Origin of the sequence: Pseudomonas sp. ATCC 43928, assembly GCF_005938665.2 — a bacterium.
Taxonomy (GTDB): Bacteria; Pseudomonadota; Gammaproteobacteria; order Pseudomonadales; family Pseudomonadaceae; genus Aquipseudomonas.
Genome location: NZ_CP041753.1, coordinates 6,181,444 through 6,292,921, shown reverse-complemented (window position 1 = coordinate 6,292,921; position 111,478 = coordinate 6,181,444). Strand labels below are relative to the sequence as shown.

The 111,478-nt window shown below is 60.5% G+C and carries 112 protein-coding genes and 1 riboswitch (1 of these 113 cut by a window edge); of the genes, 57 read left to right on the top strand and 55 right to left on the bottom strand.

Going from position 1 to position 111,478, the window contains the following annotated elements:
* The 5 genes from FFH90_RS29080 to FFH90_RS29060 form a co-directional block, all read left to right on the top strand.
* Positions 1-666, top strand: the 3' portion of a protein-coding gene (locus FFH90_RS29080) for a putative 2-aminoethylphosphonate ABC transporter permease subunit (protein ID WP_138866459.1). 1,059 nt of this gene lie to the left of the window's left edge; the window shows 666 of its 1,725 coding nt (coding positions 1,060-1,725); its start codon lies off the left edge, out of view; the stop codon is at positions 664-666.
* A gap of 32 nt (positions 667-698) precedes the next feature.
* Complete coding sequence (locus tag FFH90_RS29075) at positions 699-1,724, top strand: putative 2-aminoethylphosphonate ABC transporter substrate-binding protein (protein ID WP_086944388.1); 1,026 nt, start codon at positions 699-701, stop codon at positions 1,722-1,724.
* 138 nt (positions 1,725-1,862) lie between these two features.
* On the top strand, positions 1,863-2,996 hold the full coding sequence (locus tag FFH90_RS29070; protein ID WP_138866458.1) for a TIGR03364 family FAD-dependent oxidoreductase: 1,134 nt from the start codon (positions 1,863-1,865) through the stop codon (positions 2,994-2,996).
* On the top strand, positions 2,996-3,562 hold the full coding sequence (locus FFH90_RS29065; protein ID WP_111452995.1) for a phosphonate degradation HD-domain oxygenase: 567 nt from the start codon (positions 2,996-2,998) through the stop codon (positions 3,560-3,562). The genes FFH90_RS29070 and FFH90_RS29065 overlap by 1 nt, the downstream gene beginning before the upstream one ends.
* Before the next feature lie 85 nt (positions 3,563-3,647).
* The gene (locus FFH90_RS29060; RefSeq protein WP_064620988.1) at positions 3,648-4,073 is read left to right on the top strand and encodes a hypothetical protein; all 426 of its coding nucleotides are present in this window, start codon (positions 3,648-3,650) and stop codon (positions 4,071-4,073) included.
* Positions 4,074-4,083: 10 nt separating this feature from the next.
* Here the strand turns inward: FFH90_RS29060 and FFH90_RS29055 are convergent, their stop codons facing one another.
* Both FFH90_RS29055 and FFH90_RS29050 read right to left on the bottom strand, forming a co-directional pair.
* Positions 4,084-5,460: a GTPase/DUF3482 domain-containing protein gene (locus FFH90_RS29055; RefSeq protein WP_096479415.1), complete on the bottom strand. Its 1,377-nt coding sequence runs from the start codon at positions 5,458-5,460 to the stop codon at positions 4,084-4,086.
* The gene (locus FFH90_RS29050) at positions 5,453-6,832 is read right to left on the bottom strand and encodes a DUF2868 domain-containing protein (RefSeq protein WP_138866457.1); all 1,380 of its coding nucleotides are present in this window, start codon (positions 6,830-6,832) and stop codon (positions 5,453-5,455) included. The genes FFH90_RS29055 and FFH90_RS29050 overlap by 8 nt, the downstream gene beginning before the upstream one ends.
* Before the next feature lie 85 nt (positions 6,833-6,917).
* Between FFH90_RS29050 and FFH90_RS29045 the strand changes: the two genes are divergently transcribed.
* Complete coding sequence (locus FFH90_RS29045; protein ID WP_138866456.1) at positions 6,918-7,430, top strand: dihydrofolate reductase; 513 nt, start codon at positions 6,918-6,920, stop codon at positions 7,428-7,430.
* Between the two features lie 110 nt (positions 7,431-7,540).
* On the opposite strand, the gene FFH90_RS29040 is transcribed toward FFH90_RS29045, so the two are convergent.
* On the bottom strand, positions 7,541-8,932 hold the full coding sequence (locus FFH90_RS29040; RefSeq protein ID WP_138866455.1) for an L-cystine transporter: 1,392 nt from the start codon (positions 8,930-8,932) through the stop codon (positions 7,541-7,543).
* Positions 8,933-9,170: 238 nt separating this feature from the next.
* Here FFH90_RS29040 and FFH90_RS29035 point away from each other — a divergent pair, with 238 nt between their 5' ends.
* A complete protein-coding gene (locus tag FFH90_RS29035; RefSeq protein ID WP_018928673.1) occupies positions 9,171-10,238 on the top strand; it encodes a hypothetical protein in 1,068 nt (355 codons plus the stop codon).
* A 91-nt stretch (positions 10,239-10,329) separates the two neighbouring features.
* Here the strand turns inward: FFH90_RS29035 and ilvD are convergent, their stop codons facing one another.
* From ilvD to FFH90_RS29010, 5 genes are all read right to left on the bottom strand, one after another.
* Complete coding sequence (gene ilvD, locus FFH90_RS29030) at positions 10,330-12,171, bottom strand: dihydroxy-acid dehydratase (RefSeq protein ID WP_018928674.1); 1,842 nt, start codon at positions 12,169-12,171, stop codon at positions 10,330-10,332.
* A gap of 257 nt (positions 12,172-12,428) precedes the next feature.
* Positions 12,429-13,649 carry an MFS transporter gene (locus tag FFH90_RS29025; RefSeq protein ID WP_138866454.1) on the bottom strand — a complete coding sequence of 407 codons (1,221 nt, stop codon included), beginning with the start codon at positions 13,647-13,649 and terminating at the stop codon, positions 12,429-12,431.
* Complete coding sequence (locus FFH90_RS29020; protein ID WP_138866453.1) at positions 13,642-14,619, bottom strand: diiron oxygenase; 978 nt, start codon at positions 14,617-14,619, stop codon at positions 13,642-13,644. Before FFH90_RS29020 ends, FFH90_RS29025 begins: the two co-directional genes overlap by 8 nt.
* Complete coding sequence (locus FFH90_RS29015; protein ID WP_138866818.1) at positions 14,616-15,695, bottom strand: SagB family peptide dehydrogenase; 1,080 nt, start codon at positions 15,693-15,695, stop codon at positions 14,616-14,618. Before FFH90_RS29015 ends, FFH90_RS29020 begins: the two co-directional genes overlap by 4 nt.
* 439 nt (positions 15,696-16,134) lie before the next feature.
* Positions 16,135-17,331 (bottom strand): class I SAM-dependent rRNA methyltransferase, encoded by a 1,197-nt coding sequence (locus FFH90_RS29010; protein WP_138866452.1) that lies wholly within the window; start codon positions 17,329-17,331, stop codon positions 16,135-16,137.
* 232 nt (positions 17,332-17,563) lie between these two features.
* Between FFH90_RS29010 and FFH90_RS29005 the strand changes: the two genes are divergently transcribed.
* Genes FFH90_RS29005 through FFH90_RS28995 form a run of 3 tightly spaced genes read left to right on the top strand, consistent with a single transcriptional unit; the run spans position 17,564 to position 19,597 of the window.
* Positions 17,564-18,376, top strand: coding sequence for an HDOD domain-containing protein (locus tag FFH90_RS29005; RefSeq protein WP_168206210.1), 813 nt, complete (start codon positions 17,564-17,566; stop codon positions 18,374-18,376).
* 30 nt (positions 18,377-18,406) lie between these two features.
* Entirely contained in the window at positions 18,407-19,219 is an 813-nt protein-coding gene (mutM, locus tag FFH90_RS29000; protein ID WP_018928680.1) for a bifunctional DNA-formamidopyrimidine glycosylase/DNA-(apurinic or apyrimidinic site) lyase, read from the top strand.
* Between the two features lie 54 nt (positions 19,220-19,273).
* The gene (locus FFH90_RS28995) at positions 19,274-19,597 is read left to right on the top strand and encodes a multidrug transporter (protein WP_018928681.1); all 324 of its coding nucleotides are present in this window, start codon (positions 19,274-19,276) and stop codon (positions 19,595-19,597) included.
* A gap of 57 nt (positions 19,598-19,654) precedes the next feature.
* On the opposite strand, the gene FFH90_RS28990 is transcribed toward FFH90_RS28995, so the two are convergent.
* From FFH90_RS28990 to FFH90_RS28970, 5 genes are all read right to left on the bottom strand, one after another.
* Positions 19,655-19,906 (bottom strand): YfhL family 4Fe-4S dicluster ferredoxin, encoded by a 252-nt coding sequence (locus FFH90_RS28990; protein ID WP_003195146.1) that lies wholly within the window; start codon positions 19,904-19,906, stop codon positions 19,655-19,657.
* 123 nt (positions 19,907-20,029) lie between these two features.
* Positions 20,030-20,509: a pantetheine-phosphate adenylyltransferase gene (coaD, locus tag FFH90_RS28985; protein WP_007939322.1), complete on the bottom strand. Its 480-nt coding sequence runs from the start codon at positions 20,507-20,509 to the stop codon at positions 20,030-20,032.
* A 115-nt stretch (positions 20,510-20,624) separates the two neighbouring features.
* The gene (locus FFH90_RS28980; RefSeq protein WP_138866450.1) at positions 20,625-22,220 is read right to left on the bottom strand and encodes a GMC family oxidoreductase; all 1,596 of its coding nucleotides are present in this window, start codon (positions 22,218-22,220) and stop codon (positions 20,625-20,627) included.
* A gap of 73 nt (positions 22,221-22,293) precedes the next feature.
* A complete protein-coding gene (locus tag FFH90_RS28975; RefSeq protein WP_138866449.1) occupies positions 22,294-22,839 on the bottom strand; it encodes a twin-arginine translocation pathway signal protein in 546 nt (181 codons plus the stop codon).
* Between the two features lie 28 nt (positions 22,840-22,867).
* The gene (locus tag FFH90_RS28970) at positions 22,868-24,298 is read right to left on the bottom strand and encodes a coniferyl aldehyde dehydrogenase (protein WP_138866448.1); all 1,431 of its coding nucleotides are present in this window, start codon (positions 24,296-24,298) and stop codon (positions 22,868-22,870) included.
* Positions 24,299-24,444: 146 nt separating this feature from the next.
* On the opposite strand from FFH90_RS28970, the gene FFH90_RS28965 reads away from it, so the two are divergent.
* Complete coding sequence (locus FFH90_RS28965) at positions 24,445-25,116, top strand: TetR/AcrR family transcriptional regulator (protein ID WP_018928685.1); 672 nt, start codon at positions 24,445-24,447, stop codon at positions 25,114-25,116.
* Between the two features lie 33 nt (positions 25,117-25,149).
* The gene (locus FFH90_RS28960) at positions 25,150-26,004 is read left to right on the top strand and encodes a sulfurtransferase (RefSeq protein ID WP_086944402.1); all 855 of its coding nucleotides are present in this window, start codon (positions 25,150-25,152) and stop codon (positions 26,002-26,004) included.
* A 51-nt stretch (positions 26,005-26,055) separates the two neighbouring features.
* Here FFH90_RS28960 and FFH90_RS28955 read toward each other — a convergent pair whose 3' ends face one another.
* The 5 genes from FFH90_RS28955 to FFH90_RS28935 all read right to left on the bottom strand — a co-directional run bounded on the left by FFH90_RS28955 (position 26,056) and on the right by FFH90_RS28935 (position 31,435).
* A complete protein-coding gene (locus FFH90_RS28955; RefSeq protein WP_138866447.1) occupies positions 26,056-26,898 on the bottom strand; it encodes an AraC family transcriptional regulator in 843 nt (280 codons plus the stop codon).
* A gap of 3 nt (positions 26,899-26,901) precedes the next feature.
* Positions 26,902-27,912 carry a hydrolase gene (locus FFH90_RS28950; protein ID WP_018928688.1) on the bottom strand — a complete coding sequence of 337 codons (1,011 nt, stop codon included), beginning with the start codon at positions 27,910-27,912 and terminating at the stop codon, positions 26,902-26,904.
* Between the two features lie 73 nt (positions 27,913-27,985).
* Positions 27,986-28,597 (bottom strand): 16S rRNA (guanine(966)-N(2))-methyltransferase RsmD, encoded by a 612-nt coding sequence (gene rsmD / locus FFH90_RS28945; RefSeq protein ID WP_018928689.1) that lies wholly within the window; start codon positions 28,595-28,597, stop codon positions 27,986-27,988.
* A complete protein-coding gene (locus tag FFH90_RS28940; RefSeq protein WP_138866446.1) occupies positions 28,597-30,087 on the bottom strand; it encodes a pitrilysin family protein in 1,491 nt (496 codons plus the stop codon). Before FFH90_RS28940 ends, rsmD begins: the two co-directional genes overlap by 1 nt.
* The gene (locus tag FFH90_RS28935; RefSeq protein WP_138866445.1) at positions 30,080-31,435 is read right to left on the bottom strand and encodes a pitrilysin family protein; all 1,356 of its coding nucleotides are present in this window, start codon (positions 31,433-31,435) and stop codon (positions 30,080-30,082) included. The genes FFH90_RS28940 and FFH90_RS28935 overlap by 8 nt, the downstream gene beginning before the upstream one ends.
* Positions 31,436-31,780: 345 nt before the next feature.
* On the opposite strand from FFH90_RS28935, the gene ftsY reads away from it, so the two are divergent.
* The 4 genes from ftsY to rpoH all read left to right on the top strand — a co-directional run bounded on the left by ftsY (position 31,781) and on the right by rpoH (position 35,968).
* Entirely contained in the window at positions 31,781-33,310 is a 1,530-nt protein-coding gene (gene ftsY, locus FFH90_RS28925; protein WP_138866444.1) for a signal recognition particle-docking protein FtsY, read from the top strand.
* The gene (ftsE, locus tag FFH90_RS28920) at positions 33,307-33,978 is read left to right on the top strand and encodes a cell division ATP-binding protein FtsE (protein WP_018928694.1); all 672 of its coding nucleotides are present in this window, start codon (positions 33,307-33,309) and stop codon (positions 33,976-33,978) included. Before ftsY ends, ftsE begins: the two co-directional genes overlap by 4 nt.
* A complete protein-coding gene (gene ftsX / locus FFH90_RS28915) occupies positions 33,975-35,000 on the top strand; it encodes a permease-like cell division protein FtsX (protein ID WP_018928695.1) in 1,026 nt (341 codons plus the stop codon). Before ftsE ends, ftsX begins: the two co-directional genes overlap by 4 nt.
* 113 nt (positions 35,001-35,113) lie before the next feature.
* Positions 35,114-35,968: an RNA polymerase sigma factor RpoH gene (gene rpoH, locus FFH90_RS28910; protein ID WP_007897890.1), complete on the top strand. Its 855-nt coding sequence runs from the start codon at positions 35,114-35,116 to the stop codon at positions 35,966-35,968.
* Between the two features lie 99 nt (positions 35,969-36,067).
* Here the strand turns inward: rpoH and mtgA are convergent, their stop codons facing one another.
* Positions 36,068-36,790, bottom strand: coding sequence for a monofunctional biosynthetic peptidoglycan transglycosylase (gene mtgA, locus FFH90_RS28905; protein ID WP_018928696.1), 723 nt, complete (start codon positions 36,788-36,790; stop codon positions 36,068-36,070).
* Positions 36,791-36,864: 74 nt separating this feature from the next.
* On the opposite strand from mtgA, the gene FFH90_RS28900 reads away from it, so the two are divergent.
* The 4 genes from FFH90_RS28900 (at position 36,865) to trmB (ending at position 39,120) form a co-directional block, all read left to right on the top strand.
* Positions 36,865-37,236 carry a DUF423 domain-containing protein gene (locus FFH90_RS28900; protein WP_019580607.1) on the top strand — a complete coding sequence of 124 codons (372 nt, stop codon included), beginning with the start codon at positions 36,865-36,867 and terminating at the stop codon, positions 37,234-37,236.
* Positions 37,237-37,326: 90 nt separating this feature from the next.
* Entirely contained in the window at positions 37,327-37,527 is a 201-nt protein-coding gene (gene thiS, locus FFH90_RS28895; protein WP_007897898.1) for a sulfur carrier protein ThiS, read from the top strand.
* Between the two features lie 63 nt (positions 37,528-37,590).
* The gene (locus tag FFH90_RS28890) at positions 37,591-38,385 is read left to right on the top strand and encodes a thiazole synthase (RefSeq protein ID WP_007939343.1); all 795 of its coding nucleotides are present in this window, start codon (positions 37,591-37,593) and stop codon (positions 38,383-38,385) included.
* 9 nt (positions 38,386-38,394) lie between these two features.
* Positions 38,395-39,120 (top strand): tRNA (guanosine(46)-N7)-methyltransferase TrmB, encoded by a 726-nt coding sequence (gene trmB, locus FFH90_RS28885; RefSeq protein WP_018928698.1) that lies wholly within the window; start codon positions 38,395-38,397, stop codon positions 39,118-39,120.
* A 70-nt stretch (positions 39,121-39,190) separates the two neighbouring features.
* Here trmB and FFH90_RS28880 read toward each other — a convergent pair whose 3' ends face one another.
* From FFH90_RS28880 to FFH90_RS28835, 10 genes are all read right to left on the bottom strand, one after another.
* Entirely contained in the window at positions 39,191-39,514 is a 324-nt protein-coding gene (locus FFH90_RS28880) for a DUF3392 domain-containing protein (RefSeq protein WP_018928699.1), read from the bottom strand.
* Positions 39,515-39,523: 9 nt separating this feature from the next.
* Positions 39,524-40,726 carry a radical SAM family heme chaperone HemW gene (gene hemW, locus FFH90_RS28875; RefSeq protein WP_138866443.1) on the bottom strand — a complete coding sequence of 401 codons (1,203 nt, stop codon included), beginning with the start codon at positions 40,724-40,726 and terminating at the stop codon, positions 39,524-39,526.
* A complete protein-coding gene (gene rdgB / locus FFH90_RS28870) occupies positions 40,723-41,319 on the bottom strand; it encodes an RdgB/HAM1 family non-canonical purine NTP pyrophosphatase (protein WP_007939349.1) in 597 nt (198 codons plus the stop codon). The genes hemW and rdgB overlap by 4 nt, the downstream gene beginning before the upstream one ends.
* Positions 41,316-41,750 (bottom strand): DUF4426 domain-containing protein, encoded by a 435-nt coding sequence (locus FFH90_RS28865; RefSeq protein ID WP_138866442.1) that lies wholly within the window; start codon positions 41,748-41,750, stop codon positions 41,316-41,318. Before FFH90_RS28865 ends, rdgB begins: the two co-directional genes overlap by 4 nt.
* Before the next feature lie 26 nt (positions 41,751-41,776).
* On the bottom strand, positions 41,777-42,397 hold the full coding sequence (gene metW, locus FFH90_RS28860) for a methionine biosynthesis protein MetW (RefSeq protein WP_007939351.1): 621 nt from the start codon (positions 42,395-42,397) through the stop codon (positions 41,777-41,779).
* A 7-nt stretch (positions 42,398-42,404) separates the two neighbouring features.
* A complete protein-coding gene (locus FFH90_RS28855; protein WP_018928702.1) occupies positions 42,405-43,544 on the bottom strand; it encodes a homoserine O-acetyltransferase in 1,140 nt (379 codons plus the stop codon).
* 96 nt (positions 43,545-43,640) lie between these two features.
* Positions 43,641-43,934, bottom strand: coding sequence for a DUF167 domain-containing protein (locus FFH90_RS28850; RefSeq protein WP_018928703.1), 294 nt, complete (start codon positions 43,932-43,934; stop codon positions 43,641-43,643).
* A 4-nt stretch (positions 43,935-43,938) separates the two neighbouring features.
* Positions 43,939-44,529, bottom strand: a complete 591-nt coding sequence (locus FFH90_RS28845; RefSeq protein WP_018928704.1) for a YggT family protein — start codon at positions 44,527-44,529, stop codon at positions 43,939-43,941.
* 10 nt (positions 44,530-44,539) lie between these two features.
* Positions 44,540-45,358: a pyrroline-5-carboxylate reductase gene (gene proC, locus FFH90_RS28840; protein ID WP_018928705.1), complete on the bottom strand. Its 819-nt coding sequence runs from the start codon at positions 45,356-45,358 to the stop codon at positions 44,540-44,542.
* 34 nt (positions 45,359-45,392) lie between these two features.
* Positions 45,393-46,079 (bottom strand): YggS family pyridoxal phosphate-dependent enzyme, encoded by a 687-nt coding sequence (locus tag FFH90_RS28835; protein ID WP_018928706.1) that lies wholly within the window; start codon positions 46,077-46,079, stop codon positions 45,393-45,395.
* A 56-nt stretch (positions 46,080-46,135) separates the two neighbouring features.
* Here FFH90_RS28835 and FFH90_RS28830 point away from each other — a divergent pair, with 56 nt between their 5' ends.
* The gene (locus FFH90_RS28830) at positions 46,136-47,170 is read left to right on the top strand and encodes a type IV pilus twitching motility protein PilT (RefSeq protein ID WP_018928707.1); all 1,035 of its coding nucleotides are present in this window, start codon (positions 46,136-46,138) and stop codon (positions 47,168-47,170) included.
* A gap of 155 nt (positions 47,171-47,325) precedes the next feature.
* Here the strand turns inward: FFH90_RS28830 and FFH90_RS28825 are convergent, their stop codons facing one another.
* A complete protein-coding gene (locus FFH90_RS28825; RefSeq protein ID WP_018928708.1) occupies positions 47,326-47,946 on the bottom strand; it encodes a C40 family peptidase in 621 nt (206 codons plus the stop codon).
* Between the two features lie 250 nt (positions 47,947-48,196).
* Between FFH90_RS28825 and FFH90_RS28820 the strand changes: the two genes are divergently transcribed.
* A complete protein-coding gene (locus FFH90_RS28820) occupies positions 48,197-48,628 on the top strand; it encodes a TM2 domain-containing protein (RefSeq protein ID WP_018928709.1) in 432 nt (143 codons plus the stop codon).
* 37 nt (positions 48,629-48,665) lie between these two features.
* Here the strand turns inward: FFH90_RS28820 and FFH90_RS28815 are convergent, their stop codons facing one another.
* From FFH90_RS28815 to gshB, 7 genes are all read right to left on the bottom strand, one after another.
* Complete coding sequence (locus tag FFH90_RS28815) at positions 48,666-49,937, bottom strand: dihydroorotase (protein ID WP_018928710.1); 1,272 nt, start codon at positions 49,935-49,937, stop codon at positions 48,666-48,668.
* Positions 49,934-50,938, bottom strand: a complete 1,005-nt coding sequence (locus FFH90_RS28810; protein WP_007939362.1) for an aspartate carbamoyltransferase catalytic subunit — start codon at positions 50,936-50,938, stop codon at positions 49,934-49,936. Before FFH90_RS28810 ends, FFH90_RS28815 begins: the two co-directional genes overlap by 4 nt.
* 27 nt (positions 50,939-50,965) lie before the next feature.
* Positions 50,966-51,469 carry a bifunctional pyr operon transcriptional regulator/uracil phosphoribosyltransferase PyrR gene (gene pyrR, locus FFH90_RS28805; protein ID WP_086944407.1) on the bottom strand — a complete coding sequence of 168 codons (504 nt, stop codon included), beginning with the start codon at positions 51,467-51,469 and terminating at the stop codon, positions 50,966-50,968.
* A 98-nt stretch (positions 51,470-51,567) separates the two neighbouring features.
* Complete coding sequence (ruvX, locus tag FFH90_RS28800; RefSeq protein WP_019580620.1) at positions 51,568-52,014, bottom strand: Holliday junction resolvase RuvX; 447 nt, start codon at positions 52,012-52,014, stop codon at positions 51,568-51,570.
* Positions 52,014-52,586 (bottom strand): YqgE/AlgH family protein, encoded by a 573-nt coding sequence (locus FFH90_RS28795; RefSeq protein WP_018928713.1) that lies wholly within the window; start codon positions 52,584-52,586, stop codon positions 52,014-52,016. The genes ruvX and FFH90_RS28795 overlap by 1 nt, the downstream gene beginning before the upstream one ends.
* 127 nt (positions 52,587-52,713) lie before the next feature.
* A complete protein-coding gene (locus FFH90_RS28790; protein ID WP_026286615.1) occupies positions 52,714-53,613 on the bottom strand; it encodes an energy transducer TonB in 900 nt (299 codons plus the stop codon).
* Between the two features lie 77 nt (positions 53,614-53,690).
* Positions 53,691-54,644, bottom strand: a complete 954-nt coding sequence (gene gshB, locus FFH90_RS28785) for a glutathione synthase (protein ID WP_018928715.1) — start codon at positions 54,642-54,644, stop codon at positions 53,691-53,693.
* Between the two features lie 222 nt (positions 54,645-54,866).
* Here gshB and pilG point away from each other — a divergent pair, with 222 nt between their 5' ends.
* The 6 genes from pilG to FFH90_RS28755 are packed head-to-tail and all read left to right on the top strand — an operon-like array spanning position 54,867 to position 64,745.
* Positions 54,867-55,271, top strand: a complete 405-nt coding sequence (gene pilG, locus FFH90_RS28780) for a twitching motility response regulator PilG (protein WP_007897954.1) — start codon at positions 54,867-54,869, stop codon at positions 55,269-55,271.
* Between the two features lie 57 nt (positions 55,272-55,328).
* A complete protein-coding gene (gene pilH, locus FFH90_RS28775) occupies positions 55,329-55,694 on the top strand; it encodes a twitching motility response regulator PilH (protein WP_007897961.1) in 366 nt (121 codons plus the stop codon).
* 10 nt (positions 55,695-55,704) lie between these two features.
* A complete protein-coding gene (locus FFH90_RS28770) occupies positions 55,705-56,259 on the top strand; it encodes a chemotaxis protein CheW (protein ID WP_018928716.1) in 555 nt (184 codons plus the stop codon).
* A 40-nt stretch (positions 56,260-56,299) separates the two neighbouring features.
* The gene (locus FFH90_RS28765) at positions 56,300-58,357 is read left to right on the top strand and encodes a methyl-accepting chemotaxis protein (protein ID WP_018928717.1); all 2,058 of its coding nucleotides are present in this window, start codon (positions 56,300-56,302) and stop codon (positions 58,355-58,357) included.
* 36 nt (positions 58,358-58,393) lie between these two features.
* Positions 58,394-64,297, top strand: a complete 5,904-nt coding sequence (locus FFH90_RS28760) for an Hpt domain-containing protein (RefSeq protein ID WP_138866441.1) — start codon at positions 58,394-58,396, stop codon at positions 64,295-64,297.
* Entirely contained in the window at positions 64,290-64,745 is a 456-nt protein-coding gene (locus FFH90_RS28755; RefSeq protein ID WP_138866440.1) for a chemotaxis protein CheW, read from the top strand. Before FFH90_RS28760 ends, FFH90_RS28755 begins: the two co-directional genes overlap by 8 nt.
* A gap of 153 nt (positions 64,746-64,898) precedes the next feature.
* On the opposite strand, the gene FFH90_RS28750 is transcribed toward FFH90_RS28755, so the two are convergent.
* Positions 64,899-65,276 (bottom strand): DUF6124 family protein, encoded by a 378-nt coding sequence (locus FFH90_RS28750; protein ID WP_138866439.1) that lies wholly within the window; start codon positions 65,274-65,276, stop codon positions 64,899-64,901.
* Positions 65,277-65,865: 589 nt separating this feature from the next.
* On the opposite strand from FFH90_RS28750, the gene FFH90_RS28745 reads away from it, so the two are divergent.
* From FFH90_RS28745 to madM, 11 genes are all read left to right on the top strand, one after another.
* Positions 65,866-66,453 carry a nucleotidyltransferase domain-containing protein gene (locus FFH90_RS28745; RefSeq protein WP_064620942.1) on the top strand — a complete coding sequence of 196 codons (588 nt, stop codon included), beginning with the start codon at positions 65,866-65,868 and terminating at the stop codon, positions 66,451-66,453.
* Positions 66,454-66,511: 58 nt separating this feature from the next.
* A complete protein-coding gene (locus FFH90_RS28740) occupies positions 66,512-66,733 on the top strand; it encodes a hypothetical protein (RefSeq protein WP_064620940.1) in 222 nt (73 codons plus the stop codon).
* A 152-nt stretch (positions 66,734-66,885) separates the two neighbouring features.
* A complete protein-coding gene (gene mdcA, locus FFH90_RS28735; RefSeq protein WP_019580630.1) occupies positions 66,886-68,556 on the top strand; it encodes a malonate decarboxylase subunit alpha in 1,671 nt (556 codons plus the stop codon).
* Positions 68,556-69,431, top strand: coding sequence for a triphosphoribosyl-dephospho-CoA synthase (locus FFH90_RS28730; protein ID WP_138866438.1), 876 nt, complete (start codon positions 68,556-68,558; stop codon positions 69,429-69,431). The genes mdcA and FFH90_RS28730 overlap by 1 nt, the downstream gene beginning before the upstream one ends.
* Positions 69,431-69,730, top strand: a complete 300-nt coding sequence (locus FFH90_RS28725; RefSeq protein WP_007941972.1) for a malonate decarboxylase subunit delta — start codon at positions 69,431-69,433, stop codon at positions 69,728-69,730. Before FFH90_RS28730 ends, FFH90_RS28725 begins: the two co-directional genes overlap by 1 nt.
* A complete protein-coding gene (locus FFH90_RS28720) occupies positions 69,723-70,574 on the top strand; it encodes a biotin-independent malonate decarboxylase subunit beta (protein WP_111452970.1) in 852 nt (283 codons plus the stop codon). The genes FFH90_RS28725 and FFH90_RS28720 overlap by 8 nt, the downstream gene beginning before the upstream one ends.
* On the top strand, positions 70,571-71,374 hold the full coding sequence (mdcE, locus tag FFH90_RS28715; protein WP_138866437.1) for a biotin-independent malonate decarboxylase subunit gamma: 804 nt from the start codon (positions 70,571-70,573) through the stop codon (positions 71,372-71,374). The genes FFH90_RS28720 and mdcE overlap by 4 nt, the downstream gene beginning before the upstream one ends.
* A complete protein-coding gene (locus FFH90_RS28710) occupies positions 71,368-71,988 on the top strand; it encodes a malonate decarboxylase holo-ACP synthase (protein WP_138866436.1) in 621 nt (206 codons plus the stop codon). The genes mdcE and FFH90_RS28710 overlap by 7 nt, the downstream gene beginning before the upstream one ends.
* A gap of 5 nt (positions 71,989-71,993) precedes the next feature.
* Complete coding sequence (mdcH, locus tag FFH90_RS28705) at positions 71,994-72,905, top strand: malonate decarboxylase subunit epsilon (RefSeq protein WP_138866817.1); 912 nt, start codon at positions 71,994-71,996, stop codon at positions 72,903-72,905.
* Between the two features lie 66 nt (positions 72,906-72,971).
* Entirely contained in the window at positions 72,972-73,388 is a 417-nt protein-coding gene (gene madL / locus FFH90_RS28700; RefSeq protein WP_018928727.1) for a malonate transporter subunit MadL, read from the top strand.
* A gap of 1 nt (position 73,389) precedes the next feature.
* Entirely contained in the window at positions 73,390-74,154 is a 765-nt protein-coding gene (gene madM, locus FFH90_RS28695; protein WP_018928728.1) for a malonate transporter subunit MadM, read from the top strand.
* 153 nt (positions 74,155-74,307) lie between these two features.
* Here madM and FFH90_RS28690 read toward each other — a convergent pair whose 3' ends face one another.
* Positions 74,308-75,222: a LysR substrate-binding domain-containing protein gene (locus tag FFH90_RS28690; protein WP_019580637.1), complete on the bottom strand. Its 915-nt coding sequence runs from the start codon at positions 75,220-75,222 to the stop codon at positions 74,308-74,310.
* A 158-nt stretch (positions 75,223-75,380) separates the two neighbouring features.
* Here FFH90_RS28690 and FFH90_RS28685 point away from each other — a divergent pair, with 158 nt between their 5' ends.
* Positions 75,381-75,998, top strand: a complete 618-nt coding sequence (locus FFH90_RS28685) for a hemolysin III family protein (RefSeq protein WP_018928730.1) — start codon at positions 75,381-75,383, stop codon at positions 75,996-75,998.
* A 42-nt stretch (positions 75,999-76,040) separates the two neighbouring features.
* On the opposite strand, the gene FFH90_RS28680 is transcribed toward FFH90_RS28685, so the two are convergent.
* Positions 76,041-76,760 (bottom strand): 16S rRNA (uracil(1498)-N(3))-methyltransferase, encoded by a 720-nt coding sequence (locus FFH90_RS28680; protein WP_018928731.1) that lies wholly within the window; start codon positions 76,758-76,760, stop codon positions 76,041-76,043.
* A gap of 178 nt (positions 76,761-76,938) precedes the next feature.
* Positions 76,939-78,345: an adenosylmethionine--8-amino-7-oxononanoate transaminase gene (locus tag FFH90_RS28675; RefSeq protein WP_018928732.1), complete on the bottom strand. Its 1,407-nt coding sequence runs from the start codon at positions 78,343-78,345 to the stop codon at positions 76,939-76,941.
* A gap of 222 nt (positions 78,346-78,567) precedes the next feature.
* On the opposite strand from FFH90_RS28675, the gene FFH90_RS28670 reads away from it, so the two are divergent.
* On the top strand, positions 78,568-80,436 hold the full coding sequence (locus FFH90_RS28670; protein WP_138866435.1) for a flavin monoamine oxidase family protein: 1,869 nt from the start codon (positions 78,568-78,570) through the stop codon (positions 80,434-80,436).
* 88 nt (positions 80,437-80,524) lie between these two features.
* Here the strand turns inward: FFH90_RS28670 and FFH90_RS28665 are convergent, their stop codons facing one another.
* Positions 80,525-81,454 (bottom strand): YncE family protein, encoded by a 930-nt coding sequence (locus FFH90_RS28665; RefSeq protein WP_111452965.1) that lies wholly within the window; start codon positions 81,452-81,454, stop codon positions 80,525-80,527.
* A gap of 282 nt (positions 81,455-81,736) precedes the next feature.
* Here FFH90_RS28665 and FFH90_RS28660 point away from each other — a divergent pair, with 282 nt between their 5' ends.
* Complete coding sequence (locus tag FFH90_RS28660; RefSeq protein WP_018928735.1) at positions 81,737-82,288, top strand: cytochrome b; 552 nt, start codon at positions 81,737-81,739, stop codon at positions 82,286-82,288.
* A 32-nt stretch (positions 82,289-82,320) separates the two neighbouring features.
* Positions 82,321-82,914: a YceI family protein gene (locus FFH90_RS28655; protein ID WP_018928736.1), complete on the top strand. Its 594-nt coding sequence runs from the start codon at positions 82,321-82,323 to the stop codon at positions 82,912-82,914.
* Between the two features lie 142 nt (positions 82,915-83,056).
* Here FFH90_RS28655 and FFH90_RS28650 read toward each other — a convergent pair whose 3' ends face one another.
* The 4 genes from FFH90_RS28650 to ahcY all read right to left on the bottom strand — a co-directional run bounded on the left by FFH90_RS28650 (position 83,057) and on the right by ahcY (position 88,502).
* Positions 83,057-84,913 carry a DEAD/DEAH box helicase gene (locus tag FFH90_RS28650; RefSeq protein WP_018928737.1) on the bottom strand — a complete coding sequence of 619 codons (1,857 nt, stop codon included), beginning with the start codon at positions 84,911-84,913 and terminating at the stop codon, positions 83,057-83,059.
* 222 nt (positions 84,914-85,135) lie between these two features.
* Positions 85,136-85,951, bottom strand: coding sequence for an ABC transporter substrate-binding protein (locus FFH90_RS28645; protein WP_111452964.1), 816 nt, complete (start codon positions 85,949-85,951; stop codon positions 85,136-85,138).
* A gap of 168 nt (positions 85,952-86,119) precedes the next feature.
* Positions 86,120-86,965: a methylenetetrahydrofolate reductase [NAD(P)H] gene (gene metF / locus FFH90_RS28640; RefSeq protein ID WP_111452963.1), complete on the bottom strand. Its 846-nt coding sequence runs from the start codon at positions 86,963-86,965 to the stop codon at positions 86,120-86,122.
* Positions 86,966-87,092: 127 nt separating this feature from the next.
* Complete coding sequence (gene ahcY, locus FFH90_RS28635; RefSeq protein WP_018928740.1) at positions 87,093-88,502, bottom strand: adenosylhomocysteinase; 1,410 nt, start codon at positions 88,500-88,502, stop codon at positions 87,093-87,095.
* 23 nt (positions 88,503-88,525) lie between these two features.
* Positions 88,526-88,624, bottom strand: a riboswitch (S-adenosyl-L-homocysteine riboswitch).
* Between the two features lie 198 nt (positions 88,625-88,822).
* On the opposite strand from ahcY, the gene FFH90_RS28630 reads away from it, so the two are divergent.
* A complete protein-coding gene (locus FFH90_RS28630) occupies positions 88,823-89,227 on the top strand; it encodes an acyl-CoA thioesterase (protein ID WP_105340847.1) in 405 nt (134 codons plus the stop codon).
* Positions 89,228-89,346: 119 nt separating this feature from the next.
* Positions 89,347-90,234, top strand: a complete 888-nt coding sequence (locus FFH90_RS28625; protein WP_064620910.1) for a formate/nitrite transporter family protein — start codon at positions 89,347-89,349, stop codon at positions 90,232-90,234.
* A 6-nt stretch (positions 90,235-90,240) separates the two neighbouring features.
* On the opposite strand, the gene FFH90_RS28620 is transcribed toward FFH90_RS28625, so the two are convergent.
* Positions 90,241-91,410, bottom strand: a complete 1,170-nt coding sequence (locus FFH90_RS28620) for an MFS transporter (protein ID WP_138866434.1) — start codon at positions 91,408-91,410, stop codon at positions 90,241-90,243.
* 210 nt (positions 91,411-91,620) lie between these two features.
* Here FFH90_RS28620 and FFH90_RS28615 point away from each other — a divergent pair, with 210 nt between their 5' ends.
* Positions 91,621-92,454, top strand: coding sequence for an EamA family transporter (locus tag FFH90_RS28615; RefSeq protein ID WP_111452960.1), 834 nt, complete (start codon positions 91,621-91,623; stop codon positions 92,452-92,454).
* Positions 92,455-92,504: 50 nt separating this feature from the next.
* Positions 92,505-92,891 carry an MAPEG family protein gene (locus tag FFH90_RS28610; RefSeq protein ID WP_138866433.1) on the top strand — a complete coding sequence of 129 codons (387 nt, stop codon included), beginning with the start codon at positions 92,505-92,507 and terminating at the stop codon, positions 92,889-92,891.
* Between the two features lie 116 nt (positions 92,892-93,007).
* Here the strand turns inward: FFH90_RS28610 and FFH90_RS28605 are convergent, their stop codons facing one another.
* Positions 93,008-94,180 (bottom strand): murein transglycosylase A, encoded by a 1,173-nt coding sequence (locus FFH90_RS28605; protein WP_064620904.1) that lies wholly within the window; start codon positions 94,178-94,180, stop codon positions 93,008-93,010.
* Between the two features lie 128 nt (positions 94,181-94,308).
* On the opposite strand from FFH90_RS28605, the gene FFH90_RS28600 reads away from it, so the two are divergent.
* Positions 94,309-94,758, top strand: coding sequence for a cytochrome c (locus FFH90_RS28600; RefSeq protein WP_026286618.1), 450 nt, complete (start codon positions 94,309-94,311; stop codon positions 94,756-94,758).
* 20 nt (positions 94,759-94,778) lie between these two features.
* Here the strand turns inward: FFH90_RS28600 and FFH90_RS28595 are convergent, their stop codons facing one another.
* The 4 genes from FFH90_RS28595 to FFH90_RS28580 form a co-directional block, all read right to left on the bottom strand.
* Entirely contained in the window at positions 94,779-95,174 is a 396-nt protein-coding gene (locus FFH90_RS28595) for a DUF1090 domain-containing protein (protein ID WP_018928748.1), read from the bottom strand.
* 91 nt (positions 95,175-95,265) lie between these two features.
* A complete protein-coding gene (ligB, locus tag FFH90_RS28590) occupies positions 95,266-96,945 on the bottom strand; it encodes an NAD-dependent DNA ligase LigB (protein ID WP_018928749.1) in 1,680 nt (559 codons plus the stop codon).
* A gap of 157 nt (positions 96,946-97,102) precedes the next feature.
* Positions 97,103-98,293: a methionine adenosyltransferase gene (gene metK / locus FFH90_RS28585; RefSeq protein WP_007937912.1), complete on the bottom strand. Its 1,191-nt coding sequence runs from the start codon at positions 98,291-98,293 to the stop codon at positions 97,103-97,105.
* A gap of 18 nt (positions 98,294-98,311) precedes the next feature.
* The gene (locus FFH90_RS28580) at positions 98,312-99,307 is read right to left on the bottom strand and encodes a metalloregulator ArsR/SmtB family transcription factor (protein ID WP_111452956.1); all 996 of its coding nucleotides are present in this window, start codon (positions 99,305-99,307) and stop codon (positions 98,312-98,314) included.
* Between the two features lie 273 nt (positions 99,308-99,580).
* On the opposite strand from FFH90_RS28580, the gene tkt reads away from it, so the two are divergent.
* The 6 genes from tkt (at position 99,581) to fba (ending at position 105,995) form a co-directional block, all read left to right on the top strand.
* Positions 99,581-101,578 (top strand): transketolase, encoded by a 1,998-nt coding sequence (tkt, locus tag FFH90_RS28575; RefSeq protein WP_111452955.1) that lies wholly within the window; start codon positions 99,581-99,583, stop codon positions 101,576-101,578.
* 163 nt (positions 101,579-101,741) lie between these two features.
* Positions 101,742-102,809, top strand: coding sequence for an erythrose-4-phosphate dehydrogenase (gene epd / locus FFH90_RS28570; protein WP_111452954.1), 1,068 nt, complete (start codon positions 101,742-101,744; stop codon positions 102,807-102,809).
* Between the two features lie 17 nt (positions 102,810-102,826).
* The gene (locus FFH90_RS28565; RefSeq protein ID WP_007937921.1) at positions 102,827-103,990 is read left to right on the top strand and encodes a phosphoglycerate kinase; all 1,164 of its coding nucleotides are present in this window, start codon (positions 102,827-102,829) and stop codon (positions 103,988-103,990) included.
* Positions 103,991-104,024: 34 nt separating this feature from the next.
* Positions 104,025-104,246 carry a hypothetical protein gene (locus tag FFH90_RS28560; RefSeq protein ID WP_064620894.1) on the top strand — a complete coding sequence of 74 codons (222 nt, stop codon included), beginning with the start codon at positions 104,025-104,027 and terminating at the stop codon, positions 104,244-104,246.
* 56 nt (positions 104,247-104,302) lie between these two features.
* Positions 104,303-104,635: an MliC family protein gene (locus tag FFH90_RS28555; RefSeq protein ID WP_019650258.1), complete on the top strand. Its 333-nt coding sequence runs from the start codon at positions 104,303-104,305 to the stop codon at positions 104,633-104,635.
* 295 nt (positions 104,636-104,930) lie between these two features.
* Positions 104,931-105,995, top strand: coding sequence for a class II fructose-bisphosphate aldolase (fba, locus tag FFH90_RS28550; RefSeq protein ID WP_064620888.1), 1,065 nt, complete (start codon positions 104,931-104,933; stop codon positions 105,993-105,995).
* A gap of 96 nt (positions 105,996-106,091) precedes the next feature.
* Here fba and FFH90_RS28545 read toward each other — a convergent pair whose 3' ends face one another.
* The gene (locus FFH90_RS28545) at positions 106,092-106,454 is read right to left on the bottom strand and encodes a DUF6124 family protein (protein WP_138866432.1); all 363 of its coding nucleotides are present in this window, start codon (positions 106,452-106,454) and stop codon (positions 106,092-106,094) included.
* Between the two features lie 523 nt (positions 106,455-106,977).
* Positions 106,978-107,646: a polysaccharide lyase family 7 protein gene (locus FFH90_RS28540; RefSeq protein ID WP_138866431.1), complete on the bottom strand. Its 669-nt coding sequence runs from the start codon at positions 107,644-107,646 to the stop codon at positions 106,978-106,980.
* Between the two features lie 320 nt (positions 107,647-107,966).
* Here FFH90_RS28540 and FFH90_RS28535 point away from each other — a divergent pair, with 320 nt between their 5' ends.
* From FFH90_RS28535 to FFH90_RS28525, 3 genes are read left to right on the top strand one after another with little or no spacing between them, the layout of a single operon-like run.
* Positions 107,967-110,090 (top strand): bifunctional diguanylate cyclase/phosphodiesterase, encoded by a 2,124-nt coding sequence (locus tag FFH90_RS28535; protein WP_018928758.1) that lies wholly within the window; start codon positions 107,967-107,969, stop codon positions 110,088-110,090.
* A gap of 45 nt (positions 110,091-110,135) precedes the next feature.
* On the top strand, positions 110,136-110,627 hold the full coding sequence (locus FFH90_RS28530; protein ID WP_138866430.1) for a M48 family metallopeptidase: 492 nt from the start codon (positions 110,136-110,138) through the stop codon (positions 110,625-110,627).
* A 31-nt stretch (positions 110,628-110,658) separates the two neighbouring features.
* Positions 110,659-110,955: a helix-turn-helix domain-containing protein gene (locus FFH90_RS28525; RefSeq protein WP_007937940.1), complete on the top strand. Its 297-nt coding sequence runs from the start codon at positions 110,659-110,661 to the stop codon at positions 110,953-110,955.
* Positions 110,956-111,007: 52 nt separating this feature from the next.
* Here the strand turns inward: FFH90_RS28525 and FFH90_RS28520 are convergent, their stop codons facing one another.
* On the bottom strand, positions 111,008-111,460 hold the full coding sequence (locus tag FFH90_RS28520) for a GNAT family N-acetyltransferase (protein WP_086944427.1): 453 nt from the start codon (positions 111,458-111,460) through the stop codon (positions 111,008-111,010).
* Between the last annotated feature and the right edge of the window lie 18 nt (positions 111,461-111,478).

Genomic DNA, 111,478 nt, shown 5'->3' with positions numbered 1-111,478 from the left:
GGCTGGCTGGCCTATGGCAACAGCGTGAAGATGGCGTTGTGCACGGCGTTGATCGGCAGCGTGCTGATCTTCACCGGCGCCTACCTGATGGAGAAAACCCGTGGCCAGCGCGGGCTGAATCTGACACTGCGCATGCTCAGTTTCGTACCGATGGCGGTGCCGGGTCTGGTGCTGGGCCTGGGTTACGTCTTCTTCTTCAACCTCAGCGGCAATCCGCTGCATGTGCTCTACGGCAGCATGACGCTGCTGGTGGTTTGCACCATTGCTCACTATTTGACCACTGCGCAAATGACCGCGACCACCGCGCTGCGCCAGCTCGACGCCGAGTTCGAAGCCGCCGCGCTGTCACTCAAGGCGCCGCTGTATCGGCATTACCTGCGAGTCACCGTGCCGATCTGCCTGCCGGCGTTGCTGGACATCGTGCGCTACCTGTTCGTCTCGGCCATGACCACCGTTTCGGCGGCAATCTTCCTCTACAGCCCTGACACCATCCTCGCGGCGGTGGCGGTGCTGAACATGGACGACGCCGGCAACGTCGGCGGCGCGGCGGCGATGTCGACCCTGATTCTGTTCACCTCGGCGGGCGTGTCCCTGCTGCTGGCCTGGGCCTCGCGCGGTTTATTGCGCCGCTCCCAGGCCTGGCGGCAGACCGCGCCCGGTCTTTGATTCACACCTTCAACTCACACAGGAATTGCACCATGTTCAAGCCCTTGGCCCTGGCCGCTGCTGTCCTCACCGCTTTCAGCCTGAACGCCTTCGCTGCGAAAACCGAGTTGACGGTGTACACCGCCCTCGAAGCCGAACAACTGAAGACCTACAAAGAAGCCTTCGAGAAGGCCAACCCGGACGTCGAGATCAAGTGGGTGCGCGACTCCACCGGCATCATCACCGCCAAGCTACTGGCCGAAAAAGCCCGTCCGCAAGCCGACGCAGTGTGGGGCCTGGCGGCATCGAGCCTGGCGATCCTCGATCAGCAAGGCATGCTGCAAAGCTACGCGCCGAAGGACCTGGGCAAGATCGGCGGTAACTACCGTGATGTTGCCAACCCACCGGCTTGGGTCGGCATGGACGTGTGGGCGGCGACTATTTGCTTCAACACTGTCGAAGCCGAAAAGCAGGGGCTGAGCAAACCCGTGAGCTGGCAGGACCTGACCAAGCCTGAGTACAAAGGCAAGATCGTCATGCCCAACCCGGCCTCGTCCGGCACCGGTTTCCTCGACGTCAGCGCCTGGCTGCAAACCTTCGGCGAGAAGCAGGGCTGGCAGTACATGGACGACCTGCACCAGAACATCGGCCAGTACGTTCACTCCGGTTCCAAGCCGTGCAAGCTCGCCGCTGCCGGTGAATTCCCGATCGGTATTTCCTTCGAATACCCGGCTGTTCAACTGAAGCGCCAGGGCGCGCCGCTGGACATCATCCTGCCGAAAGAAGGCCTGGGCTGGGAGATCGAAGCGACCGCCGTGATCAAAGGAACCGCGCATGAAGAAGCAGCGAAGAAACTGGCCGACTTCTCCGCAAGTCCGGCGGCGATGGAGCTTTATAAAGAGAACTTTGCGGTGCTCGCGCAACCGGGTATCGCCAAGCCGCAGACCGAATTGCCGGCGGACTATGAGCAGCGCCTGATCAAGAACGACTTTGCCTGGGCCTCGAAGAATCGTGACGAGATCCTGACTGAATGGCGCAAGCGCTATGACGGCAAGTCCGAGAAAGTGGCTGCCAAGTAACTGACTCACACCTTGTGGCGAGGGAGCTTGCTCCCGCTGGACTGCGCAGCAGGCCCCTTCTTTTCAGATAGAGAGGGGGGGCCGCTAGGCGCCCCAGCGGGAGCAAGCTCCCTCGCCACAAAAAGCGGGATTATCTTCATGACACACCACAGCGACATGCTGATCGTCGGCGCCGGCATTCTCGGCCTGTCCCACGCCTGTGCCGCCGCCAGGCGCGGCCTCAAGGTCAAAGTCTTCGAGCGGAGCGCCACACCATTGGGCGCATCTGTACGCAACTTCGGTCAGGCACTGGTCACCGGCCAGCCACCAGGGCCGATGCTCGAATTGGCCAGGGCCAGTCGAGAAATCTGGGGCCAATGGGCAGAACTTGCCGGCCTGCACCTCAAGCGCAACGGCTCGTACCTGTTTGCGCGTACCGAAGCGGAAGAACACCTGCTGGAAGCCTTCTGCGCCGGGCGTGCCGTGGAGCACGGTTACCGTGTCGAGCTGTTGCGCGGCAACCCATTGCGGGATTTATACGGCGGTCAATTCAGCCATCACCGCGCCGCGTTGCACGGCATGGAAGATCAACAGCTGTATTCCCGCGAGGCGATGCCGGCATTGATCGACTACCTGCGCCGTGAGTGGGGTGTCGAGTTTCACTTCTCCACCCTGGTGCGCGACATCGAGCCGGGCCGCTTGCACAGCACCGCCGGCACCTTCAGCGCCGAGCAGATCATCGTTTGCTCCGGCCACGATTATCAAACTTTGCTGGCCGAGCCGATTGCCGAACTCAACCCGCAAATCTGCCGCCTGCAAATGCTCCGCGCCCGGCCGCAGATCAACCTCAACCTGCAACACGCACTGCTCACCGGTCTGAGTTGCGTGCACTACGGCGCCTTCGCCGATCTGCCGGAAGCCGCGGCGGTACAGGCGCAGATTTTGCGCGACACTCCTCATCTGTATGAAAACGGCATTCACCTGCTGATCAGCCCGACACCGTACGGTGAGTTGATCATCGGCGACTCCCACCATTACGGCAGCGATCCATCACCGTTCAATGCCGAACAGGTGGACGACTGGATGCTCGAACTGGCCGAGCAGACGTTGGGCTGCAAGGTCCAAGTGGTCGAGCGCTGGCAGGGTGTTTACGGTTCACGCGGTCCTGGCCCGTTCTCCTTTCTGCGGCCGATGCCGGGTGTGAGCGTGGCGCTGATGCACACCGGTGTCGGCATGAGCGTCGGGCCGGCGTTGGCGGAACGTAATGTCGCCAGCTTATTGGGAGACAGGTGATGGACCGACATCAGCAAGTGATCGCCGAGGTGTTCGGTCTGTACGAACGGTTTGGCGATATCGACTACATCGGTGAACCGGTGTCGCAGATCGAGCACATGTCGCAAGCGGCCGAACTGGCGATGGCCGAGGGCTTCGATGATGAAGTGGTGCTGGCGGCGTTCTTTCACGACATCGGGCATCTCTGTGCCGAGGGGGTCGAGAGCATGGGTGGCTTCGGGGTGGTCAGCCATGAGCGTTTGGGCGCTGATTATTTGCGTCGGGCCGGTTTCAGCGAACGCATGGCGCGGCTGGTGGAATATCACGTGCAGGCCAAGCGTTATCTGACGCTCAGAGAGCCTGGGTACTACGAGCGTTTGAGTGAAGCCAGTCGGCGGACGCTGGAGTATCAGGGCGGGGTGATGAGCGCTGAAGAGGCTGAGGCTTTTGAGCGCGATCCATTGTGCGAGGTCAGTCTGCGGATGCGTCAGTGGGATGAGCGCGCCAAGGACATGGACGTGCCGGTGATGGACCTCGACGTCTTGAAACGCAAGGCTGCGGGCCTGTTGTCCGGCGTTCTGCGCTGAGTTGTCTGACACACGATAGGGAATCGGTTTATGGATCAACGCGCGTCGAAGCATCAATCTGGCCTTTTCGCAAAGGAGCGCATGGATGCATTTTTTGAAAGTTATTGCACAGGATCGAAGCGGGAAGGGCTCGGCAGATACCGTCGTTTTCCAGTTCTTTGAAGGTGAACAGTTGCAGCGCGAGGCGACGGACGCGGATCGTCAACAGCTCAAGTCGTTTGGCAAAACGTACTTGAAATGCGCCTGGTATAACGCGGATGAAGCTGAGGAGCGGCACTTGCGCATCTTCTCGCAGAATCCATCCGCTGACGGTACGCCTGAGACGGTACGACTGCATTTTCATGACGGACCGAGGATTGCCTACAAGGCTGCGGTCCGCGATCTGGATAACGATGGGGTTTTTGAGTGGGTGTTGAGCTCGGATGTGGACAACGACGGGCGAGCGAACAGGACCGATCGTAGCCGTGTGAAGGCATTGGCCAAAGAGTTTCTGAAACTGGATTGGCGCTGACGATCGTTGGTTAGAGCTGCTGCGCCAACACCTCAACCTGCTCCTGCCGCTCCGCCTGATTCACCTTCGAATGAGGATTGAGCGACGACCACTGCGGATGTGCTCGAGCCTTGTTCAGCGCTTCCGGCAGTTTGCCTTCGCGCCAGGTTTTGTCCTGTGGTGTGGCGACCTGAATGCTGTCCATCGCCGCGTGCCCGCGCTGGTTCAGGGCTTGCAACAGTTGTCGCTGACGCAGGGCCAACAACCGCAGCACGCTGTCGTCGACAGTCAGTTCTCGCTGGCCCTTGATCTTGCCCAGCAGGCGGCTGCCGTAACTGCGGGCGGTTTGCAGGGCGCCGCCGGCAATCGCTCCGGCCAGTGCCGCCGCGCCGAGGGTCAGGCCGCCCACCAGCAAATCGACGCCGGCCCCGGCCGCCGCGCCAGCCGCGATGCCACCGCCGACCCGTACACCGAGTTGTTTCAGGGTTTCCGGGTTGAACAGGTCATCGCCCCAGCGACCATCGAGCAGCGGCAGGTCACTGGCCGCCGCGTCCTGTGGGCGGAAGGCGTAGAGCTTGAGCAAGGCTTCGACGCAACGTTGTTCACGCTGACGCACCGCTTTGCGCAGTTCGCTGATCGCTTGCTGTTCCTGCTCCGCCTCGCTGGCGACACTGCGGCGGCAGGCGGCGCAATCGATCAATAAATCGGCAATCAACTGCGCTGCACTCTGCTGACGGGCCAGGCGTTGGGCCTGCTGATCGGCGATCAGGCGTTCCAGTTGTTCGCGGGAGTTTTCCAGCAGCAGCGCGAGGCTTTCATACAGTCGGCGTTCGCCATCTTCCGGCGGCGCGACGCTGTCGAACCGCACCAAGGCATGCAAGCCCAACCGCGCCAGGGCTTCACGCCAATCCGGTTCGCGCTGCTGGGCGCTGCTGACAAAGTTCAGCACCGGCAGCAGCGGTTTGCCGCAACTGGCCAGCACTTGCAGTTCGTCGCGGTACTTGGCCAGCACTGGCTCCCGAGCGTCGATCACATAGAGGCCGGCGTCGGAGGCGAGCAATTGTCGCAACACCTTGGCTTCCTGTTCGAAGCGCTGCCGGGCTTCGCTGCCCTCAAGGAAGCGCGCCAGCCGCGCCGGGCCGTCGAGGCGTTCGCCGGGCCGTTCCAGGCGCTCGAGGTAGTCGAGCAGGGCGATGGCGTCTTCCAGGCCCGGCGTGTCGAACAGATCGAGCAACGGCTCGCCGTCTACCGACAATCGCGCGCCTTCGACGTGGCGCGTGGTGCTGGGGCGATGGGAGACTTCGCCGAAGCCGACATCCCGCGTCAGCGTTCGCAGTAACGAGGTTTTGCCGACGTTGGTGTGGCCGACCACGGCGAGTTTCAATGGCCGTTTCCAGGCATCAGTCATGACCCGTCTCCAGCCAGCTCAACGGCGCGCAATCGGCGAATGGCAAGTCCAGTTGTTGCAGCGCAACGTGCCAGTCGCCCAGGCGTTCGGCATCCAGTGCTTCGCCGGGCGGCGCTTGCAGCAGCCACACGCGGGTAGCCGTAGCACTGCGAGCCAGTTCGGCAATCAGCGCCAGGCTGCCACGGTCCGGCGAACGCCGTGGATCGCAGGCGATGGCCAGGCGGGCCGGGGGAAAGCGACTCAGCTGTTCGAGCAGTTTGTGCCGGGATTCGCGGCTGTCGAGGATGCCGGCGTCGTTGACGCTTTTCGGCAGCTGCGGTGGCCAGGGGCGTTGATCGTCCAGCTCGATGGCCACCAACAGTGCGCCATCGCTTTGCAGATCGCTGGCCGCGTTTTCAACCCGGTGAAGTTGCTCAGGCGCGGCATCGCTAATACCCAGGCGTTCGCTGGTGGGCATCAGCCGTTCGCGCAGTTGGGCGTAGCCGGGCAGGTTCAAGTCCAGATGCAAGGCTGCCTGGCCGGTTTTCCAGCGCCACCGGCAGAACAATGCGAGCAGCAAACGCGGTAACACGCCGTACACCAGCAGCACGCCCACCAGCCACGCCGCCCAGGCCTGGCGGGCGCTTTCGATGTTCAGCGCGACATCGCCGCTGGCGCGGATCATCTCCACGCTGGGCACACTGAAACCGAGCAAGGCCGGCAGGGCGCCGAGGGCCTGGGTCATGGCGACGAAGGTGTCGGCGCCGAGGATGGTGGTCTCCCAGACGAAGCCATAGCGCCGGGTCGCCATCAGCGTCAGCAGCATCACCAAGGCACTGAGCATCGCCAACAACCACAAGCCGTTGACCAGCACACCCAGCGCCCACCGATTGAGTTTCTGCCGTTGCAGTAACAGCAGCAGGGCTGGCGCCAGTTGCGCGGCGTTGGCATCGCGGGCGAGTTTTTCACTGAGCCACAACCACAAGCGTCCGAGGGCGGCGCTCTGTTCGCCGGCGAACACCAGGCCCAGGGCCCAGCTCAATAGCAGAATCAGGTTCAGCCCCAGCAGGCTGCCCAAGGCCCAGAACACATTGACCGGGGACTGGCCGTCGCCCAGCGCGGCAAACGCCAGGCCGGCGCCACTGATCACGGCCAGCACGGCGAGCACGATCAACGCCAGTCGCGCGCCTTGCAGCCAGTGTTTGAGGGCGCGGGTCTGCCCGTCGCGCTCGGCCAGCCACCGGGCGCGGCATTGAATGCGCGTCGGCAGGTCGCCGCCGGCGCTACGGGCGACTCGGTTGGCTTCCAGATCATCCAGGGGGCCGGCGTGTTCTTCACGCAGGCGTATGGTTTCGCTCAGCCAGAGGTTTTGCAGGGGCGTCAGTTCAGTCACGCGGCATCCCGTCGCTTCATTGAGCGATGAGCATAACCGCTGTGACGCTTATCGGGGTAAGGAAGGCTCTGGTATCCTCGCCGGCATGACTAAATCACTCCCCCTCAGCCTGATCGCAGCCCTCGGTGAAAACCGTGTGATCGGCGTCGACAACAGCATGCCCTGGCACTTGCCGGGGGACTTCAAATACTTCAAGGCCACCACCCTCGGCAAGCCGATCATCATGGGGCGCAAGACCTGGGATTCCCTCGGTCGTCCGCTGCCGGGCCGGTTGAACATCGTGGTCAGTCGCCAGGCGGATCTGAAGCTGGAAGGTGCGGAGGTTTATCCGTCACTGGAGGCGGCCGTGGTTCGCGCCGAGGAATGGGCGCTGGAGCAGGGCGTCGATGAGTTGATGCTGATAGGTGGCGCGCAGTTGTATGCGCAAGGTCTGGAGCAGGCCGATCGGCTATACCTGACGCGCGTGGCGTTGAGCCCGGAAGGGGATGCGTGGTTTCCGGAGTTTGATGTGAACCAGTGGAAGCTGGTGTCGAATGTTCCGAATCCGGCAGAAGGCGACAAACCGGCGTATAGCTTTGAGGTGTGGGAGCGCACATAGATCGTTCCCACGCTCTGCGTGGGAATGCAGCCCGTGACGCTCCGCGTCACTGGACGCGGAGCGTCCCTTGAGGCATTCCCACGCGGGAGCGTGGGAACGATCAGTACGGGTTAAGCGTGAGCCAACTCCGAATGCTCATCCGCATCCAACAGCGCTTTATCCGTCTGCTGCATGATCTGGCTGGTGATCGCCCCAGCGGTGATCGAGCCACTGACGTTCAACGCCGTGCGACCCATGTCGATCAGCGGTTCAACGGAAATCAGCAACGCCACCAGTGACACCGGCAAACCCATGGCCGGCAACACGATCAGCGCGGCGAAGGTTGCACCGCCACCAACCCCGGCCACCCCGGCCGAACTCAGCGTCACAATCGCCACCAACGTCGCGATCCACAAAGGGTCCAGCGGGTTGATGCCCACGGTTGGCGCAACCATCACCGCCAGCATTGCCGGGTACAGACCGGCACAGCCGTTCTGGCCAATGGTCGCGCCAAACGAGGCAGCGAAACTGGCGATGGACTGTGGAATACCCAAACGGCTGGTCTGGGCTTCGATGCTCAGCGGAATGGTGGCGGCGCTGGAGCGGCTGGTGAAGGCGAACGTCAGCACTGGCCAGATCTTGCGGAAGAAGCGCAACGGGTTGATCCCGGCGGCCGACACCAGCACGCCATGGATCACAAACATCAGGCCCAGGCCGATGTACGACACCACCACGAAACTGCCGAGCTTGATGATGTCTTGCAGGTTGGAGCCGGCGACCACTTTGGTCATCAGCGCCAACACGCCGTATGGGGTCAGCTTCATCACCAGGCGCACCAGACGCATCACCCAGGCTTGCAGGGTGTCGATGGCGTTGATCACTTTCTGACCTTTCTCGACATCATCCTTGAGCAGTTGCAGCGCCGCGACCCCAAGGAATGCGGCGAAGATCACCACACTGATGATCGACGTCGGTTTGGCGCGAGCGAGGTCGGCGAACGGGTTCTGCGGGATGAACGACAACAACAGTTGCGGCACATTCAGGTCGGCGACCTTGCCCGCATAGTCGGTCTGGATGGTTTGCAGACGAGCCATTTCCTGGGTGCCGGCGACCAGACCTTCGGCGGTGAGGCCGAACAGGTTGGTCAGGCCGATACCGATCAGCGCCGCGATGGCGGTGGTGAACAGCAGCGTGCCGATGGTCAGGAAGCTGATCTTGCCCAGCGACGAAGCGTTGTGCAGACGGGCCACGGCACTGAGGATCGAGGCGAACACCAGCGGGATCACGATCATCTGCAGCAACTGCACGTAACCGTTGCCCACCAGATCGAACCAACCGATCGAAGCTTTCAACACCGGGTTGCCCGCACCATAAATCGTGTGCAGGGCGATACCGAATACCACGCCCAGCACCAGCGCCAGCAACACCTTTTTCGCCAGGCTCCAGGTGGTGTGACGGGTTTGCGCCAGGCCAAAGAGCAAGGCGAGGAACACCAGCAGATTGAGAATCAGCGGCAGATTCATAGAGGCTCCATAGACTTGTGCCAGCCACCTTCGTGTGTGACTGCGAACCGGTAAGCCTAACAGCTTGATATGTAATGATTTAATATCAAAAACAGCGGTCAACTGTCGTTTTTGGAATAAGCCAATGCCGCTATAAGGAATGCCGCTGACGGAATCAGGATGCAAGCGGTCGCGGGCAGGCGAGGACTGTCACACTTATTTGTTAGCGTCGATTTCTTTGAACCGGGGAGAAACGCCGATGAAGCTTGCACCGAAATTTCTTGCTGCTGCACTTGGATTGGGTTTGAGTCTTGGCCTTGCCGGCCAGGCGTTCGCTACCGACCTGAAGCACTGGCCAGCGGATCAGGCCAAGGCGCTGGACGCGATGATCGCGGCCAATGCCAACAAGGGTAACTTCGCGGTGTTCGACATGGACAACACCAGTTACCGCTACGACCTCGAAGAGTCATTGTTGCCGTTCATGGAAAACAAGGGCCTGATCACCCGCGAGAGCCTCGACCCCTCGCTGAAACTGATCCCGTTCAAAGACACCGCCGACCACAAGGAGAGCCTGTTCAGCTACTACTATCGTCTCTGCGAAATCGACGACATGGTCTGCTATCCATGGGTCGCCCAAGTGTTTTCCGGCTTCACGCTTCAAGAGCTCAAGGGCTACGTCGATGAGCTGATGGCGTCTGGCAAACCGGTGCCGAGCACTTATTACGACGGCGATGTGGTCAAGACCATCGACGTCCAGCCGCCGAAAGTCTTCACCGGCCAGGCCGAGCTCTACAACAAGCTGATGGAAAATGGCATTGAGGTCTACGTGATGACCGCTGCCTCCGAAGAATTGGTGCGCATGGTCGCTGCCGATCCGAAGTACGGCTACAACGTCAAACCGCAGAACGTGATCGGTGTGACCACGATGCTCAAGGACCGCAAGACTGGTGAACTGACCACGGCGCGTAAGCAGATCACTGCGGGCAAGTATGACGAGAAGGCCAACCTTGGCCTCGAGTTGACCCCGTACCTGTGGACTCCGGCAACCTGGATGGCCGGCAAGCAAGCGGCGATCCTGACCTACATCGATGAATGGAAAAAACCGGTCCTGGTGGGTGGTGATACGCCGAGCAGCGACGGTTACATGCTGTTCCACAGCGTCGACGTGTCCAAGGGCGGCATCCATTTGTGGGTCAACCGCAAAGACAAGTACATGACCCAGATTAACGGCATGATGGCCAAGCACGCAGCGGCCCAGGCGAAAGAAGGGTTGGCGGTGACGGCGGACAAGAACTGGGTGATCGTCAAGCCGGAAGAGATTCAGTAAGCGCTGTGATCTCGCTCCCACGCTCTGCGTGGGAACGATCAAAAAAATGCCCCGCACTTGGCGGGGCATTTTTTTGTTCGACGGTTAAGTATTACAGCCCGTCGAGCATCGCTTTGTTACGCACGGCACCCTTGTCGGCGCTGGTTGCCAACAGGGCATAGGCTTTCAGAGCGGTGGTCACTTTACGTGGACGCTTTTCCACCGGCTTCCAGCCTTTCTTGTCCTGCTCGACCCGGCGCGCGGCCAGTTCTTCGTCGCTGACCAACAGGTTGATCGAGCGGTTCGGAATGTCGATCAGGACCTTGTCGCCGTCCTGCACCAGACCGATCGCGCCACCGGCAGCGGCTTCTGGCGAAGCGTGGCCGATGGACAGGCCCGAAGTGCCGCCGGAGAAACGGCCGTCGGTCAGCAGGGCGCAGGCTTTGCCCAGGCCTTTGGATTTCAGGTAAGAGGTCGGGTAGAGCATTTCCTGCATGCCCGGGCCGCCTTTCGGGCCTTCATAACGAATGATCACGATGTCGCCAGCCTTCACTTCGTCGGCGAGGATGCCGCGTACGGCGCTGTCCTGGCTTTCGAAGATCTTCGCGTTGCCTTCGAAGACGTGGATCGACTCGTCGACACCGGCGGTTTTCACCACGCAACCGTCCAGCGCGATGTTGCCGTACAGAACGGCCAGGCCGCCTTCTTTCGAGTAAGCGTGTTCGACACTGCGGATGCAGCCGTTTTCACGGTCGTCGTCCAGGGTTTCCCAGCGGGTCGACTGGCTGAACGCGGTTTGCGTCGGGATGCCCGCAGGGCCAGCCTTGAAGAAGTGATGCACCGCTTCGTCGTTGGTCTGGGTGATGTCCCACTTGGCGATACCTTCGGCCATGGTCTTGCTGTGTACGGTCGGCAGGTCGGTGTGCAACAGGCCGCCACGGGCCAGGGAGCCGAGGATGCTGAAGATCCCGCCGGCGCGGTGCACGTCTTCCATGTGGTACTTCTGGATGTTCGGCGCGACCTTGCACAGTTGCGGTACATGGCGGGAGAGGCGGTCGATGTCGCGCAGGTCGAAATCGATCTCGGCTTCCTGGGCCGCGGCCAGCAAGTGCAGGATGGTGTTGGTGGAACCGCCCATGGCGATGTCCAGGGTCATGGCGTTTTCGAACGCCTTGAAGTTGGCAATGTTGCGCGGCAACACCGACTCGTCGTTCTCGCCGTAGTAACGCTTGCACAGCTCGACGATGGTGCGGCCGGCTTGCAGGAACAGCTGTTCGCGGTCGCTGTGGGTGGCCAGGGTCGAACCGTTGCCCGGTAATGCGAGACCAAGGGCTTCGGTCAGGCAGTTCATCGAGTTGGCGGTGAACATGCCGGAGCAGGAACCGCAAGTAGGGCAGGCGCTACGCTCGTACTCGGCGACCTTCTCGTCAGAGGCGCTGGAGTCGGCGGCGATCACCATGGCGTCGACCAGGTCGAGACCGTGGCTGGCCAGTTTGGTCTTGCCGGCTTCCATCGGGCCGCCGGACACGAAGATTACCGGGATGTTCAGGCGCAAGGCGGCCATCAGCATGCCAGGGGTGATCTTGTCGCAGTTGGAAATGCAGACAATGGCGTCGGCGCAGTGGGCGTTGACCATGTATTCGACGGAGTCGGCGATGATCTCGCGGCTCGGCAGCGAATAGAGCATGCCGTCGTGGCCCATGGCGATGCCGTCATCCACGGCGATGGTGTTGAATTCTTTGGCTACGCCGCCGGCCCGTTCGATTTCACGTGCGACCAGTTGACCCAGATCCTTCAGGTGCACATGGCCCGGTACGAATTGGGTAAAGGAGTTGGCAATGGCGATGATCGGCTTCTTGAAGTCGTCATCTTTCATCCCCGTGGCGCGCCACAGTGCGCGAGCACCGGCCATGTTGCGACCGTGGGTGGATGTTTTCGAGCGGTAATCAGGCATGGAGCACTCCGGGCGGCAAATCAGGTATCAAAAGGGAAGTGAGCTTCTATTGACGTCTGGAACACTCAGAAATGGCCGTGTGTCCGGAAGTTGCCGATAACTTTGCGGGATCGCCGCGCGCTTCAGCTTGAGCTCATAAACCCGCCGGGGGATGACTGGCGATGAATCTCGCGATTCTACACCGCTGGCGTCAGGAGGGAATGCCGGAAAACGTTGATCCAGTGCTGACGGGGCGTGTGGGATGACGACTGGCAGGATTATTCGACGCTTGGGCTGGCTCCCAGGCTCTTGGCTCGGCTATGGATACGACTGTTGAGTACCAGCGCCACGCTGCTCAGGATGATAAAGCTGTATCCCAGCGTGGATTGCAGGTTGGCCGGGCTCAGGCTGATGAGCGCACTGATCAACCCGCCACAGATGAAAATCACCGTACTGCCGGCCGACGCCGAAGTTCCCGCATTTTCAGGGAACAGGCTCATGGCTTTGGACGTGGCGGCCGGTCGGGCAATGGTGGTGCCGGCGGTACAGATGAGCATCGGTACCAGGACGGTAATCGGGGACAATGCAAAGTGGCTTGAGAGGTAAAGCATGATCAGGCCGGACAGCAGGATCAGGCTCAGCCCGCTGATGACTTGATGGCCGGGACTGAGACGTTTACCCAGCAGCGTCGCAACCGTGCCGCCGATAATGTAGGCGCCGCCGTATGCCAGCAGGACCAGGGAGAAGTCATAGGCCGACAGCTGGAGTTGATCCATAAAAATCAGCGGCGAAATCACTACGAAGGAAAAATGGCAGGCGAAAGCAAAGGCGGAAATCAGCCAGTAGGACAGAAAGTCGACATCGCACAAGACCCGGCGGTAGGGCTGGAAGATATTCGATAGCGCCCCGGTTGCCGCAGGCCGAGTGTTTTCGAGAAAAAAACAGGCCTTGAGCAGTACTATTCCAGCCAGTGCGATAAACACCACAAAGCTGCCCTGCCAGCCCAGCGTGGCTTGCAGGAACGTGCCGGCCAACGGTGAGACCGAGATGAAAACGCCGGTGGCAGTCACCATCAGGATCCGCAACCGGTCACGCTCCTCGCCCTCGAACAGGTCCTGGATCAATGCTTGTGACAGCACGAAACACCCGCAGCCGAGTGCCTGAATCACACGGAACAACAGGAAGTGAACATAGTCCGTGGTCAGCGTGCAGCCCACTGCACCCAGCATCGAGATGGTTATTCCAGCGAGCAACAGTCCTTTGCGCCCGATCACATCCGACAGCGGCCCGATCAGCAGTTGGGAGACCGCTATGCCGACGGCAAACAGACTGATCGACAGCGCAATGTCGGCGGGTGTGCTGCGAAAGTGTTCGGCGAGCGCCGGGAAAGAGGGCAGCAGGACATCCAGCGGGAACACGCCAAGCAGCACCATGGCCAACAACAGGCTGACCGCTCCCCGACGTTGTCCGGCGGTTACTGCGGATTGTCCTTCAGCCATCGATAAGCCCTGCCTTCATGAACAGTTGCTGGTTGGAGGGCAGGTCGAAGAAACCAGCCTTTTTTAACGCCTGAAGCGTTGCGCCAGCACCGGATCGCGCCCGTTGATGGGTGGCTTGGGGGCTGGTCAGTCCGCCAAGAATTTCCGTGATGGTGGTCTCGCCAAGACCCGCGCTGAGCAGGCTTTCGCGCATCCATCGCTCATCGGCTTCGAAGAACATCCGGATGATGTCCAGCAGCGCTTTGGCGACAAACGTGCGTTGAGGGCTGTTCAGCGTCAGCCACAGGTAATGGAACACTTCAGAGAAATAGCGACTATGGCGCGCCTCGTCCGCCAGATGATCCCTGAGCATTGCCTGGACGCTGGAAACCAGGTCGTTACGGCAGACATCGAGCAGTTCCTTGGCAATGATCGTCTCCGACACGAACCCGACGAGAAACCAGGCCAGCGCCCTGTATCTTTCAGGGGCGCCGTCAAGCAGGGCGTTCAATCGCATGATGCGGTGGGGCATGACCGGACGTCGGCTGATCCCGTAGAAACTGGCTACTTGCTCGGCAAGGCTGTTGGAAAACAGGGCGTGATAACCCTCGTCGGTATAAAGCTGAAGCGCGGCGGTCTTCATTCGTGCGGGAATGTGGACGTTCAGTTCATCATGGATGATGGTTTCCACGGAGCGGTTGACGATGCGGTGCTCAAGCAAGGTGGTGTAGTCGAGGAAGTACACCAGATGATTGGCCGACAACCGATGGATGACGGATTGACCTGCCGCCTGGATGGCCGGGTGAGTCAGGTAAGCCAGGAAGCCTGGAGGAAACCAGTGGCGCGTTTCCAGTTGCTGTTCCAGGTCTGGTGGTAATAGATAGTCGTGTTCGCTGGTGCGCACTGACGCACGGGTGTTCCAGTCGCCCAGGGTGTAACGATGAGCCCAGGACACGGGCTGCTCCAACGGGGCAATGATGGGAGTGGTCATTGTTGCGGCTCCCGACTGCTCAGAAGATCTTTCAATTCCTTGCACATCACTTGTCCGTCGCTGTAGCCACAGCCGACAAAAAACAAAGGTTGTTCCGCGCTGTTCTCGATCCCCAGCAAGACCTCGACCTGATCATCGGCCAGCGCCCCCGTCAGCCAGGTGTTCAACCCCAGTGCAGTGGCCACCAGTTGGAATGTTTGAGAAATATGCCCTGCTTCCACGAAGGCCATTCGGTAGGCTCGCGAGTGTTCATATTTCCACCACAGCTTGTCGAACCGACTGGTGATGAACAGGCCCACGGGCAGGTTGTTGATGAAGTGCTGTCCACACAGCAACTGCCCCAGTGGTGAGTCAGGTGTCGGGTTGACGAAACTCAAGGCGTGGTCGGTGGGGTGATAGGCGTAGAGCCCGGGTTTCAGGCCGCTGACGTTGTGTACATGAAGAAAGCCTTCGCAGGCATTCAGCCCGCCACCGGATGGGCTGCTGCGCCGGGCATCGAGACCTTCGACAAGGGTTTCGTCGACATCGTTTTCGCGCTCATGCAAGTAGCCAAGGGACAGGTAAAGCAGCGTGCCGATAGCTTCCAGTGAAACTGCTGAGTCCGTGAAGGTGCGGCAGGTTTTTCGGCCGATCAGGACGTTGGCAAGAGACCCTTCCGGCAGGCAGGAAGGCTTTGGCAGGCCAATCAGCTCCCGCGCCTGGCGTTCTGTGGGCCGGTTGCTCGGCGCAGGAGCGGCCAGCACTTCGGTGCAGTGGTCCAGGTAGTGTCTGGACCATTCATGAATATCCTGAGGGACATGTTCGCAGGGGATGTTTTTGGTACCGATATGGAATATCTTCGACAGTTCATCCCAGCCCCATTCAACAGTACCTTGTATTGATGTTGTCAGTATTCCTGCGTTCAGGAGTTGAGTGTCAACTATGTTGCTGTCGTTATAAAGTTCGGGGTTGTTGATTAGTTGCGTAAGTCTGCTTGAGTATTCAAGGCTTAGTTCAAATTGTTTGTGATTTTTGTAATCCCAGACTATTTGGCCGGGCGTGCGAGGAAGTATGAATAGATATGGGTTTATCTGCATGGTGGGCGGTTCGCTCTGGACGGGTGCCATAGAACACGCTGGGTAGCCGGCACTCCCCAGCGTCTCATTTACTTAGCGGGCTTTTGGTGCAACCAGAAAAGCCAGGTTGGCGATTTTGTTAGCTTCCAGAGTAATTGCTTTCATGTTGTTGACTCCTTGTCATTTGATAGTGAGTGTCACTTCGAGGTGACAACTCAATCATAGGCTTTAATGGGCTCTTATCAAGGGGAGATCAAGTAGGAATATTCCAGTAATTTTGTCGGAGCAGTCTTGGGGTTGGAGAAAGTTTGTAAGTTATATTCTTTCAAATCAAATGTGCAGGGAAACGTCCTGCAAGTTTGTAGGACTGCAAGAGTAAGACGATGGGGCGGGAGAGGAGATGTCGCAGCGTCAGAATGGCTGACGGAGAGCCTGTCGGCTCCCCGTCAAACCGGCGTACTCAGCTGTTTGGCAGCAGACGGCAGGTAATGCTCTTGATGTAGCGGGTTTCGGCAATGGCTGGGTGAACCGGGTGATCCGGGCCTTGTCCGCCGCGCTCCAGCATCTGGATGTTGCGGTCCAGGTGACGGGCGCTGGTCAGCAGGATGTTCTGCAAATCGTCTTCCGGCAGGTGCATTGAGCACGATGCGCTGACCAGGATGCCGTCCTTGGTGAGCAGGCGCATGGCTTGTTCGTTCAGGCGACGGTAGGCGCCTTCGCCGTTTTTCATGTCTTTCTTGCGTTTGATGAATGCAGGAGGGTCGGCCACGATGACGTCGAAACGCTCTTCGCTGGCTTTCAGCTCTTTGAGGGCTTCGAACACGTCGCCTTCAATGCAGGTCATTTTTTCGGCGAAACCGTTCAGTGCGGCGTTGCGCTCGACGCCGTCGAGGGCGAAGGCCGACGCATCGACGCAGAACACTTCACTGGCGCCGAAGGCGGCCGCTTGCACGCCCCAGCCACCAATGTAGCTGTACAAGTCCAGTACGCGTTTACCTTTGGCATAAGGTGCCAGACGCGCGCGGTTCATGCGGTGGTCATAGAACCAGCCGGTTTTCTGGCCCTGGATGACCGGCGCTTCGAACTTCACGCCGTTTTCTTCCAGCGCCACCCACTCCGGCACCAGGCCGAACACGGTTTCGACGTAACGGTTGAGGCCTTCGGCGTCACGGGCTGCGGAGTCGTTCTTGAACAGGATGCCGCTTGGCTTGAGCACTTGGGTCAGGGCCGCGATCACGTCATCTTTGTGAGCTTCCATGGTCGCCGAAGCGATCTGGACCACCAGGATGTCGCCGAAACGGTCGACCACCAGGCCTGGCAGCAGGTCGGAGTCGCCATAGACCAGACGATAGAACGGCTTGTCGAACAGGCGATCGCGCAGCGACAGGGCGACGTTCAGGCGATGCACCAGCAGCGATTTGTCCAGCGGCAACTTGATGTCGCGCGACAGCAGGCGGGCGCAGATCAGATTGTTCGGGCTCATGGCAACGATGCCCAGCGGCTTGCCGGCGGCGGCTTCGAGGATCGCCTGATCGCCAGCCTTGAAGCCGTGCAATGGGGTGGCGGCTACATCGATTTCGTTGCTGTAGACCCACAGGTGACCGTTGCGCAGGCGTCGGTCGGCGTTGGCTTTGAGGCGCAGGCTAGGCAGGGACATGACGTCGCTCCGGAAAAAAGAGCGGGAGTATAGCGTGTTGAGGGAGTGGCGGGTTTGACGGACGATGAAACGCGCATGGCGCCATCGCGGGCCCGCACACATATGGATTGAGTTTGACTGGCTGTCGGATCGATCTTTTTAAGGGTTAGAATCCCCGCCTGACCCGGAGTGCGTACTTATGTCCCAAGAGCTGTCTTCTGAACAGATTCAACAGTCCCTGCAAGGCATCAGTGTGCCGGCCCAGCCGCAGATCATGGTGGATCTGCAGATGGAGCAATATATGCCCGACCCGGACCTGGAGGTGATCGCCAAACTGATCTCCCAGGACCCAGGCCTTTCGGGCGCCTTGTTGAAAATCGTCAATTCGCCGTACTACGGCTTGAGTAACAAGATCACCGCGATCCAGCGTGCAGTAAACCTGTTGGGCAGTCGTTCGATCATCAACCTGATCAACGCGCAGTCGATCAAGGGCGAGCTGAACGACGAGACCATCGTCACCCTCAACCGTTTCTGGGACACGGCGCAGGACGTGGCGATGACCTGCCTGAGCCTGGCCAAGCGCGTCGGTGTCCAGGCCGGCGATGAAGCTTATGCGCTGGGTCTGTTCCACGATTGCGGCATTCCGCTGATGCTCAAGAAATTCCCCGATTACATGAAAGTGCTGGAACAGGCCTATGCCAACGCCAGCGCCGAATGCCGCGTGGTGGATACCGAGAACAAGCAATACAACACCAACCACGCCGTGGTCGGGTATTACACCGCCAAGTCCTGGCGTCTGCCGGAACATGTCACCCAGGCCATTGCCAACCATCACAATGCCCTGGCCATTTTCAGCGATGAGTCGTGCCGCAATACGCCGCTGAAGAACCTGCTGGCAATCCTGAAGATGGCCGAGCACATTTGTGCTTCCTATCGGGTGCTGGGCAACCAGTCTGAAGACCACGAATGGAACAATGTCGGGCATCTGGTGCTCGATTACATCGGTCTATCGGAATACGATTTCGAAACCCAGAAACAAGAAATTCGCGACCTCGCCACACATTGAGTGTCGAACCTCGCCTGATTCGAGAGCCCCATGCCAGAACTGCCGGAAGTCGAAACCACCCGCCGCGGAATTGCACCGCACCTGGAAGGCCAGCGCGTCAGCCGGGTGATCGTGCGTGAGCGCCGTCTGCGCTGGCCGATCCCCGAAGACCTGGATGTGCGGCTGTCGGGCCAGCGCATCGTGCTGGTGGAACGGCGGGCCAAGTATTTACTGATCAATGCCGAAGTCGGCACGTTGATCAGCCATTTGGGCATGTCGGGGAATCTGCGGCTGGTGGAAGCCGGCTTGCCGGCGGCCAAGCATGAGCATGTGGACATCGAGCTGGAATCGGGCCTGGCCCTGCGTTACACAGACCCGCGTCGGTTCGGGGCGATGCTCTGGAGTCTGGACCCGCTGAATCACGAACTGCTGGTTCGCCTGGGGCCGGAGCCGTTGACCGATCTGTTCGATGGCGAACGTCTGTTCCAGCTGTCCCGCGGGCGATCCATGGCGGTCAAGCCGTTCATCATGGACAACGCGGTGGTGGTTGGCGTCGGCAATATTTACGCGACCGAAGCGCTGTTTGCTGCCGGCATCGACCCGCGCCGCGAGGCCAAGAGCATTTCCCGGGGGCGTTATTTGAAGCTGGCGATCGAGATCAAGCGCATCCTGGCGCTCGCCATCGAACGGGGCGGCACCACGTTGCGGGACTTTATCGGCGGCGACGGCCAGCCGGGGTACTTCCAGCAGGAGCTGTTCGTATACGGCCGTGGTGGTGAACACTGCAAGGTCTGTGGCACGGGGCTGCGGGAAGTCAAACTCGGGCAGCGCGCCAGTGTCTTTTGTCCGCGCTGTCAGAGCTGATATCGGCTACGGTCTATAGTCAGTGTTCTCACTGCCTAGCCGAAGGACCGTGCCATGAATCTGTTTCGAACCTTTGTCGTCACGCTGCTGCTGAGCATCGCTGCGCCCACGCTGGCTACTGAGAACGGCAGCGGCGACCCGCGTTACACCATCCAGAATCCACCGGCCTACGCCATGCTTGGCGATCTGCTGATTGCCCGACCGTTGCTGGTGGTGGCGACAGTGATCGGTGCCGGGGCGTTTGTGGTGTCGCTGCCATTTACCGCGCTGGGCGGCGGCATTGGCGATGCAGGGCAGGCGCTGGTGGTCGACCCGGCGAAAGCGGCGTTTGTGCGGTGTCTGGGGTGCGTCGGGGAAGGGTTTGAGCAGCGGGAGTGAGGCATAAAAAAGATCGTCCGAAGGTTCGGGCCGCCTTCGGACGATCTTTCCAGGCTTTCAAGCCTTACCGGTAATCTTCCGGTACTTCTCCATCAACTGTTCTTCAGTTTCCGGATGGGCCTCGTCCAGTGGAATACAATCCACAGGGCAGACCTGCTGGCACTGCGGTTCGTCGTAGTGGCCGACACATTGCGTGCACAGGTTCGGGTCGATCACGTAGATCTCTTCGCCCTGGGAAATGGCGGCGTTCGGGCACTCGGGTTCGCAGACGTCGCAGTTGATGCAATCGTCGGTGATGATCAGGGACATGCTAACTCCAGCCGGGGCGGCAGGCCCTGGCGCAATAAACCAATGCGCACAATTGTGCCGCATTGGCGCCCGCAGTGCACGCGGGCGCGATCAAGTGCAGCAGATCGCAGCCTTCGGCAGCGCCTACTTTTTGAAGCGTTCGGTGAGGGCATCGGCCACCACCGGGTGGACGAACTTGGTGATATCGCCGCCCAGGGCCGCGATTTCACGGACCAGTGTCGAGGAAATGAACGAATAACGCTCGGACGGGGTAAGAAACAGGCTTTCCACATCCGGTGCCAGTTGGCGGTTCATATTGGCCAGCTGGAATTCATATTCGAAGTCCGACACCGCGCGCAAACCACGCAGGAATACATTGGCGTTCTGCTCTTTGGCGAAATGCGCGAGCAGCGTCGAGAAGCCGACGACTTCAACGTTCGGCAAATGTTTGGTGACCTCGCGGGCCAGCTCCACACGTTGTTCCAAGGGAAACAGCGGGTTTTTCTTCGGGCTGGCGGCGACGGCGATGATCACGTGATCGAACAGGCGCGAGGCGCGTTCGACCAGATCGCCATGGCCCTTGGTAATAGGGTCGAAGGTACCTGGGTACAACACTCGGTTCATCGCGTCGTCCTGGCGGGAGTCCGTTGGGGAGTCGGATGGTATCGCAGCCTTCCCGGTCGGCCAAGTCGCCTGTTGGGTAAGAAAGCACTATAGACGATGGGAATATTCCTCGTTTTCATGGGTTTTTCAAACGCTGGGCCAGTGAATTCGCCAGTTGTGCCGTCAGTCCGTAGACCGACAATTGTGGGTTTGCACCAATGCTGGTGGGGAATAGCGAGCCGTCGTGAATCGATAGATTGTGCAGTTGGTGATGTCGGCCGAGGCTATCGGTCACGGCGTTTTTCGGGTCTTCACCCATGGCACAACCGCCCATTACATGAGCACTGCCCAGGCGCGTGCGATACAGCTCAAGGCTCAATCCATCGATCAAGGCACGCGCTTCGGTGAGGGTTCTGACGTAACGGGCGTCGGCATGCATCGGCATCACGGCGTTGGCGCCACCGGCGAACTGGATCTCGGCCATGCTATGGAACGCCCGACGCAACCCGTCCCAGGCATACGATGAAACCTGATAGTCGAGCACCGGCGTGCCGTCACTGCGTAATTCGACACTGCCGCCGGAGCTGTCCGGGTGAAAGCCGTCTCGCAGCAATGCCAGCATGGCGTGGGTATGCGGAAGGTTTTCCATGTGCCGGGCGTTTTCCGTGCCGAAGCCACCGAGCAGGGTGGTGGCCAGCGCCGGGTGCAGCGGTGGGACCTCCAATTTGTAGGACATCTTGCCGGTGATGCCGTCCTGCCACTGGAAATGGTCGGAATAAATCGACTGCGGCGCGCCGTAGAACGGGTTGATCACCTCGTCGAACAGCCCGGCGGACATGTTGACCAAATGCAGGAACGTCCGTTTTCCCAGTCGCTCATGGGGATCCGGCGCCTCTGAACGCAATAGCAGCGCCGGGCTGTTGATCCCGCCGCCGGCCAGCACGTAATGCCGTGCCTTGACCGTGATTGTGCGTCCGGTAGGGGCAACGCAACGCTCATCCATCGCCACACAGTGCAGACCCGTGACCCTGGCGTCCTTGATCGACAACTTTTCAGCGCGGGCCAGATAGAGCAGCTCGCCACCTTTTTCCAGGGTCGCCGGGATGGTCGTGACCAGCATCGATTGTTTGGCGTTGGTCGGGCAACCCATGCCGCAGTAGCCGATGTTCCAGCAGCCGCGCACGTTGCGCGGGATCACATGCCAGGCGTAGCCGAGTTTTTCGCAGCCTTTGCGGATGACGTCGTTGTTGGCGTTGGGCGGCACTAGCCACGGGGCGACGCCCAGGCGTTGTTCCATTTTCTCGAACCAGGGCGCCATCTCGGCCGGTGTGTGGCCTACGACGTCATGTTCTTTGGCCCAGTGTTCGAGCGTCTGATCCGGGGTGCGAAAGCTCGAAGTCCAGTTGATCAGCGTGGTACCGCCCACCGCCCGGCCCTGGAGGATGGTGATCGCACCGTCCTTGCTCATGCGCCCGATGCCTTCCTGATAGAGGCTGGTGTAGGCCTGACCTTCGAGCATCTTGAAGTCGCTGCTGGTCTTGAGTGGGCCTTCTTCGATGAGCAAGACCTTGTAGCCTGCGGCGCTGAGGATTTCGGCGGTGGTTCCGCCGCCGGCACCGCTGCCGATGATCGCCACATCCGCTTCGAGGGTCAGGTCCTGGGGCAATTGCGAACCGTTATAGGTTTTCCAGCCACGGGCCAGGCCTTCGCGAAACGGATCGGGTACGGGCATGTTCGGGTTCTCTTGTTGTTATGTTTTGGGTGCGATGCTGAGGCGGCTTGCCCGCGAAAGGGACGCCACGGTTTCAGACCGTAGGCGGCCCCGGATACCCACAATGCGCCCAAGACTCCGCCCGGCTGTACCACGCCATCATCACCATTTGCAGCAACGAGCCATGGCCCATGCGCAGCAAGCTCAGCGAGCTGTTTTCCCAACGGTCGAGAAAGTGTCGGATATCTTCGCCGCTGGCGTTTTCCCAGCTGCCCCAGATCCCGGTCAGTGGGCCGCGGGTGATGCCCATCCCCAGCACATCGAACAATTGCCGGGTCAGCTTGAGCATTTCCGCAGACAGGTGATCGAGGCTGTAATCCAGGCTTTTGAGGGTGCCTTCGACGGCGGCCGGCATTTTCTCGACGATCACGGCACCGTCGAGCATTACCGGGATCAGTGCCCGCAGAAACAACAGGTCACCGCTGCGCAGAGTCGCGAAACCGTTGGCCGCCGTGCTCGACGAGCAGCCGCTGAGGCTCGCGCCGAATCCGGCTGTGGCCAGAAAGGCGCTGGCGCCCAGGCTGAATTTAAGCAGGCCGCGCCGTGACAGCGCGGGTGTGTCGGACAGGCTTGGGCTCATTATTGTTATTACCCGGCGGTGTTGATCGTTAGCGGACAAACAGCTTCTGGATCAGTTTCTGAATGGCTTTGCCATACGGTGGATAGATCAGCTTCGCCGCGTTGAAGCGCTGTTTGATAAGCACACCCTTGGCCTTGCTGAAGGTCAGAAAACCTTCGTGGCCGTGGTAGTGGCCCATGCCCGAGGCACCGATGCCGCCGAACGGCATGTCGTCCTGGGCAACGTGCAGCAAGGTGTCATTGAGGCATACGCCGCCGGAATGGGTTTCCTGGAGAACGCGGTTTTGCTCGCGCTTGTCGTAGCCGAAGTAATACAGCGCCAGCGGACGAGGCCGTTGGTTGATGTAGGCAAACGCTTCATCGAGGTCCTTGTACGGCACGATTGGCAGCAGCGGGCCGAAGATTTCGTCCTGCATCACCGTCATATCGTCACTGACGTTGAGCAGCAGGCTATGACCCATGCGCCGGCCCTGGCCCTGATCGAACAGCGGAATCAGCAGCGCGCCCTTGCTGGTGGCGTCGCTGAGGTAGCCGTTGAGCCGCGCCAGTTGTCGGTCATTGATGATGGCGGTGTAGTCCGGATTGTCGGCCAGGGTCGGATAAAACCCGCGAACTGCCTGGCGATAGGCTTCGACGAAAGAGCCGACGCGGTCTTCGGGCACCAGCACGTAGTCCGGGGCGACACAGGTTTGCCCGGCGTTGAGGGTCTTGCCGAAAGCGATGCGTTCGGCGGCATCCTTGAGCGGTACATCGCGGGAAACGATGGCCGGGGACTTGCCGCCCAGTTCGAGGGTCACTGGAGTCAGGTTCTCGGCGGCTGCGCGCATCACGTGTTTGCCGATGCTGGTGGCGCCGGTGAACAGCAGGTGATCGAAGCGCAACCGGGAGAACGCCACGCCGATGTCGGCCTCGCCGAGCACCACGCAAACCAGGTCTTGAGGGAATATCCGCTCCAGCAACTCCTTGAGCAGCAAACCGGTGGCGGGGGTCGATTCGCTGAGTTTGAGCATCACCCGGTTACCCGCCGACAGCGCCCCCACCAGTGGCCCGATGGCCAGATACAACGGGTAGTTCCACGGCACGATCACCCCGACTACGCCCAGCGGTTGATAAACGACTTTGGCCGAGGCGGGTTGAAAGGCGATGCCGACTTTACGCCGCGAGGCCTTCATCCAGCTTTTGAGGTGTTGGCTGGCGTAGTGAATACCCTGCAGACTGGGCATCAATTCGGCGAGCAAGGTTTCGTCGGCGCTGCGGTGGCTGAAATCCTGGCTGATGGCGTCGATCAAGGCCTGGCGCTCATTGCTCAACAGGTCCCGCAATGCCTTTAGCCATTGTTGGCGCTGAGCTGCCGGCGGCATCGGGTTGCCTGCATACGCGGCGCGTTGAGCATCGAACAGGGTTTGGAGCTCGTCCAGAGGCTGCTGCAAGTTCTTCAGGTAGGCGATGTCAGCAGGCATGGTCGGCTCCGGATTTATTGTAATGAGGGGATTTTTAGAGTCCATGCTCTAAAAAGTCAAATGACATCCTGACGCAGCTTTGTTTTATCCACCCACGGATAGGTCGTAAGATGCCCGTCACCGCACTCTGAATTAAAGCTCAAGCCATGGCCCCTCGGATCAAAACCAGCGAGCGCATCGTGCAGAACAGCCTGGAGCTGTTCAATCAGCAGGGCGAGCGCAGCATCAGCACCAACCACATTGCTGCCCACATGGAGATTTCTCCGGGCAACCTGTACTACCACTTCCCCAACAAGCAGGCGATCATCGCTGTGCTGTTCAGTGAGTACGAAAGCCTGGTGGACAGCTTCCTGCGCCCACCCCAGGGCCGCGCCGCGACGGTCGAAGACAAGCGCTTCTACCTCAAGGAATTGCTCGCCGCCATGTGGCGTTACCGTTTTTTGCATCGCGACCTCGAGCACTTGCTCGACAGCGATCCCGAGCTGGCCGCCCGTTACCGGCGCTTTTCCCAGCGCTGCCTGATCCAGGGCACCGCCATTTACGAAGGGTTCGTCGCCGCTGGCATCCTGAACATGGATAAGGTTCAGATCGAGTCCCTGACGCTGAACGCCTGGATCATCCTCACGTCGTGGGTGCGGTTTCTGTGCACCACGCGGGAAAACTCCAACCACTTGAGCGAACAGGCCATCAAGCGCGGCGTGTATCAGGTGTTGGTGCTTGAGGCCGGGTTCGTCACCGATCAATCGCGCGACGCGGTAAATGCGCTGTTCGACGAATTTTACGTGCCACTGGCCCAGGCGCTGGAAGAAGTGCATTAGGATTCAAGATCGACAACATCACAGGAGCCCGTTATGCCCATTGCGCAACTGATCAGCCCGCAAGCGTTGGACCTGAAAAAGGAGACCCCGGGGCTGGTGATTCTGGATTGTCGTTTTGCCCTCGAAGACCCGGATTATGGTCAGCGCAGTTATGCCGAAGGGCATATTGCCGGGTCGAGTTTTGCCGATCTCGAGCGTGATCTGAGCGGGGCGGTGGTCAAGGGGGTTACCGGGCGTCATCCGTTGCCTGAACCCGAAAAGCTGATCGAGCGCCTGCAAGCCTGGGGCATCAATGCCGACAGCGAAGTGGTTTTGTACGATGACGGTCCTGGCGCCTACGCGGCGCGGGCCTGGTGGTTGCTGGCCTGGCTGGGCAAGCGCGACGGTGTGTTCATTCTCGATGGCGGGCTGAAAGCCTGGCATGCCGCCGGATTACCCCTGAGTCTTGATCCGCCGTCGATCAATCGCGGCACCTTCACCGGGACGCCGGATGCTTCGCTGGTGCTCAGCGCCAAACAGCTCCAGAAACGTCTCGGCCAGCCCGCGTTGACCTTGCTCGACGCCCGCGCCCTGCCGCGCTTCAAGGGCGAAGTGGAACCGATCGATCCGATTGCCGGGCACATTCCCGGCGCACAATGCGCCGCGTTCACCGAAAACCTGGGCAGCGACGGACGTTTTCTGCCCGCCGATCAGCTCAAGCAGCGGTTTGCCGCGAAGCTCGGTGATCGTTCGCCGACGGAGCTGGTCGCCTATTGCGGGTCCGGCGTGACGGCCTGCCACAACCTGTTCGCCCTGTGCCTGGCGGGTTATCCATTGGGGGCGTTGTATGCCGGTTCGTGGAGTGAGTGGATCAACGACCCTGCACGAGGCGTTGCCACCGGCGAGTAAGCGCAGAGCAGATGTGGGAGCGGGCCTGCTCCCACATTTGGACCTTCGTTGTCATCTATGGTCGGGCAATTGCCGCGCGCTGCGATACGCTCCCGGTCCAACGCCATAAACCTGCTTGAATTGCCGGCTCAGATGACTCTGGTCGGCAAAACCCAGTTGCGTCGCGACTTCCAGCGGCAGACAGCCGTCCTGTAACAACGCCCGTGCCCGAGCGATACGCTGCTGCATCAGCCAGGCGTGCGGCGGCATGCCGGTGGTGCGGCGGAACACCCGGGCGAAGTGGAAAGGGGACAGGTTCACCGTCGCCGCCAGTTCTTCCAGCGAGGGCGGCGCCGCCAATTGCGATTGCAGCCGTTCTTTGGCCAAGGTCACCGCGCGGTGTTCCTTGCCGGGTTTGCCGGCGATCGGAACAGCTGCGTGGCGTTGCAACAGCGACAACATCATTTCCCGCCAGACCGTTTGCTGCTGCAGGGCCGTGGATGGACTTTCCAGCAGTCGATGCAGTTGGCAGAACCCCCTCACCAGATCCGGGTCGCGGTACAGCGTGGCGCCAAACACCGGCAAGGTGTCGCTCGGCAGTTCAAGCTCCTCCAGCAGCGAGAGAATTTGCCCGCTGTCGGGATAAAACGCCCGGTACAACCAACCGTCTTCCGTACCTTTGTGGCCAGTGTGCAGTTCGTCCGGGTTGATCAGCACCAGCGTGCCGCTGCCCGCCAGATGCTCGGCACCGCGATAGCGATAACGCTGGGCGCCGGCCATGATCATGCCGATCACATAGCCGTCATGCACATGCGGGACGAAACGGTGTTCGATGTAGCGCGCAGACAACAACTCGACCCCGGCCAGCGGTGCCGTTTGCCAGAAGTGGATCGACTCGCCCTGATCGACTTCCACTGTTTACTTGCGCCCTGTGGCGGCCAGCCATTGGGGAATGCGCCGTTCCAGGTAGTAACCCGGTTGCCTGAACGAGCCCTCGACGAAACCGACATGCCCGCCCTTGGCCTGCAGCTCGAATTGAGTGCTGGCGGACAATTCGTCGGCTTGCGGCAGGCTATGCGGAAACACAAACGGATCGTCAGCCGCCTGGATAATCAGGGTCGGCGTGCGAATTTCTCCAAGGAAATAACGACTCGAAGCGCGACGATAGTAATCCGCGGCATCGGCGAAACCATTGAGCGGTGCGGTGACCCGGCCGTCGAAATCCCAGAAGGTGCGCAAGTTCTCCAAAGAGCCCAGCGCCTCCAATGCCGCCAGGCCATCCTCATGTCCCTCGTGCTGGAATCTGCGTTGCTTGTTCTTGATGTAGGCGACCATCTCTCGCATGAAATGCGCTTGGTAGAACTGGGAAAAACCCTGGCTGATACGATCGGCACAGTGATCGAGGCGAAACGGCACCGACACTGCCACCGCACCGAGTACACCGCTGTTGCTGCCGGTTTCACCCAGATGCTTGAGCAACACGTTACCGCCCATGGAATAACCGACCGCATACAGCGGCGCGAGGGGGCGTTGGGTGCGCAGGTGCCTGATGGTTTCGGCCAAGTCTTCACTGGCCCCGGAATGGTAGCTGCGCGGCAACAGATTGGGCTCGCCGGAGCAGCCTCGCCAGTTCAACGCGACGCTGGCCCAACCCTGGGCACCCAACGCTTTCTGCATGCCGGCCACATAAGGCGAATTCGACGAGCCGGTCAGGCCGTGCAATACCAGCACCAACGGTGCATTCGCGCTGTGTGGGCCGTGCCAGTCCAGGTCAAGGAAATCGCCATCTTCAAGCCACAATCGCTCGCGCTCACGCTCGATATGTGTGGTTTTTCGCCATAGCGGTCCCCACAAGGTTTGTAAGTGCGGATTACCCAGGCCGTAGGCGGGCGTGAAGGCAGGGGTGAAACGTTCTGGCAGATGGGACACGATTGCTCTCGATGCTGCGGCGCGTACCCGCAGCGTTAGCTGACTGAGCTTCGCACCGTTTTCTCAGGCCGGACTAGCCGGCGATCCCTGCCATACGTTGCCACAACGCGTAGTACACACGTCCCGATTTTTGCTCCCGATGCAGGCGCCAATTTTCTGGCAAACCCAATATCGACGGTGCGCTTTCGCTTTCAGTGTAGACCCACGCATCGTCGGCCAGCCAATGACGTTCTTCGAGCAGAGTGCAAACCACAGGCAACAGATTCTGATTGAACGGCGGGTCGAGGAACACCAGGTCGAACGCCGTGGCCGGTTGGGTTTCCAGATAGCGCAAGGCGTCGGCAGTCTGTACCTGGCCGTTGGTGCAGCGCAGGGTGCCCAGATGTTCTTTCAGGCTGGACACCGCGATGTTGCTGGCGTCCAGCGCCTGGCCCATGGCGGCGCCACGGGACAAGGCTTCCAGGAACAGCGCGCCGCTGCCGGCAAACGGATCGAGTACCTTGGCCCCGGCGACGTAAGGCGCGAGCCAGTTGAACAGGGTTTCCCGCACCCGGTCCGGCGTCGGGCGCAGGCCCGGAGCATCCGGGAAGCTCAGCTTTCGGCTGCGCCATTCGCCACCGATGATGCGCAGTTGGTTCACACCGTTATGCACGTTATGGACAGGTTTTTTTGGGCGAGTGGCCATTAATGCTCCGGAACCCCGAGCGGCTGCTCGGCAGGTTTGTCAGTAGGGGCCGGCAACGGCTTTTGTGGCACGGTCGGGCCAGCGCTGACGATGACCAGTTTATCCGTGCTCAGGTGTTTGTTCAGTGCGGCTTTGACTTGCTCGACGGTCAGGCTCTGGGACTGTTGCATGAAGTCTTCCAGGTAGCTCAGCGGCAAGTTGTAAAAGCCCATGGCGCCGAGCTGACCGACGATATCGGCGTTGCTGGCGGTGGACAGCGGGAAGCTGCCGGCCAGTTCACGCTTGGCGTCGTCGAGTTCTTTCTCGGTGGGGCCGGTCTTAAGGTAGTCGGCGAGCACATCCTGCACCAGTTTCAGGGTGCCTTCGCTCATTTCGGCGCGGGTTTGCAGGTTGATCATGAACGGGCCGCGAGCCTGCATCGGGCTGAAACCCGAATACACGCCATACGACAAGCCACGCTTCTCGCGCACTTCGCTCATCAGCCGGGTGCCGAAACCGCCGCCGCCAAGAATCTGGTTGCCCATGGACAGCGCTGCGTAATCCGGATCGTCACGGTCGATACCCAGTTGCGCGATCATCAGGTTGGTCTGTTTGGACGGAAACTCAATGTGGCCGATGCTGGGCTTGGGGTCGGTCGGTTGTTCGATTTTCGCCAGGGCCGGGCCTTTGGGCAGGTCGGCGGACACTTGTGCGGCAACCGCCTCGGCCTCGGTGCGCGACAGGTCGCCTACCAGCGCAATCACCACGTTGCCGGCGGCGTAGGCTTTCTGATGGAAGGCTCGCAACTGCGCCAGGGTAATCGGGGGAATACTCTTGGCTGTGCCGTCGCTGGAGTGTGCGTACGGATGATCGCCGTACAAACGGTTCATCAGCTCCAGGCTGGCGAGTTTGCCGGGGTTCTGTTTCTGGTATTCGAAGCCGGCGAGCATCTGGTTCTTGATGCGCGCAAACGAGTCGGCGGGGAAGGTCGGCTTGCCGACGACTTCAGCGAACAGCTTCAAGGCAGGCTCGCGCTTGTCCACGGCACTGAGGCTGCGCAGGGAGGCAAGCGCCATGTCCTTGTACGCGCCGTTGCTGAAGTCGGCGCCCAATCCTTCGAAGCCCTGAGCGATGGCGCCGACATCTTTGCCGGCCACACCTTCGTTGAGCATGGCGTTGGTCAGCAATGCCAGGCCGGGTGCATCACCGTCCTGGCTGCTGCCGGCGGCGAAGATCAGGCGCATGTCGAACATCGGCAGTTCACGGGCTTCAACGAACAATACCTTGGCGCCTTCGGCGGTATTCCAGGTCTGCACGTTCAGCGAGCGATGGCTTGGGGCCTTGCCGTCGAGTTCGGCCAGCGATTGCAGCTTTTGGCTGGACTTGGCCTTGTCGAGGGCTTCGCTGGCGTTGGACTCGTCGGGTTTTGACAGATAGAAGGCGGCAGACCCGATCAGTGCAACAGCGATCAGGCCGATCAGGGCCAGACGCGACTTTTTACGCTCACTCATGAGTCGTCTCCTGTGGCAGTACATGGGCGACGCTGAGACGTTCGCGGGTGAAATACAGCTTGGCGGCCTTCTGGATATCTTGCGGGGTCACGCTTTCCAGGTCGGCGAGTTCGGTGTCCATCAGTTTCCAGGACAGGCCGACGGTTTCCAACTGACCGATGGCGGTGGCCTGGCTGGTGATCGAGTCACGCTCAAAAACCAGGCCGGCAATGACCTGCGCTCGTACCCGCTCCAGTTCTTCAGCGGATGGCGCGGTGGTTTTCAGTTGTTCGAGCAGTTTCCACAGGCCGGCTTCGGCCTGGGCCATGGTTTTATTTTTCTGGGTGTTCGGCGAAGCCGACAAGGTGAACAGGCTGTCGCCACGGGTATAGGCGTCGTAGCTCGACGACCCGCCGGACACCAGCTCTTCGCCGCGTTCCAGTTGCGTCGGGATGCGGCCGCTGTAGCCGCCGTCAAGCAGGGCGGAAATCAAGCGCAGGGCGTTCACCGAGCGTTTGTCTTCGGCGGTGGCAATGCTCGGCACGTTGAAGGCCAGCATCAGGCTCGGCAATTGGGTCTGCACATGCAGGGTGATCTTGCGTTCGCCGGGCTCAGCCAGCTCCAGCGGGATTTTCGCCGGTGGCACGTTGCGCTTGGCGATCGGGCCGAAGTAACGCTGGGCCAGGGTTTTGACTTCGTCCGGGGTCACATCGCCGACCACCACCAGAGTGGCGTTGTTCGGCACATACCAGGACTGGTACCAATGGCGCAGTTCTTCGACTTTCATGCGGTCGAGGTCGGCCATCCAGCCGATGGTCGGCGTGTGGTAACCGCTGGCGGGGTAGGCCATGGCCATGAAACGTTCGTAGGCCTTGGACATCGGCTTGTCGTCGGTGCGCAGGCGACGCTCTTCTTTGATCACCTCGATTTCGCGGGTGAACTCGTCGGCCGGCAGGCGCAGGTTGGCCATGCGGTCGGCTTCCAGTTCGAAGGCCACGCCAAGACGGTCGCGGGCCAGCACCTGGTAATACGCGGTGAAGTCGTCGCTGGTGAAAGCGTTCTCTTCGGCGCCGAGGTCGCGCAGGATCAGCGAGGCTTCGCCGGGGCCGACTTTCTCGCTGCCCTTGAACATCATGTGTTCCAGCGCGTGGGACAACCCGGTCTGGCCCGGGGTCTCGTAGCTGGAGCCGACCTTGTACCAGATCTGGGAAACGACGACCGGCGCACGATGGTCTTCGCGCACGACAACCTTCAGGCCGTTGTCGAGGGTGAATTCGTGGGTCGGTTGTGGATCGGCAGCCAGGGCCGAGAGGGGCAGACAAACTGTGCTGAGCAGCAGGCCTGCAGCGCGGCGGGCTAGAGCATTCATTCGTTTTTAAACCTGTTGGGCTGCCCGCTTGGTCTTAGCGTCGGCGGGCGAGAGGGTGCTAGGATACTGATCCGTTTTACTGGCGGCCACGCCTATCAAGCCTTTGATCGGCTTGCAGGTTGTATGGGTTACCGGCAGAAGCTTTGAGTTTGTCAGCTAAACTCTGCGTTTTCGCCGACGATGCCGTTCCAGTCCTTCGTATTAGTCGACCTTTGAGGCGCCGTTGGCTCCTCGACAAAATGTTGCGCGTGAACAAGCTGGATGAATCGCAGTCTGTTCAGCATCGAATTATTTATTTGCCGAGGCGCCTTTTGGCGCGTCGCTACCGTGAGATAGCCGTCCTCCATGTTTGGTTCCAACGACGACAAGAAGACCCCAGCTGCGGCTGGTGAGAAGAAAAGCCTGTTCGGATGGCTGCGCAAAAAGCCGCAGGAACCCGTTGTCGAACAGCCACAGCCACTTTCTGAGCCAACCCCGGCACCGGTTATAGAGCAAAAGCCTGCGCCGATTGCCGAGCCGGTGCTGCAACCTGCGGCCGCGCTCGTACCTGAAACCGAAGTCGCGGCCCCATTGCCGCTGACGCCAGTTGCTACGCCGTGGCTGACTTTGCCGGTAGCGGAAGAGCCGGTGGCGTTGGTTGAAGATGAGCAAGCGCCGCACATCACGCCACCGATTCCGGCCCCGACTGCGTTTGCTCCGGAGCCGGTTCGGGCGCCAGTGGTTGAGCCGGCAGTCGTTGCACCGGCAGCCGTTGCGCCCGTGTTCGTGGCCGAACCTGCTCCAGTGGTTACAGAGCCGGCAGTGCCAGCATTTGTTGCTCCGGTTGCTCCGGTTGCTCCGGTTGCTCCAGCGCCTGCGCCTGCACCCGTCATCGCTCCTGTTGCCGCCACACCGGTTGCGCCCCTCGAAACTCCAGTCGAGCCTGTGCGTACCGAAGAGACCAAAGCCGGTTTCTTCGCCCGTCTCAAGCAAGGCCTGTCCAAGACCAGCGCCAGCATTGGCGAGGGCATGGCCAGCCTGTTCCTCGGCAAGAAAACCATTGATGACGAACTGCTCGAAGACATCGAAACCCGTCTGCTGACCGCCGATGTCGGCGTCGAAGCGACGTCGGTGATCATTCAGCGCCTGACTCAGAAAGTCGCCCGCAAGGAGCTGGCCGATGCCGACGCGCTGTACAAATCCCTGCAAGCCGAATTGGCAGCGATGCTCAAGCCGGTCGAGCAGCCGCTGAAAATCACCTCGCAGAACAAGCCGTTCGTGATTCTGGTGGTCGGCGTCAACGGTGCCGGCAAAACCACCACCATCGGCAAGCTGGCGAAGAAGCTGCAACTGGAAGGCAAGAAAGTCATGCTCGCCGCCGGTGACACCTTCCGCGCCGCAGCGGTCGAGCAACTGCAGGTCTGGGGCGAGCGCAACAAGATCCCGGTGATCGCCCAGCACACCGGCGCCGACTCGGCTTCGGTAATTTTCGACGCTGTGCAGGCCGCCAAGGCCCGTGGCATTGATGTGTTGATCGCCGACACCGCCGGTCGCCTGCACACCAAAGACAATTTGATGGAAGAGTTGAAGAAGGTTCGCCGGGTGATCGGCAAGCTCGATGCCGACGCGCCTCATGAGGTGCTGTTGGTGCTCGACGCCGGTACCGGCCAGAACGCCATCAACCAGGCCAAGCAATTCAACCAGACCGTCGAATTGACCGGCCTGGCGCTGACCAAACTCGACGGCACCGCCAAGGGTGGGGTGATTTTCGCCCTGGCCAAGCAGTTTGGCTTGCCGATCCGTTACATCGGCGTTGGTGAAGGCATCGACGATTTGCGTACTTTTGAAGCAGAACCCTTTGTCCAGGCATTGTTTGCCGAGCGGGAGCGTTCATGATTCGTTTCGAACAGGTCGGTAAACGCTACCCGAACGGTCACGTCGGCTTGCATGAGCTGAGCTTTCGAGTCCGTCGGGGCGAATTCTTGTTTGTCACCGGCCATTCCGGCGCCGGTAAAAGCACCTTGTTGCGGCTGTTGCTGGCCATGGAACGTCCGACCACCGGCAAATTGCTGCTGGCCGGGCAAGACCTGAGCACCATCAGCAACGCACAGATTCCGTTCCTGCGCCGACAGATCGGCGTGGTGTTCCAGAACCACCAGTTGCTGTTCGATCGCACGGTGTTCAATAACGTCGCGTTGCCGTTGCAGATCCTTGGCCTGTCCAAGGCCGAGGTCGTCAAGCGCGTGGACTCGGCCCTGGAGCGCGTGGCACTCTCGGACAAAACCGATCTCTACCCTGGCGACCTGTCTACCGGCCAGCAACAGCGCGTCGGCATCGCTCGCGCCATCGTTCACCGCCCGGCCTTGCTGCTGGCGGATGAACCGACCGGTAACCTCGACCCGCGTCTGGCGGCAGAAATCATGGGCGTGTTCGAAGATATCAACCGTCTGGGCACCAGCGTGCTGATCGCCAGTCACGACCTGGCGCTGATTGCCCGCATGCGTCATCGCATGCTGACCCTGCAGCGTGGCCGATTGATCGGCGACGGGGAGGCCGGCGTATGAGTGCGACACGTAGCCCCAAGGTTTCCGAGCGTGTGGCCCCGAAGGCCGCCGACCCGCAACCACAGCAGAAGAAAAAACGCGACGATGACGATGGCCCGGATTTCGCCACGCTGTTCCGCGCCTGGATCGAAAGTCATCGTGCCAGTTTGCTGGACAGCTTGCGTCGCTTGGGCAAGCACCCGATCGGCAGCTTTTTCACCTGCATGGTGATGGCGGTGGCCCTGAGCTTGCCGATGGGGCTGTCACTTTTGCTGAATAACGTCGAGCGTCTCGGTGGCTCCTGGCAGCGTGCGGCGCAGATTTCCCTGTACCTGCAACTTGAGGCCAGCCCTGCCGAGGGTGAGTCGTTGCGTGAGCAGATCAAAGGCATGCCGGGCGTAGCGGATGCCGAATACGTGGGTCGCGATCAGGCGCTGGAAGAATTCCAGCAGCAGTCCGGTCTGGGCGAAGCCCTTAAGGAACTGCCGGAAAACCCGCTCCCGGGCGTGGTCCTGGTGACTCCGAAAGAGGTCGACAAGCCTGCGCTTGAAGCATTACGACAAAAACTTTCCGAGTTGCCGAAGGTACAACAGGCGCAACTTGATCTAGTCTGGGTCGAGCGTCTGGCGGCCATCCTCAAGCTGGGCGACCGTTTTGTCTTCGGTCTGACCGTGCTTTTGGTTTCTGCATTACTTTTGGTGATAGGCAATACCATTCGTCTTCATATTGAAAACCGCCGCACAGAGATAGAAGTGATTAAACTCGTCGGCGGCACGGACAGTTATGTGCGCAGGCCCTTTCTGTACATGGGCGCGCTATATGGCTTCGGTGCGGGGATTCTTTCCTGGGGCGTATTGGCGTTCGGCCTGAACTGGCTGAACGACGCGGTGGTTGGACTGGCCGGTTTGTACGGCAGTGATTTTGCGCTGGCCGGAGTGCCAGTTGCCGACGGTCTGTCGCTCTTGCTTGGCGCGGTGCTGTTGGGGTATATCGGTGCATGGATTGCAGTCGCACGCCACCTGCGGGAGCTTGCGCCAAAGTAATATCATTTTGCTCGTATTGACCTTTCAGCGTTTATGGGAACTTGTTTTTTGGTTTCCGGTCAATTTTCGCAGTGCTGAACTGCACGAGTTATGTAAGTCGGAGGTTTTTTCGTATGACCAATTCTTTGCAACCTGCATATGCTCTGGTCCCGGGTGCGAACCTGGAGGCCTATGTGCACACGGTGAACAGCATTCCATTGCTGACGCCGGAGCAGGAGCGTGAACTGGCCGAGAGTCTCTATTATGAGCAGGATCTGGGGGCGGCTCGGCAGATGGTGCTCGCCCACCTGCGTTTTGTCGTACACATTGCCCGTAGCTATTCCGGTTACGGCCTGGCCCAGGCTGACCTGATCCAGGAAGGCAACGTCGGCCTGATGAAAGCGGTCAAGCGTTTCAACCCGGAAATGGGTGTGCGCCTGGTGTCCTTTGCGGTGCACTGGATCAAGGCGGAAATCCACGAGTTCATCCTGCGCAACTGGCGGATCGTCAAAGTCGCGACCACCAAGGCTCAGCGCAAGCTGTTCTTCAACCTGCGCAGCCAGAAGAAACGTCTGGCCTGGCTGAACAACGAGGAAGTCCACCGTGTGGCGGAAAGCCTCGGCGTAGAGCCGCGGGAAGTGCGTGAGATGGAAAGTCGCCTGACCGGCCATGACATGGCCTTCGACCCGGCCGCGGAAGCGGACGACGACAGTGCCTTCCAATCGCCGGCCAACTACCTGGAAGACCACCGGTACGATCCGGCCCGTCAACTGGAAGACGCCGACTGGAGCGACAACTCCAACCACAACCTGCACGAAGCGCTTGAAGTGCTGGACGACCGCAGCCGCGACATCCTCTACCAGCGCTGGCTGGCAGAAGAAAAAGCCACGCTGCACGACCTGGCGCAGAAGTACAACGTGTCGGCCGAGCGTATTCGTCAGCTCGAGAAGAGCGCGATGAACAAGCTCAAGTTGTCGATCGCTGCGTAACTGCGGCAACGGCAATAAAAAACGCCCCGATCATTGATCGGGGCGTTTTTGTTTCTGCCCAATTTCCGGTTTAGCGTCGACCTTGTGGGATCTTCGGTGTCATTGAGCCCATGGCGCCCGGCGGGAATCGTTGAGGCCGACCAGATAGCTATCCCCGCCCAACTGATTCATCTGCTGGCGAATCCACCCGGCCCGCCTTGCAACGTAAGAAGTCGGATGGCTGGCACTCCACACCCGCGGGTTCGGCAGTACCGCGGCCAACAAACTTGCCTGCTGCCGGGACAGCGAACCAGCGCCCACGCCAAAGTGATGCCGGGCCGCTGCTTCGGCGCCGAACACACCTTCATCCCACTCGACGCTATTGAGGTATACCTCAAGAATCCGCTGCTTGGGCCAGAACACTTCGATCAGCCCGGTAAACCAGGCTTCCAGGCCTTTACGCAGCCAGCTGCGGCCAGACCACAGAAACAGGTTTTTCGACACTTGCTGGCTCAGGGTGCTTGCGCCGCGAATCGAGCCGCCGCGCTCGTTATGTGCAAACGCCGCCTGAATCGCGCTGAAATCAAAGCCCCAATGCTCGGCAAACTTCTGGTCTTCACCGGCAATCACCGCGACTTTCAGGTCGTCGGAGATTTCATCCCAGGGTTTCCAGGTGCGTTGCAGATCGATGGGCTCGCCGTCGACCCAGGATTCGATCTTGCGCTCGACCATCAATGCCGTTCCCGGTGGCGGCACCACCCGAAACAGCAGAACCAGCAAAACACTGCCGACCGCGAACCAGAGCAGGGCCTTTGTTAAACGACGGAAAATTAACTGCAGCATAGAGATGGCTTGGCCGAACCCGTTGAGCCGGCCATTATACAGACCCTGCTGATCGAGTCTGACTGGAGTTCTTCATGCTGCGTGGCTTTCTGATGCTTGCCGCTTTCTTCGGATTCACCGGCGTTGCCTTGGGCGCATTCGCCGCCCACGGCCTGAAAAACCGTCTGACGCCTGAGTATTTGGCGATTTTCCACACGGGCGTCACTTATCAACTGGTGCATACCCTGGCGTTGCTGGGTGTTGCATTGCTGGCCACGCAGATTCCCGGTCGTCTGATTACCTGGGCCGGCGCGTCTTTTGCTCTCGGCATTGTGTTGTTTTCCGGCAGCCTGTACCTGCTGACGATGACCGGCGTCAGCAAGCTCGGGATCGTTACACCGTTCGGCGGCCTCGCGTTTCTGGTCGGCTGGGTTTGCCTGGGGCTAGCCGCCTGGCGGCTGAGCTGACCACGCAGTCCATTTCGTGACGAATGGCTTGGGTCGCCAAGTCTGATCGGGCTAGAATGCCAGCCCCTAAAAATGATGGCGGCATTCGGCATGCGCATTCAGTTGAACGGCGAATCCCTTGAACTGCCCGACGGTGAAACCGTTGCGGCCCTGCTGACCCGTCTGGAACTGACCGGGCGCCGGGTGGCGGTCGAGCTCAATCTGGATATCGTCCCGCGCAGCCAGCACGCTGAAACCACGCTGAACGACGGCGACTCGGTCGAAGTGGTACACGCCATCGGCGGCGGCTAGCCGCCCGGCCCGAGCGGCCACAGAATCATTGTGCAAGAACCTCACCCCAACAGAGGATTTCCCATGAGCATCGTTCGTAGCGACAAGCCCTTCGTCCTGGCCGGTCGTACTTACCAGTCGCGTTTGCTGGTAGGCACCGGCAAGTACCGTGACATGGAAGAAACCCGCCTGGCCATCGAGGCTTCGGGTGCCGAGATCGTCACCTTCGCCGTGCGCCGGACCAACCTCGGCCAGAACCCGGGCGAACCGAACCTGCTCGAAGTCCTGTCGCCGGATCGCTACACCTTCCTGCCGAACACTGCCGGTTGCTACGACGCCATTGAAGCCGTGCGCACCTGCCGCCTGGCCCGTGAGCTGCTCGACGGCCACAACCTGGTGAAGCTGGAAGTGCTGGCGGATCAGAAAACCCTGTTCCCCAACGTGATCGAAACCCTCAAGGCCGCCGAAGTGCTGGTCAAGGAAGGCTTCGACGTGATGGTGTACACCAGCGATGATCCGATCATTGCCCGTCAACTGGCGGAAATCGGCTGTATCGCAGTCATGCCGCTGGCTGGTTTGATCGGCTCGGGCCTGGGGATCTGCAACCCGTACAACCTGCAGATCATCCTCGAAGAGGCGAAAATTCCGGTGCTGGTGGATGCCGGTGTCGGTACTGCCTCCGACGCCACCATCGCCATGGAGCTGGGCTGTGAAGCGGTGCTGATGAACTCGGCCATTGCCCATGCCCAGCAGCCGATCATGATGGCTGAAGCCATGAAACACGCCATCGTGGCAGGTCGTCTGGCCTACCTCGCGGGCCGCATGCCGAAAAAACTCTATGCCAGCGCCTCCTCGCCGCTGGATGGTCTGATCAAGTAAGAGCCATTGATGACTGAATCAAACGACACGCCTATCCAGCAGGAAGAAGGCGAAGAGCGCCAACACCGCCGCATCAAGAGTTTCGTGATGCGCGCCGGGCGCATGACCGAAGGCCAGCAACGCGGCCTGGAGCAGGGCGCTCCGCTGTTCGTGCTGCCTCTGGCCGATGCGCCGGTGGATTTCGACCAGGTGTTCGGCCGTTCGGCGCCGCGCTCGCTGGAAATCGGTTTCGGCATGGGCCATTCGCTGTTGGAAATGGCCGCGGCCTCGCCGGAGCAGGATTTCATTGGCGTTGAAGTTCACCGTCCGGGTGTTGGCGCGCTGCTCAATGGCGTGCTGACTCAGGGCCTGACCAACCTGCGTGTCTACGATTGCGATGCGATCGAAGTGCTCAACCGTTGCATCGCCGACAACAGCCTCGACCGCCTGATGCTGTTTTTCCCGGATCCGTGGCACAAGAGCCGTCACCACAAGCGTCGTATCGTTCAGGCATCGTTCGCTGAACTGGTGCGTAGCAAGCTGAAGGTCGGCGGTGTGTTGCACATGGCCACCGACTGGGAACCGTACGCCGAGTACATGCTGGAAGTGATGAACGTCGCCCCGGGCTATCGCAACCTCGCCGAAGACGGTAAGTGCGTGCCGCGCCCGGCCGAACGCCCGATCACCAAGTTCGAACGCCGCGGCGAACGTCTTGGGCATGGCGTGTGGGATCTGAAGTTCGAAAAGCAGTCCTAAGCCGTAACGCAATACAAAATGTGGGAGCGGCGGTGCGCCGCTCCCACATTTTTTTGTGTGTTATTCGAAGTCAGCGGCGGTCTGCCACAACCCCGATCAACACCAGCACCACCAACAACACCGGCGCCAGGCTGTAGTTGTTGAACTGGCTCAAGCCTTTGATGATCCATGGCGTGGCATAGATCAGTGCTACGCCGCTGCCGACCATGCACAGCAGGGCCATCAGCGGGATGCGCAAGGCGCCGGCGATGCTGCCCAGGCGTTGGTCGACCCAGCCCTTGAGGTCGGCGCCAAACAGCACCAGCAGGCAGCCCACCAGCGCCAGAGAGATTTCCGACAGGTTGCTACGGCTCCAGCGGGACACGGTGGCGAGCAGGTCGAGTACCAGATCCATTCGATTTCCTTATGTCAGAAAAGTCTGCAGCAAGTCATTGAGAAAGAGTTGTCCGCGCATCGTGGCTGCCAGACGTGACGGTTCGACCTGCAACAAGCCACTTTGTTCGGCCTCTCGGCGGCCTTCGGCAAGGCTTTCCAGGGGCAGCCCGGTGCGCTCCGTATACAACCGCGCTTCGACGCCCTCGGTCAGGCGCAAGGCGTTCATCAGGAACTCGAACGGCAGTTCTTCGTTGGTCAGCGCTTTCTCGCCAGCCTTGAAGCTTTTGGCCGGATTGAGGTAATCCTTCGGCAGGCGAGTCTTCCAGGTGCGTACGATGCGCCCGTCCGGATGGCTGAGCTTGCCGTGGGCACCGGCGCCGATGCCGATGAAGTCGCCGAAACTCCAGTAATTGAGGTTATGCCGCGCTGGCCGGCCGGGCTGGGCATAGGCCGAGACTTCGTACTGCGCGTAACCGTGTTCGGCCAACAGCGCCTGGCCGGCCTCTTGAATGTCCCACAGGGCGTCATCTTCCGGCAGCGTCGGCGGCTGGTTCCAGAACACCGTGTTCGGCTCCAGGGTCAGCTGATACCAGGACAGGTGCGTCGGCTTCAGGGCGATGGCCTGGCGCAGGTCGCTCAGGGCATCGTCCAGCGTCTGATCGGGCAAACCGTGCATCAGGTCCAGATTGAAGTTGTCGAAGCCAGCCTGGCGCGCCATGTCGGCGGCACGCACGGCTTCATCGCCGTTGTGGATCCGCCCCAGCGCCTTGAGTTTTTCTTCCTGAAAGCTCTGGATACCGATCGACAGGCGATTGATGCCCAGCGCCCGGTAAGCGCGGAATTTCTCCTGCTCGAACGTTCCTGGGTTGGCTTCCAGGGTGATTTCTATGTCGCTGGCAAACGGAATACGTTGCTCGACACCCTTGAGCAAACGGCCCAACGCCTCGGCGCTGAACAGGCTCGGCGTACCGCCACCAAAGAAGATCGAGCTCAGTTCGCGGCCATAGACCGCATGCAGGTCCTGATCGAGGTCGGCGAGCAAGGCGTCCACATACTCTTGTTCCGGCAGCACCGGGCTAGCGGTGTGGGAGTTGAAGTCGCAATAAGGGCATTTGCGTACACACCACGGGATGTGGATGTACAGCGCCAAGGGCGGCAGCACAGGCAAAGCGGCCCGAGGCGATTGCGCGCCGCCGAAGATCAGCGGCGACGCGGACGATTCAATGGTCATTTCAAGCCCAGACGCTGGCGCAGCAGATCCATTGCACGGGCGCGGTGACTGATCTGGTTCTTGTCGCTGGGCTTAAGCTCGGCGCTGGAGCACTCGCGCTCCGGCACCCAGAACAGCGGATCGTAGCCAAAACCGTGCTCACCGCTGGCCTGGGTCAGGATGCGCCCATGCCACAGGCCTTCGCAAAGGATTGGCAACGGATCGTCGGCATGACGCACCAGCGCCAACACGCAGACGAATTGCGCGCCGCGCTCGGCTTGCGGCACGTCTTTCATGACGTCGAGCAGTTTGGCGTTGTTCGCCGCATCGCCCTTGCCATCAGCATAACGGGCCGAATAGATACCCGGCGCACCGCCGAGGAAATCCACCGCCAGCCCCGAATCGTCGGCCAAGGCCGGCAGGCCGGAAATGCGCGAGGCATTGCGGGCCTTGAGAATGGCGTTTTCGACGAACGACAGGCCGGTTTCTTCAGGCTCGACGCTGCTGAACTCGCCGATCGAGCGCAAGTGCACCGATTCGCCCAGCATGGCCTGGAGTTCCTTGAGTTTGCCGGCGTTATGGCTGGCCAGTACGAGTTGCGTGAAATTGATCATTCGCCGGGGAAGAGCTCTTGGTTGAAATTGATGGTGTTGATTTTGTCACCGGTCTGCACCTTGATTTCAAAGGTGCGGATTTCCTGCTGTGGCACCGGATACTGGGCGATGTAGTAGACCGCGCCGGTTTCGGTGATCTGTTTGAACTGCAATGGGACGCTTTGGCTGGTCAGGTCTTTGACCGTCCCGCTGACTTGTGCGGTTTGCGGTTTGCCGTCCTTGAGTACCGAAATGTTGATCACGCCCAGGGTTTTACTGCGAGTCAGCTCAGCCGCTTTGGCAATGTCCGGTGTCAGGAAGGTCGAGTTGAAGGTGTTGTAGTGCACTGTCACATCGCCAAATGTTTCCTGGCGTTCGCTTTTGATGACGTCGGCGGCCATGGCGGTGACGCTCAGGCAGGCAGTAAGTACAAACAGCGCTAGACGACCCATGATCGTTCTCCTCGAAGTGTCGTGATTCAGACCGCGACCTTGTGGTCCGGCAGACCGGGGCTGCTGACGCGATAGATACCGATCTCACCTAACAGATTAGGCCATAGCTTACTGGCCCACCCGTGTCGATGCTGTTGATCCACGGCAAGTCGATCAATGACCTTGGCTTCACGTTCGCGACACAGCGCTTCAAAGTCTTCGAAGGTGCAGAAGTGAATGTTTGGCGTGTTGTACCAGGTGTACGGCAGAAACTCCGAAACCGGCATCCGGCCCTTGCTCGCCAGGTACCAGCGGCAGCGCCAGTGGCCGAAGTTGGGGAAGGTGATGATGCACTGGCGACCGACCCGCAGCATTTCGTCGAGGATCTTGTCCGGGTAATGCACGGCTTGCAGGGCCTGGGTCATGACCACGATGTCGAAACTGTTGCTGGCAAAGTTGCCCAGGCCCTTGTCCAGGTCCTGCTCGATGACGTTGATGCCTTTGGCGACGCACTCGGCAATGTTGTCCGGGTCGTTTTCCAGGCCATAGCCGGTGACCTGCTTGTGGTCACGCAGCCAGGTCAGCAGCTCGCCGTCACCGCAGCCGAGGTCGAGCACGCGGCTGCCGGCGGGGATCCATTCCTGGATGATTTCCAGATCGGCTCTCATGTCTTCCTCAAAGCGATATGCGGTTCATGTAATTGCTGAAGGCCTGCAAGTAACGCGGGATCGGAATCAGGAAGGCATCGTGGCCTTGCGGAGCATCGATCTCCAGATAGCAGACGTCTTTCCTGGCCGCCATCAGCGCGTCCACCAGCTCCCGCGAGCGGGCAGGGGAGAAACGCCAGTCGGTGGTGAAGGACATCACGCAGAACTTGGCTTTCGCGCCTTCGAAGGTTTTCGCCAGGTCATCGTCGAAGTTCGCCGCAGGGTCGAAGTAGTCCAGCGCCTTGGTCATCAGCAGGTAGGTGTTGGCGTCGAAACGTCCGGAAAACTCCTCGCCTTGATAGCGCAGGTAGCTTTCGACCTGGAACTCGACACTGTGGAAGTCGTAGTTGAGCTTTTCGCTCTTCAGACCGCGGCCGAATTTTTCGCCCATGGAGTCATCGGACAGGTACGTGATGTGCCCGACCATTCGCGCCAGCATCAGCCCGCGCTTGGGGATCACCCCGTATTCCTGGAATGAACCGCCGTGGAACTCCGGGTCGGTAAGAATCGCCTGGCGTGCGACTTCGTTGAACGCGATGTTCTGCGCCGACAGTTTCGGTGCCGAGGCGATCGCCAGGCAGTGCCGCACGCGATCCGGATAGGTGATGGTCCACTGCAAGGCCTGCATGCCGCCCAGACTGCCGCCGATCACCGCCGCCCATTGGCCGATGCCGAGCAGGTCGGCAAGGCGTGCCTGGCTGTGCACCCAGTCTTCCACGGTCAGTACCGGGAAGTCGGCGCCAAACGGCTTGCCGGTTTCCGGATTGACGCTGCTGGGGCCGGTGGAGCCGTTGCAACCGCCGAGGTTGTTCAGGCTGACCACGAAGAATTTGCGGGTGTCGATCGGTTTGCCGGGGCCGATGCAGCTGTCCCACCAACCGGGTTTGCGGTCGTCGGGGCTGTGGAAGCCGGCGGCGTGATGGTGACCGGACAAGGCATGGCAGATCAGCACGGCATTGCTCGCCGTGGCGTTCAGCGTGCCATAGGTTTCATAGATCAGGTCATAAGCGGGCAGCGAACGACCGCAGGCCAGGGCCAGGGGTTCACTGAAGTGCGCCACTTGCGGCGTCACCAGACCAACAGAATCGGGGGGGAAGGCAGCTGGCATCGACCCTGCTCTCATTGAAATGAGGCGTAAGTCTAAAGACCGCTGTGGCTAGCGGCAAGCAAAGGCCGGGCCTGATTTTCCCTCGCCACATTGAGGTCAGGCCGGGCGCACCAGATCCGGCAAATCCGGCAGCTTCTTCGGCGAACAGATCCGCACCCGCTTCTGCCGGTTCAACTCGCCGCTGATCAGGCTGACCTGGCTCTTGGAAACCCCGAACGCCTTGGCCAGAAACGCCATCAGGTACGCATTGGCCTTGCCCTCGACCGGCGGCGCCGTCAGGCGGATCTTCAGGCGATCACCGTGCAGTCCGCAGAAATCATCGCTGCGGGCCGCAGGTTGCAGGTGACATTCCAGAATCAGGTCATCACCGTCCCAGCGAAAGTAACTCACCGGATCAGATCAGCAGACGCAGGACCTGCGGCATCATGGTCAAGGCTGCGAGGTTGTTGATCACCAGCATGTCGATCAGCTTGAGCACCATGAACGCCAGGATCGGCGAGATATCCAGGCCGCCGAGGTTTGGCAGAATCTTGCGGAACGGCGCCAGGGCCGGCTCGCAGATCTGGTTCACCAGCTCGGCGCCGGGGTTGTGGCTGCCCGGCGCGACCCAGGACAGGATCACGCTGATGATCAGGGCATAGAAGAAGATATTCAGGAACAGCGCCGTTACGCCGATCAGCGACCAGATCAGCAATTGCAGCGGGTTACCGGTGGTGCCGAAGGTCAGCAGCAGGGTCAGGGCCATCAACGCCAGTTGCACGAGGATTGCCAACACCAGCGAGGACATGTCCAGGCCGAACAGGCTCGGGATGATCCGGCGCAGTGGCTTGAGCAGTGGCTGGGTGGCTTTCACGGCGAACTGGCACAGCGGGTTGTAGAAGTTTGCGCGCACCAGTTGCAGCACGAAACGCAGCAGCACGATCAGCAGGTACAAACTGCCGAGGGTTTGCAGCACGTAAATCGCTGCAGTGTTCAATCCAATCATGTAAGGCTCCTTATTTGCCCAGTTGTTCGGCCATCTCGGCCGAGCGGTGCGCGGCGGCGCCGAGTGCTTTTTCCACCAGGGCTTCGAAGCCGCCGGCCTGGAACGCTTTGATCGCCGCTTCGGTGGTGCCCGCAGGCGAGGTCACGCGGCGACGCAGTTCAGCGGCGTCGACATCACTGGCGACTGCCATGTGTGCAGCGCCCAGCGCGGTTTGCACGGTCAGTTGTGCAGCGATTTCGGGTGGCAGGCCGAGCTTCACGCCAGCGGCGGTCATGGCTTCGATCAGCAGGAAGAAATACGCAGGGCCAGAGCCGGAAACGGCGGTGACCGCGTCCAGTTGCTGTTCTTCGTCCAGCCACAAAGCGATGCCGACTGCCGACAGCAGCTCTTGCGCCTGCTGGCGTTGCTCGGCGCTCACTTGGGCCGTGGCGTACAAACCGCTCACGCCCTGGCGCACCAGCGCCGGGGTGTTGGGCATGCAGCGCACGATCGGCTGGGCACCCAGCCAGTTGTTCATGCTGGCGCAGGTGATGCCGGCCGCAATCGACACCACCAGCTGGTTCGGCTTGAGGCTTGGGCGAATGGCTTCGCAAACGGCTTTCATCGCCTGTGGCTTGACCGCCAGCACGACCACGTCCACGCCCTCAATGGCTTGGGCGTTGTCGGCAAACACTTCGATGCCGTGTTCGGCTTTCACGCGGGCACGGGTTTCTTCGCCCGGATCGCTGGCGCGGATCTGCGCGGCGTCCAGACCTTTGGCGCGCAGGCCGCCGATCAGGCTGGCGGCCATGTTGCCGGCTCCGATAAAGGCAATACGAGTCTTGCTCATGTCAGGTCCTTATAGAGAGGTGAGTCAGCCATGTTCATGGTCGACTGTAATCGCGGGCGCCAAACAGGGCCGTACCGATACGGACCCAAGTGGCGCCCTGGGCGATGGCCGACTCGAGGTCGTGGCTCATGCCCATGGAAAGTGTGTCGAGTGGCAGGTTCAGGCTGGCTTGCAGGCTCTGCACGGCAGCAAAGGCGGCGTCCTGGGCGGCGCGATCTTCAGTCGGCTCGGGAATCGCCATCAGCCCGCGCAATTTCAAACGCGGCAGCGCACTGATGGCATCGGCCAGGGCGGGCAGGTCGGCCGGGGTGCAGCCGGATTTGCTGGCTTCACCACTGACGTTGACCTGGATGCAGATGTTCAAGGGCGGCAAATCGGCAGGGCGCTGTTCGGACAGGCGTTGTGCGATTTTCAAACGATCCACGGAGTGCACCCAGTCGAAATGCTCGGCGATAGCACGAGTCTTGTTCGATTGAATGGGGCCGATGAAGTGCCAGATCAAGGGCAGGTCGGCCAATTCGAGCTGTTTGCCCAAGGCTTCCTGCAGGTAGTTTTCGCCAAAGTCGCGGATCCCGGCGGCATAGGCTTCACGCAGGGCCTCGGCGGGCTTGGTTTTGCTCACGGCCAATAGCTGGATGCTGTTCTCATCGCGGTGGGCGGCTTTGGCTGCTGCCTGGATGCGTGAACTAACCTGAAGAGTGTTGTCTGCTATCGTGGACATCAAGAGGCGCCAGCGGTCTGAAGGTTCGCGGCATTCTACTGGAATTGAGGAGCGCTATGGATATCACTGAGCTGCTGGCTTTCAGCGCCAAACAAGGCGCGTCCGACCTGCACCTGTCCGCCGGCCTGCCACCGATGATCCGTGTCGATGGCGATGTGCGACGCATCAACTTGCCGGCCCTGGACCACAAGGAAGTGCATGACCTGATCTACGACATCATGAACGACCTCCAGCGGGTGGACTTCGAGAAGCATCTTGAAACCGACTTTTCCTTCGAAGTGCCCGGCGTGGCGCGTTTCCGGGTCAATGCCTTCAACCAGAATCGTGGCGCGGGCGCGGTGTTCCGGACCATTCCGTCGAAGGTCCTGAGCATGGACGATCTGGGCATGGGGGACGTGTTTCGCAAGATTACCGAAGCGCCCCGGGGCCTGGTGCTGGTGACCGGCCCGACCGGTTCCGGCAAGTCCACCACGCTGGCGGCGATGATCGATTACCTGAACAACCATCGCCATCACCACATCCTCACCATCGAAGACCCCATCGAGTTCGTCCACGAATCGCGCAAATGCCTGATCAATCAGCGAGAAGTCCATCGCGATACCCGCAGCTTCGCCACGGCCCTGCGCTCGGCCCTGCGTGAAGACCCGGACGTGATTCTGGTGGGGGAAATGCGTGACCTGGAGACTATTCGGCTGGCATTGACCGCCGCCGAGACCGGCCACCTGGTATTCGGCACGCTACACACCACCTCGGCGGCGAAAACCATCGACCGGGTGGTGGACGTGTTTCCGGGTGACGAGAAATCGATGGTGCGCTCGATGCTCTCCGAGTCGTTGCTGGCGGTGGTGTCCCAGACACTGATCAAGAAAATCGGCGGTGGGCGGATTGCCGCCCACGAAATCATGCTCGGCACCTCGGCGATCCGTAACCTGATCCGTGAAGACAAGGTGGCGCAGATGTACTCGTCGATTCAGACCGGTGGGTCGCTGGGGATGCAGACGCTGGATATGTGCCTGAAGGATCTGGTGACCAAGGGTGTGATCAGTCGCGAGCATGCGCGGGAAAAGGCGCGGTCGCCGGATAATTTTTGAGGGTTGGAGCGCGACCTGTGGCGAGGGGGCTTGCCCCCGTTCGGCTGCGAAGCAGTCGCAAACTCGGGCGATGCGGTCTTTCTAGTAACGCTTGGTGGCAGGTTTTGGGGCCGCTCCGCGGCCCAACGGGGGCAAGCCCCCTCGCCACAATCGGATCAGCGCTGTACGACGCGCAGTTGATTCGGTTCTTTCGGCAGAACCCGCTTGGCAACCACGTAGTGGTTATCCCAATACGGTTTCTTCAGGGTGTCGATGCTTACCGACTTGCCACGGCGTGGTGCGTGGATGAAGCGGTCGTTGCCCAGGTAGATGGCCACATGGTTGACCCGGCGGCTCTTGATGTTGAAGAAGATCAGGTCGCCTGGCTTCAGTTCGTTGCGATCGACTTTCTCACCGTGACCGCTGGCCATGGCATTGGAGGTGCGTGGCAGGTCGAAGGTGGCGTCGTTGAACGCGTATTTCACCAGGCCGCTGCAATCGAACCCTTTACTTGGGCTGCTGCCACCCCAACGATAAGGTGTGCCGAGCACGTTTACCGCGCGGCTCAACACGTTGCTGCTTTCCTTGGTCGCCATCGGCGGAACCAGCTTGCCGTTGGCGCGGCTCAGTTGGGTGGAGCGTTTTACCGTCTGTTGGTTTTTGCTCGAAGGAGCAGAAACATGGGATTTTGGGGTGTAACCATTAACGTTCGGAAGACGTTGCTCACGATTGGTGGCGTGGGCGGCCAGGGGCAATAATAGGCAAATGGTTAGCCATGTCTTGAAAAATGGACGCATTAGGCAAGGCTCGTATGGGTTAGCGCGCAACTTTATAACAGCTTTTTTGTCCCTTCCGAGGCCGTTGGTCGATTCAACCTTGGGGTCAACGGAACCAAATAAGCGGAAAAAGGACGCAATTGTCTGACACAAGTCAGGCGGTACAGGGCTTTGACGGAAGTGAAGGTAGCATTTGCCGTATGTCGGCTGCCTGTAAAAAAGTCACAAAGAATTCAAGAATATTTCTCTATCGCGTGAATCGAGGTCATCCATGAACACCTATCGACAACCCGTTTCACAACAAGACACGCACAGCAAAGTGATCGGTTACCTGCTGTGGATTTTCGGTTTTACCGGGGCTCACCGCTTCTATTACGGCAAGCCGGTGACCGGGACGATCTGGTTTTTGACCTTGGGCTTGCTGGGTATTGGCTGGTTGATCGACGTGTTCCTGATTCCGGCCATGGATCGTGAAGCAGACCTGCGCTTTACCGCCGGCCCCATCGAATACAACGTCGCGTGGATTCTGCTGACGTTCCTTGGGGTATTCGGCGTACACCGGATGTATCAGGGGAAGTGGATCAGCGGGTTGCTGTACCTGGTCACGGGCGGGTTGTTCTTTCTGGGGGTGTTGTATGACTTCTGGACGCTGAACGATCAGATTTCAATTCGTAACGCGCAGAACAGAGGCGCCTTCCAGTAAGTAGTGGCGAGGGAGCAAGCTCCCTCGCCACAGGGTTTTACGCCTGGTGGCTGATCCGCCCATCCACCAGGGTATAACGCACCACGCCCGGCAGGCTGTGGCCAATGAACGGGCAGTTTTCGCCCTTGGACAGCCAGGTTTCACCGGCCACGGTCGAGGCCGTCGGGTCAAACAGCACGATGTCTGCCGCGCCACCTACTGCCAATTTCCCTGCCGGCAGGCGCAACGCCTCGGCAGGGCCGGCACTCAGGCGTGCCAACAGCGTCGGCAGGTCGAGCAAACCGTCTTCCACCAAGGTCATCGCCAGCGGCAGCAGCAGTTCAACGCTGCTGATGCCCGGTTCGGTCGCGCCGAACGGTGCCAGCTTGGCGTCGCGCTCATGGGGCTGGTGATGGCTGGAGATGGCGGATACCACACCGGACTTCACCGCTGCCCGCAGGCCGTCGCGGTCGGCGCGGGTGCGCAGCGGCGGCTGGACGTGATAGAGGCTGCTGAAGTCGATCAGCGCTTCGTCGGTGAGGATCAGTTGATACAACGCCACATCCGCCGTGACCTTCAGCCCGCGAGCCTGGGCCTGAGCGATCAGCGCTACGCCGCGCGCGCTGGTGAGCTGGCTGAAGTGCGCACGTACGCCGCTTTGCTCGACCAGCAGCAGATCCCGGGCCAGGGCCACGGTTTCGGCGGTTTCCGGAATGCCCGGCAGACCGAGGAAGCTTGCAGTCGGGCCTTCATGGGCCAGGCCACCTTCGGCCAAGTCGTGATCCTGCGAGTTGAAAATCACCGTCAGGTCGAACGTCGCCGCGTATTCCAGCGCCCGGCACAGGGTGCGGGTGTTGCGGAAGCTCTCCAGGCCATTGCCGAAGGCCACGCAGCCGGCATCGCGCAAGGCGACCAGTTCGGCCAGCTGCTCGCCGTCCAGGCCTTTGCTCAGGGCGCCGATCGGGAAAACTTTGGTGTTGCCGGCCTCACGAGCACGGTCGAGGATCAATTCGGCCACGGCCGAGGTGTCCAGCACCGGTTTGGTTTTCGGCGGGCAGCACAGGCTGGTCACGCCGCCGGCGGCAGCTGCGCGGGTTTCGCTGGCGATCGAGCCTTTGCGGCTGTAGCCCGGCTCGCGCAGGGCAACGTTCAGGTCAACCAGGCCCGGGGCGGCCACCAGGCCCTTGGCGTCGATGGTGTCGACGGCAACAAAACCGGCCGGAGCGGCGCCAAGGGCGACGATCTTGCAGGCTTCAACATGGATGTCAGTCACTTGATCCAGGCCGCTGGCCGGATCGATAACGCGTGCGCCGAGAATGCTGAGCTTCACTGGGCGTTCTCCTGCTCGAATTGGCGCTGGGCTGTTTGCCCGCTCATGGCCATGGACAGCACGGCCATACGAATCGCGATGCCGTAGGTCACCTGGTTGAGGATCACCGAGTGCGGACCGTCGGCCACCGCCGACTCAATTTCCACCCCACGGTTGATCGGCCCAGGGTGCATCACGATGGCATCGGGTTTGGCACCGGCCAGGCGCGCGGTGGTCAGGCCGAACAGGCGGTAGAACTCGCCTTCGCTCGGCAGCAGGCCGCCGGTCATGCGCTCACGCTGCAAGCGCAGCATGATCACCACGTCGACGTCTTTCAGGCCTTCGGTCATGTCGGTGTAGACCTTCACACCGTATTGCTCGATGCCGATCGGCAGCAGGGTTTTCGGCGCGATCACGCGGATGTCCGGGCAGCCGAGGGTTTTCAGGGCCAGCATGTTCGAGCGCGCCACCCGCGAGTGCAGGATGTCGCCGACGATGGCCACCGAGAGGTTTTCGAAGCCACCCTTGTGCCGACGAATGGTGAGCATGTCGAGCATGCCCTGGGTCGGGTGCGCGTGACGGCCGTCGCCACCGTTGATGATCGCCACTTGCGGGCAGACATGTTCGGCAATGAAGTGCGCCGCGCCAGAATCACCGTGACGCACGACGAACATGTCGGCGGCCATGGCTTCGAGGTTGCGCAGGGTGTCGAGCAGGGTTTCGCCCTTGCTCGCCGACGACGTGGACACGTTCAGGGTGATCACGTCGGCCGACAGCCGCTGGGCCGCCAGTTCAAAGGTGGTGCGGGTGCGGGTGGAGTTCTCGAAAAACACGTTGCACACGGTCTTGCCGCGCAACAACGGGACTTTCTTCACCGCCCGGGCGCCGACTTCGAGGAACGAGTCGGCGGTGTCGAGGATTTCCGTCAGCAGCTCGCGGCGCAAACCGTCGAGCGAGAGGAAGTGGCGCAGCTGGCCCTGATCATTGAGCTGCAGCGGGCGCTTGGTTTCTAGAGGCGTCATCGCGAGGGGGACTCTCAATAGGGCGAATTAAAGGGCGAGGTCTTGCAGTTCGAGCTTGAGTTCCGGACCGGACAGCTTCACCCGTTCGTGGGCCGCCAGCGACAGGGTCGCGCCAACCACGTTCGGGCGGATCGGCAGCTCACCGGCGTCCAGGTCCAGCAGGCACACCAGCGTCACGCTGGCCGGGCGGCCGTAGTCGAACAGTTCGTTCATCGCGGCGCGGATGGTCCGACCGCTCATCAACACGTCGTCGATCAGCACCAGGTGCTGGCCTTCGATCTCGAATGGCAGCGCCGAAGGGCGTACTTGCGGGTGCAGGCCGCTCTGGCTGAAGTCGTCGCGGTAGAAGGACACATCGAGGGTGCCCAGCGGCGCGTCGCTGCCCAACTCCTTGAGCAACGCCTGCGCGACCCAGATGCCACCGGTCCGAATCCCGATGTAACGCGGTTCGCTGATGCCACGGTTTTCCAGATAAGCCTTGAGACGGATCGCCATCTGGCTGATCAGTTCGGCGGGATTAGGCAGGCTCATGGTTTGCTCCTTCTTGGTCCCGAGCCCGCTTTGTGGGTATGGCGCGTGGGTAGGGCTCGGGTTGTAGCTAAGGGAGTCGCCGTAGCGACTCTTCAGAATCAGTTGCTTGAGGATTCGAACAGTGCGGTGTTTTCGTCGAGCCAGCCTTGCAGCAGCAGGGCGGCGGCGATGGCATCGACCGGGTTGTCGCGGTAACTGCCCTTCTGGCCGCCACGGACCAGGCGTTCGCCTTTGGCCTCGAAGGTGGTGAGGCGTTCGTCGTGAGTATAGAAGGGCAGGTTGTAGCGGCCGTTCAGGCGCCGGGCGAATTTTTCGGCCCGCAGGCACATGTCGCTGGGCGTGCCGTCCATGTTCAACGGCAGGCCGACCACCACGGCGTCGGGTTTCCACTCTTTGATCAGGGCTTCGACCTGATTCCAGTCGGGAATGCCATTTTGTGCCTTCAAGGTGCACAGCTCGCGGGCCTGGCCGGTAATCACCTGGCCGACCGCAACGCCGATCTGCTTGGTGCCGTAGTCGAAACCCAGAATCAGCCGCAGGGCCATCAGGCGTGCCCCGCCTGGCTGGTGAGCAGGCTGAGGTTGATACCCAGGTGCTTGGCCGCCGCTTCGAGACGTAACTCGCTGCTGGTGTTGAACAGGATGTCGGCATGGAACGGGCAAGTCAGCCAGGCGTTGTCGGCCAGTTCGGCTTCCAGTTGCCCGGCTTCCCAACCGGCATAGCCGAGGGTGATCAAACTTTTCGCGGGGCCGACGCCATCGGCGATGGCGAACAGCACGTCCTGGGAGGTCGACAGCGACAACTCGCCATCCAGATCAACGGTAGCCTGATAGGTTTTTCCCGACGGGTGCAGGACAAAGCCGCGATCGGTTTGCACCGGGCCGCCGATAAAGATCGGCACGTGCTGGCAGAGCACTGGCGGTTCGATATCGGGGCGCAATTGCTCGAGGATATCGGCCAGGTTCAGGTCCTGCGGACGGTTGACCACCAGCCCCATGGCACCATTGGCCGTGTGCTCGACGATGTAGGTCAAGGTGTGCGCAAAGTTCGGGTCGGCCATGTGAGGCATGGCGATCAGGAAGTGATGCTTGAGGTAGCTGGGGCTGACGTTCTTCATGAGCGCTAGTGTGGCGTTGGAGGGGCGAACTGACAAGCTGAGGATGCACAGGAAATGCCTGTGCAGGTGTCTTTTTGATCCGGGCTTGCCCGCGAAGGCATTGGCTCGATCACTGCAAATCTTCCGGCTAATTACTGGACAACCGGTCCCCGCGCGCAAACCTCCAGGTGCGGATGATTTCCAGGCGGTCGATGTCCGACAGATCCCCGGTAAACGGTGCGAACGGCGCGGCGAGCCGCACGATGCGCTGCGCAGCCTGATCCAGCAGCGGTTGGCCGGACGATTCCAGCACCAACACTTCATACAGCGAGCCGTCGCGGTTGATCGAGACCATCAGGCGCAAATTGCCATAAATCTGTTTGCGTCGGGCCTCGTCGGGGTAGTTGAGGTTGCCGATGCGTTCGACCTTCTTGCGCCATTCATCCTTGTACCAGGCACCCTTGTCGCGCATGGTCGACGCGGCGCTCAAGCGGTGGATGCGCGGGCGTTTGGCGTACAGCTGTTGCTCGTTGGCCAGTTCCGCTTCCAGGCTGGCGATGTCGCTGGACAACTGTGAGCTGTCGAAGGTCGGTGCTTCGACCTTGGGCTTGGTCTCGGTCTTGACGTCTTCCTGCTTGGTCGCGGCTTTTTTCGGCTTCGGCGCGACAGTCGTCACGGCGGCCTTGGGCGCGGCTTCCTGCACTTGGGGTTTGGCGGTTGGCGGCGGAGTGACCGTCTGCACCTTGTTGTCCTGGAAGGGCGCGACCTCGGTGGTCTTGGGAATGGCCTTTTTATCCAGGGTGCCGCTGCCTTGCTGATTCTCTTGAGCGAGGAAATCGGCTTTTTTCGGCTTGGTTTCGCTTTTGAAGGTGGCGAGGGTGATTTCCAGGGTTTTGCTGATTTGCTTGGGTTCGACCATGGTGAACCCGACGCCCAACAGCAAGGCCAGGTGAATCAGCGCCGCGAGAAACAGGGTAAAACCGAGGCGATCGGCCGGGCGCACGCCACGATGGGCGAGTTCAGGGGGCAGATCGGACGGGAGTGTCATGACAAGAAAACCAACATCGCGTTTTTTACAGGCCGGCGATGATAACGCAATGTTGGTTGTCTCTTGGCTGTTCTCGATCAACGAGCCTTGAGCTTCTGATCGATGGCATCCATCAACTGGCCGCCGATGTCGGTGCCGAACGCGTTATCGATCTCGCGAATGCAGGTCGGGCTGGTGACGTTGATTTCGGTCAGGTGCTCACCGATCACGTCGAGACCGACGAACAGCAAGCCCTTCTCGCGCAGGGTCGGGCCGACTTGCGCGGCGATCCAGCGATCTTTCTCGGTCAGCGGTCGGGCTTCGCCACGGCCGCCAGCGGCGAGGTTGCCGCGGGTTTCGCCTGCTGCCGGAATCCGCGCCAGGCAATAATCCACAGGCTCGCCGTCGATCATCAGGATGCGCTTGTCGCCATCAACGATCGCCGGCAGGTAGCCCTGGATCATGATCTGCTGCTTGCCATGCAGGGTCAGGGTTTCGAGGATCACCGACAGGTTCGGGTGGCCGGCGGTATGACGGAAGATCGACGAACCGCCCATGCCGTCCAGCGGCTTGAGGATCACGTCACCGTGATGGTCGGCGAATTCACGCAACACGTCCGGGCGACGGCTGACGATGGTCGGCGGCGTGCACTGCGGGAACAGCGTGGCGAACAGCTTCTCGTTGCAGTCACGCAGGCTTTGCGGCTTGTTGACCACCAGCACGCCAGCGTTCTCGGCTTGCTCCAGCAGGTAAGTGGAGTAGACGAACTCCATGTCGAACGGCGGATCCTTGCGCATCAGGATCACGTCCAGGTCACTCAGCAGTGCGTCGGATTCGGCGCCCAGCTCGAACCACTTGTGCGGGTCGGCGAAGACTTTCAGCGGACGCATCCGCGCGCGCGCCTGGCCCTCGGCCTGATACAAATCGCGCTGTTCCATATAGAACAGTTCCCAGCCACGCTTTTGCGCGGCCAACAGCATGGCCAGCGAGCTATCCTTTTTATAGGAGATGCTGGCGATAGGATCCATGACAATCCCGACGCGAACGCTCATGGGGTTTTCCTCGAAATTGGGGTGGAAAGTGCGATGAAAAAGTGGCGTCAGAGTGGCGCTGAGTGGGTTCCCGGTCAAGGAAAAACCACCGCACAGGTCACCCGATAGATTGGACGGGGAGACTGTGCTAAAAAGGCTGCCATGCCGTCTTGGCCCTTGAGTATCAAGGGTTTCGGGCCGCAAACGGACAAATTGATTCACAAAGGCGACGGTAGAGCCCCTATGGAACAGCATTCCAGCGCCTTGAAGGTCATGGTGATCGATGATTCGAAAACGATTCGTCGCACCGCCGAAACGCTGTTGAAAAACGTGGGCTGTGAAGTCATCACCGCAATCGATGGTTTCGATGCCCTGGCCAAGATTGCCGACAATCACCCAGGCATCATCTTTGTCGACATCATGATGCCGCGTCTGGATGGCTATCAGACCTGCGCGTTGATCAAGAACAACAGTGCGTTCAAGTCCACGCCAGTGATTATGCTGTCGTCCAGGGACGGGTTGTTCGACAAGGCCAAGGGGCGGATCGTCGGCTCCGACCAGTTTTTGACCAAGCCTTTCAGCAAGGAAGAACTGCTGAACGCGATTCAGGCCCACGTACCGGGCTTTGCTGTCGTTTCGCCGCAGTAGGACACGCACAGTGACGCTCGGCCAGTGGGCCTTGCGTCGACAAGAATGGGGAAGACCATGGCACGTATTCTGATCGTCGATGATTCGCCGACCGAAATGTACAAACTGACCGGCATGCTCGAAAAGCACGGTCATGAAGTGTTGAAAGCCGAAAACGGCGCCGACGGCGTGGCCCTGGCCCGTCAGGAAAAACCCGACGCGGTACTGATGGACATCGTCATGCCCGGCCTCAACGGTTTCCAGGCGACCCGTCAGCTGACCAAAGACCCGGAAACCGGGCACATCCCGGTGATCATCATCACCACCAAGGATCAGGAAACCGACAAAGTCTGGGGCACGCGCCAGGGCGCCAAGGACTACCTGACCAAACCGGTCGATGAAGACACCCTGATCAAGACGCTGAACAACGTGCTGGCCGGTTGATCGTCCGGCCATGACCGAGTCGCTGACGGCCTTCGAACTGCTGCTGCAGATTGATCAACGTTGTCGTCTGCTGGCGGCGGACCTGCCGTCCCAGCCGACTCGACAGGACAGCTGGAGCGGCATCGGTTTTCGCTTGGGCGAGCACGGGTACGTCGCGCCCATGGGCGAAGTCAGCGAAGTCCTGCACGAACCGCGCGTTACCCAAATGCCGGGGGTCAAGCCCTGGGTCAAGGGCGTAGCGAACCTGCGTGGGCGGCTGCTGCCGATCATGGATGTGTACGGCTTCTTTTATGGTTATGAGGCCGGCCATGAACTGTCGGCCCTGCGCAAGCAGCGGCGGATACTGGTGGTGGAGCACAACGACGTGTTCGCCGGGTTGCTGGTCGATGAGGTCTTCGGCTTGCAGCACTTTGCCCAGGACAGCCTGGAGCCGGTGCCCATGGACGAGCTGCAGGGGCCGATCGCGCCGTTCGTCAAAGGCCGCTTTCAGCGTGAACAGAATTGGCAGGTGTTCAGCCCGTTTGCGTTGGCGCAGTCGCAAGGTTTCATGAATGTAGCGCTGTAGCCGGGGAGTAGGTTGAATTGGGCAGGACAGGCGAGGACCGATGATTAAAGCAAACGCAGGTACGCCGGAAGGGTCGCGCAGCCGGTCGCAGATCATCGTGCTGTTCATCGCGCTGATCATCTTCATCATGCTGCTGTTCGCCAACTTCGCGTACCTCAACACCCAGGCGAATTACGACAAGCAGTACATCGGCCACGCCGGTGAGCTGCGGGTGCTGTCGCAACGCATCGCCAAGAACGCCACCGAAGCCGCCGCTGGCAAGGCCGCGGCGTTCAAGTTGCTCAGCGATGCGCGCAACGACTTCGCCCTGCGTTGGGGCTATCTGAAGAAAGGCGATCCCTCCACCGGCCTGCCGCCGGCACCGTCCACCGTGCGCCCGGAAATGCGCGCGGTACAGCTGGATTGGGAGCGGCTGCTGAAAAACACCGACGCCATTCTCTCCAGCGAACAGACCGTGTTGTCATTGCATCAAGTCGCCGCGACGCTGGCCGAAACCGTGCCGCAATTGCAGGTCGAGTACGAAAAGGTCGTCGAAACCCTCCTGCAACGTGGCGCCCCGGCCGCTCAGGTGGCGATGGCCCAGCGTCAGTCGCTGCTGGCCGAGCGGATTCTCGGTGCAGTGAACACCGTGCTGTCCGGCGACGAAAACTCGCAGCAGGCCGCCGACGCCTTCGGTCGCGACGCGGCGCGTTTCGGCCAGGTACTCAACGGCATGCTTCAAGGCAATGCGGCCCTGAAAATCAGCCAGGTCGAAGACCGCGATGCCCGTGCCCGGTTGACCGAGATTTCCGAACTGTTCGAATTCGTCTCGGGTTCGGTGGACGAAATCCTCGAAACCTCGCCGGAGCTGTTCAAGGTCCGCGAATCGGCCAGCAACATTTTTACCCTGTCGCAAACCCTGCTCGATGAAGCTTCGCACTTGGCCAGCCGTTTCGAAAACCTCGCCGGCGGGCGCAACACCGATACCATCGGCGGCTACGTGCTGGGTTTGCTCGCGTTGATGTCGATCATTCTCATTGGCCTGGTGATGGTGCGCGAAACCAACCGTCAGTTGCGTGAAACCGCTGAGAAGAACGAGCGCAATCAGAGCGCGATCATGCGCCTGCTGGACGAAATTGAAGACCTGGCCGACGGTGACCTGACCGTGACCGCCTCGGTGACCGAAGACTTCACCGGGACCATCGCCGACTCGATCAACTATTCCGTCGACCAGTTGCGCGATCTGGTGGCGACCATCAACCTCACCGCCGGCCAGGTCGCCGCCGCCGTGCAGGAAACCCAGGCCACCGCGATGCACCTGGCCCAGGCCTCGGAGCATCAGGCGCAGCAGATTTCCGAGGCCTCCATGGCGATCAACGACATGGCCGAGTCCATCGATCAGGTCTCGGCCAATGCCGCCGAATCCTCAGCGGTGGCCGAGCGCTCGGTGGAAATTGCCAACAAGGGCAACGAAGTGGTGCACAACACCATCCACGGCATGGACAATATTCGCGAGCAGATCCAGGACACCGCCAAGCGCATCAAGCGCCTCGGTGAGTCTTCTCAGGAAATCGGCGACATTGTCAGCCTGATCGATGACATTGCCGATCAGACCAACATCCTCGCCCTCAACGCGGCCATTCAGGCGTCCATGGCCGGTGACGCCGGGCGCGGTTTTGCGGTGGTGGCCGACGAAGTACAGCGGCTGGCCGAGCGCTCGTCCGCGGCGACCCGGCAGATCGAAACGCTGGTGCGGGCAATTCAGACCGACACCAACGAAGCGGTGATTTCCATGGAGCAGACCACCACCGAAGTGGTGCGCGGCGCGCGTCTGGCGCAGGATGCCGGAGTGGCCCTGGAAGAAATCGAAGGCGTATCGAAGACCCTCGCGGCACTGATCCAGAGTATTTCCAACGCCGCGCAGCAACAGACGTCTTCGGCCGGCCAGATTTCCCTGACGATGAACGTGATCCAGCAGATCACCACGCAGACCTCGTCTGGCTCCACCGCCACCGCCGAGAGCATTGGCAACCTGGCGAAAATGGCCAGCCAGCTGCGGCGCTCGGTGTCCGGTTTCACCTTGCCGGCCAAGCCTGCGCAAGCTGCGGACAACGCTTGAACCGCCTCAGGGCGTATGCATTTGATTGGAGTAGTTATGGGTGATCGGCACGACTATGTGGCCCTCGAATGGGTCAAAGGCGAGATTGCCGAAACGCTGAAGCAGGCTCATCAGGCGATCGAAACCCTGATCGACGACCCGCAGGCGACGCACGCGCTGAGTGAGTGCCTGGCCTGTGTCCATCAGGTGCATGGCAGTTTGCAGATGGTCGAGTTCTACGGCGCGGCGTTGCTCGCCGAAGAGATCGAGCAACTGACCAGTGCCTTGCAGCAGAACCGCGTCAACCATCGTGACGAAGCCATCCGTCTGCTGCTGCATGCCCTGGGGCAATTGCCGACTTACCTCGACCGGGTGCAAGGCGCCCGGCGTGACTTGCCGCTGGTGGTGTTGCCGCTGATCAACGACCTGCGCAGTGCCCGTGGCGAAAGCCTGTTGTCGGAAACCAGCCTGTTCAGCCCACAACTTCCTGAACTGCCGCCCCTGAGCGAAGAGGCCGTGGCGCTGCTGGAGCCGTCCGACTTGCCGAATGTGCTGCGCAAGTTGCGGCAAATGCTGCAGATGGCGCTGGCCGGCTTGCTGCGCGAGCAGGATGACGAAACCCACCTGGCTTACCTGGCCAGGGTTTTTACACGCCTTGAAGGGCTGTGCGGCAATGCGCCGCTGAGCCCGTTATGGCACATCGCTTCGGCGCTGGTCGAAGGCATGCGCAATGGCTCGATCGCCAACAGCCCCGCGCTGCGCAGCCTGTTCAGGGACGCCGACAAAGAACTCAAGCGCTTGCTCGAACAAGGCATGCCCGCGATCAATCAACCGGCACCGCCAGAGCTGCTCAAGAGTTTGTTGTTCTATATTGCCAAGGCCGAACACCCCACCGGGCAGATGCTGACCATGAAAGATCGCTACTCACTGGACGACGCGCTACCCGACAGTGCGATGGTCGATGAAGAACGGGCGAGGCTGGCCGGCCCTGATCGCGATGCCATGCGTTCGGTATTGGCGGCTTTGTGCGAAGAGCTGGTGCGGGTCAAGGAGCGCCTGGACCTGTTCGTGCGCAGCGACCGCCAGCACACCTCGGACCTCGAAAGCCTGCTGGCGCCCCTGCGGCAAATCGCCGACACCCTGGCGGTGCTCGGTTTCGGCCAGCCGCGCAAGGTCATCATCGATCAACTGGCGGTGGTGCTGAGCCTCGCCCAGGGCCAGCGCGAACCTAACGACGCGACCCTCATGGACGTCGCCGGGGCCTTGCTCTACGTCGAAGCGACCCTGGCCGGCATGGTCGGCACCGTGGAGCCGGAAAGCCAGGAAGACAGCCGTCTGCCGACCACCGACCTGACGCAGATCCACCAGATCGTGATCAAGGAAGCGCGCATCTGCCTGCAGCAGGCCAAGGACATGATCGTCGACTACATCGACGCCGACTGGGACCGTCAGCATTTGCAACCGTTGCCGGCATTGCTGACCCAAGTGCGCGGTGCGCTGGCGATGATTCCGTTGGCCCGCGCGGCGAGCCTGGTCGAGGCCTGTAACGGTTTCATCCGCGAGCATCTATTGGTGGACCCGGGGCAGCCCGGCTGGCAGCAACTGGACAGCCTGGCTGACGTCATCACCAGCATCGAGTATTACCTGGAGCGCCTCAGCGACGACCCCGAAGCGCCCGGTGAACAACTGCTCGACGTTGCGGAAAAAGGCCTGGCCGCACTCGGCTGTTTCCCCAGCGAACAGCACGTGCCGAAGCTTGAGGATGTGCTCAGCCCCAGTGAAGCCCTGGTGATGCAGGACATGCAGGAGCTGGACGCCCCCGAAACCGTCCAGTCGTTGGCCGATGTACTGGCCAGCCCGGTGTCGTCCGTCAACCCGCCGGCACTGACGATGCCCGGTAGTCTGTTGCCGCCGCCCGCCGATGAACAACCGGTGGACGATGAACTGCGGGAAGTCTTCCTCGAAGAAACCGACGAGGTTCTGGAAATCCTCCAGGAGTACCTGCCGCGCTGGTCGGCCAATCCCGACAGCACATCGGTTTTGAGTGAATTACGCCGCGCCTTCCACACCCTCAAGGGCAGTGGCCGGATGGTCCGCGCGTTGGTGCTGGGCGAGCTGGCCTGGGCGGTGGAAAACCTGCTCAACCGCGTGCTTGAACACAGCGTTGCACCTTTGCCTGCAGTGCAGCAACTGGTGGGCGACGCGCTGAAGTTGCTGCCGGAACTGGTGGCCGAGTTCGCCGCCAACGCCCAGCGCCAGCGCAACGATGTCGATCAATTGGCTGCCCGCGCCCATGCCCTCGCCAAGGGTGATGAGCCGCTGTCCGATGAGGACGCGCAGGATGTCGCGGCGCTCGATCCGCTGTTGCTGGAGATCTTCCGCAACGAAGCCGAAACCCATTTGAACAGCCTCAATCGCTTCCTCGATCAGGCCGCCGAGCACGTACCGCTGCAGGCCAGCGACGAGTTGCAGCGAGCCTTGCACACCCTCAAGGGCAGCGCGTCGATGGCCGGCGTGCTGCCGATTGCCGAGCTGGCGGCGTCGCTGGATCAACTGGCCCGGGAGTACAAGGCGCACCGGATTGCCCTCGACCTGGACGAAGTCGAGTTGCTGCTGGAGGCCGAAGGCTTGTTCCGCCTGGGGCTGCGACAGCTCAAGAGCGACCCGCTGGCCGAAATCCCCGGCGCCCGTTCGTTGATTGAACGCACCCGGACATTGCTGGCCGAACATCTGCAAAGCCTGTCGAGCGCGCCCGGCACGGGGCTGCGGATCAAACGCGACCCGCAACTGATCAACAACTTCCTCGCCCAGGGCATGGACATCCTGCTGGACGCCGAAAGCCTGTTGCAGCGCTGGCAGCAGCATCCCGGCGAGCGCCAGGAACTCAGCGCGCTGCTGGACGAATTGACCACCCTCGGCGAAGGCGCGCACCTGGCCGACCTGCATCCGGTGGACGAGCTCTGTGAAGCCTTGCTCGATCTCTATGGCGCTGTGGAAGAAAGCAGCCTGGCGGTCAGCGACAGGTTTTTCCACGAGGCACAAAGTGCCCACGAAGCGCTGATCAACATGCTCGATGAACTGGCTGCCGGCCAGGAAGTCACTGCGCAACCGCAGCGGGTGCGGGCCTTGCGCGACTTGCTGGATGAGAGTCTCGACCCATCCGCCATGGGCCTGATTCGCAGTGATGGCAGCCGCACCCTGAGTATTCGAGAACTGGGCGGCGCCACGGCCGAGCTGGAGCAGGCCGCGACTGAGGTGGATCTGGACGACGAAATCGTTTCGATCTTTCTTGAGGAAGCGGTGGATATCCTTGAAAGCGCCGGCCAGGCCTTGCAACGCTGGTTGAGCGACCCGGAAAACGCCGCGCCGCTACTGTCTTTACAGCGCGATTTGCACACCCTCAAGGGCGGTGCGCGGATGGCCGAGGTCGAGCCGGTCGGCGATCTGGCCCATGAGCTGGAAAGCCTTTATGAAGGCCTGGTGGACCGCCGTTACTGCCACAGCGAAGCGCTGGCGCAGTTGCTGCAACAGAGCCATGACCGACTGGCCGTGTTCCTCGAACAGTTGCAGCACAACCGTCCGTTGGGCGATCCGGGCGAATTGATCGAGGCCATTCGTGAGTTTCGTCTGGGTAATGCCGGCAGTGCCGAGGTGATCGAACCGGCGGCCAGCAACGACTCGCCGGGGCATGATCCCGAGCTTCTGGAAATCTTCCTCGAAGAAGGTTTCGACATCATCGAAAACTCCGGCGCAGCATTGTTGCGCTGGCAGGCCGAACCATCGAATCGTCAAGAAGTGGAAACCCTGCTGCGCGACCTGCATACCCTCAAGGGTGGCGCGCGAATGGTGGAGATCGCGCCGATCGGCGACCTGGCCCATGAGCTGGAATTCCTCTACGAAGGCTTGTCCGCTGGCGCGCTGCAACCGACCGCGGCGCTGTTCACGCTGTTGCAAAGCAGCCATGACCGACTGGCGCAGATGCTCGACGCCACCCGCGCCGGTCAGCCACTTCCACCGGCCGATCAGCTGATCGAGGCGATCAAGAATTTCAGCCACCCGGCGGTGCCCGAAACACCGACACCGGTGGCGATGCCCGCAGCGCCCAAAGCCGAGCCAGCCGCGTTGCAACCCGAAGGCGCCGACACGGTCAAGGTCTCGGCGGAGTTGCTCGACGACCTGGTCAACCTGGCCGGGGAGACTTCGATCTTCCGTGGCCGTATCGAACAACAGGTCAACGATGCGCGGGTGGCCCTGAGCGAAATGGAAACCACCATCGAGCGCATGCGCGACCAGTTGCGCCGCCTCGATACCGAAACCCAGGGGCGGATTCTCAGCCGTCAGCAAGTCGAGGCCGAGCGCCTGGGTTATGAAGAGTTCGACCCGCTGGAGATGGACCGTCACTCGCAGTTGCAACAGCTGTCGCGGGCATTGTTCGAGTCCGCCTCCGACCTGCTTGACCTCAAGGAAACCCTCGACCGGCGCAATCAGGATGCGGAAAACCTGCTGCAACAGCAGGGCCGCATCAACACCGAATTGCAGGAAGGCCTGATGCGCACGCGCATGGTGCCGTTCGAACGAATGCTGCCGCGTTTGAAACGCATCGTGCGTCAGGTTTCCAGCGAACTGGGCAAGGATGTGGAGTTCATCGTTGGCAACGCCGAAGGCGAGATGGACCGCAACGTCCTCGAGCGCATGGCCGCGCCGCTGGAACACATGCTGCGCAACGCCGTCGACCATGGGCTGGAATCGGCCGAGGTACGGATCGCGGCCGGGAAACCGGCTCAAGGCAAGATCACCCTCGACTTGTCGCGAGAGGGTGGCGACATCATTTTCGACATCTGCGACGACGGTGCCGGCGTGCCGCTGGACGCCGTGCGGCGCAAGGCGATCAAGCGCGGCTTGCTCGCCCCGGACAGCGACATCAGCGACCGCGACGTGCTGCAATTCATCCTGCAACCGGGGTTTTCCACCGCCGAGAAAATCACCCAGATCTCCGGGCGTGGCGTCGGCATGGACGTGGTTCACGAAGAAGTCCGGCAGCTCGGCGGGACCATGAGCATCGACTCGACGTCGGGGCAGGGCGTGCATTTCCGGATTCGCCTGCCGTTCACCGTGTCGGTCAACCGCGCGCTGATGGTGCAGTGCGGGGAGGATCAATATGCGATCCCGCTGAACACCATCGACGGCATCGTTCGCGTGCTACCCAACGAACTCGAAGGGCACTACCGGCTCGATCCACCGAGCTACGAATACGCCGGGCAACGCTATGAGCTGTGCTACCTCGGCGATCTGCTGAAAACCAGTACCCGCCCGAAACTGCTGGGCCAGAGCCTGCCGTTGCCGGTATTGCTGGTGCAGTGCAACGAACGGCACGTTGCGGTGCAGGTGGACGCCATGGCCGGCACCCGGGAAATCGTGGTCAAAAGCCTCGGCCCGCAATTTGCCGCAGTGCAGGGTTTGTCCGGTGCGACGATTCTCGGCGATGGTCGGGTGGTGCTGATTCTCGACTTGCTGGCGCCGATCCGCGCGATGCAAGCGCAGGTGCCGCAACGACCGGTGACACAGGACGTCGAGCCCGAGGCGCAACGGCCGTTGCTGGTGCTGGTGGTCGACGATTCGGTCACCGTGCGCAAGGTCACCAGCCGTCTGCTGGAACGCCACGGCATGAACGTGCTGACCGCCAAGGACGGTGTCGACGCCATGCTGCTGCTGGAAGAACACATGCCCGATCTGATGCTGCTGGACATCGAAATGCCACGCATGGACGGCTTCGAAGTGGCGACCCAGGTGCGCGCCGACGAACGCTTGCAGCATCTGCCGATCATCATGATCACCTCCCGCACGGGTCAAAAACACCGCGACCGCGCCATGGCCATCGGCGTCAACGACTACCTCGGCAAGCCGTATCAGGAATCGGTGCTGCTCGACAGCATCGCCCGCTGGAGCAAAACCCATGCATGAGCACCGCTCCAGCAACCTCACCGGTTTGCTGCTGCCCCTGGCCGACCGCAACCTGATCCTGCCCAACGTCGCCATCGCCGAACTCATCGATTACCAACCCGGCGCCTTCGACCTCGACACCCCTGCGTGGTACTTGGGGCGGGTGACGTGGCGGGAACGGCAGATTCCGTTACTCAGTTTTGAGTCGGCATGTGGCAGCAAAGTGGTGATCGGCGAGCGGGCGCGGATCGTCATCCTCAACGCCCTCGGCGGGCGGCCTGAGTTGAAGTTCATTGCGCTGCTGGTGCAGGGGATTCCGCGTTCTTACAAGCTCGACAGTCAGTTGAGTTATGTTGACGTGCCGTTGTGTTCGCTGGAGAAGGCGGCGGTGCAGGTGGGGGAGCAAGTGGCCAAGGTGCCTGACTTGCTCGCGCTGGAAGACCTGCTTGTGAATGCGGGTCTGGTCTGACCGGACCCTGTGGCGAGGGAGCTTGCTCCCGCTGGGTCGCGAAGCGGCCCCAAAACCTGTCATCGATGTGTGTCAGGTACACCAAGCACAATGGTTTTACGACTGCTTCGCAGCCGAACGGGAGCAAGCTCCCTCGCCACAGGGGGTTGTGCGTTAAACCCCGGCCCGAGCCTTCATCTGCAACGACTCATGATGATCCAGCACCCGCTCCACCAACAACTGCACGCCATCTGCCAAACGGCTGAGCGCCAAGGCTACAGAGCGACGTGAGCCTTCCACATCGTCCGCCAGATCGGCTGCAATGGCGCTGATGGACAGCAGGTCTTCGGAGGCATTGGCCAGAAGGGCTTCGGTGTCGATATCGGGGGAGACGTTGAAGAGCCGGGGCTTACGGCGTTTGGCCGGTTTGTCGTGGGGTGACGGGAAGTAATGGGAGAAGGCGCGGTCGGCGGCTTCCTTCATTTTTTCTGCATCGAGTGATGCTTGGGAATCGACGCCGGTTTCCGGGGGATTGGGAGTAGCTTTGAACATAGTGAATCACCGTATTGGGTTGGAGCTGGCCCATTCGGTTTCCAAGACGAAGGGGTGACAGCTGTACGCAGGCTGGAAACCCGGGGTACGGCAACCCGGTCGACCCGAAGGTCTCCCGCGCACAGCCGCCATAACGGAGTGCACACTTTGAAAGGTGCGCAAGCATACGTTATGAAGGGCGCTTTGGCGCCAGTAACTCATCGGGGTTTCCAGTCCCGGTCGCTGAATTGGCAGCGACACACAAACGATAAAGATCAACGCAAAACCTCACCAGTCAGCGGCTTCCGGCATTGCTGTAGGCAGCGACGCACGACTGTGTAGCCTCACACCGTTCCTGCCGACAAACTTTTAAACACAAAACCTCAGGCTGTCGGACCTTCCTGTGGCGAGGGAGCTTGCTCCCGCTGGGTTGCGAAGCAGCCCCAAAACCTGCAACCGAGGTGTATCAGGTACACCGAGAACAATGGTTTTACGACTGCTTCGCAGCCGAACGGGGGCAAGCCCCCTTGCCACAAAGGTTTCTGCATTAGGTTGAAGATTCCCAAAAAGGGACCTATCGTTCCTTTTTTGGGACTTATCGGTCGTTGCCGTGAAAAACCTGTCATTGAGCGAAGCCTTGTTCACCACCACCCAGCAAAAAGTGCTCGGCCTGCTGTTTGGTAAACCCGACCGAAGTTTTTACGCCAACGAGATCGCCCGCTGGGCTCAAGTGGGTAAAGGCAGCCTCATGCGCGAGCTGGATCGGTTGCAGCGGGCAGGCGTGCTGACCATGACCCGTCAGGGCAACCAGACCCACTATCAAGCCAATCCCGACTGCCCGATCTATGCCGAACTGCTGGGCATTGCCCGCAAAACCTTTGGTATTACAGAGCCTCTGCGTCAGGCGCTTCAACCCTTTGCCGAACAGATCACCTGGGCATTTGTGTACGGCTCTATCGCCAAGGATCAGGCAAACGCATCCAGTGACATTGATCTCATGCTGATCGGCGAGGGCCTGCACTACAGTGAAGTGATGGAGCGGCTTATACCAATGGAGGAGCAGTTGGGCCGCGTCCTCAACCCGACGCTCTACACCCCCGACGACTGGGCCGCAAAACTGGCGGCTGAAAATAGTTTTGTCGTGCGGGTAGCGCAGCAGGACAAGATCAATCTGATGGGGGGAAACCCTGTAGAGTGACTGGCATTAGGCCTCTCACCTATCCTTCTGGTCCTCACTCTTCAGTCTGGTCAATACGATGGCAAACGGTATCACTCCGTTGGTGCTTGAAAAGAACGCATACCAGGAATTCCATGCAATGCATCGTGCAGGAAACTTCAGCGGCCAGCGGCTTGGGCAAGCGTTCTACAACCACTTCAAACTGCACCGTCTTTCTGACCAGCAGCAATTGAAAGGTTTGTACGAAGCTGACGGGAAGTCGGCTCTCAAGATCATCGAACGAGTATTCACGCTCAGTTAGTACCTTTTTATGCCTGTGAGAGATTGGTTGGCTGTCGGGGCGCATCGAGACAACCATTACCCTGACCGTAACGATCCAACACTCTGCTTGATTGATGCCCTACACCCAACCCTCCTAAGGTGACCCCACGACAGCGAACCCGTGGAGTGGTCATGACAACAACAATATCCCCCGACTCGCGATGGACGCGGCGGCGCAGCGAAAAGCAGCGGCGTCTCGAATTGGTGAAGGGGCTTGCCGACGGTGTGGTGTTGCCCACCGACAAGATCGTGGCAGCGCTGGAGGCGTTGATTCTGCCCGGCGACCGTGTGGTGCTGGAGGGCAATAACCAGAAGCAGGCGGATTTCCTTTCCCGCTCCCTGGCCAAGGCCGATCCGGGCAAGCTGCATGACTTGCACATGATCATGCCCAGCGTCGGGCGCTCCGAGCACCTGGATCTGTTTGAGCGCGGCATTGCCCGCAAGCTCGACTTCTCGTTCGCCGGCACCCAGAGCCTGCGCATCAGCCAGTTGCTCGAAGACGGTTTGCTGGAAATCGGCGCGATCCACACCTACATCGAGCTCTATGCGCGGCTGGTGGTGGACCTGATCCCCAACGTCGTGCTCTCGGCCGGTTTCATGGCCGACCGCGCGGGCAACATCTACACTGGCCCAAGCACCGAAGACACCCCCGCGTTGATCGAACCGGCGGCCTTCAGCGACGGCATCGTCATCGTCCAGGTCAATCAACTGGTGGACGATGTCAGCGACTTGCCTCGCGTGGATATCCCCGCGTCCTGGGTCGATTTCGTGGTGGTGGCGGACAAGCCGTTCTACATCGAGCCGTTGTTCACCCGCGACCCACGCCACATCAAGCCTGTGCACGTGTTGATGGCGATGATGGCGATCCGCGGGATCTACGAAAAACACAACGTCCAGTCGCTGAACCACGGCATCGGCTTCAACACCGCCGCCATCGAATTGATCCTGCCGACTTACGGCGAGTCCCTCGGCCTCAAGGGCAAGATCTGCCGCAACTGGACGCTCAATCCGCATCCAACCCTAATCCCGGCCATCGAAAGTGGCTGGGTCGAAAGCGTGCATTGCTTCGGCACCGAACTGGGCATGGAAAACTACATCGCCGCCCGGCCTGACGTGTTCTTCACCGGTCGCGATGGCTCCTTGCGCTCCAACCGGATGTTCAGTCAGCTCGCCGGGCAATACGCGGTGGACCTGTTCATCGGCGCGACCCTGCAAGTCGATGGCGATGGTCATTCTTCGACAGTGACTCGCGGTCGCCTGGCCGGTTTCGGTGGTGCGCCGAACATGGGGCACGACCCGCGCGGGCGTCGTCACGGCACGCCAGCCTGGCTCGACATGCGCCACACCGACGTGGCCGAGCCGATGCTCGAGCGCGGCAAGAAACTCGTGGTGCAGATGGTCGAGACCTTCCAGGAGGGCGGCAAACCGACCTTCGTCGAAACCCTCGACGCGGTGGAGGTGGCGAAGAAAAGCGGCATGCCGCTGGCGCCGATCATGATCTATGGCGACGACGTCACCCATCTGCTCACCGAAGAAGGCATCGCCTACTTGTACAAGGCCCGCTCCCTCGAAGAGCGCCAGGCGATGATCGCTGCTGTCGCCGGGGTGACCGCCATCGGCTTGCGCCACAACCCCAAAGACACCGCGCGCATGCGCCGCGAAGGCCTGATCGCCTTGCCCGAAGACCTCGGCATCCGCCGCACCGACGCCACTCGCGAACTGCTCGCAGCGAAAAGCGTGGCCGATCTGGTGGAATGGTCCGGTGGCCTCTACAACCCGCCCGCCAAGTTCAGGAGCTGGTAATGCACGCATTCAACCTGCAACCGAAAACGTTAACCCTGGCCGAACGGCTGGCGGACCTGGCGGTGGACGCGCTGATCGACGAAGCGGACCTGTCGCCGAAACCGGCGCTGGTGGACCGTCGCGGCAATGGTGCGCACACCGATTTGCACCTCGGGCTGATGCACGCTTCGGCGTTGTCCCTGTGGCCGACGTTCAAGGCAATGGCGGACGCGGCCATCGAGTTCGGTGAAGTCGGCCTGCCCCTGCGTGAAGCTGTCGGGTGCATCGGTCGTGAAGGCGAGCAAGTGATGCTCGCTACTACGGGCGGTGTGAACACCCATCGTGGGGCGATCTGGGCCTTGGGGCTTCTGGTCACGGCCGTTGCGCTGGAACCTGAGTCCAGTGCCGCAAGCGCCATCACCTTGCGCGCTGCGCGCCTGGCCCTTCTCGACGACCGTTACGCCCCGCGTCCGCTCAGCCACGGCGCGCAAGTCGCACAGCGTTACGGCGCACGCGGTGCCCGTGAAGAAGCACAGCTCGGTTTCCCGGCGGTGATTCAACGCGCACTGCCGCAACTCAAACGCAGCCGCGACGCAGGCCATGCCGAACAGAACGCCCGGCTCGACGCCTTGCTGGCGATCATGACGACACTGGCCGACACCTGCGTGCTCTACCGCGCCGGCGAAACCGGCCTGCACACCATGCAACTCGGCGCTCAAGCCGTGCTCGATGCCGGCGGCAGCGCCAGCCTCGCCGGTCGCCGCCGTTTGCATGAGCTGGACCAACAATTAATCGCGTTGAATGCCTCGCCCGGTGGCGCTGCGGACTTGCTCGCAGCCTGCCTGTTCATCGACCGCATTGAGTCGCGCGACGGCATCTCCCAGGGAGCGTTTTGATGGAAACCTTATCCTTTGAATTCCCCGCCGGGCAGCCGCCACGGGGCAGGGCGCTGGTGGGCTGTGTGGGCTCGGGCGATCTGGAAGTGCTGATCGAACCAGGGCTGGCGGGCAAGTTGACGATCCAGGTGCAGACCTCGGTCAATGGCAGCGAACAACGCTGGCAGCATCTGTTCGCACGGATGTTCGATGGCCAGACACCGCCCGCGATGGCGATCGATATCCACGATTTCGGCGCCACCCCCGGCGTAGTGCGCTTGCGTCTGGAACAGGGCTTTGAGGAGATCGGTCATGACTGACAGCGCAGCCTTGTTGAATAAACACAGCTTCGTCGAACTCGGTGCGCGGCAACGCGCCAAGGCTTTGCTCGACGTTGGCACCTTCCGCGAATTGCTCGACCCGTTTCAGCGCGTCATGTCGCCATGGCTGTCGCGCCAGGGCGTGGTGCCGCAAGCCGATGACGGGGTGGTGATCGCCAAGGGCAGCATTGGCGGTTTGCCGGTGGTGATCGCGGCCATCGAAGGCGCGTTTCAGGGCGGCAGCCTGGGTGAAGTCGGCGGGGCGAAGATTGCCGGTGCGCTGGAACTGGCCGCCGAGGACAACCGCAAAGGCATTCCCACCCGTGCCGTGTTGCTGCTGGAAACCGGCGGCGTGCGTTTGCAGGAAGCCAATCTCGGGCTGGCGGCGATTGCCGATATTCATGCGGCGATCGTCGATCTGCGCCAGTACCAACCGGTAATCGGCGTGGTCGCCGGTAGCGTCGGCTGTTTTGGTGGGATGTCGATTGCCGCCGGGTTGTGCAGTTATTTGCTGGTGACTCAGGAAGCACGCCTTGGCCTCAACGGCCCGCAGGTGATCGAGCAGGAAGCCGGGCTTGAGGAATACGACTCCCGTGATCGCCCGTTTATCTGGAGCCTGACCGGCGGCGAGCAACGCTTCGCCAGTGGCTTGGTGGATCGCTACGTCGCTGACGACGTGGCGCAGATTCAGCAGCAGGTCGGCGAATTGTTCAAGCAAGGTTTGCCGAGTCAACAACGCAGCCGTCAGGCCGAGTGGTTCTTGCAACGGCTGGCCCGTCTGGACGCCGAACCGCAAATCGAGCCGTCAGTGGTTCGCGATCTGTATCAAGGAGAGCGCTCATGAGTTCGTATTCCCTGAGAGGCCTGAACTGGTTCAACGCCTTGCGCGCTGGCGCGAAATCGGTCGAGGGTTTGCCGGCTTCGTTGAAAGTCGCCGACGGTGTACTGGGCGATCAGCCCGTGCGGTTTATTGCGGTGGTGGCCGACCCCGACAACCGCTTCGTCCGTGCCCGCAATGGCGAGGTTGGTCTGCTGGAAGGTTGGGGCCTGGCCAAAGCGGTGGATGAGGTGATCGAAGCCGATCGGGATACACCGCACAAACGGGCGCTGATCGCCATCGTCGATGTGCCGAGTCAGGCTTACGGTCGGCGCGAAGAAGCCCTTGGCATTCATCAGGCCCTGGCCGGTGCGGCGGACAGTTATGCCCGCGCCCGACTGGCCGGCCATGCGGTGATCGGTTTGCTGGTGGGCAAGGCGATGTCCGGGGCGTTTCTGGCTCACGGGTATCAGGCCAACCGGCTGATCGCGTTGCGCGATCCGGGGGTGATGGTGCATGCGATGGGCAAGGCGTCGGCGGCGCGGGTGACGTTGCGCAGCGTCGAAGAGCTGGAGGCGTTGGCCGCCAGCGTGCCGCCGATGGCCTATGACATCGACAGCTATGCCAGCCTGGGGTTGCTCTGGGAAACCTTGTCGGTGGATCAGATCGAGCAGCCGACGACGGCGGATCTGGCTCGCGTGACGGAGTGCCTGAGCCAGGCGATTGGCGATGTCGCTGCCAGCGGTCGCGATCTGAGCAGCCGCTTGGGCGCGAGTAACCGCGCAGCGTCGAGCAAGGTTCGTCAACTGCTGAGAGCGCAGTGGTGAACAGGTTTCTGCCCCACGACCTGCTTTGGGGGATGACCCCGGAGCAGTTGCCGGCGGATGCGCCTGGGTGGGTGGTCGAGTCGATCAGCGCGGGTCAGCCGGTGGTAGTTCGGCGCGCTATCGCCGCGCCGGATCAGATCGCGGTCGGGGTGCGTGGGCGCTTGCGCGAGCAGCGTTATGCAACGTCGATGGCCGTTGCTGCGATTTCTCATCGGGTACGGCCGGAAGAGCTCTGCCATGTCGAGTCGACTCGCGACCTGCCGAGTCTGCGAGCACTGGCGCAACTGCGGCCGATGCTCGACGCCTGCGGTTGGGTGTGGGGTGTCAGCGGTAGCGCCGGGTTCGAATTGGCCAGCGGTTTTACGGCGCTCCATGAGCGCAGCGACCTCGACTTGATCCTGCGTACACCGCAGCCGTTGAGCCGTACTCAAGCGCGGGCATTGATGATGCTTCTCGGCAGCGCCGAGTGTCTGGTGGACATGCAATTGCAGACGCCGAATGGCGCTGTTGCCCTGCGCGAATGGGCTGGCCCGTCGCAACGGGTTCTACTCAAGAACGCCCATCAAGCGTGCCTGGTGTCCGATCCGTGGAACCCGCAGGAGCAAGCAGCGTGAGCAGCGTGAGCAGCTTGCTGGTGTTCCCCGGTCAGGGCGCGCAGCAGCCGGGCATGCTCCATCGTTGGCCTCGGGTAGCGCTGGTTGAGGCGAGCGAGGTGCTGGGTGAAGACGTCTTGCTGCTTGATTCTGCCGAGGCGTTGCAGTCGACAAGGGCGGTTCAGCTGTGCCTGCTGATTGCCGGCGTCGCCGCTTCGCGTCAGTTATCCATGGCGCCGGATTACGTGGCGGGACTGTCCATCGGTGCCTATCCGGCGGCGGTGGTTGCGGGCGCCTTGAGTTTCAGTGATGCACTGCATCTGGTCAGCCTGCGCGGTGAGCTGATGCAGCAGGCATATCCTCAGGGTTACGGCATGACCGCGATCATCGGTCTGGAACTGGCCACGGTGGAGGGGTTGCTGGCGCAGGTTCACTGTGTCGACACGCCGGTTTACCTGGCCAACATCAACGCCGATAACCAGGTGGTGATTGCTGGCAGTGATTCGGCGATGAAAGCAGTTGCCGACCTGGCGCGCAGCCGTGGCGCCGGTCTGGCCAAGCGTCTGGCGGTCAGCGTGCCGTCCCATTGCCCGCTGCTGGAAACACCGGCGAAAACCCTGGCCGAAGCCTTCGCCAAGGTGCAATTGAAAACGCCGACCCTGGGTTACCTGAGCGGCAGTCGCGCACGGCCTGTCATCAACACTGACGCCTTGCGCGATGACCTGGCGTTCAACATGTGCCGCGTCGTCGATTGGCGCGGTACGGTGCAAAGCGCTTACGAGCGCGGTGTACGTCTACAGATCGAACTGCCGCCCGGTGCGGTGTTGACCGGGCTGGCGCGCCGGGTGTTCGAGCAGGGCACCGTGATTGCCTTCGACGGTGCACGGCTCGATACCTTGCAGGCGCTGTTGCGTGAGGAGGGAAGCCGTCAACCCTAGATCACCGACTCAGGTTGCGAACTACAAAAACAACAATTCCGACGATGCACTTTGAGGACTACAACAATGATTATTTACGGTGTGGCGCTGTTGGCGATCTGTACGCTGGCAGGGGTGATCATGGGTGACATGCTCGGCGTGTTGCTGGGTGTGAAATCCAACGTCGGCGGGGTCGGGATCGCGATGATCCTGCTGATTTGCGCGCGGTTGTGGATGCAAAAACGCGGCGGCATGACCAAGGATTGCGAGATGGGCGTCGGCTTCTGGGGCGCCATGTACATTCCGGTGGTGGTTGCCATGGCGGCGCAACAGAACGTGGTCACCGCCCTGCACGGCGGCCCGGTGGCGGTGCTGGCGGCGATCGGTTCGGTGGTGCTCTGCGGCTGCACCATTGCGTTGATCAGCCGGACCCACAAAGGCGAACCCTTGCCCGATGAACCGGTGGACATAACACCGGTCGGCACGCCAGTAGGAGGTCGCTGATATGTGGGAACTCATTGAGAAAGGCCTGGTAAATAACAGTCTGGTCACGGCATTCGCGTTTGTTGGCGTAATCATGTGGGTGTCGGTGATTCTGTCCAAGCGCCTGACTTTCGGGCGGATTCATGGCTCGGCGATTGCCATCGTCATCGGCCTGGTGCTGGCGTGGGTTGGCGGCACCATGACCGGCGGGCAAAAAGGCCTGGCGGATCTGTCACTGTTTTCCGGCATCGGTTTGATGGGCGGCGCCATGTTGCGTGACTTCGCCATCGTTGCCACGGCGTTCGAGGTGCAGGCCACCGAAGCGAAAAAGGCCGGGATGATTGGCGTCATCGCGCTGCTGCTGGGCACGATTCTGCCGTTCATTGTCGGGGCGAGCATTGCCTGGGTGTTCGGTTATCGCGATGCGATCAGCATGACCACCATTGGCGCGGGTGCGGTGACGTACATCGTCGGGCCGGTGACGGGTGCTGCGATTGGGGCCTCATCCGATGTGATGGCGCTGTCGATTGCCACCGGGTTGATCAAGGCGATTCTGGTGATGGTCGGCACGCCGGTGGCGGCGCGCTGGATGGGCCTGGATAACCCGCGCTCGGCCATGGTGTTTGGCGGCTTGGCCGGGACTGTCAGCGGTGTGACCGCCGGGTTGGCGGCGACGGATCGGCGGCTGGTGCCGTATGGCGCGCTGACGGCGACGTTCCATACCGGGCTTGGATGCTTGCTTGGGCCTTCGTTGCTGTACTTCGTTGTTCGCGGGATTGTTGGTTAACGGATGACTGCTTCTTGTGGCGAGGGAGCTTGCTCCCGCTGGGCTGCGCAGTAGCCCCAACTTCTACCACCGAGGTGTATCAGGTAAATCCGGTGGCCTGATTTTGCGGGCGCTCAGCACTCGAGCGGGAGCAAGCGCCCTCGCCACAAGGTCTCAAGCCTGGCGATTGGCATACATCCGGCACTCCGCCAACAGCGCCAGCAAATTCGGATCACGCTCCTTGGCCTTGAGAAACACCACGCCAATGTGCTGCTGCAACCGGTACTTTTCCTGCAATGGAATCAGCTTCACCCGGTTCTCATACACCGCCGCAATCCGCCCCGGCAGCAACGCATAACCCACCCCCGAGCTGACCATGCTCAGCAGGGTGAAGATGTCGTTGACCTGCATCGCCACCTTCGGCTCGAACCCCGCCTGCTTGAACACCCGAATACCGTCCTGGTGCGTGGCAAAGCCTTGGGTCAAGGTGATGAACGTTTCGTCGCGCACCTCGGCCAGGTCGACTTCGCTCCGCTGGGCAAAGGGCGAGTCCGCCGGGGTGGCGAGGAAGATGTCATCGGAAAACAGCGGGATCTGTTCGCAGTCCGGGTCGTTGACGCTGTCGTCCAGTGACACCAGGATCGCGTCGACTTCCATGTTCTTGAGTTTGTACAGCAGGTCGATGTTCGAACCCAGGATCAGGTCGATATTGAGTTCGCTGCGGCGGATTTTCAGGCCCATGATCAGCTGCGGCACAGTCTTCACCGTCAGCGAATACAGCGAGCCGAGCTTGAAGCGTTCGGCGGAGAACCCGGCGGCTTCGCGGGTCAGACGCACGGTTTCGAGCACGTCCTGAATCAGCTTCTGCGCCCGCTCTTCCAGCACATAAGCGCTTTCCAACGGGGTCAGGTTGCGCCCTTCGTGCTTGAATAGCGGGCAACGCAAGGCGCTTTCCAGGGAGTGGATGGCGCGGTGCACGCTGACGTTGCTGGTCTGCAACTCGACGGCGGCGCGGGCCAGGTTGCCGGTGCGCATGAAGGCCAGGAACACTTCGAGTTTTTTCAGGGTCAACTCTTCATCGATCAACATGGGCCAGACTCTTATTCGAATGTCTCGATTGTGCCCAATTGGCTAACGTTTGGCTCGATGGCTTTCGTAGGGGGGCATTGTGTTCTGAAACATTGCGCTTTTAACCTTGAGGCCTGAGCCTTGCGCGCGGCGGTAATGAACGTAGAGGTGAGCAACACATGTATCACGGGGAAAGATTGAACGCCTGGACGCATTTGGTTGGGGCGGTGGCGGCATTGGTCGGGGGCGTGTGGCTGCTGGTGATCGCCAGTATGGATGGCAGTCCGTGGAAGATCGTCAGTGTGGCGATTTACGCGTTTACCTTGCTGGTGCTCTACAGCGCCTCGACCGTGTACCACAGCGTGCGTGGGCGCAAGAAAGCGATCATGCAGAAGGTCGATCACTTTTCGATCTACTTGCTGATCGCCGGCAGTTACACGCCGTTCTGCCTGGTGACCCTGCGCGGGCCATGGGGCTGGACCTTGTTCGGGATTGTCTGGGGGCTGGCGCTGATCGGTATCCTGCAAGAGATCAAACCGCGCTCGGAAGCACGGATTCTGTCGGTCGTGATTTACGCGGTGATGGGCTGGATCGTGCTGGTGGCGGTCAAGCCGTTACTGGCGGCACTGGGCCCTGTCGGCTTTACCTTGCTGGCGTCGGGCGGGGTGTTGTACACCGTGGGGATTATCTTTTTTGCCCTCGACCATCGTCTGCGCCACGCCCATGGGATCTGGCATCTGTTCGTGATCGCCGGGAGTTTGCTGCACTTTGTGGCGATTTGGTTCTACGTCTTGTGACTGCTTTTGTGGCGAGGGGGCTTGCCCCCTCGCCACAAGGCCCTAGAAGTCACCCCAGAGTTGTTGGGCCACCGCCAATGCCACCACCGGCGCGGTTTCGGTGCGCAGCACGCGCGGGCCGAGGCGGGCGGCGTGGAAACCGCCAGCCTTGGCCTGTTCGACTTCGACGTCGGACAAGCCGCCCTCCGGGCCGATCAGGAACGCCAGGCTTGCAGGTTTGGCGTGGCTCACCAGCGGCTCGGCCACCGGATGCAGCACCAGTTTCAATTCGGCCGCGGTCTGCTTCAACCAGTCAGCCAACAGCAATGGCGGATGAATCACCGGCACCCGTGAGCGCCCACACTGCTCGCAGGCGCTGATCGCCACCTGACGCCAGTGCATCAGGCGTTTGTCGGCGCGTTCGTCCTTGAGGCGGACCTCGCAGCGGTCGGTGAAAATCGGGGTGATTTCGGTGACGCCCAATTCGGTGGCTTTTTGAATCGCCCAGTCCATCCGCTCGCCACGGGACAAACCCTGGCCGAGATGGACCGCCAGCGACGACTCGACCTGACCGGTAAAGCTTTCATCGATTTGCACCACCACGCGCTTCTTGCCGACTTCCACCAGCGTGCCGCGAAACTCATGGCCCGAGCCGTCGAACAGTTGCACCGCATCACCCTCGGCCATGCGCAGCACACGGCTGATGTAATGCGCCTGGGCTTCAGGCAACTCGTGTTCGCCGGTGCTCAAAGGGGCGTCGATAAAGAAGCGGGACAGTCTCATCTTGGGTCTCTACGGTAAGTTCGGATCGAGTTGCTTTTGTGGCGAGGGAGCTTGCTCCCGTTCGAGCGCGAAGCGGTCGCAAGGTTTACCTGACACTCCTCAGTGTCAGGTTTTTGGGGCTGCTACGCAGCCCAGCGGGAGCAAGCTCCCTCGCCACAGGGTTACTACTCAGTGGCAGCTAGCCCGGATCGCGATAGCCCGGATGAAAGTCCTTCGGTACCGCCACGCTGACGCTGTCACGGGTGGCGATGTCGATGCCTTCGCTGGCCACTTCGGCCAGAAAATCGATCTGCTCCGGGGTAATCACGTAAGGCGGCAGGAAATACACCACGCTGCCCAACGGCCTCAGTAAAGCACCTCGTTGCAGTGCATGCTGGAACACGGTCAAACCGCGACGTTCCTGCCACGGGTAAGCGGTCTTGCTGGCCTTGTCCTTGACCATCTCGATCGCCAGCACCATGCCGGTCTGGCGCACTTCAGAGACGTTCGGGTGATCGGCCAGGTGCGCGGTGGAGGAGGCCATGCGCTGGGCCAGAGCCTTGTTGTTCTCGATGACGTTGTCTTCTTCGAAGATATCCAGCGTCGCCAATGCCGCCGCGCAGGCCAGCGGATTGCCGGTATAGCTGTGGGAATGCAGGAAGGCGCGCAGGGTCGGGTAGTCGTCGTAGAACGCGCTGTAGACCTCATCGGTGGTCAGGCAGGCCGCCAACGGCAGGTAACCGCCAGTCAGGGCCTTGGACAGGCAGAGGAAGTCCGGGCGGATACCAGCCTGTTCGCAGGCGAACATCGTGCCGGTACGACCGAAGCCGACGGCGATTTCATCGTGGATCAGGTGCACGCCATAACGATCACAGGCGTCGCGCAGCAGCTTGAGGTACACCGGGTGATACATGCGCATGCCGCCGGCGCCCTGAATCAGCGGCTCCAGAATCACGGCGGCCACGGTATCGTGGTTGTCGGCCAGGGTCTGCTCCATGGCGGCGAACATGTTGCGTGAGTGTTCTTCCCAGCTCATGCCCTCGGGGCGCAGGTAGCAATCGGGGCTCGGCACCTTGATGGTGTCCATCAGCAGGGCTTTGTAGGTTTCGGTAAACAGCGGCACGTCGCCCACTGCCATCGCCGCCATGGTCTCGCCGTGGTAGCCGTTGGTGAGGGTGACGAAGCGTTTCTTGTTCGGCTGGCCGCGGTTGAGCCAGTAGTGGAAGCTCATTTTCAGCGCGACTTCAATGCACGATGAACCGTTATCGGCGTAGAAACACCGGGTCAGGCCTTCGGGCGTCATCTTCACCAGACGCTCGGACAGCTCGATCACCGGCTGATGGCTGAAACCGGCGAGGATCACGTGTTCCAGCTGATCGACCTGATCCTTGATGCGCTGGTTGATCCGCGGGTTGGCGTGGCCGAACACATTGACCCACCAGGAGCTGACGGCGTCGAGGTAGCGTTTGCCTTCGAAGTCTTCCAGCCATACGCCTTCACCGCGCTTGATCGGGATCAGCGGCAGCTGTTCGTGGTCTTTCATCTGGGTGCAGGGATGCCATAACACGGCGAGATCGCGTTCCATCCACTGTTTATTCAGGCCCATTTTCTGTCTCCTCGAGGCTACCCGTGACGTAGGCGGGTAAACAATCGCGCAAGCCTATGCAATGCGCGTCACGGGGACAACCCATTGTGTCGATTGAGCTACTTTGTATAGGACGATAGACGTCGCTGGCGGCGTTTTGATGGCTGACGTATTCTTCGCGGCTCTTTGAGTCGTCTGACTCGTAAAACCGCTATTTCCTCGTGTATTTCCGGAGTTCTCTGAATGTCTGCTGGTTGGCTGCGCGCCTGTGCGCTGGTGATGTTAGGACTGTTCAGCGTTTCGGCGCTGGCCAAGGATAAAACAGCGATCGTGGTCGGCGGCGGGCTTTCGGGCCTCACCGCGGCGTACGAACTGCAGAGCAAAGGCTGGCAGGTCACCCTGCTGGAAGCCAAACCGACCCTGGGCGGTCGTTCCGGCATGGCTACCAGCGAGTGGATCGGCAACGACAAGACCCAACCGGTTTTGAACAAGTACATCTCGACGTTCAAGCTGAGCACCACGCCAGCCCCCGAGTTCGTGCGGACCCCGGGTTACCTGATCGACGGTGAATACTTCAGCGCCGCCGATCTGGCGACTAAACAGCCGGCCACCAGCGACGCGCTGAAACGCTACGAAAAGACTCTGGATGACCTGGCGCGCTCGATCGAAGACCCGCAAAACCCGGCCGCCAACAGCACGCTGTTCGCCCTGGACCAGATCAACGTGGCCAACTGGCTCGATCGCCTGAATCTGCCAGCCACTGCGCGTCAGTTGGTGAATCAGGAGATTCGTACCCGTTACGACGAACCTTCGCGCCTGTCGCTGCTGTATTTTGCCCAACAAAGCCGCGTCTACCGTGGCATTGCTGACCGTGACCTGCGCGCCTCGCGCCTGCCCGGCGGCAGCCCGGTGTTGGCCCAGGCCTTCGTCAAGCAACTGAAAACCATCAAGACCAGTTCCCCGGTTTCGTCCATTACCCAGGACAAGGATGGCGTGAGTGTCAAGGTCGGCAGCGTTGGCTATCAGGCGGACTACGTCGTGCTGGCCGTGCCGTTGCGCGCACTGAGCAAGATCCAGATGACTCCGGCGCTGGACGCCCAGCACATGGGCGCCATCAAGGGCACCAACTACGGCTGGCGTGACCAGATCATGCTGAAGTTCAAGACGCCAGTGTGGGAAAGCAAGGCGCGCATGTCTGGCGAGATCTACAGCAACGCCGGCCTGGGCATGTTGTGGATCGAGCCGGCCTTGAAGGGCGGCGCCAACGTGGTGATCAACATTTCCGGCGACAACGCGCGGGTGATGCAGGCCTTTGGCGACAAGCAAATGGCCGATCAGGTGCTGATTCGTCTGCACGCCTTTTATCCACAGGCACGCGGTTCGTTCACCGGTTATGAAATCCGCCGCTACAGCACCGACCCATCGATGGGCGGCGCTTACCTGGCCTTCGGTCCGGGGCAGATCAGCAAATACTGGCGCCTGTGGGAGCGTCCGCTGCAACGTGTAGCCTTTGCCGGCGAACACACTGACACCTTGTACCCAGGCACCCTGGAAGGCGCCTTGCGCACCGGTCAGCGTGCAGCCAGTCAGCTGGAAGACCTGGCAGCGGGCAAATCGTTTGAACCGGCGAAAGTTGTGCCGGCAGCGACCGCTGCGGCGGCAGGCGCGGCAGTGGCGAAGAAAGGCAACTTCTTCAGCAACATGTTCGGTGGTTCGTCCGATAAAGCGGCCGACAAGGCAGAACCGGCCAAGGTTGAAGCGAAAGCTGAAGAGAGCAAGCCTGGCTTCTTCTCGCGGATGTTTGGTGGCGGCTCCGACAAAGCTCCGGCCAAGGCGCCAGAACCTGCGGCGCCTGTTGCTCCGGCACCCGCTCCAGTCGCTGCGCCGGCCCCGGCACCTGCACCGGTTGAGGCACCGAAGCCAGTGGTGCCGGCGCAAGCCGAGCCGGTGAAGAAAGCACCGGCCAAAGCGCCAGTGAAAAAGCCTGCTGCCAAAACCGAGGCCAAAAAGGCTCCGGCCAAGGCAACGGCGAAAAAGGCTGAACCAGTGAAGAAACCAGTGGTGAGTACCGCTGCGAAGGCCCCGGTGGCGACTGAAACCAAGACACAGTAAGTCTTGGGATCAAAAAAAAAGCGCGGCAGTGATGCCGCGCTTTTTTTATGTCTTTGCCCCCTCGTAGAGGCCGGCTGATGCTTTGGTACTAAGGCAGATCGACGATATGGACTTCGTCGCCTTGGTAGTCGCTGATATAGGCACAGTTATGATGATCAAGAACCATATGATGCGGGTCGATAGCCCCAGGGATGGGAAACCTGCGAACAATCTTATGGGTGGCGGTATTCACTTCCACGACCTCTTTTTCGGTGTGATCAACGGCGTAAGCGTTCTTTTTGCTAAACACTATTTCCCCTTCGCAAGCCACAAAATCGAAATGCCGGGTGGTCAGTGACCGGGTGTCCAACACGGTCAGTCTTCGAGCGTCCAGACCCACGATATACACTTTTCTACCGTCGGGACTGACAGTAACGGCTGACGGATATTTTTCGGTTTTGATGATGTTGATGACTTCGAACGTCTTGCTGCTGATGACCGTGAGCGCGTCCTGAAAAGGGCGACCAGGGGAATCGGTACTGGAAATATAGAGACGCGAATCGTCCTGGCTGATGTCCACACTTATGGACGGTGAAGGTAACCCTCGGACTCTGCTCACCACATAAGTGCGAGCGTCAATTATCGCCAGCCACTCTTTATCCTGCCGTACGGTGACGTAAACATGCCTCCCGTCCCGGCTCGCGACGACTCCCCAAGGGTGTCTACCCACCGTGATGTTACCCACCGCGTATGTTTCGGTATCAATAACCGAAACCGAACTTGAACCGTAGTTGGTCACGTAAGCTCTTTTCCCCTCATGGCCAAGGGCAATGCTTCGGGGATACTGCTCCACGGCGATGGTGCGGATTACCTTTTTGTTCCGGGTGTCGATGACGGACACATTGTCCGACATGTAATTGCAAACAAATACACGTGATCCATCGTTGCTGATGGCCATCCCTCGCGGTCCTTCCCCTACGGGTATTGAATTGGATTGACTGCGTGTTATCACGGGGGATGAACTCGAATTGTGACTCATGGTAGAACTCCTGTTCAGACACTTGGACTGACGTCCAAGTTCAAGTTCATCAATGACCTGCAATGAAAGCCACTGTTAAATGTGACAGTTCTGACGAGTGGTATCGGCTCATAAATGAATATAAGGAGGGTGCGTGAAGGTTTTTTCCTTCGGTTAACACTCTCTTAACCTCCCGGCCCCAAGGTCTTGATCGTATTTCTCGATATTTCAGAGCGAAATTTTCCGCTTTAAATCGATAGATAACTCGATAGTCTTGGGCGCAGTTCTTACAGGATTTGGGCAATGCAGCTACGTAACTCTTCTTCCCGCTACGGTTGGGTCAGCATCTTTATGCACTGGGGTGTGGCGTTGGCCGTCTTCGGCCTGTTTGCGTTGGGGTTGTGGATGGTCGGTCTCGATTACTACAGCACCTGGCGTAAAGACGCGCCGGATCTGCACAAGAGCATTGGTCTGGTGTTATTTGCCGTGATGTTGCTGCGGGTAGTGTGGCGCTTCATCAGCCCACCGCCGCCGCTCTTGCCAAGCTATAGCCGCATGACCCGCCTTGGCGCCAAGTTCGGCCATTCGTTCCTTTATCTCAGTCTGTTCGCTGTGATGATCGCCGGTTACCTGATTTCCACCGCAGACGGTGTCGGGATTCCGGTGTTTGGCCTGTTTGAAATTCCTGCACTGGTTTCCGGACTACCGGACCAGGCAGACACCGCGGGTGTGATTCATTTGTACCTGGCCTGGCTGCTGGTAATTTTTTCCGGTTTCCATGCGTTGGCTGCATTGAAGCACCACTTTATCGATCGTGATGCGACCCTGACGCGAATGCTGGGGCGCAAAGCCTGATGTTCTACCTCGACTCCAAAGGAATAGAAAGCATGTTGAAAAAGACGCTCGCCGCTCTGGCAATCGGTTCTGCTCTGCTGTCGGCTAACGTGATGGCGGCCGACTATGTGGTCGACAAAGAAGGCCAGCACGCCTTTGTTGACTTCAAGATCAGCCACTTGGGCTACAGCTACATCATCGGTACCTTCAAGGATATCGACGGCAAGTTCAGCTTCGACGCTGCCAAGCCTGAAGACAGCAAGATCGAGTTCAATGTGCGCACCGCCAGCGTGTTCACCAACCACGCCGAACGCGACAAGCACATCGCCAGCGGTGACTTCCTGAACGTGGGCAAATTCGCCGACGCCAAGTTCGTCTCCACCAGCGTCAAACCTACCGGCAAAAACGCCGCCGGCAAAGACACTGCCGACGTGACCGGCAACCTGACCCTGCTGGGCGTGACCAAGCCAATCGTGGTCAAAGCCACGTTCCTGGGTGAAGGCAAGGATCCATGGGGCGGCTACCGTGCCGGCTTCGAAGGCACCACCAGCATCAAGCGTTCCGATTTCGGCAAGCAGAAAGACCTGGGCCCAGCGTCCGACGCGGTCGATCTGTACGTGACGTTTGAAGGTGTCAAAGCGAAATAATCTTCGCACCTGACACAAAAACGCCCCCGATCTCACGATCGCGGGCGTTTTTTATGGTCGGAGAAAATCTGCAGGGATGTTCTCAACTGAAATGAAAATGCCCCGATCGCAAGATCAGGGCATTTTTTATAACGGTGCTAACTCAGCGGTTGCGGGTCAGCAATGCTGGTTTTTCGCCGCGCGGACGGCCTGGCAGTTGATCCAGTTGCTCAGGGGTCGGGAAGCGATCGCTTTTCGATTCCTTGTGAATGATCTTCGGTGCCGGGCTCCGCGGGTTCTGCACGGCCGGTTCCGAACGAGACTGGTCGTCACGGGCCGGACGGCGGTTGCGGGACTCTTCGCGACGGGCCTGGCCGTCACGTGGAGCGCCGTTGCGTGGGCCACTGCGCTTGGCCGGTGGGGTGCCGGTGGTTGCGCCGCTGCTGTTGCGCGGACCGTTCTGGCGACCTTGTGGCTGACCGGCGCGCGGAGCGCCAGCGCCTTGTGCCGGTGCGCCCGGACGGCGGCCACGGCCCTGAGCCGGTTTGGCTTGAGGCACGTAGTCGACGCGGTTACCGAAGTTATCGATATCGTCGTCCAGGAACTCGTCCGGAGCACGGTCGGCGGCAGCGCGAGGGGCCGGGCGCTGTTGCTCGCGGGCCGGAGTGCCTTCGCGTGGCTTGTGTTCACGGGCCGGGCGCTCGCCACGGCCAGCGGCAGGCTTTTCCTTGCCGCCCTTGTCCTTGCCTTTGTCTTTACGACCGCCACCACCACCGCTGCCGTTCGGGCCGTCGCCGCGTGGGCCACGTGGGGCGCGTGGGTTACGCACATCCGGACGCTCGCGGACTTCCGGTTTCTCGGCTTCCACAGCGCTGGAGTCGAAGCCCATCAGGTCGCCGTCGGCGATTTTCTGCTTGGTCATGCGCTCGATGCTTTTCAGCAGTTTTTCTTCGTCCGGAGCGACCAGCGAGATCGCCTCGCCCGAACGACCGGCACGGCCGGTACGACCGATACGGTGCACGTAATCTTCGTCGACGTTTGGTAGTTCGAAGTTGACCACATGAGGCAACTGGTCGATGTCGAGGCCACGAGCAGCGATGTCGGTGGCGACCAGGATGCGCACTTCACCGGCCTTGAAGTCGGCCAGGGCCTTGGTGCGGGCGTTCTGGCTCTTGTTGCCGTGGATCGCGACGGCGGTGAGGCCGTGTTTGTCCAGGTACTCGGCCAGGCGGTTGGCGCCGTGCTTGGTGCGAGTGAATACCAGCACCTGTTCCCAGGCGCCGGCAGTAATCAGGTGCGCCAGCAACGAACGCTTGTGGCTGGCGGCCAGACGGAATACGCGTTGTTCGATCCGCTCGACCGTGGTGTTCGGTGGCGTGACTTCGATGCGTTCCGGGTTGTGCAGCAGCTTGCCGGCGAGGTCGGTGATGTCTTTGGAGAACGTCGCCGAGAACAACAGGTTCTGCCGTTTGGCCGGGAGGCGGGCGAGGACCTTTTTCACGTCATGGACAAAGCCCATGTCGAGCATGCGGTCGGCTTCGTCCAGCACCAGGATTTCCACGTGGGACAAATCGACACTGCCTTGGCCGGCGAGGTCGAGCAGGCGACCTGGGCAGGCCACCAGCACGTCGACACCACGGGACATGGCTTGAACCTGCGGGTTCATGCCGACGCCACCGAAGATGCAGGCGCTGACGAACTTCAGGTCACGGGCATAGACCTTGAAGCTCTCGTGCACCTGAGCCGCGAGTTCGCGGGTTGGGGTCAGGACCAGTACGCGTGGTTGACGCGGGCCGTGACGCTGGGATTTGTCCGGGTGACCGTTGGGAAACAACCGCTCCAGAATCGGAAGGGCGAAGCCACCGGTTTTACCAGTACCTGTCTGAGCCGCAACCATCAGGTCGCGACCTTGCAACACGGCGGGAATGGCCCGCTGTTGCACCGGAGTAGGCTCGGTATAGCCCGCTGCCTCGATGGCGCGGACTAAAGCCTCGGAGAGACCGAGGGAAGCAAAGGACATGAGTAATCCTGTTTTAGTTAGGGCTTGGCCCAATGGGAGTCTTGCCTGGCGCGAATGGCGTTTAAGAGGACGCAATCCCGTCCGGTCCTGCTGGGCCTCGAAGGCTCGTCTGGAGCGCTCGCGCGGGCTGAAAAGCTGCGCTGTAGCGGGATCGAGATGCCTTGAACAAGTCCGAGCGTCCGGGCGTGAGCCTGGCGGGAAGGCCGGAGTATAACAGAGCAATCACTGTGCGCCGCTTTCCTGCTGCTCAACGGTTTTTTCGCCGGTTGCGGTGGCGTTGGTGGCCCGGGCTTCGCTAGCCGGACCGGCACCATAGCGGGCGCTCAGTTCGGCATAGGCCGGTTCGCGCTTGAAGCGCTTGAGCTCGGCGCCGAAACGCTGCACCAACAAATCCATCCCGGCATTGCGGCGCACCGCCAGATACTGGCTTTGCTGGCTGATGACAGTCGGGTTCTCGGTGATCTTGTCGCGGATGTCCAGTTGATCGAGCAAGTGCTGGCCGACCCGGCGATCGGTGATCAACAGGTCGATCCGCCCGCGCACCAGTTTGCCGAAGTTGGCTTCATGGGTAGGCGCCGGTTCCCGGGTAAACAACGTCGATTCGCTGAAGTCCTTGCTGTACAGGTAGCCCGGCGAGGTGCCGATGGTCAGGCCTTTCAGGTCGTCCAGGGTGCGAAACGGGAACGGCCGTTCATTGGCGTAGAACATCACGAATTCGACTTGCGAGAGCGGTTCGCTGGGGTAGAGCAGGGTCGCTTCGCGTTCATCGCTGTGGAAAATATCCAGCACACCGTCCGCCTGGTCTTGCTCAAGCATCGACAGGCAGCGCTTCCACGGCAGGAATTGCCATTCCACGTCAATTCCGAGACGTTTGAAGACGATGGCCGTGGTTTCGTAGTCGAGCCCGAGGTTCTTGCCGCCTTCTTCATAGACGTAGGGCGCCCAGGGTTCGGTGACAATACGCAGCTTCTCGCCCCGAGCGGTGAAGCTCAGGCAAGTGAATAGAAGCACGGTCAGTAACTGGGTGATCAGGGGCATGGCTTGAGATTACGACGAGAAATCATAAAGAGCCAGAAACCGGATCCAGAAGCTCTGGATCGGGCATTAAAAGCAAAAGATCGCAGCCTTCGGCGGCGCCTGCAGAGGTACATATTCCCCTGGAGGCGCTGCCAAAGACTGCGATCTCTTGATTTGCGTTAACGGCTATTAGCGCGGCAACTTCAGGTTGTTCCACACCGCCAGGCTCGGTTCAGCCTGGTTCAGTGTGTAGAAGTGCAGCCCCGGTGCGCCACCTTGCAACAGGCGTTCGCACATCTCGGTGATGACTTGCTCACCAAAGCTTTGAATGCTCTGGGTGTCGTCGCCGTAGGCTTCCAGTTGCTTGCGGATCCAGCGCGGGATTTCCGCACCGCAAGCGTCGGAGAAGCGCGCCAGCTTGCTGTAGTTGGTGATCGGCATGATCCCCGGCACGATCGGGATGTTCACACCCTTCGCCTGTATACGCTCGACGAAGTAGAAATAACTGTCGGCGTTGAAGAAGTACTGGGTGATCGCACTGTTGGCACCGGCGTTGGCCTTGCGCACGAAGTTGTTGAGATCGTCTTCGAAATTGCGCGCTTGCGGATGCATTTCCGGGTAAGCGGCGATTTCGATGTGGAAATGATCGCCAGTCTCTTCACGAATGAATTCAACCAGGTCATTGGCGTGACGCAACTCGCCGCTGGCCATGCCCATGCCCGAGGGCAGGTCACCGCGAAGCGCGACGATTCGCTGGATGCCGGCTGCCTTGTACTGGGTCAGCAGGCCGCGCAGATCGTTCTTGCTGTCACCCACGCAAGACAGATGCGGAGCGGCTGGGACTTTGACTTCACTTTCCAGCTGCAGCACGGTGTTGAGGGTGCGATCACGAGTCGAACCGCCAGCGCCGTAGGTGCAGGAGAAGAAGTCGGGATTGTAGGTCGCCAGCTGACGGGCAGTGGCGATCAGTTTTTCATGCCCAGCATCGGTCTTCGTCGGGAAGAATTCGAAGCTGTAGCGACGTTCTTGGGACATGGTCATATCCTTGGAAACACGTAAGCCGGACGCTGGCCCCCCGTAGGAGCTGTCTTAGGCTGCGATCTTTTAAGAGCAAAAGATCGCAGGCTTCGCCAGCTCCTGCGCAGAGCGGTCAATCAGCGTATCAGTAGCGGTAAGCGTGCGGCTTGAACGGGCCTTCGACGGTAACGCCGATGTAGTCAGCCTGTTGCTTGGTCAGTTGAGTGACCACGCCGCCGAAACCGCGGACCATTTCCAGGGCCACTTCTTCGTCGAGTTTCTTCGGCAGTACTTCAACGGTCAGGCGCTCGGCTTTCTGGGCTGGCGACAGGTCGGCGTACTTCTGGCCAAACAGGAAGATCTGCGCCAGAACCTGGTTGGCGAACGAACCGTCCATGATGCGGCTTGGGTGACCAGTGGCGTTACCCAGGTTAACCAGACGGCCTTCGGCCAGCAGGATCAGGTAGTCGTCGTTCTGAGCGTCGAAAGCGCCTGGACCGGTGCGGTGAACCTTGTGAACCTGCGGCTTCACTTCTTCCCATGCCCAGTTCTTGCGCATGAAAGCGGTGTCGATTTCGTTGTCGAAGTGACCGATGTTGCAGACCACTGCGCGTTTCTTCAGGGCTTTGAGCATGTTTGCGTCGCAAACATTGACGTTGCCGGTGGTGGTCACGATCAGGTCGATCTTGCCCAGCAGCGCTTTGTCGATGCTCGCTTCGGTACCGTTGTTGATACCGTCGATGAACGGCGAAACCAGTTCGAAACCGTCCATGCAGGCTTGCATGGCGCAGATCGGGTCGACTTCGGAGACTTTAACGATCATGCCTTCCTGACGCAGGGACTGGGCCGAACCCTTGCCCACGTCGCCGTAACCGATGACCAGCGCTTGCTTGCCGGACAGCAGGTGGTCGGTGCCGCGCTTGATTGCGTCGTTCAGGCTGTGACGGCAGCCGTACTTGTTGTCGTTCTTGCTCTTGGTCACCGAGTCGTTGACGTTGATGGCCGGGATTTTCAGCTCGCCCTTGGCCAGCATGTCCAGCAGACGGTGAACGCCGGTGGTGGTTTCTTCGGTGACGCCGTGAACGCGATCCAGTACTTGTGGGTACTTCTTGTGCAGCAGCTCGGTCAGGTCGCCGCCGTCGTCGAGGATCATGTTGGCATCCCAAGGCTGGCCATCCTTGAGGATGGTTTGCTCCAGGCACCACTCGTACTCTTCTTCAGTCTCGCCTTTCCAGGCGAACACCGGGATGCCGGCAGCGGCGATGGAAGCGGCGGCCTGATCCTGAGTCGAGAAAATGTTGCAGGACGACCAGCGTACTTCGGCACCCAGGGCAACCAGGGTTTCGATCAGCACGGCAGTCTGAATAGTCATGTGGATGCAGCCGAGAATCTTCGCGCCCTTGAGCGGTTGCTCAACGGAGTACTTGCGGCGCAGACCCATCAGGGCTGGCATTTCGGATTCGGCGATGATGGTTTCGCGACGGCCCCAGGCAGCCAGGGACATGTCGGCGACTTTGTAATCGTTAAAATCTGCAGGCGTGATAACAGCGCTCATGAAGAGCCTCCATTCGTAATGTATGCGAATGGGCGCCGTTGTGCGTTTAGTGTCTGGCCGTGGCCAGTCAACGCCCCATCCGAGCCTGACAGGTCGAACCTGCTGCAGCGCCCCTCGGACAGGTGGCGGGAAAACGGTATCAATCAAAGACGACCGTTTTGAAACGGGGGCGATTATAGCGGGCTATGCTGATCTTCCAAAGCGTTTCTGTTGGTCAATGTCCGAACGGTAATCGAGACCATAGTCGATGCTTGATAGAGCTCTAGTCCGGGCTCTGCCATGATGGCCGGCATCAATCGGCAAGACGGTCAGGAGTGAGTATGAATTTCCACACCCGCAAATGGGTAAAACCCGAAGACCTCAACCCCAATGGCACGCTGTTCGGCGGCAGCCTGCTGCGCTGGATCGACGAAGAAGCGGCGATCTACGCCATCGTCCAGTTGGGTAATCAGCGCGTGGTCACCAAGTACATTTCCGAAATCAACTTCGTCAGCGCCTCGCGTCAGGGCGACATCATCGAGCTGGGCATCACCGCCACCGAGTTCGGTCGCACCTCGATCACTCTGACCTGCGAAGTGCGCAACAAGATCACTCGCAAGAGCATTTTGACGGTAGAGAAGATGGTGTTCGTGAACCTTGGCGAAGACGGCTTGCCCATGCCGCACGGCCGGACCGAGATCAGGTACGTCAAAGACCAGTTCAAGGATGATGACATCGGCGGGTGATATCGGCGGTGCGGTGATCTCGCGAAAGCGGTCTATCAGTCAGCGATGATTTAACGGACCACTGAACAGCTCTGAACCCTGCGTGTCGTACCTAGACACGCAGCCGGTTCAGGAAATCTATGGACACGCCCAAAGACGGCAAGACCCCGGACCTCTCGGCACAGGAACAGCGCGAGGTCGATAAAAACCAGCCCCCGCGCGCGGCGGTGCTGCACGAAATCATTCGCACCCAAGGCGATCAGGAGCTCGAGCGTAGCGTTGCGGCGCTGTGGTGGTCGGCCTTGGCTGCCGGCCTGACCATGGGCCTGTCGCTGATGGGCATGGGATTGCTCAACTCGCGCCTGCCGGACGGCGAAGGCTACAAGGTGATCGCCAGCTTCGGTTATTGCGCCGGTTTTCTCGCGGTGATTCTCGCCCGTCAGCAACTCTTCACCGAAAACACCCTGACCGCCGTGCTGCCGATCATGAGCAAGCCAACGCTGGGTAATGTCGGTCGGTTGCTGCGGCTGTGGACGGTGGTGCTGGTGGGCAACCTCTGCGGCACCTTGCTGGTGGCGTATGTGATGCTGCACCTGCCGATATTCGACAGCAAGACCGATCTGGCCTTCCTTGAGATCGGGCGCAAGGTCATGGAGAACGATGCCGGCAAGATGCTCGCCAAAGGCATCATCTCCGGCTGGATGATCGCCACCATGGTCTGGATGATCCCGTCCATGGAAAGCGCCAAGATGTGGATCATCATCCTCATCACCTATTTCATGGCGCTGGGCGATTTCACCCACATCGTGGTCGGATCGGTCGAGGTTTCTTACCTGGTGTTTGCCGGCGAGTTGCCGTGGAAGGATTTCTGGTGGGTGTTCGCAGGTCCCACGCTGGTGGGGAACATTATTGGCGGCAGTTTTATCTTCGCGCTGATCAGTCACGCGCAGATTCGCAGTGAAAGCGGGCCGCCGAAGACCTCTGCGGAGCGGGCTCAGGAATCCGAACCGCAGAAGATCAAAAAATGATCAATGTCAGCCAGAGACGTTGATTGCGGCAGCACTGCGACGTTGCAGGTAGATGAAGAGCAGCGCCGTCAGCAGCGTGAATACGCTGACCAGTGCGCCGGTCCACGGCAAGTCCGCCAGGTCCGCGCCACTGGCCACCACCAGTCCGCCAATCCAAGCCCCGGCGGCGTTGCCGAGATTGAATGCGCTTTGATTCAACGTCGACCCGAGGTTTGGCGCCTCATGGGCCTGATCGATAATCAGCAATTGCAGGATCGGGCACAGCGCGAAGGCGAAGATGCCCCACAACACCAGCGTGATCGCCGCCGGTATCACTGAATGGCTGGTTTGGCTGAAGGCGGCCAGCACGATGGCCACGGCCAATGTCATCCCCACCAGCGAAGGCAGCAAACGACTGTCCGCCAATCGGCCGCCGAGCATGCTGCCCCCGGTCAAGCCGACCCCGAACAACAGCAACATGATGGTTACGCCATGCGGACTGACGCCGGTGATGTCCTGCAGGATCGGCGCAATGTAAGTGAACACGCTGAACAGGCTGGTGGACGCCAGCACGCTCATGCCCAGCGCCAGCAGCACATTGACCTTGCCCAGCACTTTGAATTCGCTGGCCAGGTTGGCTTTGTCCATGGGGATTTCCTTGGGCAGCCAGACCCACTGCGCAATGGCCGCAATCACGCCAATCACCGACACTGCCCAGAAGGTCGAGCGCCAGCCGGCGTATTGCCCCAGCGCAGTGCCTAATGGCACGCCCAGCACGTTGGCCAAGGTCAGGCCGGTGAACATCATGGCAATTGCCTGGGCTCGTTTGTTCGGTGCCACCAGACTGGCGGCGACCACTGAGCCGATGCCGAAAAACGCGCCATGGCACAGCGCGGTGATCACTCGTGCGGCCATCAATGTGGCGTAGTTCGGCGCCAGGGCGCAGAGGATGTTGCCGAGAATGAACATCAGCGTCATGCCCAGCAGTGTCGCTTTACGCGGCATGTTGGCGGTGCCGACCGCGAGAATCGGCGCACCGAACACCACGCCAAGGGCGTAACCAGTGATGAGCAGGCCGGCGTGAGGAATGCTCACGGCGAGATCGCGGGCGACATCGGGCAGCAAGCCCATGATGACGAACTCAGTGGTGCCGATGCCGAAAGCGGCAACGGCCAGTGCAAGCAAGGCGAGTGGCATGCGCAAGGTCTCTGTCGGTAGTCTTGACGCTTTGATCAGGCATACGCAGGCCGACGACCGTTCTCGATGAGAGCGGGCAGAGGCAGGAATTATTGGAATTAGTCTGTGCGCAACTGAGTGCGGCGTGGTCGCTTGCAGTATAAACAGCTGCGGACATATGGCGAATCAAATCTCTGTCCCGCGATGTAGGGGCAATACAAGGAGTGTGCCGTGCTTGCGACGATTCTGGTGTTGGTGGCGGCGCTGTTGCACGCGGCGTGGAATACCCTGATCAAGTTCAGCGCGGAGCGGCTGTTGGTGGTGGCCTGCATGGACAGCGTGGCGTTGCTGTTTGTCGCGCTGATGCTGCCCTTCGTGGCGCTGCCGCCACTGGATATGTGGCCGTGGATTCTTGCGTCGGCTGCATTCGAGTTGCTCTATCGCTACCTGTTGATCCAGGCCTATCGGGTCGGCGATCTCGGCCTGGTCTATCCGTTGATGCGTGGCCTGTCACCGTTGGTGGTGCTGGCGCTGACGCTGATCTTCGCCGGAGAAGCGCTGACGGCTCAGCAGATCTTCGGGATTTTGCTCATCCCGTTCGGCATGGTGTGCCTGCTCTGGCAGGGTGGTGGCGGGGTGCGCCTGCCGTGGTCGATGCTGCCGGTGGTGGCGCTGATCGGCTTGTGCATCGGCTGCTACACCTTCATCGATGGCCAGGCCTTGCGGCGCTGGTCCCATCCGCTGGACTACCTGGTTTGGGTCACAGTGCTCAGTGCCTGGCCGTTCCCATTGCTGGCGCTGGTGCGCAAACGCCCGGCGTTCATGCTGTTCTGGCGTGAGCAGTGGCGGTTGGGGTTGGCGGTCGGGTTCTGCGTATTGTTCAGCTACGCTCTGGTGCTGTGGGCCATGCAGCTCGGATCGATTGCCGAGGCAGCGGCGCTGCGCGAGATCAGCGTGATTCTGGTGGTGCTGTTCGGCATGCGCTACCTCAAAGAACCTTTTGGCAGGCCACGGCTCTTAGCCTGTGGACTGGTATTGATCGGCATGTTGGTGATGAAGTTTTAGTCGCCGCTGATGGAATTCGATTCTCTACAACTTGAAGAAGGGACTGCGTCATGACGGTTGCTCTGTGGTGCATTTTGAGTGCGATCTGCTTGCCTTATCTGTGCACAGGCGTCGCCAAGTTCAGCAATGGCAAGTTCGGGCTGAAACAGAGTCACGACCCAAGGGCGTTTCTGGATTCGCTCGAAGGCGTGGCCAGGCGTGCGCATTCGGCGCAGTTGAACAGCTTCGAAGTGACCCCGGCGTTTGCCGCGGCGGTGATCGTGGCGCATCTGGCCGGCAATGCCGAACTGGTGACGATCAATGTGCTGTCGGTGCTGTTCATCACCAGTCGGCTGCTGTACATCATTTGCTATCTGGCGGACTGGGCGATTCTGCGGTCGCTGGTGTGGGCCATTGGCATGGGGCTGATTGTCAGTTTCTTTGTGGTGTCTGTTTAACAGCAAGATCAAAGGATCGCAGGCTGCGCCATTCCCTGCAGGGATCGATGTTCATTCGCGATATTGCGACGAACGCTCTCGATGTTGAAGCTGGCGCAGCCTGCGATCTTCTGCTTCTAAAGTTTGTCAGCCACCTGCGGCACCTGAGGCAACGCCGCCCCTTTTGGCCAGAGCATCCAGATCTGCCCCTGCTGTTTCATGTCGCCGGCCAATTGCCCGGCCGCCTCGCCCGTGCCCCAGAACAGGTCCGCGCGGACCTCGCCGGCAATCGCGCCGCCGGTATCTTGAGCGGCCACCGGACGCACCAGTGCGCTGCCGTCCGGTCGCGTCGTCGACAACCACAACAGGCTACCGAGCGGAATCACCTTGCGATCCACTGCCGCGCTATAACCTGCGGTCAATGGCACATTCAGCGAACCGCGCGGCCCTTCGTTGCTGTCCGGGTTGCGATTGAAGAACACGTAGCTGGGGTTGCTGCCGAGCAGTTCGGGAATGCGCGTCGGATTGGCCTTGGCCCAGTTATCGATGGCGCTCATGGTTACCTCTTCTTTCTTCAGCTCGCCCTGATCCACCAGCCAGCGGCCGATAGGTCGATAGGGGTGGCCGTTCTGGTCGGCATAACCAATGCGCAATTGACGGCCATCATCGAGCTGGATGCGCCCCGAACCCTGGATTTGCAGGAACTGCAGGTTCATCGGGTCGGTCAGCCAGGCAATCACTGGCGCCTTCACGCCATTGGTTTCAATGGTTGCCGCATCGTCATAAGGCTTGAGCACGCGACCTTCGAGTCGTCCGCGCAGGCGTTTGCCTTTGAGTTCCGGGTAAATGCTGTCCAGCGAGACGATGATCATGTCCTCGGGCACGCCGTACACCGGGATGTTCGCTTGCTTGGTCTGGGTCAGGCTGCCGGGATACACCGGTTCGTAGTAACCGGTGATCAGGCCGTTGGGGTTGTCATTGGCGGCGCGCAAGCCGTAAACATCGAGGTTTTGCTTGAGGAAGCCGCGGATTTCGCTGGCGGTTGGCTGAACATTGGCGGAAGCGGCGCAGGTGCCACCCCAGACCGGGTCGGCCTTGAGTCGGCTGCAGGCGCTGCGCCACGAGCCAAAACCGGCGACGAGGTCATTGTCGGACACCGCTGGAAGGGCTTCCCAGGTAGCGCTGGAGTAGGTCGCCAGTGCGTGGGTTTTCGGTTTGCTACTGTCGCCACCGGTGCAGCCAGCAAGTATGGCCACCATCGGAAGGGTCCAGGCCAGGTTGTGACGCCACGCCTTGAAACGGCTGTTCATGGAGTAATTCCTTTGCCGGTTGCCTGAGTGCTCCATGCGCTCAAACAACCCGTATTGATAATAGGGCTATTGGTCTTTGCCGGTGACGCGAGGATACTGGCTGCCGTTTCCAGTGATCTGAAGCCACCATGACTCTTAAAAGACTCTCTGTTGTATTGCTGGCCTGCCTGACCTTGTCCGCCTGCGGCGGTGTCGACCCGAACTCGCCTCTGGGCCAGCGCAAGGCGATCTTCAAGCAAATGCTCAAGACCGGCGAAGACCTGGGTGGCATGTTGCGTGGGCGTATTCCGTTCGATGGCCCGAAATTCGCCGACGGTGCCGTGAAGCTCGATGCGTTGTCCCATGAGCCGTGGAAACATTTCCCGCAGGTGCGCGAAGAAGATCACACCAGCGCCAAGGACGATGTCTGGCAGAAGCAGGCACGCTTCCAGGAAATGGCTCGCACCCTTGAAGGCGCCACCGGTGAACTGGTGATCGCCAGCCAGGTTCAACCCTACAAGGCCAGCAATCTGGGGCCGGCAGTACAGAAAGTCGAAGACGCCTGTAGTGCCTGCCATAAAGAGTTTCGGGATCATTGAGGCGGCGTGTTCAAACCGGATTACTTATCCAGCTCGTCGAGCGCGTCCTGTAAATCCTTGCGCGATTGAGCCAGTTTGTCTTTGCGCTTGTTGATCTTCTCGGCGTCGCCTTTTTTCATCGCCTTGTCGAGGTCGGCCTGACGCCGGCTGACTTCGTGCTTGGCGTCGAGCACCTTGTTTTCCCGTTCCTTCTTCAAGGAAGCGTCGGTGCAATGGGCGGTGACCTCGCTCAGGGCGGTTTCCAGGCCAGCCTGTTGATCGGCGTTGCCGTGAGACTTGGCCAGTTCAATCTGGTTGATGATGCCTTGTTTTTTTGCGGCGCAGCCGGTCAGGCCCGGGGCGTCTTCGTCGGCCATTAATGGAGCGGCCATCACGCTGCACAGGGTCAACAAGGCGAGCGGTGAAAGAAGTTTCATAAAGGCTCCAGGTGAAAAAATCGATGTAGCGATGGGCTGTTTGAGCGCATCGGTACCTATGGGTTCCCAGGCTGACGGGCGTCGCCGGCTGCTAAAAACCGTCAATCCCGGCAACACGTAATGTCTCGCTCAAGGCCAGGACCTGCGGGTCGCGGAAAAATGCGCTCAGTTGCGCCGCGCGTCCCGGGCCGATGCCGGTTTCGGCCTGCCATTGTTCGGTGTTTCGTTGCGCCAGCACCTGCCATGAATCGGCGAGCTGTGCCTGGCCGGTCGGCGGCAAGCCCAGGGCTTTGAGCCAGCGAGCGAACGGTCGTTGCCGGGCGCTGTTGAAACTGTTCAAAAGACGAGCACTGCTGCGTTCGCCGAAGCCGTCAATGTTAGCAAGCTCTTGCTCATCGAGGGTCAACCAATCGAGCAGGTTGTCGAGACGTTCGGCCTTGAGCAGTTTCTCCCAAGTGCCCGGCCCGACATGCGGCAAGGCTAACCCCTGTTTGCCGCTGAGCCAGGCCAGCCGTGCGAGAAACTGGCTTTCGCATCCGGGTGTCGGCTGCCAGCAACTCAACGGATGAAAATCTGCTGCTAGCGGTGCGTTCAATTCAGGACGTTCGGTGCTGCGCAATACCACACCGTCGAGCCTGGGGATGGTCAGCCCGGCCAGGCTGATGGCGACCTGATCGCCGGGACGAATGTCCAGCGCTTCCCAGCGCTGCAGGGAGCTGACGCTGACACGCTTGATCTGCCGGTCATCGAGCATCACCGGTGCCAGATCCAGCACCGGTGTGATCCGGCCGGTCCGTCCAATCTTGAAGTGGACCTTGCGCACCTCGGCCAACGCCTGGGCGAAGGGGTACTTCCAGGCGACACTCCAGAAAGGCGTTTTCGCCTGCCAGCGCTCGGCGGGTGGGCGCTGGTTCTGTCGTAAAACGACGCCGTCGCTGGCAAAGGGCAGGGGCGAGCGATACCAGTAATCGCGCCAGCGTTCGGCATCGGCGAATGCCTCGATCGGCTGGCTGTAGGGCGCGGTGCTCGGGAATCCCAGCTCATCCAGAGCCGCCACGCGGGCGGGCAGGCTTTTCGGGCCTTGTGGCCAGTCCCAGACGAACACGCCGATACCGGCGGCTTGCTCGGGGTTCAGCGTCTTGCGTGCCATTAACCCGGCCACCGTGGCGCGGGCATTGAGGCTGCCGGCCTCGGCTTGCACGTGTTCGGTCAGGCGCCAATAGAGTTCGCCTTGCAACAGCAGGTCGAGCGGTTGTGGAAGTTTTTGAGGGATGGCGGCGATCTGGCGCGCTGAGGCAGTCCAGTCGTGGCCGGTTATCCCGTCACCACGACTGATCGCCTGGTGCAGCCAGCCGTTGCGATAGATCAACGTCACAGCCACACCGTCGACCTTGGGTTGAATCCAGACCTCATCCCGATTTTTCAGCCAGGCTTCGACGGCGCGCCCATCGCGCAGTTTTTCCAGGCCGGTGTGGGCGATGGGATGAGCAATCGTGCCACCGGCAGTGCGCAACGGTTCGGCTGAAGGGCCTGAGTCAAAACACTCGCGCCATTCGCTTAGTCGTATGCGGGATTGATCATAGAGTTCATCGGCGACCAAAGAGCGTCCTTCGCGATGATAGCTGTCGTCCCAGAGGTCGATTCGCTTTTGCAGTGCGTTGATTTCGTCCAGAGCGCGGGCCGGCGGCCAATCGGGGCAGTCGGCGGCATTGGCGGTCAGGCAGGTGAGGGTCAGCAGGAAACCGAAAAACAGGCGCAGGTTGGGCAGCATCGAGAGCGTCCTTGCTCGTTGGGATGCTTTCAAGGCTAGTCAGGTTTCGAGTGTGGAGTGCAGAGGTGTAATTCTGCGTGTTTCGAGGTGGGATCTTCTTCATGAAAAAGCCCCGCACGGCGAACCGTGCGGGGCTTTTTGCACAACCGGAGAAGTCTTACAGGCCGGCAGCAGAACGCAGAGCGTCGGCGCGGTCGGTTTTTTCCCAGGTGAACGTGGTGAACGTATCGTCGCCCACGGTTTTGGTTTCCGGGGTGCGACCGAAGTGGCCGTACGCAGCGGTGTCCTGGTACATCGGGTGCAGCAGGTCGAGCATGGTGGTGATCGCGTATGGACGCAGGTCGAACACTTCGCGGACCAGTTTGACGATCTTGTCGTCGCTGATCTTGCCGGTGCCGAAGGTGTTCAACGAAATCGAAGTCGGTTGAGCGACGCCGATTGCGTAGGAAACCTGAATCTCGCAACGCTCGGCCAGGCCGGCAGCCACGATGTTCTTGGCCACATAACGACCGGCGTAGGCCGCCGAACGGTCAACCTTCGATGGATCTTTACCGGAGAACGCGCCGCCGCCGTGACGGGCCATGCCGCCGTAGCTGTCAACGATGATCTTGCGACCGGTCAGGCCGCAGTCGCCCACCGGGCCACCGATGATGAACTGGCCAGTCGGGTTGATGTGGAACTGGGTGTCCTTGGACAGCAGTTCGGCAGGCAGCACGTGCTTGACGATCAGTTCCATCACGCCTTCGCGCAGGTCTTTGTAGGACACTTCCGGGTTGTGCTGGGTCGACAGTACAACGGCGTCGATACCGACAACCTTGCCGTTTTCGTAGCGGCAGGTCACTTGCGACTTGGCGTCTGGACGCAGCCAAGGCAGCAGGCCGGACTTGCGGGCTTCGGCCTGGCGCTGAACCAGTTGGTGCGAGAAGGTGATCGGTGCTGGCATCAGCACGTCGGTTTCGTTGCTGGCGTAGCCGAACATCAGGCCCTGGTCGCCGGCGCCCTGGTCTTCAGGCTTGGCACGATCAACACCCTGGTTGATGTCGGGGGACTGCTTGCCGATGATGTTCATCACGCCGCAGGTCGCGCCGTCGAAGCCGACATTGGAGCTGTTGTAGCCGATGTCGAGAATCACGTTACGGACGATGTCTTCCAGATCGACCCAGGCCGACGTGGTGACTTCACCTGCGATGATTGCCACGCCGGTTTTCACCAGAGTCTCGCACGCCACGCGGGCGAACTTGTCTTCAGCAATGATGGCGTCCAGCACCGCATCGGAAATCTGGTCGGCGATTTTGTCCGGATGCCCTTCAGACACGGACTCGGAGGTGAAGAGGGAGTATTCGCTCATCTCGATTTTTTCCTGAATTTACCGATGGTGAGTGTCGCCAGCCGGTCGCTGAAAATGGCGGACCTGTATCTGGAAACCATTACGTAAGCCTACATAGAGGCTTTCCCCGGGAACGAGTCCCGCAGCGGTGGCCCAACGGGCCAGATCGTCCTGTTCAAACCCCAACCAGAGATCACCGCAGGCCTCCCTGGCCCAACTCTGGTTGTGGCTACATAACTCTGTCACTAACAGGCTACCGCCTGGTTGCAGCAAACCGGCCATGTGCTTGAGCGCTTCGGCCGGCGCGGCAAAATGGTGCAGCACCATGTTCAATACAACGCAGTCGGCCTGAAGGTTTACACCGTTCAATGCATCGGCCAATTGCAGGCTGACGTTAGCCAGCGTTTCACGTTCGCAGACCTGGCGGGCCAGTTCGAGCATCGCCGGGCTGTTGTCCAGCGCCGTGACCTGAGTGAAGCGACGCGCCAGCTCCGGCAGAAATGCGCCATCGCCGGGGCCTACTTCGATGGCCGTGGCGCCGGGGCCGAAACTCAGCTTGTCGAGCAGGGCCACCACGCTTTCGCGGTATTGCGGCAGGCCGGCGATCAAGTCTTGCTGGGCGCGAAACTTCTCCGCGACCCGTGAGAAAAAGTCCTGGCTGGCCGCCTCGCGTTGCCCGTGGACCTGAGCGATCCGCGCCTGGACGTCAGTCGGCAGGGTCAGGTTGTCCACTTCTTCGAGCAGCGCGGCATGCAGCTTGCCGCCCAACAGGTCGGTGTGGGGCAGGGCGCGACGGTAGAAAATCGCATTGCCTTCACGGCGGGTCGCCACCAGGTCGGCCTGGGCCAATACCTTGAGGTGATGACTCATGCCGGACTGACCGATGCCGAAGATCTGCGCCAGTTCCAGGACGCCGAACGAATCGTTGGCCAGCGCGCGCAATACATTCAGCCGCAGAGGATCGCCGCCGGCCTTGCACAGGGCCGCCAGCTCATCGCAATCGTCATGTTGAATGGAAGGCACGCGCAGATTCATAAGGCCAGCAGTCTAGTGACGGTCATAAAACACCGCAAGAGCAATATCAAAAAGTTTTGATATTGGTCGATAGATGGCACTTCTTAACGTTAGTTTCAGTCCACAAACCAACAGCGGAAAGGTTTCATCAGTCGAATACGCCGTTATCCGTTGGAAAAACGCCTTCGGATGACTATCTGTCATTGCCCCGAGGCGGGTCGGTGAGGGAAAATGCTCGCCTTTTTTCCGTTTCGTTTTATTCACTCTCGATTCAATATCCGCAGGAGATCAGCGATGCCCAGCCGTCGTGAGCGCGCCAACGCCATTCGTGCCCTCAGCATGGATGCCGTGCAAAAAGCCAACAGCGGCCATCCCGGTGCCCCTATGGGTATGGCGGATATCGCCGAAGTACTTTGGCGTGACTACCTGAAGCACAACCCGAGCAATCCATCGTTCGCCGACCGTGACCGCTTCGTGCTGTCCAACGGTCACGGCTCGATGTTGATCTACTCGCTGCTGCACCTGACCGGCTACGACCTGTCGATCGATGACCTGAAAAACTTCCGCCAGCTGCACAGCCGTACCCCGGGTCACCCGGAATATGGCTACACCCCGGGCGTTGAAACCACCACCGGTCCACTGGGCCAAGGCCTGGCCAACGCGGTCGGTTTCGCCCTGGCGGAAAAAGTCCTGGCGGCGCAGTTCAATCGTCCTGGCCATAACGTCGTCGATCACCACACCTACGTATTCCTGGGTGATGGCTGCATGATGGAAGGCATTTCCCACGAAGTCAGTTCCCTGGCCGGTACGCTGGGCCTGGGCAAACTGATCGCCTTCTACGATGACAATGGCATCTCCATCGACGGTGAAGTCGAAGGCTGGTTCACCGACGACACGCCGAAGCGTTTCGAATCCTACAACTGGCAAGTGATCCGCAATGTCGACGGTCACGATCCGGAAGAAATCAAGATCGCGATCGAAACCGCGCGCAAAAGCGCACAACCGACGCTGATCTGCTGCAAGACCACCATCGGCTTCGGTTCGCCGAACAAGCAAGGCAAGGAAGATTGCCACGGCGCCCCGTTGGGTGACGCGGAAATCGCCCTGACCCGTGAAGCGCTGAAGTGGAACTACGGCCCGTTCGAAATCCCGGCTGATATCTATGCCGAGTGGAACGCCAAGGAAGCCGGTCGCGCTGCCGAAGCCGAGTGGGATCAGCGTTTCGCTGCGTACTCCGCCGCCTTCCCTGAGCTGGCCAACGAACTGGTTCGTCGCCTGAGCGGTGATCTGCCGACCGATTTCGCCGAGAAGGCCCAGGCCTACATCGCTGAAGTCGCGGCCAAAGGCGAATCCATCGCCAGCCGTAAAGCCAGCCAGAACGCCCTGAACGCCTTCGGCCCGCTGCTGCCTGAACTGCTCGGTGGTTCGGCTGACCTGGCCGGCTCCAACCTGACCCTGTGGAAAGGTTGCAAAGGCGTCACCGCCGAAGACGCCAGCGGCAACTACATGTACTACGGCGTTCGCGAGTTCGGCATGAGCGCGATCATGAACGGCGTGGCCCTGCACGGCGGCCTGGTGCCTTACGGCGCGACCTTCCTGATGTTCATGGAATACGCCCGCAACGCAGTGCGCATGTCGGCGCTGATGAAAAAACGCATCGTCTACGTGTTCACCCACGACTCCATCGGTCTGGGCGAAGACGGCCCGACTCACCAGCCGATCGAGCAACTGGCCAGCCTGCGCTGCACACCGAACCTCGACACCTGGCGTCCGGCCGATGCCGTTGAGTCGGCGGTGGCCTGGAAGTTCGCCCTGGAGCGTGACGACGGTCCTTCGGCGCTGATCTTCTCCCGTCAGAACCTGCAGCACCAAACCCGCAATGCGATCCAGATCGAAGAGATCGCCCGTGGCGGTTACGTGTTGAAGGACTGCGCAGGCGAGCCTGAGCTGATCCTGATCGCCACCGGTTCGGAAGTCGGCCTGGCCGTTCAAGCCTTCGACAAACTGACCGAGCAAGGCCGCAAGGTTCGTGTGGTGTCGATGCCATGCACCAGCGTCTTCGAAGCCCAGGACGCCGGCTACAAGCAATCGGTTCTGCCATTGCAGGTCAGCGCGCGTATCGCCATCGAAGCCGCCCACGCGGACTACTGGTACAAGTACGTGGGCCTGGAAGGTCGCGTGATCGGCATGACCACCTACGGCGAGTCGGCGCCTGCGCCGGCCTTGTTCGAAGAGTTCGGCTTCACCCTGGAAAACATCCTGGGTCAGGCTGAAGAGCTGCTGGAAGACTAAGGCACGCCGCGGTGGTTTTATGGCCACCGCGTTCCCTGTGTAGGAGCTGCCGCAGGCTGCGATCTTTTGATCTTAAAAGATCGCAGCCTCGTTTCACTCGACAGCTCCTACAGGGATTTGTGTTGTTAGCAAGAATTCGTCTGCCGCGACTATCGAGAACCCCATGCCTCAACCGCGTCCTTACAAAGTTGCACTCAACGGCTACGGCCGGATTGGTCGTTGTGTCTTGCGTGCGTTGTTTGAGCGAGGCTCGACGGCTGGGTTTGAAATTGTCGCGATCAACGATCTGGCCGATATGGCCAGCATCGAATACCTGACACGCTTCGACTCCACTCACGGGCGGTTTCCCGGTGAAGTGAGGGTTGAGGGCGATTGTCTGCATATTAACGGCGACTGCGTGAAGGTCCTGCGCAGTGCCACCCCCGAAGGCATCGATTGGGCGTCGTTGGGCGTCGATCTGGTGCTGGAGTGCTCCGGCGCTTATCACACCCGTCAGGATGGCCAGCGTTTTCTCGACGCCGGTGCGCCACGGGTGCTGTTTTCCCAGCCGATGGCCAGCGAGGCGGATGTCGACGCCACCATCGTCTACGGCGTGAACCAGGATTGCCTGACCGGTGACGAGCTGCTGGTGTCCAACGCGTCCTGCACCACCAACTGCGGCGTGCCGCTGTTGCGCCTGCTGGATCAGGCCATTGGTCTGGAATACGTGTCGATCACCACCATCCACTCGGCGATGAACGATCAGCCGGTGATCGACGCCTATCACCACGAAGACCTGCGCCGCACCCGTTCGGCGTTCCAGTCGGTGATTCCGGTGTCCACTGGTCTGGCGCGAGGCATTGAACGCTTGCTGCCGGAACTTGCCGGGCGAATTCAGGCCAAAGCCGTGCGGGTGCCGACGGTTAACGTGTCCTGCCTCGATATTACGATGCAGACCGTAAGCGATACCGACGCCACCGAGGTCAACCGGATTCTGCGCGAGGCCGCCACCCATGGCCCGCTCAAAGGCCTTCTGGCCTACACCGAGTTGCCTCACGCCAGTTGTGATTTCAATCATGACCCCCATTCGGCCATTGTCGATGCCAGTCAGACCCGCGTTTCCGGCCCACGGCTGGTGAACATCCTGGCCTGGTTCGACAACGAATGGGGTTTTGCCAATCGAATGCTGGACGTTGCAGAGCACTATTTGCAAGCCGCTACTACTCCACAATCTGTCTTTCAAAAACAGTAACCCAGGAATTGCGACCCATGACCGTGTTGAAGATGACCGACCTCGATCTGCAAGGTAAGCGCGTACTGATCCGCGAAGACCTCAACGTCCCAGTCAAGGACGGTGTTGTCACCAGCGATGCGCGTATCCTGGCTTCGCTGCCGACCATCAAGCTGGCCCTGGAAAAAGGCGCGGCAGTGATGGTCTGCTCGCACCTTGGCCGTCCGACCGAAGGCGAGTTCTCGGCCGAGAACAGCCTCAAGCCAGTGGCTGACTACCTGAGCAAGGCCCTGGGCCGTGAAGTGCCGCTGGTGTCCGATTACCTGGGCGGCGTCGACGTGAAAGCCGGCGATATCGTGTTGTTCGAAAACGTGCGCTTCAACAAGGGCGAGAAAAAGAACGCCGACGAACTGGCCAAGCAATACGCCGCTCTGTGCGACGTGTTCGTAATGGACGCTTTCGGCACCGCTCACCGCGCCGAGGGCTCGACCCATGGCGTGGCCAAATTCGCCAAAGTCGCCGCTGCTGGCCCGTTGCTCGCCGCCGAACTGGACGCACTGGGCAAGGCCCTGGGCTCCCCGGCCCAGCCAATGGCCGCCATTGTTGCCGGCTCCAAAGTGTCGACCAAACTCGACGTGCTCAACAGCCTGAGCCAGATCTGCAACCAGCTGATCGTTGGTGGCGGCATCGCCAACACCTTCCTGGCCGCTGCCGGTCACCCGGTTGGCAAATCGCTGTACGAGCCGGACCTGCTGGACACTGCCCGTGAAATCGCGGCGAAAGTCAGCGTGCCATTGCCGGTGGACGTGGTGGTCGCCAAGGAGTTCGCTGAAAGCGCGACCGCGACTGTCAAGCTGATCGCCGACGTGGCTGCAGACGACATGATCCTGGACATCGGCCCACAGACCGCGGCGAATTTCGCCGAGCTGCTGAAGTCGTCCAAGACCATCCTGTGGAACGGCCCGGTGGGCGTGTTCGAATTCGACCAGTTCGGTAACGGCACCAAAGTGCTGGCCCAGGCCATCGCGGAAAGCTCGGCGTTCTCCATTGCCGGCGGTGGCGACACTCTGGCGGCCATCGATAAATATGGCGTTGCCGAGCAAATCTCCTACATTTCTACCGGCGGCGGCGCGTTCCTCGAATTCGTCGAAGGCAAAGTGCTGCCGGCCGTTGAAGTCCTGGAAAGCCGGGCCAAGGCCTGAGGCCGCTCATTTGACCAGGCAAAGGAGTGTTCAGATGGTCAGGACATTAATGCTGTTGATCGCCGCGGGTATGCTGGCGGCTTGCGGGAGTAACCCGAAAGCCACGCCGGAGCCCGCGCCATCCGCGTCGGATAAAGGCTGCTACCAGGCTGACTGGCAAGCGGAAACCAACCCGGTGATCAACAAGCGGTCCGGGCCCGATGGCCTGGACAAATACGAGACACAGACCCCGACCAAGGAACATGGCTGCCCTTGACGGGTCTGACTCTTTACTCAGGGCTGGCGGCATGCGCCGTCAGTCGAGGAACATGGATGAAAGGTTTTATCGCCGTTTCGGCGCTGGTATTGCTGGCAGGTTGTTCGAATTTCGACCTGTTCAAGCCTGCCGAATCAACGGACAACTGGACCACCTGGACCTGCGACAGCCAGGCCAAAGTGCTCTGGCGCTACACTGACGTGAGCCGCAAGGCAGTCGACGTTCGTTTGGGCGGCGCCGATCAGGTCTACCGCCTGAAGCTTGAACCGGGCGCCGAAGGCTCGCTGTACAGCAACGACATGCTGGCGTTTCACGTAAAAGGTGAGGAAGGCCTGGTGTACTGGGTCGCCACCAATGATTTGATCGGCCGCGGTTGTAAAGCGCAGTAACAACGCCGATCGCAGGACTATTGTTGTGTCGAGGGAGCTTGCTCCCGCTGGAGCGCGAAGCGGTCCCAAAGCCAGTCGATTTGGTGTTTCAGAAGGACCGAGTCGACGGGTTTACGACTGCTTCGCAGCCGAACGCGAGCAAGCTCGCTCGCCACAGGTTCTTCGTTACGCACAGGTTTTTGTTGTACCGAATTCGCAGCCCGGGCCAACCCCCGATCTGCAATAACTTGAATAGCCGCCGCCGCTACGGCAGGCTGGCACGATTAACGACCCTCAACCGGGAGAGACACACACAATGGCACTTATCAGCATGCGCCAGATGCTGGACCACGCAGCCGAGTTCGGCTACGGCGTTCCAGCCTTCAACGTCAACAACCTTGAGCAGATGCGCGCCATTATGGAAGCCGCTGACAAGACTGACTCCCCGGTGATCGTCCAGGCTTCGGCCGGTGCTCGCAAATACGCAGGCGCCCCGTTCCTGCGTCACCTGATCCTGGCGGCCATCGAAGAGTTCCCGCACATCCCGGTGTGCATGCACCAGGACCACGGCACCAGCCCTGACGTCTGCCAGCGTTCCATTCAACTGGGCTTCAGCTCGGTGATGATGGACGGTTCCCTGGGCGAAGACGGCAAGACCCCGACCGACTACGACTACAACGTTCGCGTTACCCAACAAACCGTGGCCATGGCTCACGCCTGCGGCGTCTCGGTGGAAGGCGAGCTGGGCTGCCTGGGTTCGCTGGAAACCGGCATGGCCGGTGAAGAAGACGGCATCGGCGCCGAAGGCGTTCTGGATCACAGCCAAATGCTGACCGACCCGGAAGAAGCCGCGGACTTCGTCAAGAAGACCCAGGTCGACGCCCTGGCCATCGCCATCGGCACCAGCCACGGGGCCTACAAGTTCACCAAGCCACCTACCGGCGACGTGCTGGCCATCGACCGCATCAAGGAAATCCACAAACGCATCCCGAACACCCACCTGGTGATGCACGGTTCGTCTTCGGTTCCGCAAGAGTGGCTGGCGATCATCAACCAGTACGGCGGCGACATCAAAGAAACCTACGGCGTACCGGTTGAAGAAATCGTCGAAGGCATCAAGCACGGCGTGCGCAAGGTCAACATCGACACCGACCTGCGTTTGGCGTCCACCGGTGCGATGCGTCGCCTGATGGCCACCAACCCGAGCGAGTTCGACCCGCGTAAATTCTTCGGCGCGACTGTTACTGCGATGCGTGACGTGTGTATTGCGCGTTATGAGCAGTTTGGTACTGCCGGTAATGCTTCGAAGATCAAGCCGATTTCGTTGGAAGCGATGTTCCAGCGTTACCTGAAAGGCGAGTTGAACGCTAAGGTTAACTGAGCCTGAGCGTTAAGCTGCGTTGAATAAGAAACCCGCCGAGAGGCGGGTTTTTTCATTGGAAGAAAGTTTGCTCGCCTTGCACCAACCTAGCCGCGATTACTCCTTCAATTCGACATGATCCAACGCTTGATTCACCGCCAGTTCACCGAGCATGACCACTTGGGCAATGCCCAGCAGGGTCTTGCGATGTGAGGTTTCCAGCAGCGCGGCGAAATTATTGAGCATGAGGGTGGCCGAGCCGAGTGTTTCGCTGGCGTTGGCCAGCAGGGCTTCGGTGTTGTACTTCGGATTGGCGAGGTACATGGGCTCGGGTTCGTGGGTGGTGGCCATGATTTTGGCGGCCGGGTTGAGGTAATGGTCGAGGGCGCGCTCGGCGGCTTCGTGGAATTTCTTTGAATCGGGGGATTCGTAGGGGGATGCCGGGTCTGTGACCGGCGGATGCGGCGTTGATTTAGTCATTTGCTCGAAACCTGATTGGAGTGCCCCTCTCTGGCTACTAATCAAAGTGGAGGCAACTGTACGCAGGTTAGTAGACCGGGGTTTCGAGCAAGCCGGCGCACCCGAAGGTGCCCTGCGCACAGTTACCATCAAGCGCAGGAATCGAAATCCCTGACTGACAGATGCTTGTGCACCAAGCTCGAAACCACGGGCTACTAAACCCGATCACTGCGAATCAGTGACACGAATCAAGTTACCGATGGCCTCCCAGACGCACAAGCCGGCGGATTCTGGCGTACCTGTAGGCGGTGACGCAAGCCGTTGTAGGTCTCATGAAGTAACGCTGCGTGTCTTTAAACGTGGGCGTTTAAGTGGGGGCTGATGCCGGTCAGTGAAGAGATGGAGTTGGACATAAAGAACCTGTGGCGAGGGAGCTTGCTCCCGCTGGGCCGCGAAGCGGCCCCCAAAAAGAGGGTCTGCTGCGCAGCCCAACGGAAGCAAGCTCCCTCGCCACAAAGGGTGGATTCCTGCGGTCTTTCAGGGATTACGTATCGTGATCGATATCCAGCTTGCTGAACGTCACTTCCCCGCCTTCAGTGGTGTACCCGGTGTTGTCCTGCACATAAACCCCGGCCTTGAAGTACAGCGGCTTATCACGCCACATCGTGCTGATGTCGGTATCCCACTGGTACCCCGCCGCACTGATGCCCAATGCACCGCCTGGGCTGAGGTGGATGAGGTAGGAGAATTCCTGATTGAGTTTCACGCCGGTGGCGATGGTGATGACCCGGGCGGTGTCGTCGTCGGGGTGCATGCGGACTTTGGCGACGATGTTGCCGGTCGAGGTGGAGGTTTTGTATTGATACTCGACCTTCACCAAGGGCTTCTGGCTCTTATAGGCGTGAATCTGGCCAATGACGATCTTGCCCGAACTGGGCACCTGGCTGACCGAGAGGGTGGCACGCAGGGTGTTGTCCGCGTCAGGGTAGTACCAGTTTTTCAGCGTGCCGTTGCTGTAGGTTTCGCGCAGTTCGGTGCGCGGGTAGATCGCGTTTTCGGTTTTGGAGCCGGTGACCGGGGACCAGAAAAATAAAGTGCCGGTGTCGGAGTGGAAGTATTGATCCTTGAAGCCGTCCACCAGCTTGGTGGTTTCGACAGTGTACGGCGGGCTGCCGACGGGAACACTGAGGTTCCAGGTTGCGAGATCGATCATAATTCAAGCTTCCACTTTTTTTACTGCACGTGCGTGCCAGAAGCTCTAGCTCGCGCCTTCGGGTGGGTCTTTATAAGCGTAGAAGGCCTCTTTGTTAATGCCCTTCTGGCAGATGATTGGCGTCAACAACCTGTCGAAATGCCATCCTTCCCGGTTTATAAGGCCTGCAGGGCTGACCGTTAGTCGGCTATATGAAACTTTACCGAAGTGATGGGATACGAGCGGCTTCTGCTTTAAGGGATCCGGGTCTAGAGTGAAGTCGCAATAGGTGACCGGTTTTAACAAAAGGCCGGCCTGAGGCCCCGAACAAGAGATGCAGCATGGAATGCGCACAATCTAAGCCAGCTGAAGGCAACTCAATCCTGTTAATTGTTGATGATTACCCTGAAAACCTGATCAGCATGCGCGCGTTATTACAGCGCCAGGATTGGCAGGTCATGACCGCGGCTTCCGGTTTTGAAGCCCTTGGCCTGTTACTCGAACACGATGTCGACCTGGTGCTGCTGGATGTGCAGATGCCGGGCATGGACGGTTTTGAAGTGGCGCGCTTGATGCGCGGCAGCCAGCGAACCCGTCTTACGCCAATCATTTTTCTTACCGCCAACGAACAGTCCCAGGACGCGGTGATTAAGGGCTACGCCAGTGGCGCGGTGGATTACCTGTTCAAACCGTTCGACCCGCAAATTCTCAAACCCAAAGTCCAGGCGTTGTTGGAACACCAGCGTAATCGCCGTGCCTTGCAGCGGTTGAGCCATGATCTGGAAGTCGCCCGGGCCTTCAATGCCTCGGTGCTGGATAACGCCGCCGAAGGCATTCTGGTGGTGAGTGAGGACGGGCTGATTCGCTTCGCCAACCCGGCGATGTCTCGCTTGCTCAATGCCACGGTGAACGACCTGCAAGGCAAGGAGTTTCTGGATTTCCTGCAAAAACCGCACATTCCGATCTGGGCCGATTCCGAGTTGTTTGCCGGTTACAAACGCGGTGAAACCCTGCGCTTGCACGATGCGCTGCTGCGTACCGCGCCCGGCCAGCAAGTGCCGGTGGCGTTGTCTTGCGCGCCTTTGCCCGCCGAACAACATGCGATGGTGGTGACGGTGCTGGACATGTCGGTGGTGCGCCATCTGCATCAGCAGTTGGAGTTCCAGGCGGTGACCGACCCGCTGACCGGGCTGCTCAATCGCCGGGGTTTCTACCAGACCGTTGAAAACCTGCTGCTGCGCGGCGAACGTTCCGACAGCACTTGGGTGCTGTTGTACCTGGACCTCGACGGCTTCAAGCGGGTCAATGATTCCCTCGGCCACGATGCCGGCGACCGGGTGCTGCGTTGGGTGTCCGAGCAGTTGAAGGCGTGCCTGCGGCCCTTCGATATTCTGGCGCGGATGGGGGGCGATGAGTTCACTGCGTTGCTGGATCTTGAGCTCCCCGAGCAGGCGGCAAAGATTGCCGAGAAGCTCATCGAGCGGGTGTCGATTTGTCAGCAGATCGAAGGCATGGACATCGCCTTGGGTGCCAGCATCGGCATCGCCACTTATCCCGATTGCGGGTCTAATCTGGACGGGCTGATGCGCGCCTCCGACATTGCCATGTACGAAGCCAAGCGCGCCGGGCGTCAGCAATATCGCTTCTACGATCACGAAATGAACGGCCGGGCACGCTCGCGGCTGATGCTTGAAGAGAGCGTGCGCACGGCTATCGAGAACCGCGATTTCAACCTGGTGTATCAGCCCCAGGTGGCGATTGCCGATGGGCAGATCCGCGGGTTCGAAGCGTTGTTGCGCTGGCAGCATCCGAGTGTCGGCGATGTACCGCCGGGGCTGTTTTTGCCGTTGCTGGAAGAGGCGCGGTTGATCAGTCGCCTGGGTAGCTGGATTTATCATCGCGGGGCCAAACAGCGCAAAGCCTGGGAAACCTTGTTTGCCGAAGATCTGGTGCTGGGCGTCAGCTTGAGCAGCACCCAATTCGGGTTGCCCAACCTGGTCACCGAGCTGCGTCAGGTGCTGGAGCGCCATGGCCTGAAGCCGCAGCAGCTGGAAGTCGAGGTCACGGAAGAGGCCTTGATGTCTAACCCCGACGAGACCCGCAAGCAACTGCGTTTGCTGCGCAATCTGGGGGTACGGGTGGCGCTGGATGACTTCGGCTCCGGGGCTTGTTCGCTGGCGCATTTGCGCGACCTGGAACTGGACACGCTCAAGCTCGACCGGCATTTGATCGCCCGGTTGCCAGGGTCCGAACGGGATGCGGCGCTGGCACGCAGTGTCATCGATTTGTGCAACCGGTTAGGGCTGTTGGTGATCGCCGAAGGGGTTGAAACGGTGGCGCAATATGAGTGGCTGCAAGCCAACGGTTGCCAGTATGTGCAGGGTTTCCTGGTGGCGCGACCGTTGATGGCCGAGGACACCGGTCACTTTGTCGAGCCGTTCGACTGGGGCGCGCTGACGAGTTGAATTCGCTACACTGGCGACCTTTTCGTGATGCGTGTTGCCGCTCCAATGACTGTGTTGAAATACCTCCAGGCTTATCCTGCCGCGTTGCAGGACCAGGTGCGCCAACTGATCGCCGAAGGTCGGCTGGGCGATTACCTGAGCCAGCGCTATCCGGAAAAACACGGGGTGCAGAGCGACAAGGCGCTGTACGCCTATGCCCTGGACCTCAAGCAGGAATACCTGCGTAACGCCCCGGCCATCGACAAGGTGTTGTTCGACAACCGTCTGGACCTGACCCACCGCGTGCTCGGTCTGCACACCGCGATCTCACGGGTGCAGGGTGGCAAGCTCAAGGCCAAGAAAGAAATTCGCATCGCCTCGCTGTTCAAGGACGCGGCGCCGCAGTTTCTGAAGATGATCGTGGTGCATGAGCTGGCGCACTTCAAAGAGTCGGATCACAACAAGGCGTTCTACAAGCTGTGCGAGCACATGTTGCCGGGGTATCACCAGGTGGAGTTCGATTTGCGGGTATACCTGACATGGCGGGATATGCACTGAACAAATCTGCTAATTAATCGGGAGCGCATGGATGGACGTGAGCAAGACCAAGAGCAGCTTCTACCGCCGATTGTACGTGGCGTACCTGATCGACAGCGGGCTGGCCAGTAACGTCCCTGCATTGACCGAAGTGACCGGTATGCCCCGACGCACGGCTCAGGACACCATCGCGGCGTTGGCGGATCTGGATATCGTTTGTGAATTCGAGCAGGAAGAGGGCGCACGTAACCACGCGGGGCGCTATCGGATTCGCGAGTGGGGGGCGATTGATCGGGGGTGGATCGAGCGTAATCTGCGGCAGATTAAAGCGGTGCTTGAATACCCCTGAATTCCCGACCCCGATCATTCCCACGCAGAGCGTGGGAACGCTCATAGGGGCCTCAGGAACGGCGCATCCCGATATGCGGAATCTGATCCTCGAGGTATTCCTCACCCACCACCACAAACCCGTACCGCCCGTAGTACCCCTGCAAATGCGCCTGGGCCGAGAGGTAGATCGGCACCTCGGGCCAGTGCTTCTCGGCCTGTTTCAACGCCTGGCTCATCAACTCATGCCCAAGCCCGGCACCGCGTGCCTGGGGTGCAATGATCACCCGGCCAATCACCACGTCGCCGCCCTGCAATTGCGGGTCGAGCAATCGCAGGTAGGCCACCAGCCGATCCCCGTCCCAGCCCATCAAATGGCAAGTGTCACCTTCCAGGTCCTGGCCATCGATGTCTTGATAAGCGCATTTCTGCTCGACGACAAACACTTCGGCGCGCAGTTGCAAAATGGCATACAGCTGCTCTTTACCCAGATCGCTGTGGTGTTTGCAGACCCAATCGATTGTCATCTTCACATTCCTTGAACA

Excerpts from the sequence above, each read along its gene's own strand:
- FFH90_RS29075 (WP_086944388.1), top strand. The coding sequence starts at position 699 with ATGTTCAAGCCCTTGGCCCTGGCCGCTGCTGTCCTCACCGCTTTCAGC.
- FFH90_RS29070 (WP_138866458.1), top strand. The coding sequence starts at position 1,863 with ATGACACACCACAGCGACATGCTGATCGTCGGCGCCGGCATTCTCGGC.
- FFH90_RS29065 (WP_111452995.1), top strand. The coding sequence starts at position 2,996 with ATGGACCGACATCAGCAAGTGATCGCCGAGGTGTTCGGTCTGTACGAA.
- FFH90_RS29060 (WP_064620988.1), top strand. The coding sequence starts at position 3,648 with ATGCATTTTTTGAAAGTTATTGCACAGGATCGAAGCGGGAAGGGCTCG.
- FFH90_RS29055 (WP_096479415.1), bottom strand. The coding sequence starts at position 5,460 with ATGACTGATGCCTGGAAACGGCCATTGAAACTCGCCGTGGTCGGCCAC.
- FFH90_RS29045 (WP_138866456.1), top strand. The coding sequence starts at position 6,918 with ATGACTAAATCACTCCCCCTCAGCCTGATCGCAGCCCTCGGTGAAAAC.
- FFH90_RS29040 (WP_138866455.1), bottom strand. The coding sequence starts at position 8,932 with ATGAATCTGCCGCTGATTCTCAATCTGCTGGTGTTCCTCGCCTTGCTC.
- FFH90_RS29035 (WP_018928673.1), top strand. The coding sequence starts at position 9,171 with ATGAAGCTTGCACCGAAATTTCTTGCTGCTGCACTTGGATTGGGTTTG.
- ilvD (WP_018928674.1), bottom strand. The coding sequence starts at position 12,171 with ATGCCTGATTACCGCTCGAAAACATCCACCCACGGTCGCAACATGGCC.
- FFH90_RS29025 (WP_138866454.1), bottom strand. The coding sequence starts at position 13,649 with ATGGCTGAAGGACAATCCGCAGTAACCGCCGGACAACGTCGGGGAGCG.
- FFH90_RS29020 (WP_138866453.1), bottom strand. The coding sequence starts at position 14,619 with ATGACCACTCCCATCATTGCCCCGTTGGAGCAGCCCGTGTCCTGGGCT.
- FFH90_RS29015 (WP_138866818.1), bottom strand. The coding sequence starts at position 15,695 with ATGCAGATAAACCCATATCTATTCATACTTCCTCGCACGCCCGGCCAA.
- FFH90_RS29010 (WP_138866452.1), bottom strand. The coding sequence starts at position 17,331 with ATGTCCCTGCCTAGCCTGCGCCTCAAAGCCAACGCCGACCGACGCCTG.
- mutM (WP_018928680.1), top strand. The coding sequence starts at position 18,407 with ATGCCAGAACTGCCGGAAGTCGAAACCACCCGCCGCGGAATTGCACCG.
- FFH90_RS28995 (WP_018928681.1), top strand. The coding sequence starts at position 19,274 with ATGAATCTGTTTCGAACCTTTGTCGTCACGCTGCTGCTGAGCATCGCT.
- FFH90_RS28990 (WP_003195146.1), bottom strand. The coding sequence starts at position 19,906 with ATGTCCCTGATCATCACCGACGATTGCATCAACTGCGACGTCTGCGAA.
- coaD (WP_007939322.1), bottom strand. The coding sequence starts at position 20,509 with ATGAACCGAGTGTTGTACCCAGGTACCTTCGACCCTATTACCAAGGGC.
- FFH90_RS28980 (WP_138866450.1), bottom strand. The coding sequence starts at position 22,220 with ATGCCCGTACCCGATCCGTTTCGCGAAGGCCTGGCCCGTGGCTGGAAA.
- FFH90_RS28975 (WP_138866449.1), bottom strand. The coding sequence starts at position 22,839 with ATGAGCCCAAGCCTGTCCGACACACCCGCGCTGTCACGGCGCGGCCTG.
- FFH90_RS28970 (WP_138866448.1), bottom strand. The coding sequence starts at position 24,298 with ATGCCTGCTGACATCGCCTACCTGAAGAACTTGCAGCAGCCTCTGGAC.
- FFH90_RS28965 (WP_018928685.1), top strand. The coding sequence starts at position 24,445 with ATGGCCCCTCGGATCAAAACCAGCGAGCGCATCGTGCAGAACAGCCTG.
- FFH90_RS28960 (WP_086944402.1), top strand. The coding sequence starts at position 25,150 with ATGCCCATTGCGCAACTGATCAGCCCGCAAGCGTTGGACCTGAAAAAG.
- rsmD (WP_018928689.1), bottom strand. The coding sequence starts at position 28,597 with ATGGCCACTCGCCCAAAAAAACCTGTCCATAACGTGCATAACGGTGTG.
- FFH90_RS28940 (WP_138866446.1), bottom strand. The coding sequence starts at position 30,087 with ATGAGTGAGCGTAAAAAGTCGCGTCTGGCCCTGATCGGCCTGATCGCT.
- FFH90_RS28935 (WP_138866445.1), bottom strand. The coding sequence starts at position 31,435 with ATGAATGCTCTAGCCCGCCGCGCTGCAGGCCTGCTGCTCAGCACAGTT.
- ftsY (WP_138866444.1), top strand. The coding sequence starts at position 31,781 with ATGTTTGGTTCCAACGACGACAAGAAGACCCCAGCTGCGGCTGGTGAG.
- ftsE (WP_018928694.1), top strand. The coding sequence starts at position 33,307 with ATGATTCGTTTCGAACAGGTCGGTAAACGCTACCCGAACGGTCACGTC.
- ftsX (WP_018928695.1), top strand. The coding sequence starts at position 33,975 with ATGAGTGCGACACGTAGCCCCAAGGTTTCCGAGCGTGTGGCCCCGAAG.
- rpoH (WP_007897890.1), top strand. The coding sequence starts at position 35,114 with ATGACCAATTCTTTGCAACCTGCATATGCTCTGGTCCCGGGTGCGAAC.
- mtgA (WP_018928696.1), bottom strand. The coding sequence starts at position 36,790 with ATGCTGCAGTTAATTTTCCGTCGTTTAACAAAGGCCCTGCTCTGGTTC.
- FFH90_RS28900 (WP_019580607.1), top strand. The coding sequence starts at position 36,865 with ATGCTGCGTGGCTTTCTGATGCTTGCCGCTTTCTTCGGATTCACCGGC.
- thiS (WP_007897898.1), top strand. The coding sequence starts at position 37,327 with ATGCGCATTCAGTTGAACGGCGAATCCCTTGAACTGCCCGACGGTGAA.
- FFH90_RS28890 (WP_007939343.1), top strand. The coding sequence starts at position 37,591 with ATGAGCATCGTTCGTAGCGACAAGCCCTTCGTCCTGGCCGGTCGTACT.
- trmB (WP_018928698.1), top strand. The coding sequence starts at position 38,395 with ATGACTGAATCAAACGACACGCCTATCCAGCAGGAAGAAGGCGAAGAG.
- FFH90_RS28880 (WP_018928699.1), bottom strand. The coding sequence starts at position 39,514 with ATGGATCTGGTACTCGACCTGCTCGCCACCGTGTCCCGCTGGAGCCGT.
- hemW (WP_138866443.1), bottom strand. The coding sequence starts at position 40,726 with ATGACCATTGAATCGTCCGCGTCGCCGCTGATCTTCGGCGGCGCGCAA.
- rdgB (WP_007939349.1), bottom strand. The coding sequence starts at position 41,319 with ATGATCAATTTCACGCAACTCGTACTGGCCAGCCATAACGCCGGCAAA.
- FFH90_RS28865 (WP_138866442.1), bottom strand. The coding sequence starts at position 41,750 with ATGGGTCGTCTAGCGCTGTTTGTACTTACTGCCTGCCTGAGCGTCACC.
- metW (WP_007939351.1), bottom strand. The coding sequence starts at position 42,397 with ATGAGAGCCGATCTGGAAATCATCCAGGAATGGATCCCCGCCGGCAGC.
- FFH90_RS28855 (WP_018928702.1), bottom strand. The coding sequence starts at position 43,544 with ATGCCAGCTGCCTTCCCCCCCGATTCTGTTGGTCTGGTGACGCCGCAA.
- FFH90_RS28845 (WP_018928704.1), bottom strand. The coding sequence starts at position 44,529 with ATGATTGGATTGAACACTGCAGCGATTTACGTGCTGCAAACCCTCGGC.
- proC (WP_018928705.1), bottom strand. The coding sequence starts at position 45,358 with ATGAGCAAGACTCGTATTGCCTTTATCGGAGCCGGCAACATGGCCGCC.
- FFH90_RS28835 (WP_018928706.1), bottom strand. The coding sequence starts at position 46,079 with ATGTCCACGATAGCAGACAACACTCTTCAGGTTAGTTCACGCATCCAG.
- FFH90_RS28830 (WP_018928707.1), top strand. The coding sequence starts at position 46,136 with ATGGATATCACTGAGCTGCTGGCTTTCAGCGCCAAACAAGGCGCGTCC.
- FFH90_RS28825 (WP_018928708.1), bottom strand. The coding sequence starts at position 47,946 with ATGCGTCCATTTTTCAAGACATGGCTAACCATTTGCCTATTATTGCCC.
- FFH90_RS28820 (WP_018928709.1), top strand. The coding sequence starts at position 48,197 with ATGAACACCTATCGACAACCCGTTTCACAACAAGACACGCACAGCAAA.
- FFH90_RS28810 (WP_007939362.1), bottom strand. The coding sequence starts at position 50,938 with ATGACGCCTCTAGAAACCAAGCGCCCGCTGCAGCTCAATGATCAGGGC.
- pyrR (WP_086944407.1), bottom strand. The coding sequence starts at position 51,469 with ATGAGCCTGCCTAATCCCGCCGAACTGATCAGCCAGATGGCGATCCGT.
- ruvX (WP_019580620.1), bottom strand. The coding sequence starts at position 52,014 with ATGGCCCTGCGGCTGATTCTGGGTTTCGACTACGGCACCAAGCAGATC.
- FFH90_RS28795 (WP_018928713.1), bottom strand. The coding sequence starts at position 52,586 with ATGAAGAACGTCAGCCCCAGCTACCTCAAGCATCACTTCCTGATCGCC.
- FFH90_RS28790 (WP_026286615.1), bottom strand. The coding sequence starts at position 53,613 with ATGACACTCCCGTCCGATCTGCCCCCTGAACTCGCCCATCGTGGCGTG.
- gshB (WP_018928715.1), bottom strand. The coding sequence starts at position 54,644 with ATGAGCGTTCGCGTCGGGATTGTCATGGATCCTATCGCCAGCATCTCC.
- pilG (WP_007897954.1), top strand. The coding sequence starts at position 54,867 with ATGGAACAGCATTCCAGCGCCTTGAAGGTCATGGTGATCGATGATTCG.
- pilH (WP_007897961.1), top strand. The coding sequence starts at position 55,329 with ATGGCACGTATTCTGATCGTCGATGATTCGCCGACCGAAATGTACAAA.
- FFH90_RS28770 (WP_018928716.1), top strand. The coding sequence starts at position 55,705 with ATGACCGAGTCGCTGACGGCCTTCGAACTGCTGCTGCAGATTGATCAA.
- FFH90_RS28765 (WP_018928717.1), top strand. The coding sequence starts at position 56,300 with ATGATTAAAGCAAACGCAGGTACGCCGGAAGGGTCGCGCAGCCGGTCG.
- FFH90_RS28760 (WP_138866441.1), top strand. The coding sequence starts at position 58,394 with ATGGGTGATCGGCACGACTATGTGGCCCTCGAATGGGTCAAAGGCGAG.
- FFH90_RS28755 (WP_138866440.1), top strand. The coding sequence starts at position 64,290 with ATGCATGAGCACCGCTCCAGCAACCTCACCGGTTTGCTGCTGCCCCTG.
- FFH90_RS28750 (WP_138866439.1), bottom strand. The coding sequence starts at position 65,276 with ATGTTCAAAGCTACTCCCAATCCCCCGGAAACCGGCGTCGATTCCCAA.
- FFH90_RS28740 (WP_064620940.1), top strand. The coding sequence starts at position 66,512 with ATGGCAAACGGTATCACTCCGTTGGTGCTTGAAAAGAACGCATACCAG.
- mdcA (WP_019580630.1), top strand. The coding sequence starts at position 66,886 with ATGACAACAACAATATCCCCCGACTCGCGATGGACGCGGCGGCGCAGC.
- FFH90_RS28730 (WP_138866438.1), top strand. The coding sequence starts at position 68,556 with ATGCACGCATTCAACCTGCAACCGAAAACGTTAACCCTGGCCGAACGG.
- FFH90_RS28725 (WP_007941972.1), top strand. The coding sequence starts at position 69,431 with ATGGAAACCTTATCCTTTGAATTCCCCGCCGGGCAGCCGCCACGGGGC.
- FFH90_RS28720 (WP_111452970.1), top strand. The coding sequence starts at position 69,723 with ATGACTGACAGCGCAGCCTTGTTGAATAAACACAGCTTCGTCGAACTC.
- mdcE (WP_138866437.1), top strand. The coding sequence starts at position 70,571 with ATGAGTTCGTATTCCCTGAGAGGCCTGAACTGGTTCAACGCCTTGCGC.
- madL (WP_018928727.1), top strand. The coding sequence starts at position 72,972 with ATGATTATTTACGGTGTGGCGCTGTTGGCGATCTGTACGCTGGCAGGG.
- madM (WP_018928728.1), top strand. The coding sequence starts at position 73,390 with ATGTGGGAACTCATTGAGAAAGGCCTGGTAAATAACAGTCTGGTCACG.
- FFH90_RS28690 (WP_019580637.1), bottom strand. The coding sequence starts at position 75,222 with ATGTTGATCGATGAAGAGTTGACCCTGAAAAAACTCGAAGTGTTCCTG.
- FFH90_RS28685 (WP_018928730.1), top strand. The coding sequence starts at position 75,381 with ATGTATCACGGGGAAAGATTGAACGCCTGGACGCATTTGGTTGGGGCG.
- FFH90_RS28680 (WP_018928731.1), bottom strand. The coding sequence starts at position 76,760 with ATGAGACTGTCCCGCTTCTTTATCGACGCCCCTTTGAGCACCGGCGAA.
- FFH90_RS28675 (WP_018928732.1), bottom strand. The coding sequence starts at position 78,345 with ATGGGCCTGAATAAACAGTGGATGGAACGCGATCTCGCCGTGTTATGG.
- FFH90_RS28670 (WP_138866435.1), top strand. The coding sequence starts at position 78,568 with ATGTCTGCTGGTTGGCTGCGCGCCTGTGCGCTGGTGATGTTAGGACTG.
- FFH90_RS28665 (WP_111452965.1), bottom strand. The coding sequence starts at position 81,454 with ATGAGTCACAATTCGAGTTCATCCCCCGTGATAACACGCAGTCAATCC.
- FFH90_RS28660 (WP_018928735.1), top strand. The coding sequence starts at position 81,737 with ATGCAGCTACGTAACTCTTCTTCCCGCTACGGTTGGGTCAGCATCTTT.
- FFH90_RS28655 (WP_018928736.1), top strand. The coding sequence starts at position 82,321 with ATGTTGAAAAAGACGCTCGCCGCTCTGGCAATCGGTTCTGCTCTGCTG.
- FFH90_RS28650 (WP_018928737.1), bottom strand. The coding sequence starts at position 84,913 with ATGTCCTTTGCTTCCCTCGGTCTCTCCGAGGCTTTAGTCCGCGCCATC.
- FFH90_RS28645 (WP_111452964.1), bottom strand. The coding sequence starts at position 85,951 with ATGCCCCTGATCACCCAGTTACTGACCGTGCTTCTATTCACTTGCCTG.
- metF (WP_111452963.1), bottom strand. The coding sequence starts at position 86,965 with ATGTCCCAAGAACGTCGCTACAGCTTCGAATTCTTCCCGACGAAGACC.
- ahcY (WP_018928740.1), bottom strand. The coding sequence starts at position 88,502 with ATGAGCGCTGTTATCACGCCTGCAGATTTTAACGATTACAAAGTCGCC.
- FFH90_RS28630 (WP_105340847.1), top strand. The coding sequence starts at position 88,823 with ATGAATTTCCACACCCGCAAATGGGTAAAACCCGAAGACCTCAACCCC.
- FFH90_RS28625 (WP_064620910.1), top strand. The coding sequence starts at position 89,347 with ATGGACACGCCCAAAGACGGCAAGACCCCGGACCTCTCGGCACAGGAA.
- FFH90_RS28620 (WP_138866434.1), bottom strand. The coding sequence starts at position 91,410 with ATGCCACTCGCCTTGCTTGCACTGGCCGTTGCCGCTTTCGGCATCGGC.
- FFH90_RS28610 (WP_138866433.1), top strand. The coding sequence starts at position 92,505 with ATGACGGTTGCTCTGTGGTGCATTTTGAGTGCGATCTGCTTGCCTTAT.
- FFH90_RS28605 (WP_064620904.1), bottom strand. The coding sequence starts at position 94,180 with ATGAACAGCCGTTTCAAGGCGTGGCGTCACAACCTGGCCTGGACCCTT.
- FFH90_RS28600 (WP_026286618.1), top strand. The coding sequence starts at position 94,309 with ATGACTCTTAAAAGACTCTCTGTTGTATTGCTGGCCTGCCTGACCTTG.
- FFH90_RS28595 (WP_018928748.1), bottom strand. The coding sequence starts at position 95,174 with ATGAAACTTCTTTCACCGCTCGCCTTGTTGACCCTGTGCAGCGTGATG.
- ligB (WP_018928749.1), bottom strand. The coding sequence starts at position 96,945 with ATGCTGCCCAACCTGCGCCTGTTTTTCGGTTTCCTGCTGACCCTCACC.
- metK (WP_007937912.1), bottom strand. The coding sequence starts at position 98,293 with ATGAGCGAATACTCCCTCTTCACCTCCGAGTCCGTGTCTGAAGGGCAT.
- FFH90_RS28580 (WP_111452956.1), bottom strand. The coding sequence starts at position 99,307 with ATGAATCTGCGCGTGCCTTCCATTCAACATGACGATTGCGATGAGCTG.
- tkt (WP_111452955.1), top strand. The coding sequence starts at position 99,581 with ATGCCCAGCCGTCGTGAGCGCGCCAACGCCATTCGTGCCCTCAGCATG.
- epd (WP_111452954.1), top strand. The coding sequence starts at position 101,742 with ATGCCTCAACCGCGTCCTTACAAAGTTGCACTCAACGGCTACGGCCGG.
- FFH90_RS28565 (WP_007937921.1), top strand. The coding sequence starts at position 102,827 with ATGACCGTGTTGAAGATGACCGACCTCGATCTGCAAGGTAAGCGCGTA.
- FFH90_RS28560 (WP_064620894.1), top strand. The coding sequence starts at position 104,025 with ATGGTCAGGACATTAATGCTGTTGATCGCCGCGGGTATGCTGGCGGCT.
- FFH90_RS28555 (WP_019650258.1), top strand. The coding sequence starts at position 104,303 with ATGAAAGGTTTTATCGCCGTTTCGGCGCTGGTATTGCTGGCAGGTTGT.
- fba (WP_064620888.1), top strand. The coding sequence starts at position 104,931 with ATGGCACTTATCAGCATGCGCCAGATGCTGGACCACGCAGCCGAGTTC.
- FFH90_RS28545 (WP_138866432.1), bottom strand. The coding sequence starts at position 106,454 with ATGACTAAATCAACGCCGCATCCGCCGGTCACAGACCCGGCATCCCCC.
- FFH90_RS28540 (WP_138866431.1), bottom strand. The coding sequence starts at position 107,646 with ATGATCGATCTCGCAACCTGGAACCTCAGTGTTCCCGTCGGCAGCCCG.
- FFH90_RS28535 (WP_018928758.1), top strand. The coding sequence starts at position 107,967 with ATGGAATGCGCACAATCTAAGCCAGCTGAAGGCAACTCAATCCTGTTA.
- FFH90_RS28530 (WP_138866430.1), top strand. The coding sequence starts at position 110,136 with ATGACTGTGTTGAAATACCTCCAGGCTTATCCTGCCGCGTTGCAGGAC.
- FFH90_RS28525 (WP_007937940.1), top strand. The coding sequence starts at position 110,659 with ATGGACGTGAGCAAGACCAAGAGCAGCTTCTACCGCCGATTGTACGTG.
- FFH90_RS28520 (WP_086944427.1), bottom strand. The coding sequence starts at position 111,460 with ATGACAATCGATTGGGTCTGCAAACACCACAGCGATCTGGGTAAAGAG.